Source organism: Cytobacillus oceanisediminis, assembly GCF_004366035.1.
GTDB lineage: Bacteria > Bacillota > Bacilli > Bacillales > Cytobacillaceae > Cytobacillus > Cytobacillus oceanisediminis_C.
The window spans coordinates 114,767-230,109 of the sequence record NZ_SOEE01000006.1 but is presented as its reverse complement, the minus strand read 5'-3'; the positions used below and the strand labels follow the sequence as shown (position 1 = coordinate 230,109).

At 44.2% G+C, this 115,343-nt stretch carries 107 protein-coding genes, 1 pseudogene and 1 other annotated feature (2 of these 109 running past the window's edge); of the genes and pseudogenes, 23 read left to right on the top strand and 85 right to left on the bottom strand.

The window, feature by feature from the left end; all coding sequences use genetic code 11:
• From DFO72_RS16630 to DFO72_RS16590, 10 genes are all read right to left on the bottom strand, one after another.
• Nucleotides 1-172, bottom strand: the 5' portion of a protein-coding gene (locus DFO72_RS16630) for an aspartate aminotransferase family protein (RefSeq protein WP_113883069.1). The gene continues 1,148 nt to the left of window position 1, outside the view; 172 of the gene's 1,320 nt are visible here — the first part of the coding sequence; its start codon is at nt 170-172; its stop codon lies off the left edge, out of view.
• Nucleotides 173-259: 87 nt separating this feature from the next.
• A complete protein-coding gene (locus DFO72_RS16625; RefSeq protein WP_113883068.1) occupies nt 260-1,636 on the bottom strand; it encodes a sigma-54 interaction domain-containing protein in 1,377 nt (458 codons plus the stop codon).
• A 230-nt stretch (nt 1,637-1,866) separates the two neighbouring features.
• A complete protein-coding gene (abc-f, locus tag DFO72_RS16620; RefSeq protein ID WP_113883231.1) occupies nt 1,867-3,747 on the bottom strand; it encodes a ribosomal protection-like ABC-F family protein in 1,881 nt (626 codons plus the stop codon).
• 321 nt (nt 3,748-4,068) lie between these two features.
• Entirely contained in the window at nt 4,069-4,203 is a 135-nt protein-coding gene (locus tag DFO72_RS30425; RefSeq protein ID WP_258549820.1) for an RAxF-45 family protein, read from the bottom strand.
• A gap of 174 nt (nt 4,204-4,377) precedes the next feature.
• Complete coding sequence (locus DFO72_RS16615; protein WP_113883067.1) at nt 4,378-5,328, bottom strand: cation diffusion facilitator family transporter; 951 nt, start codon at nt 5,326-5,328, stop codon at nt 4,378-4,380.
• Nucleotides 5,329-5,457: 129 nt separating this feature from the next.
• Nucleotides 5,458-6,090: a response regulator transcription factor gene (locus tag DFO72_RS16610; RefSeq protein WP_113883066.1), complete on the bottom strand. Its 633-nt coding sequence runs from the start codon at nt 6,088-6,090 to the stop codon at nt 5,458-5,460.
• A gap of 45 nt (nt 6,091-6,135) precedes the next feature.
• Nucleotides 6,136-7,152: a sensor histidine kinase gene (locus DFO72_RS16605; RefSeq protein ID WP_113883065.1), complete on the bottom strand. Its 1,017-nt coding sequence runs from the start codon at nt 7,150-7,152 to the stop codon at nt 6,136-6,138.
• On the bottom strand, nt 7,149-7,883 hold the full coding sequence (gene liaF, locus DFO72_RS16600; protein ID WP_113883064.1) for a cell wall-active antibiotics response protein LiaF: 735 nt from the start codon (nt 7,881-7,883) through the stop codon (nt 7,149-7,151). Before liaF ends, DFO72_RS16605 begins: the two co-directional genes overlap by 4 nt.
• 189 nt (nt 7,884-8,072) lie before the next feature.
• Complete coding sequence (locus DFO72_RS16595) at nt 8,073-8,705, bottom strand: PspA/IM30 family protein (protein WP_113883063.1); 633 nt, start codon at nt 8,703-8,705, stop codon at nt 8,073-8,075.
• Nucleotides 8,706-8,721: 16 nt separating this feature from the next.
• Nucleotides 8,722-9,069: a flagellar basal body rod protein gene (locus tag DFO72_RS16590; protein WP_113883062.1), complete on the bottom strand. Its 348-nt coding sequence runs from the start codon at nt 9,067-9,069 to the stop codon at nt 8,722-8,724.
• Nucleotides 9,070-9,316: 247 nt separating this feature from the next.
• Between DFO72_RS16590 and DFO72_RS16585 the strand changes: the two genes are divergently transcribed.
• Nucleotides 9,317-9,829, top strand: a complete 513-nt coding sequence (locus DFO72_RS16585; protein WP_113883061.1) for a hypothetical protein — start codon at nt 9,317-9,319, stop codon at nt 9,827-9,829.
• A gap of 476 nt (nt 9,830-10,305) precedes the next feature.
• Here DFO72_RS16585 and shc read toward each other — a convergent pair whose 3' ends face one another.
• Nucleotides 10,306-12,198, bottom strand: coding sequence for a squalene--hopene cyclase (gene shc, locus DFO72_RS16580; RefSeq protein ID WP_166672508.1), 1,893 nt, complete (start codon nt 12,196-12,198; stop codon nt 10,306-10,308).
• 213 nt (nt 12,199-12,411) lie between these two features.
• Between shc and DFO72_RS16575 the strand changes: the two genes are divergently transcribed.
• Nucleotides 12,412-13,347 carry a VanW family protein gene (locus DFO72_RS16575; protein ID WP_113883059.1) on the top strand — a complete coding sequence of 312 codons (936 nt, stop codon included), beginning with the start codon at nt 12,412-12,414 and terminating at the stop codon, nt 13,345-13,347.
• A 54-nt stretch (nt 13,348-13,401) separates the two neighbouring features.
• Here DFO72_RS16575 and DFO72_RS16570 read toward each other — a convergent pair whose 3' ends face one another.
• Nucleotides 13,402-13,659, bottom strand: a complete 258-nt coding sequence (locus tag DFO72_RS16570; RefSeq protein WP_113883058.1) for a hypothetical protein — start codon at nt 13,657-13,659, stop codon at nt 13,402-13,404.
• 90 nt (nt 13,660-13,749) lie between these two features.
• Nucleotides 13,750-14,229, bottom strand: a complete 480-nt coding sequence (rraA, locus tag DFO72_RS16565; RefSeq protein WP_113883057.1) for a ribonuclease E activity regulator RraA — start codon at nt 14,227-14,229, stop codon at nt 13,750-13,752.
• A gap of 438 nt (nt 14,230-14,667) precedes the next feature.
• Here rraA and DFO72_RS29545 point away from each other — a divergent pair, with 438 nt between their 5' ends.
• The gene (locus DFO72_RS29545; RefSeq protein WP_166672507.1) at nt 14,668-14,811 is read left to right on the top strand and encodes a hypothetical protein; all 144 of its coding nucleotides are present in this window, start codon (nt 14,668-14,670) and stop codon (nt 14,809-14,811) included.
• Between the two features lie 33 nt (nt 14,812-14,844).
• Here the strand turns inward: DFO72_RS29545 and mutM are convergent, their stop codons facing one another.
• On the bottom strand, nt 14,845-15,654 hold the full coding sequence (mutM, locus tag DFO72_RS16560) for a bifunctional DNA-formamidopyrimidine glycosylase/DNA-(apurinic or apyrimidinic site) lyase (RefSeq protein ID WP_113883056.1): 810 nt from the start codon (nt 15,652-15,654) through the stop codon (nt 14,845-14,847).
• Nucleotides 15,655-16,001: 347 nt separating this feature from the next.
• On the opposite strand from mutM, the gene DFO72_RS30015 reads away from it, so the two are divergent.
• Nucleotides 16,002-16,316: a hypothetical protein gene (locus DFO72_RS30015; RefSeq protein ID WP_243856189.1), complete on the top strand. Its 315-nt coding sequence runs from the start codon at nt 16,002-16,004 to the stop codon at nt 16,314-16,316.
• A 3-nt stretch (nt 16,317-16,319) separates the two neighbouring features.
• Here DFO72_RS30015 and DFO72_RS16550 read toward each other — a convergent pair whose 3' ends face one another.
• The 5 genes from DFO72_RS16550 to DFO72_RS16530 form a co-directional block, all read right to left on the bottom strand.
• On the bottom strand, nt 16,320-17,456 hold the full coding sequence (locus tag DFO72_RS16550) for a trans-sulfuration enzyme family protein (protein WP_113883055.1): 1,137 nt from the start codon (nt 17,454-17,456) through the stop codon (nt 16,320-16,322).
• A 124-nt stretch (nt 17,457-17,580) separates the two neighbouring features.
• Nucleotides 17,581-18,774: a Ger(x)C family spore germination protein gene (locus DFO72_RS16545; protein WP_113883054.1), complete on the bottom strand. Its 1,194-nt coding sequence runs from the start codon at nt 18,772-18,774 to the stop codon at nt 17,581-17,583.
• Nucleotides 18,771-20,357 carry a spore germination protein gene (locus tag DFO72_RS16540; protein WP_113883053.1) on the bottom strand — a complete coding sequence of 529 codons (1,587 nt, stop codon included), beginning with the start codon at nt 20,355-20,357 and terminating at the stop codon, nt 18,771-18,773. The genes DFO72_RS16545 and DFO72_RS16540 overlap by 4 nt, the downstream gene beginning before the upstream one ends.
• The gene (locus tag DFO72_RS16535) at nt 20,354-21,475 is read right to left on the bottom strand and encodes a GerAB/ArcD/ProY family transporter (RefSeq protein ID WP_113883052.1); all 1,122 of its coding nucleotides are present in this window, start codon (nt 21,473-21,475) and stop codon (nt 20,354-20,356) included. The genes DFO72_RS16540 and DFO72_RS16535 overlap by 4 nt, the downstream gene beginning before the upstream one ends.
• 54 nt (nt 21,476-21,529) lie before the next feature.
• Nucleotides 21,530-21,763, bottom strand: a complete 234-nt coding sequence (locus DFO72_RS16530; RefSeq protein ID WP_113883051.1) for a hypothetical protein — start codon at nt 21,761-21,763, stop codon at nt 21,530-21,532.
• Nucleotides 21,764-21,975: 212 nt separating this feature from the next.
• Between DFO72_RS16530 and DFO72_RS16525 the strand changes: the two genes are divergently transcribed.
• The gene (locus DFO72_RS16525) at nt 21,976-23,502 is read left to right on the top strand and encodes an FAD-dependent oxidoreductase (protein ID WP_113883050.1); all 1,527 of its coding nucleotides are present in this window, start codon (nt 21,976-21,978) and stop codon (nt 23,500-23,502) included.
• A 340-nt stretch (nt 23,503-23,842) separates the two neighbouring features.
• Here the strand turns inward: DFO72_RS16525 and DFO72_RS30420 are convergent, their stop codons facing one another.
• From DFO72_RS30420 to DFO72_RS16495, 7 genes are all read right to left on the bottom strand, one after another.
• Nucleotides 23,843-23,977, bottom strand: a complete 135-nt coding sequence (locus DFO72_RS30420; RefSeq protein WP_258549819.1) for a hypothetical protein — start codon at nt 23,975-23,977, stop codon at nt 23,843-23,845.
• 62 nt (nt 23,978-24,039) lie between these two features.
• Nucleotides 24,040-25,515, bottom strand: coding sequence for an amidase family protein (locus DFO72_RS16520; protein WP_113883049.1), 1,476 nt, complete (start codon nt 25,513-25,515; stop codon nt 24,040-24,042).
• Nucleotides 25,516-25,642: 127 nt separating this feature from the next.
• Nucleotides 25,643-26,767 (bottom strand): DEAD/DEAH box helicase, encoded by a 1,125-nt coding sequence (locus tag DFO72_RS16515; protein ID WP_113883048.1) that lies wholly within the window; start codon nt 26,765-26,767, stop codon nt 25,643-25,645.
• Nucleotides 26,768-26,931: 164 nt separating this feature from the next.
• Nucleotides 26,932-29,322, bottom strand: a complete 2,391-nt coding sequence (locus tag DFO72_RS16510; RefSeq protein WP_113883047.1) for an immune inhibitor A domain-containing protein — start codon at nt 29,320-29,322, stop codon at nt 26,932-26,934.
• A 232-nt stretch (nt 29,323-29,554) separates the two neighbouring features.
• A complete protein-coding gene (locus DFO72_RS16505; protein WP_113883046.1) occupies nt 29,555-33,073 on the bottom strand; it encodes a bifunctional 2',3'-cyclic-nucleotide 2'-phosphodiesterase/3'-nucleotidase in 3,519 nt (1,172 codons plus the stop codon).
• 253 nt (nt 33,074-33,326) lie between these two features.
• Nucleotides 33,327-34,565, bottom strand: coding sequence for an ATP-binding protein (locus tag DFO72_RS16500; protein ID WP_113883045.1), 1,239 nt, complete (start codon nt 34,563-34,565; stop codon nt 33,327-33,329).
• Nucleotides 34,566-34,703: 138 nt separating this feature from the next.
• Complete coding sequence (locus tag DFO72_RS16495; RefSeq protein WP_113883044.1) at nt 34,704-35,837, bottom strand: zinc-dependent alcohol dehydrogenase; 1,134 nt, start codon at nt 35,835-35,837, stop codon at nt 34,704-34,706.
• Nucleotides 35,838-36,060: 223 nt separating this feature from the next.
• On the opposite strand from DFO72_RS16495, the gene DFO72_RS16490 reads away from it, so the two are divergent.
• The gene (locus DFO72_RS16490; protein ID WP_113883043.1) at nt 36,061-37,317 is read left to right on the top strand and encodes a S8 family peptidase; all 1,257 of its coding nucleotides are present in this window, start codon (nt 36,061-36,063) and stop codon (nt 37,315-37,317) included.
• A 66-nt stretch (nt 37,318-37,383) separates the two neighbouring features.
• Here the strand turns inward: DFO72_RS16490 and tatC are convergent, their stop codons facing one another.
• The 4 genes from tatC to DFO72_RS16470 all read right to left on the bottom strand — a co-directional run bounded on the left by tatC (nt 37,384) and on the right by DFO72_RS16470 (nt 41,767).
• Nucleotides 37,384-38,109, bottom strand: coding sequence for a twin-arginine translocase subunit TatC (gene tatC / locus DFO72_RS16485; RefSeq protein WP_113883042.1), 726 nt, complete (start codon nt 38,107-38,109; stop codon nt 37,384-37,386).
• 55 nt (nt 38,110-38,164) lie between these two features.
• On the bottom strand, nt 38,165-38,350 hold the full coding sequence (locus DFO72_RS16480) for a twin-arginine translocase TatA/TatE family subunit (RefSeq protein ID WP_113883041.1): 186 nt from the start codon (nt 38,348-38,350) through the stop codon (nt 38,165-38,167).
• A 9-nt stretch (nt 38,351-38,359) separates the two neighbouring features.
• Nucleotides 38,360-40,000, bottom strand: coding sequence for a PhoX family protein (locus DFO72_RS16475; protein WP_113883040.1), 1,641 nt, complete (start codon nt 39,998-40,000; stop codon nt 38,360-38,362).
• Between the two features lie 309 nt (nt 40,001-40,309).
• Nucleotides 40,310-41,767, bottom strand: coding sequence for an alanine/glycine:cation symporter family protein (locus tag DFO72_RS16470; protein WP_113883039.1), 1,458 nt, complete (start codon nt 41,765-41,767; stop codon nt 40,310-40,312).
• Nucleotides 41,768-42,030: 263 nt separating this feature from the next.
• Between DFO72_RS16470 and DFO72_RS16465 the strand changes: the two genes are divergently transcribed.
• Entirely contained in the window at nt 42,031-43,242 is a 1,212-nt protein-coding gene (locus DFO72_RS16465) for an MFS transporter (protein ID WP_113883038.1), read from the top strand.
• Between the two features lie 37 nt (nt 43,243-43,279).
• On the opposite strand, the gene DFO72_RS16460 is transcribed toward DFO72_RS16465, so the two are convergent.
• The 9 genes from DFO72_RS16460 to DFO72_RS16420 all read right to left on the bottom strand — a co-directional run bounded on the left by DFO72_RS16460 (nt 43,280) and on the right by DFO72_RS16420 (nt 52,404).
• Entirely contained in the window at nt 43,280-43,627 is a 348-nt protein-coding gene (locus tag DFO72_RS16460) for a VOC family protein (RefSeq protein ID WP_243856188.1), read from the bottom strand.
• Between the two features lie 101 nt (nt 43,628-43,728).
• The gene (locus DFO72_RS16455) at nt 43,729-45,063 is read right to left on the bottom strand and encodes a CoA-disulfide reductase (RefSeq protein WP_113883036.1); all 1,335 of its coding nucleotides are present in this window, start codon (nt 45,061-45,063) and stop codon (nt 43,729-43,731) included.
• Between the two features lie 101 nt (nt 45,064-45,164).
• Complete coding sequence (locus tag DFO72_RS16450; protein ID WP_113883035.1) at nt 45,165-45,953, bottom strand: class II aldolase/adducin family protein; 789 nt, start codon at nt 45,951-45,953, stop codon at nt 45,165-45,167.
• 207 nt (nt 45,954-46,160) lie between these two features.
• A complete protein-coding gene (locus DFO72_RS16445; protein ID WP_113883034.1) occupies nt 46,161-47,432 on the bottom strand; it encodes a S8 family peptidase in 1,272 nt (423 codons plus the stop codon).
• A 395-nt stretch (nt 47,433-47,827) separates the two neighbouring features.
• Nucleotides 47,828-48,889 carry an S-methyl-5-thioribose-1-phosphate isomerase gene (gene mtnA / locus DFO72_RS16440; protein ID WP_113883033.1) on the bottom strand — a complete coding sequence of 354 codons (1,062 nt, stop codon included), beginning with the start codon at nt 48,887-48,889 and terminating at the stop codon, nt 47,828-47,830.
• 13 nt (nt 48,890-48,902) lie between these two features.
• Complete coding sequence (gene mtnK / locus DFO72_RS16435; RefSeq protein WP_113883032.1) at nt 48,903-50,126, bottom strand: S-methyl-5-thioribose kinase; 1,224 nt, start codon at nt 50,124-50,126, stop codon at nt 48,903-48,905.
• A gap of 152 nt (nt 50,127-50,278) precedes the next feature.
• Nucleotides 50,279-51,094, bottom strand: a complete 816-nt coding sequence (locus tag DFO72_RS16430; protein ID WP_113883031.1) for an STAS domain-containing protein — start codon at nt 51,092-51,094, stop codon at nt 50,279-50,281.
• A gap of 120 nt (nt 51,095-51,214) precedes the next feature.
• Entirely contained in the window at nt 51,215-51,511 is a 297-nt protein-coding gene (locus DFO72_RS16425) for a hypothetical protein (RefSeq protein WP_113883030.1), read from the bottom strand.
• Between the two features lie 128 nt (nt 51,512-51,639).
• Nucleotides 51,640-52,404 carry a hypothetical protein gene (locus tag DFO72_RS16420; protein ID WP_113883230.1) on the bottom strand — a complete coding sequence of 255 codons (765 nt, stop codon included), beginning with the start codon at nt 52,402-52,404 and terminating at the stop codon, nt 51,640-51,642.
• Nucleotides 52,405-52,530: 126 nt separating this feature from the next.
• Between DFO72_RS16420 and DFO72_RS16415 the strand changes: the two genes are divergently transcribed.
• On the top strand, nt 52,531-53,574 hold the full coding sequence (locus DFO72_RS16415; protein ID WP_113883029.1) for a lactonase family protein: 1,044 nt from the start codon (nt 52,531-52,533) through the stop codon (nt 53,572-53,574).
• A 109-nt stretch (nt 53,575-53,683) separates the two neighbouring features.
• Here the strand turns inward: DFO72_RS16415 and DFO72_RS16410 are convergent, their stop codons facing one another.
• The 7 genes and pseudogenes from DFO72_RS16410 to DFO72_RS16380 form a co-directional block, all read right to left on the bottom strand.
• A complete protein-coding gene (locus DFO72_RS16410) occupies nt 53,684-54,679 on the bottom strand; it encodes a zinc-binding dehydrogenase (RefSeq protein WP_113883229.1) in 996 nt (331 codons plus the stop codon).
• 192 nt (nt 54,680-54,871) lie between these two features.
• A pseudogene (gene tyrS / locus DFO72_RS16405) lies at nt 54,872-55,594 on the bottom strand (tyrosine--tRNA ligase); the annotation flags it as partial.
• A gap of 17 nt (nt 55,595-55,611) precedes the next feature.
• Nucleotides 55,612-55,818 (bottom strand) — a binding site (T-box leader).
• 145 nt (nt 55,819-55,963) lie between these two features.
• Nucleotides 55,964-56,704, bottom strand: coding sequence for a type I methionyl aminopeptidase (gene map / locus DFO72_RS16400; RefSeq protein ID WP_113883027.1), 741 nt, complete (start codon nt 56,702-56,704; stop codon nt 55,964-55,966).
• A gap of 58 nt (nt 56,705-56,762) precedes the next feature.
• Entirely contained in the window at nt 56,763-57,329 is a 567-nt protein-coding gene (locus DFO72_RS16395; protein WP_243856186.1) for a hypothetical protein, read from the bottom strand.
• A 17-nt stretch (nt 57,330-57,346) separates the two neighbouring features.
• On the bottom strand, nt 57,347-57,979 hold the full coding sequence (locus tag DFO72_RS16390) for an NUDIX hydrolase (RefSeq protein ID WP_113883025.1): 633 nt from the start codon (nt 57,977-57,979) through the stop codon (nt 57,347-57,349).
• Nucleotides 57,980-58,801 carry a DUF2268 domain-containing putative Zn-dependent protease gene (locus DFO72_RS16385; protein ID WP_113883024.1) on the bottom strand — a complete coding sequence of 274 codons (822 nt, stop codon included), beginning with the start codon at nt 58,799-58,801 and terminating at the stop codon, nt 57,980-57,982.
• A gap of 58 nt (nt 58,802-58,859) precedes the next feature.
• On the bottom strand, nt 58,860-59,303 hold the full coding sequence (locus tag DFO72_RS16380; protein WP_243856199.1) for a GNAT family N-acetyltransferase: 444 nt from the start codon (nt 59,301-59,303) through the stop codon (nt 58,860-58,862).
• A gap of 156 nt (nt 59,304-59,459) precedes the next feature.
• On the opposite strand from DFO72_RS16380, the gene DFO72_RS16375 reads away from it, so the two are divergent.
• The 5 genes from DFO72_RS16375 (at nt 59,460) to DFO72_RS16360 (ending at nt 64,949) form a co-directional block, all read left to right on the top strand.
• Nucleotides 59,460-61,229 carry a sensor histidine kinase gene (locus DFO72_RS16375; RefSeq protein ID WP_113883023.1) on the top strand — a complete coding sequence of 590 codons (1,770 nt, stop codon included), beginning with the start codon at nt 59,460-59,462 and terminating at the stop codon, nt 61,227-61,229.
• Nucleotides 61,198-61,929 carry a LytR/AlgR family response regulator transcription factor gene (locus tag DFO72_RS16370; protein WP_113883022.1) on the top strand — a complete coding sequence of 244 codons (732 nt, stop codon included), beginning with the start codon at nt 61,198-61,200 and terminating at the stop codon, nt 61,927-61,929. The genes DFO72_RS16375 and DFO72_RS16370 overlap by 32 nt, the downstream gene beginning before the upstream one ends.
• 445 nt (nt 61,930-62,374) lie before the next feature.
• Nucleotides 62,375-63,826: a carbon starvation CstA family protein gene (locus DFO72_RS16365; RefSeq protein ID WP_113883021.1), complete on the top strand. Its 1,452-nt coding sequence runs from the start codon at nt 62,375-62,377 to the stop codon at nt 63,824-63,826.
• Nucleotides 63,826-63,972, top strand: a complete 147-nt coding sequence (locus tag DFO72_RS29540) for a hypothetical protein (protein ID WP_166672506.1) — start codon at nt 63,826-63,828, stop codon at nt 63,970-63,972. The genes DFO72_RS16365 and DFO72_RS29540 overlap by 1 nt, the downstream gene beginning before the upstream one ends.
• A 56-nt stretch (nt 63,973-64,028) precedes the next feature.
• On the top strand, nt 64,029-64,949 hold the full coding sequence (locus DFO72_RS16360; RefSeq protein WP_113883020.1) for a ketopantoate reductase family protein: 921 nt from the start codon (nt 64,029-64,031) through the stop codon (nt 64,947-64,949).
• A 42-nt stretch (nt 64,950-64,991) separates the two neighbouring features.
• Here the strand turns inward: DFO72_RS16360 and DFO72_RS16355 are convergent, their stop codons facing one another.
• A complete protein-coding gene (locus DFO72_RS16355; RefSeq protein ID WP_243856185.1) occupies nt 64,992-66,827 on the bottom strand; it encodes a M6 family metalloprotease domain-containing protein in 1,836 nt (611 codons plus the stop codon).
• A gap of 209 nt (nt 66,828-67,036) precedes the next feature.
• Here DFO72_RS16355 and DFO72_RS16350 point away from each other — a divergent pair, with 209 nt between their 5' ends.
• The 3 genes from DFO72_RS16350 to DFO72_RS16340 are packed head-to-tail and all read left to right on the top strand — an operon-like array spanning nt 67,037 to nt 68,718.
• Nucleotides 67,037-67,225: a hypothetical protein gene (locus DFO72_RS16350; RefSeq protein WP_113883018.1), complete on the top strand. Its 189-nt coding sequence runs from the start codon at nt 67,037-67,039 to the stop codon at nt 67,223-67,225.
• A complete protein-coding gene (locus DFO72_RS16345; protein ID WP_113883017.1) occupies nt 67,225-67,419 on the top strand; it encodes a YwbE family protein in 195 nt (64 codons plus the stop codon). The genes DFO72_RS16350 and DFO72_RS16345 overlap by 1 nt, the downstream gene beginning before the upstream one ends.
• Before the next feature lie 48 nt (nt 67,420-67,467).
• A complete protein-coding gene (locus DFO72_RS16340; RefSeq protein ID WP_113883016.1) occupies nt 67,468-68,718 on the top strand; it encodes an ATP-binding protein in 1,251 nt (416 codons plus the stop codon).
• A gap of 55 nt (nt 68,719-68,773) precedes the next feature.
• Here DFO72_RS16340 and DFO72_RS16335 read toward each other — a convergent pair whose 3' ends face one another.
• Complete coding sequence (locus DFO72_RS16335; RefSeq protein WP_113883015.1) at nt 68,774-69,382, bottom strand: exonuclease domain-containing protein; 609 nt, start codon at nt 69,380-69,382, stop codon at nt 68,774-68,776.
• A gap of 70 nt (nt 69,383-69,452) precedes the next feature.
• Nucleotides 69,453-69,677, bottom strand: a complete 225-nt coding sequence (locus DFO72_RS16330; protein ID WP_113883014.1) for a hypothetical protein — start codon at nt 69,675-69,677, stop codon at nt 69,453-69,455.
• A gap of 114 nt (nt 69,678-69,791) precedes the next feature.
• Between DFO72_RS16330 and DFO72_RS16325 the strand changes: the two genes are divergently transcribed.
• The gene (locus DFO72_RS16325; RefSeq protein WP_113883013.1) at nt 69,792-70,514 is read left to right on the top strand and encodes a DUF3784 domain-containing protein; all 723 of its coding nucleotides are present in this window, start codon (nt 69,792-69,794) and stop codon (nt 70,512-70,514) included.
• 107 nt (nt 70,515-70,621) lie between these two features.
• Nucleotides 70,622-71,578: a calcium/sodium antiporter gene (locus tag DFO72_RS16320; RefSeq protein WP_113883012.1), complete on the top strand. Its 957-nt coding sequence runs from the start codon at nt 70,622-70,624 to the stop codon at nt 71,576-71,578.
• A 34-nt stretch (nt 71,579-71,612) separates the two neighbouring features.
• On the opposite strand, the gene DFO72_RS16315 is transcribed toward DFO72_RS16320, so the two are convergent.
• The 4 genes from DFO72_RS16315 to DFO72_RS16300 all read right to left on the bottom strand — a co-directional run bounded on the left by DFO72_RS16315 (nt 71,613) and on the right by DFO72_RS16300 (nt 75,561).
• Complete coding sequence (locus DFO72_RS16315; RefSeq protein WP_113883011.1) at nt 71,613-72,836, bottom strand: MFS transporter; 1,224 nt, start codon at nt 72,834-72,836, stop codon at nt 71,613-71,615.
• Nucleotides 72,837-72,923: 87 nt separating this feature from the next.
• A complete protein-coding gene (locus tag DFO72_RS16310) occupies nt 72,924-74,390 on the bottom strand; it encodes a cbb3-type cytochrome c oxidase subunit I (RefSeq protein WP_113883010.1) in 1,467 nt (488 codons plus the stop codon).
• Nucleotides 74,383-74,934 carry a cytochrome c oxidase subunit II gene (locus DFO72_RS16305; RefSeq protein ID WP_113883009.1) on the bottom strand — a complete coding sequence of 184 codons (552 nt, stop codon included), beginning with the start codon at nt 74,932-74,934 and terminating at the stop codon, nt 74,383-74,385. The genes DFO72_RS16310 and DFO72_RS16305 overlap by 8 nt, the downstream gene beginning before the upstream one ends.
• 129 nt (nt 74,935-75,063) lie before the next feature.
• Nucleotides 75,064-75,561: a DinB family protein gene (locus DFO72_RS16300; RefSeq protein ID WP_113883008.1), complete on the bottom strand. Its 498-nt coding sequence runs from the start codon at nt 75,559-75,561 to the stop codon at nt 75,064-75,066.
• A 140-nt stretch (nt 75,562-75,701) separates the two neighbouring features.
• Between DFO72_RS16300 and DFO72_RS16295 the strand changes: the two genes are divergently transcribed.
• Nucleotides 75,702-77,216, top strand: a complete 1,515-nt coding sequence (locus DFO72_RS16295; RefSeq protein ID WP_113883007.1) for a glycine betaine uptake BCCT transporter — start codon at nt 75,702-75,704, stop codon at nt 77,214-77,216.
• A gap of 81 nt (nt 77,217-77,297) precedes the next feature.
• Here DFO72_RS16295 and DFO72_RS16290 read toward each other — a convergent pair whose 3' ends face one another.
• The 4 genes from DFO72_RS16290 to DFO72_RS16275 form a co-directional block, all read right to left on the bottom strand.
• The gene (locus tag DFO72_RS16290) at nt 77,298-78,161 is read right to left on the bottom strand and encodes an AraC family transcriptional regulator (protein ID WP_113883006.1); all 864 of its coding nucleotides are present in this window, start codon (nt 78,159-78,161) and stop codon (nt 77,298-77,300) included.
• Between the two features lie 470 nt (nt 78,162-78,631).
• On the bottom strand, nt 78,632-80,719 hold the full coding sequence (locus tag DFO72_RS16285; RefSeq protein ID WP_113883005.1) for a catalase: 2,088 nt from the start codon (nt 80,717-80,719) through the stop codon (nt 78,632-78,634).
• A gap of 134 nt (nt 80,720-80,853) precedes the next feature.
• The gene (locus tag DFO72_RS16280) at nt 80,854-82,131 is read right to left on the bottom strand and encodes an MFS transporter (RefSeq protein WP_113883004.1); all 1,278 of its coding nucleotides are present in this window, start codon (nt 82,129-82,131) and stop codon (nt 80,854-80,856) included.
• A complete protein-coding gene (locus tag DFO72_RS16275) occupies nt 82,132-82,584 on the bottom strand; it encodes an ArsR/SmtB family transcription factor (RefSeq protein WP_113883227.1) in 453 nt (150 codons plus the stop codon).
• Nucleotides 82,585-82,888: 304 nt separating this feature from the next.
• Between DFO72_RS16275 and DFO72_RS16270 the strand changes: the two genes are divergently transcribed.
• The gene (locus DFO72_RS16270; protein ID WP_113883003.1) at nt 82,889-84,148 is read left to right on the top strand and encodes a sensor histidine kinase; all 1,260 of its coding nucleotides are present in this window, start codon (nt 82,889-82,891) and stop codon (nt 84,146-84,148) included.
• A 35-nt stretch (nt 84,149-84,183) separates the two neighbouring features.
• On the opposite strand, the gene DFO72_RS16265 is transcribed toward DFO72_RS16270, so the two are convergent.
• From DFO72_RS16265 to DFO72_RS30005, 7 genes are all read right to left on the bottom strand, one after another.
• Nucleotides 84,184-84,780 (bottom strand): histidine phosphatase family protein, encoded by a 597-nt coding sequence (locus tag DFO72_RS16265; RefSeq protein ID WP_113883002.1) that lies wholly within the window; start codon nt 84,778-84,780, stop codon nt 84,184-84,186.
• A gap of 151 nt (nt 84,781-84,931) precedes the next feature.
• Nucleotides 84,932-85,102 (bottom strand): hypothetical protein, encoded by a 171-nt coding sequence (locus DFO72_RS29535; protein WP_166672505.1) that lies wholly within the window; start codon nt 85,100-85,102, stop codon nt 84,932-84,934.
• Nucleotides 85,103-85,150: 48 nt separating this feature from the next.
• Entirely contained in the window at nt 85,151-85,672 is a 522-nt protein-coding gene (lepB, locus tag DFO72_RS16260; RefSeq protein WP_113883001.1) for a signal peptidase I, read from the bottom strand.
• Nucleotides 85,669-86,208 (bottom strand): DinB family protein, encoded by a 540-nt coding sequence (locus DFO72_RS16255; RefSeq protein WP_113883000.1) that lies wholly within the window; start codon nt 86,206-86,208, stop codon nt 85,669-85,671. Before DFO72_RS16255 ends, lepB begins: the two co-directional genes overlap by 4 nt.
• A 58-nt stretch (nt 86,209-86,266) precedes the next feature.
• A complete protein-coding gene (locus DFO72_RS16250; RefSeq protein ID WP_113882999.1) occupies nt 86,267-87,091 on the bottom strand; it encodes an MBL fold metallo-hydrolase in 825 nt (274 codons plus the stop codon).
• Between the two features lie 96 nt (nt 87,092-87,187).
• Entirely contained in the window at nt 87,188-87,586 is a 399-nt protein-coding gene (locus tag DFO72_RS16245; protein WP_113882998.1) for a GNAT family N-acetyltransferase, read from the bottom strand.
• 63 nt (nt 87,587-87,649) lie between these two features.
• Nucleotides 87,650-87,853, bottom strand: coding sequence for a hypothetical protein (locus DFO72_RS30005; RefSeq protein ID WP_243856183.1), 204 nt, complete (start codon nt 87,851-87,853; stop codon nt 87,650-87,652).
• Between the two features lie 298 nt (nt 87,854-88,151).
• On the opposite strand from DFO72_RS30005, the gene DFO72_RS16235 reads away from it, so the two are divergent.
• Nucleotides 88,152-89,840: a hypothetical protein gene (locus tag DFO72_RS16235; RefSeq protein ID WP_113882997.1), complete on the top strand. Its 1,689-nt coding sequence runs from the start codon at nt 88,152-88,154 to the stop codon at nt 89,838-89,840.
• Between the two features lie 40 nt (nt 89,841-89,880).
• Here DFO72_RS16235 and DFO72_RS16230 read toward each other — a convergent pair whose 3' ends face one another.
• From DFO72_RS16230 to DFO72_RS16210, 5 genes are all read right to left on the bottom strand, one after another.
• The gene (locus DFO72_RS16230) at nt 89,881-90,726 is read right to left on the bottom strand and encodes an STAS domain-containing protein (protein ID WP_113882996.1); all 846 of its coding nucleotides are present in this window, start codon (nt 90,724-90,726) and stop codon (nt 89,881-89,883) included.
• A 78-nt stretch (nt 90,727-90,804) separates the two neighbouring features.
• Nucleotides 90,805-92,118: an MFS transporter gene (locus DFO72_RS16225; protein ID WP_113882995.1), complete on the bottom strand. Its 1,314-nt coding sequence runs from the start codon at nt 92,116-92,118 to the stop codon at nt 90,805-90,807.
• A gap of 295 nt (nt 92,119-92,413) precedes the next feature.
• On the bottom strand, nt 92,414-93,703 hold the full coding sequence (gene dctP, locus DFO72_RS16220) for a C4-dicarboxylate transporter DctP (protein ID WP_113882994.1): 1,290 nt from the start codon (nt 93,701-93,703) through the stop codon (nt 92,414-92,416).
• 123 nt (nt 93,704-93,826) lie between these two features.
• The gene (locus DFO72_RS16215; protein WP_113882993.1) at nt 93,827-94,513 is read right to left on the bottom strand and encodes a response regulator; all 687 of its coding nucleotides are present in this window, start codon (nt 94,511-94,513) and stop codon (nt 93,827-93,829) included.
• Entirely contained in the window at nt 94,503-96,095 is a 1,593-nt protein-coding gene (locus tag DFO72_RS16210) for an ATP-binding protein (RefSeq protein ID WP_395858187.1), read from the bottom strand. Before DFO72_RS16210 ends, DFO72_RS16215 begins: the two co-directional genes overlap by 11 nt.
• An 89-nt stretch (nt 96,096-96,184) precedes the next feature.
• Here DFO72_RS16210 and DFO72_RS16205 point away from each other — a divergent pair, with 89 nt between their 5' ends.
• Nucleotides 96,185-97,240, top strand: coding sequence for a TRAP transporter substrate-binding protein (locus DFO72_RS16205; protein ID WP_113882991.1), 1,056 nt, complete (start codon nt 96,185-96,187; stop codon nt 97,238-97,240).
• 60 nt (nt 97,241-97,300) lie between these two features.
• Here the strand turns inward: DFO72_RS16205 and DFO72_RS16200 are convergent, their stop codons facing one another.
• From DFO72_RS16200 to DFO72_RS16190, 3 genes are all read right to left on the bottom strand, one after another.
• The gene (locus DFO72_RS16200; RefSeq protein WP_113882990.1) at nt 97,301-98,494 is read right to left on the bottom strand and encodes a class I SAM-dependent rRNA methyltransferase; all 1,194 of its coding nucleotides are present in this window, start codon (nt 98,492-98,494) and stop codon (nt 97,301-97,303) included.
• Between the two features lie 105 nt (nt 98,495-98,599).
• Nucleotides 98,600-100,135, bottom strand: a complete 1,536-nt coding sequence (locus tag DFO72_RS16195) for an acetyl-CoA hydrolase/transferase family protein (RefSeq protein WP_113882989.1) — start codon at nt 100,133-100,135, stop codon at nt 98,600-98,602.
• Between the two features lie 133 nt (nt 100,136-100,268).
• Entirely contained in the window at nt 100,269-100,913 is a 645-nt protein-coding gene (locus DFO72_RS16190; protein ID WP_113882988.1) for a LytTR family DNA-binding domain-containing protein, read from the bottom strand.
• A gap of 138 nt (nt 100,914-101,051) precedes the next feature.
• On the opposite strand from DFO72_RS16190, the gene cbpA reads away from it, so the two are divergent.
• Nucleotides 101,052-101,696, top strand: a complete 645-nt coding sequence (gene cbpA / locus DFO72_RS16185) for a cyclic di-AMP binding protein CbpA (protein ID WP_113882987.1) — start codon at nt 101,052-101,054, stop codon at nt 101,694-101,696.
• Between the two features lie 35 nt (nt 101,697-101,731).
• Here cbpA and DFO72_RS16180 read toward each other — a convergent pair whose 3' ends face one another.
• The 13 genes from DFO72_RS16180 to DFO72_RS16120 form a co-directional block, all read right to left on the bottom strand.
• Nucleotides 101,732-102,187, bottom strand: a complete 456-nt coding sequence (locus tag DFO72_RS16180) for a hypothetical protein (RefSeq protein ID WP_113882986.1) — start codon at nt 102,185-102,187, stop codon at nt 101,732-101,734.
• 60 nt (nt 102,188-102,247) lie between these two features.
• Nucleotides 102,248-103,456, bottom strand: coding sequence for an L-2-hydroxyglutarate oxidase (gene lhgO / locus DFO72_RS16175; protein ID WP_113882985.1), 1,209 nt, complete (start codon nt 103,454-103,456; stop codon nt 102,248-102,250).
• Between the two features lie 18 nt (nt 103,457-103,474).
• On the bottom strand, nt 103,475-104,740 hold the full coding sequence (locus DFO72_RS16170) for a (Fe-S)-binding protein (RefSeq protein WP_113882984.1): 1,266 nt from the start codon (nt 104,738-104,740) through the stop codon (nt 103,475-103,477).
• Nucleotides 104,733-106,148: an FAD-binding oxidoreductase gene (locus tag DFO72_RS16165; protein WP_113882983.1), complete on the bottom strand. Its 1,416-nt coding sequence runs from the start codon at nt 106,146-106,148 to the stop codon at nt 104,733-104,735. The genes DFO72_RS16170 and DFO72_RS16165 overlap by 8 nt, the downstream gene beginning before the upstream one ends.
• Nucleotides 106,145-106,864 (bottom strand): FadR/GntR family transcriptional regulator, encoded by a 720-nt coding sequence (locus DFO72_RS16160; RefSeq protein ID WP_113882982.1) that lies wholly within the window; start codon nt 106,862-106,864, stop codon nt 106,145-106,147. Before DFO72_RS16160 ends, DFO72_RS16165 begins: the two co-directional genes overlap by 4 nt.
• Before the next feature lie 13 nt (nt 106,865-106,877).
• The gene (locus DFO72_RS16155) at nt 106,878-108,842 is read right to left on the bottom strand and encodes a TRAP transporter permease (RefSeq protein WP_113882981.1); all 1,965 of its coding nucleotides are present in this window, start codon (nt 108,840-108,842) and stop codon (nt 106,878-106,880) included.
• 13 nt (nt 108,843-108,855) lie between these two features.
• Entirely contained in the window at nt 108,856-109,872 is a 1,017-nt protein-coding gene (locus tag DFO72_RS16150; protein ID WP_113882980.1) for a TAXI family TRAP transporter solute-binding subunit, read from the bottom strand.
• A gap of 235 nt (nt 109,873-110,107) precedes the next feature.
• Nucleotides 110,108-110,605 (bottom strand): GNAT family N-acetyltransferase, encoded by a 498-nt coding sequence (locus tag DFO72_RS16145; RefSeq protein WP_113882979.1) that lies wholly within the window; start codon nt 110,603-110,605, stop codon nt 110,108-110,110.
• Nucleotides 110,606-110,620: 15 nt separating this feature from the next.
• Nucleotides 110,621-111,907 (bottom strand): M20 family metallo-hydrolase, encoded by a 1,287-nt coding sequence (locus DFO72_RS16140; protein WP_113882978.1) that lies wholly within the window; start codon nt 111,905-111,907, stop codon nt 110,621-110,623.
• Nucleotides 111,908-112,160: 253 nt separating this feature from the next.
• On the bottom strand, nt 112,161-112,613 hold the full coding sequence (locus DFO72_RS16135) for a hypothetical protein (RefSeq protein WP_113882977.1): 453 nt from the start codon (nt 112,611-112,613) through the stop codon (nt 112,161-112,163).
• The gene (locus tag DFO72_RS16130; protein ID WP_113882976.1) at nt 112,606-113,427 is read right to left on the bottom strand and encodes a DUF3100 domain-containing protein; all 822 of its coding nucleotides are present in this window, start codon (nt 113,425-113,427) and stop codon (nt 112,606-112,608) included. Before DFO72_RS16130 ends, DFO72_RS16135 begins: the two co-directional genes overlap by 8 nt.
• Before the next feature lie 26 nt (nt 113,428-113,453).
• Complete coding sequence (locus DFO72_RS16125) at nt 113,454-114,314, bottom strand: NAD(P)-dependent oxidoreductase (protein WP_113882975.1); 861 nt, start codon at nt 114,312-114,314, stop codon at nt 113,454-113,456.
• An 11-nt stretch (nt 114,315-114,325) separates the two neighbouring features.
• Nucleotides 114,326-115,343 carry the 3' portion of an aldehyde dehydrogenase family protein gene (locus DFO72_RS16120; RefSeq protein WP_113882974.1) on the bottom strand. The gene runs 479 nt beyond the window's last position, so only the last 1,018 of its 1,497 coding nucleotides appear in the window; its start codon lies off the right edge, out of view — the gene reads right to left on this strand; its stop codon occupies nt 114,326-114,328.

Genomic DNA, 115,343 nt, shown 5'->3' with positions numbered 1-115,343 from the left:
CATTTTCCACTGCGATGCCTGATGTAAAATCCAAATACTCTTTTCCGTCGACTCCATAGTAATAACAGCCTTCCGCCTTGACCACCGGCAAATTCGGGTGGTCCTTTGCCATGCTTGGCGCCAATAAGTTTGAAATGTTTCCGACAAGATGACTCCAATTTTCTCCGTTCATACTTTTCCCTCCTGAATCCTGCATTAGATGGTAAATGCCATGTTTGCTCTGCTTTTCTTTAATGCAATATTCATGCCAAAGTATGTATTAACAATCATATTTTTTTAATTTTCTTACTACTGAAGGCTGACTGATCCCCAAGGCGCCCGCTATTTCAGTAGTGGTTCGGTAACGCTTCCTTGCATTGATTAATACTTTTTTCTCTACATCTTCCAATATAGCCGGAAGAGACTGTCCCTGATAATCTATAAAACTATCTTTTTTACCTTGCATAAGGTATTCATAAGGCAGGTCCTCTTTCGTGATCATCAGGCTTGTGCTTGTCACGATAAGCCGCTCCATCAGGTTTTCAAGTTCTCTTACGTTTCCCTTCCATTCCAGCTGCAGCAAGTGATCGACCAGGGATCTTTCCATCTGCCTTTCCCGATTATGCCGTTTGGAGATAGAGTGGCGAAAATAATGAATCAGCGCAAACAAATCCTCTTTCCTCTCCCTTAAAGGCGGTATCTTCAGTGGCACCACGTTCAGCCGGAAGAACAAGTCCTGCCTGAAATCCTTGGATTCAACTGCTTTTTCGAGATCCTTATTTGTAGCCGTAAGGAGCCGAAAGTCTGCGTGGACAGGCTTTGTTCCCCCCACTCTATAAAACTGCTTGTCTTGTATGAATTTCAGCAGCTTTGCCTGCAGATGGGCTGAAAGTTCGCCAATTTCATCAAGAAATAGCGTGCCTCCTTTTGCCATTTCAGCAAATCCCATTTTGCCTTTACTTTTTGCCCCGGTAAAGGCACCGCCTTCATACCCGAAAAACTCAGATTCAAAGATGGATTCCGGAATGGCACTGCAGTTTACTTCTATGAATGGTCCCTCTTTTCGCGTACTGTTTTGATGAATCCATTTGGCGAGAGCCGATTTTCCGACACCTGATTCACCAAGGAGCAGGACTGTGACATCTACATCCCGGATTCTTCTGATGGTTTCGGCTATATTTCTCATCGCCAGACTGTCAGCTATCATGCCATCCATTTTGATGCTCTTATTGCGCAGGAGATCCAGCTCGCTCTTCACCCTGGCCATTTCTTCTTCGACACTGTTCAGATATTCTTTTATAACAAGAAGCTCTGAAACATCGTAGGAATAGCTGACAATATGTTCGATTTGTCCAGTTTCATTGAATACGGGAATACCCGTAACCAGAATCTTTTTGCCTGAGCCGGCTTTTTGCACCAGAATGACTTTTTTCTTTTTCTTTAACACTTCAGGAGTAATCGCAGGCTTGAAGACCCCTTTTCTTTCCAGATCATAAACAGATTCGCCAAGGAGAGATTCCGGTTCAACGCCGTAATGGCTGCCGCTGCCTTTACTGACTTTTATAATTATGCCGTCTGAATTGGTTACCATAATGTCTTCTTCCATTGAAGATATGACTTCTTTGTCATTATTCCAGTCCATGAAAAAGCTGTTCATTTGGGTCCTCCGAAAAAATTATTCAATATTGAATAGCGTTTCTTCTTTAGAAAGATCTTAATTAATAAAAGAAATCTAATAAAATTATTCAGATTTAAATAATTATTCAAATTTGTATATTACTATACATGAAATAGATGAAAACTGGAAGGTTTATTTGAATTAAATTTATATTAATTCGATAAAATGCATAAATAAAGGCTAACTGATTTGTTAGCCTTCACTTGCCATTATAAAATAGCATCCAATTTTCCGTATAGCACTTCCCTCTTCTTTTCAAGCTCTTCTTTTTCTTTATAAATTGTTTGCAGTTTCTCCAGGTGCATTTCCGATTCCAGAACCGTTTCTAATTTCATAAGAGTTGTTTCAAGTTTTTCAATTGCGTGTTCCAATTCCGCTGTTTCCTGCATTTTATCCTTTTTCTTCGGAGAAACAGCTGCTATTTTAGCCTTTTTCACAGCAGAAGCTTCAATCACTTCTTTCCATCTATCCTCCATTTTCTTTCTGGCCTGATCATAATTCCCTTCATAGTAATGAAGTTCTTTTTGATCAATCCAGCATAATTTGCTGAATATTCGATTGATAAAGTAACGGTCATGGGAGACAGCCAAAATGGTTCCATTGAATCCTTCCAGTGCCTCTTCGAGTACCTCTCTAGATTCGATATCCAGATGATTGGTCGGTTCATCAAGAATAAGAAAGTTAATATCCCTGTGCATAAGCTGAGCCAGCCGAAGCCTCATTTTTTCACCGCCGCTCAATTGTGAAACTTTACGAAAAACAGTGTAGCCATAAAAGAGGAAACCGGCCAGAATATGGCGTGCCTCTCCCTCAGTTACAGCAAGCCCTTCTCTAAAGGCGTCCATTACCGATTGATCATCAGCATCTGCAAAAACATGCTGTGACAAATAGCCGACTTTCAAGTTGCTCCCTCTCCGAATTTCCCCTGCATCAGGTTGCAGCTCTCCCAGAATCATTTTGACCAAAGTCGATTTCCCTGTCCCATTATCACCGACAATAGCGGTCCGGTCGCGGAATTGGATGTGCATGCTGACGTTTTGGAATAAGTGCTTACTCCCAAAAGACTTGCTTACTTCTTTCATTAAGACCACATCTTTTCCGCTCCGCTCCGATGCTTCAAGATCCATATTCATTTTTTTGCGGTTTAATACAGGGCGATCCAGCTTCTCCATCCGATGGAGGGCTTTTTCCATGCTGCTTGCCCGTTTATGAAGGCCCGCGTTAGGCGGGGTGCATTGATTGGCCCACTCTCTTAACCTCTTGATGGCTTCCTTCATCTTCTTGATTTTTTTTTGCTGTTCCTCATATTGATGAAACTCTCTCATCAGCCTTTCCTCTTTCTCTTTTACAAAGCCTGAATAGTTTGTCTGGTAAAGGGTGATTTCTCCATCTTCCAAATCCAGAATCCTGCTGGCCGTTTCATCTAAAAAATACCGATCATGTGAAATGAGCACTACTGTCCCTTCATAATTCTTTATAAAATCAGCCAGCCATTCGACTGCCTTTATATCCAGGTGGTTGGTCGGCTCATCCAGCAGAAGCAGATTCGGGCTTTTCAGCAGCATGTGGGCGAGGCATACCTTTGTTTTTTCACCACCGCTTAGATTGCTGAAATCCTTGTTCAGAAGACTGCTGATATCGAGGCCATTTGAAATGCGGTCTATCCTGCTATCCATTTCATAGCCATTGTTCAGTGCAAACTGATCCTGCAGCTTTCCGTACTCTCCAATAAGTTTAGTTAATTGATCCGGAACCGTTTCATTCGCCATTTGCTTTTCCATTTTCTTCATCGTTTTTTCCATCTCCAGCAAATAAGTAAAAGCTGTTTTTAAAACATCAATTGCCTTCATACCTGCCGGATAGTCCGGAATCTGTGTCAGATAGCCAATCTCACACCCCTTTCTCCAATGAATTTTCCCGGTATCCGGGACTTCTGCTCCAGCGAGCAATTTGAACAGAGTCGTTTTTCCGCTTCCATTTCTTCCTGTCAAACCAACCCTATCCCTCTCATGGATTTCAAAGGAGATATTTTCAAACACTGTATTTCCGCCGTAACTTTTTCCGACTTGCTGTGCGCTGCATGCAATCATAGATTTTTCCTCCAAATTTATAAAAATATACATAAAAAAAGCCATAGGAAACATACTCCTATGGCCTAGGTAAAATCTGATAAAATGAAGCTCTTACTGGACGGTTTTCGGCCCCAGTTAACTGTGGGGCAATGCGCCGGCCACCCAGTTGCTGCCAAAATGCGGCAGCTTTATACTGAGTTCATTTAATCGGACTTTTATTGGAAGCTTAACGCATCAAGATTTCTATTGCGAAGCTTCCCACAATTAAACGGGATAAAAAAAAGAGCGCTTGAAGAAGCTCCCTTCACCGTTCTTTATAATGGCGTTAAAGAGATGTTCTCACTGTTTTGTTTTCATATGAAATTTGCTAAAAAAGGGCAGACTTGTCCCGTAAACAGCAAAACCATGAAAAATTGCACGGTAAATAGTCAGGAATTCAATCCATTCACCACGTGCCAAAACAGTTCCACTCATCTCTTCTCCACCTCCATTCAAATAAGTTAGTTTTATTTTAATATTTCTTCAATTTAAAAGCAATGGATACTTTTCCAGCATAATGCGCATTTTTTAGAAGCAGGGGTCCACGGATAAGGAAAAAGTTATAATCGCTAAAAAAGGAAGCCCTTGGTGCGGGATTCCTTTTCAATATTATTTCCACGTTTGGATTTGATCTGTCTCAAGGATGCCAAGTGTAACGTCACTGATATCAGGGTCATCAAGCAGCTGATTTCTTACACCAATTTTTATATCATCCGCATCGGCAAGTGTGAGGCCTTCGACCAGCTCAATGTAACCTTCCACATGATATCTTCTTCCCTCCTGAATCAGCCGCAGCTGTTTAATATCCACGACCTGAGGATCTCCGAGAATAATTTGGGCGATCCGGTCTTCAATATCTTTTGGTGCCGCTACACCAATCAGGCCTAGCGTATTTTCAAATCCGATTTTTACAGCGATACCCACCAAAAGCAGCCCAATTAATATCGTGCCGACTCCATCCAGGAAGTAAAGTCCTGTAAAATGGGCAATTAATATCGAAACAAGGGCAAGCAAGGCGCCAAATGTCGCAATAATATCTTCATAAAAGACCAGCCGCGTTGGAGGGGAGGCCAGCCTTACATTTTTAAAAGCAACAGGCACAATGCCAAATCCTTTGGCAGGATTCCTGGTTTCATGGCCGATTTCTTTCATGGCCTTCAATAAAATAAATCCATCGACAGCAACGGCAAGAAGCATAACTCCTACATTGAGCCAGAGGTCGGTTGATTCCTTTGGATGCTGAGTTAATTCCCAGCCTTTATGTAGCGTTTCATAGGCCATGATGGAAATGACGATAACGGCAATTAATACGAACAGATTGATCACCCGGCCAAATCCTGTAGGGAATCTTTTGGTTGGCGCCTTTTCGGCAAGCGCACTGCCAAAAAATACAAAACCCTGGTTCAGTGCATCAGCAAGGGAATGGAGGGTTGTGGCAAGCATGGCCCCGCTCCCGCTTGCAAAAGCTGCAAGCCCTTTAGCAATCGCCAATGCCGTATTTCCGATTGCTGCCATTCCCGATGATTTGTTTCCTTTTTTCAATAAAGCAATCACAGACATTTCATCACCGCCTAATTTTTTTGTTTGGTTTTATTGTTACCCTCATGAGCCGATTCTGAATCATTTTTTTCCGGTTCATCTTATAGGCAAAAATAAAAAGAGCTAATATCACAATTAGCTCTCCAACATTTATTTAACCAGCGAGTGCTTGAAGGCATAAATGACTGCCTGGGTTCTGTCCTGCACCTGCAGCTTGCTTAATATATTGCTCACATGTGTTTTGACTGTTTTTAAGGCAATGAAAAGTTCGTCGGCGATTTCCTGATTCGTTTTGCCTTGTGTCATTAAAAGAAGAATTTCCATCTCTCGGCTCGTCAGCTCTTCATGGGGCAGCTGGTGATTTTTCTGCCTCATTTTCACCATCATTTTGCCGGTCACTTCCGGTTCCAGCACCGATTGTCCATGATAGGTCGAACGAACTGCCTCAGCTATCTCACTGGCTTTCGAGGTTTTCAGCATATAACTTGTCGCCCCTGCCTCCAAAGCCGGATAAACTTTTTCATCATCAAGGAAGCTTGTAACAATAATAATTTTAGCTTCCGGCCATTGCTCGATGATTCTTCTTGTCGCTTCTATACCGTCCATTTCTTTCATGACGAGATCCATCAGAATGATATCCGGCTTCAATTCGAGTGCCAGATCGATTGCTGTTTTCCCGTTATCCGCTTCTCCTATAACCTCAATATCCGGCTGTGCCGTAAGATAGGAAGACACTCCAATCCGAACCATTTCATGGTCATCCACAAATAAAACTTTAATCATTGGCCTCACCCTCAGAATTTAGTCTTGCCTAACAGCAGATATTATTTACATAATCGGAACCTTCACTTCAAGACGGGTTCCCTTGTTTCTTACACTGACGATTTTCATGCTTCCGCCAACTTCAGCGGCACGTTCATACATATTCTGAAGACCGTAGGAGCCAGCCCTCGTTTCCTCTACATCAAAACCGACTCCATCATCAGCCACACGGAGAATGGCATAATCATCTCTTTGAATCAGGAGCACTTCAAGGTTTTGCGATTTGGAATGGCGGAGTGTATTGGATACAGCTTCCTGGAGGATGCGGAATAGGTGGTCTTCCACCCCTTTATCAAGCGGAAAATTCTCTACCTTCCATTCAATCTCCATCGCTACTTTTTGAAGCAATTCGACCAGAAGCTCTTCAATTCCTTCCTGCAGGCTTTTCCCCTTAAGGGCCGCTGGACGAAGGTGCAGGAGCAGGGCACGCATTTCCAGCTGTGACTGATGGATCATTTCTTCCACCATTTTCAGCTGTTTTGCCTGCCTTTCTTCCGGATCCTGCTGGGTTTCAGTAATCGCGGACATCATCATGGATGCTGCAAACAGCTGCTGGCTGACAGAGTCGTGAAGCTCGCGTGCAAGCCTGTTCCGTTCCTGGGAAACGATTTCCTGCATTCGGTTCTCGATATCTTCCGCTTTTTCATTTGCCAGCTTTTGAGAAATCTTTGCCTGATCTGTCATATGTTTTTGAATCTTTTCGGCCCTGACTGCTATAGAATGCAATTCTTTACCTGTTTCCTGCACATCCAACTGGCGTCCTTCCTCCACCTGATGGAGCATTGTATCTACTGCAAAAAGCTGCCGGCGCCAGTAAATGCCTGACAATAATCCAAAAATCAGGCCAAGAGCCAGGCTTACGCTCGGCACAAATAGGATAAACGGAATATCGAGTATTTCCGTTTCCCACAGATCCCGCCAGCCGGGAATAGGAAACATCGTAAAAAAAGAAGCTGTCAGGACAGCAAGAATAAAAAGGGACATGCCCGCTCCCCAGGCAATTTGCCGCTGAATGATACTCATACGCGCTTCACCTCGATATCCCCGACTGCAAGTGAAGTGAAAATCTTAATACGCTGTCCTGATTGATCATAGCCTGGAGTCTGAAGCTGAAGGAGCTGGTTAAACATTTTTGATTCTTCATGCTCTAATATTCTGGCCTTACCCACAATGGCTGAATGGCTGACACTAACCTCCACGTCATAGGGAACAAGCACCTGCACATTTCCGATGAAGTTCCGGATGAAAATAACGGTTTCTCCCTTGGGAATAACCGTATAGCTTAAATCTATGACCGTATCACCTATGCCGGTCTGGATATTTATATCATTCCATTCGTATACTTGCTCAGGTGTTTTTTGCTGGCCGACAAATATATTGGAAAAAAGAGGATTCTTTTTTATGACTGTTTCTTTCTGGAGATTCACTGCCGGTTCCTTGAACTCCGGCTGAATCCGTTTAGGTTCCTTTTTGGACTGCCCAAACTGAATCAGCAAGTGAATTAAAATAGCCAGCAGGAAAAATTTCAGCGTCATCATGCTGAAAATATTGATAAGCAGAAAAATTAGTCCAAGCCAGAAAAGCCATTTTCCGGAGCTCTTAGGCATCCTCTTCCTTCCGATATATACCATTCCAATTGGCACAAGAAGAGAGAATATCACACCGCTATTAAAAAAGGCTATTTCCACAAAGAGAAAGACAATGCCCAATATGATAATCCAGCTCATATAATCGCTTTTGTTGTTAAAGTTCATGTGGCATCCCCCCTTTTGTGTATATGGAATGATCAATTAAAGGCGCAGTATCCCTACGCCTTTTTAGAATACCATTTTTTGTTCATAAAATAGAAAGAGTTTTTATCTTTTTTGAGAAAAAGATAATACAGGCAGGCTTCATTTTTGTATTTTGCATGTTACAAACTTTTTCTGACTTGATATCAAATATTACAATACAGGCTTCTTCTCAAGCTCTTTTTCCAGCTGTGCGATGCGGGCATCGATTGTGCTCCGGTGATAGGAGCTTTTCACCTGATGTTCAAGCCGGTCAAGATAGGATTCGATTTCCTGGAATCTTGTAAAGTTTTTATCATTGTTTTGATCAAGCACCTTATCCATTTGGTGATTTGCGCGTGTGATGTTTTCACGGCCCATCAGCTCCATGCGGCGGATATGCATATCCTTCAGTTTATGCTTCATTTCCTCGTATTTTCTTTCAAGATCACCCATTTGCTGTACAGCCTGGTTCAGGAGATCCTTCAAACGGCTGGCACGCTCTTCATACTGCATATGCTCCTGAGCTGCAAACTGATAGAGTTCTTCCTCACCTGCCTGCGATGCAACTTCTGCCTGGCGCTTGCGTTTGTCTGCAAGGTTTTTCGCCTGCTCGTATTCTCGGGTGAACTCTTCTTTCAATGTATATTGACGTTCCAAAAGCTTGCGGACCTTTTCGGTTTCGCGCTCACATTCACGAAGGTATTGGTTTAAGAGTGCGATTGGATTCTTTTTCTCCTTTTTATCCAACACTTCATGAAGGTCTGCCATTACTGTATCTTTGATTCTCGTTAATAGGTTTGCCATATCTATCTCTCCTTTTTTAGTTTCTGTTTAAATCCGCCCATTGCTTCTCAAAGTTAGCAAAAGGGTCATTGTCTTCTTCCATTACACTTGAGCTTGAATCGTTCCACTTTTTATAGACCAGATATAGAACGTATGCAGCTGCGAGCCCTAAAATTGCCGGGAAGTTGGAAGCGGTGGCCATCAATGCGATGAACCCGATGATTCCATAGCCGATTTTTGCCATTGTGCTTTCTGCTTTTAAAAATTGTTTAAACACAAAATATAGAATCGCCGCGCTTACCGCCAGACCCACGATCGGTCCAAGATTTGAAACCAGCACCATAGCTGCAATTCCACCTGCTATCAGTAATCCAAGTTTTTTCATTTTCGTTTCCTCCTTTCTTGATTTCATCTTACCTGTATTGTGTAAATGCTATAACGAGCCTCAGCTTTATTTTCAAATAAGACCTGAGACGTAGCAGATGGTCGGCCCCTTACAATCCAGATGGGAAATATGGAAAAAGAATGTACGTTAATGGGGAAAAATGCAGGGTACACATGGGGTAGGCAAACAAATAATGAAGCTGCATAGCGCAGATTTTTCATACATCTATGGAAAAGGAGGTCCTCCAATGTTTGGGTATGATGATTTTTTGAAATTCATTCAAGCCTTTTTTGTGGTTTACCCGGTAGTCACACTGATTCATTTATTAGGTCATATATTCTTTGCAGGCATTTTTGGCGGAAGAGGGATCCGTGTTATTATTGGCACAGGCAAAATCCTATTCTCAATGAGGTTTTTAGAGGTTAGACGGTTTTACTTCTGGTATGGAGGATGTGAGTTTTCAGCATTAAAATACAGCAATAAACTGACCAAATCTCTTATCTTTTTAGGAGGGTCTATTTTTAACATAGGCAGCATTTTTATTGTGAATTACCTAATCCAGCTGGGCATTCTGGATGCTAGCATGCTGTGGTACCAATTTGTATATTTCTCCTTTTATTACGTCTTTTTCGCCCTGCTGCCAATGGATATGGCAGATGGCACACTTAGTGACGGGAAGGCTATGTACAAGCTCTGGTTTAATAAAAATAAAGATGATTCCTCAGCAGACTGCCAGCTGATTGATGAGGAGAAAAAATAGTGAGCAGGTTCATGAGCCAGAATTTCTGTTTTTTAGGCGGAATTTCAAAGTTATGAGCGAATTCTCAGTTTTATCGGCGATATTTCAAAGTTATGAGCGAAATTTCGGTTTTATCGGCAAAATTTCAAAGTTATGAGCGAAATTTCGGTTTTATCGGCAAAATTTCAAAGTTATAAGCGAAACCTCGGTTTTATCGGCGAATTTCCAAAGTTATGAGCGAAATCTCGGTTTTATCGGCGAATTTCCAAAGCTATGAGCGAAATTTCGGTTTTATCGGCGAATTTCCAAAGTTATGAGCAAATTCTCGGTTTTATCGGCGAATTTCCAATATTATGAGCGAATTCTCGGTTTTATCGGCGAATTTCCAATGTTATGAGCGAATTCTCGGTTTTATCGGCGAATTTCCAATGTTATGAGCGAATTCTCAAACACCGCAAAAACCCAAATTAATAAGCCAATAAAAAAGGAAGTCCCGATCATTCGGAGCTTCCTTTTTGCATGAATTTCTTTTCAAAATGGCCTAGTGCCAATAACGGCCAAATATACCGGTAGCTGTGATAATGCATGTATAGGAAACCGGCCATTCCCTGCCCTTTTGGGTAATCTGTCGTCCAGTCATTTCTTTGGCCTTCGCGAATCAGGAAAGCCATGCCTTTTCTGATCTCAGGGCTGTTTTCATGAGAAACGGCAATTAAAGCATCAACGGCCCAGGCAGTATGTGTTAATGTACTGCTTCCCAATGAAACATAGCGTTTTTCAATGTCGCTTCTGCAGGATTCTCCCCAGCCGCCGTCTTCATTTTGAACAGATTTCAGCCACTCAACCGCTTTTCTAATGTACTCCTCATCTCCCTTTTCCCCTGCAGCGGCGAGGCCGGTAAGGGCTGCCCAGGTTCCATACAGAAAGCAAATTCCCCAGCGTCCATACCAGGAACCGTCTATTCTCTGATTCTTTTTCAGCCAGCCTATTCCTCTTTTAATTGAAGTTTCAGCTCCTGTAGTAAAGGTACCTAAATATTCAATCGTTCTGCCTGTTAAATCTGCTGTGGATGGATCAGTGAGAATAAACTCTGCTCCTTGAATGGGAATTAGATTCAGCAGGGGATTATCGACATTTTTTTCAAATGCCGGCCATCCCCCATCACGGTTTTGCATGGATAGAGCCCATTGTATTCCTTTCTGCCTGGATTTCTTGGCAGCTTTTCCTGTTTGATTGTGAATGCTCCTCAGATTGGCGGTCGTATCATCCACATCTGGATGCATGGTATTAAAGTCTGAAAATCCCCAGCCTCCAGGAACTCCCTTGCGGTTGTGGACCGTCCAGTCTCCATGCCGGGTTTGCTGTCTTGAAAGCAAATAGTTATTCGCCTTTAGAATCGCCGCATCTGATTCATCTGCACCTGCCTCCTGGAGGGCGTGGGAAATTAAAGCGGTATTCCATACTTTAGCGTCTGTTAACTGAAAATGGATATGTCCATCTATTGTGCAGGACATTCCCTTTAATCCCTTCACCGCCTTAATGATGACTGGGTTTTTGGGAGAGCAGCCGAGAGCGAGGAGGGCAAAAATCATATAAAAAGTGCTGCTGAAATAATTTAATGATGTTCCGTCCGGTTCAATCCGCTCGAGCATATATTGCTTTGTTCCCTCATATGCCATGCTGCGGAGCCGCTCAGGTAATCCAATTAAGCTTTCGGCCATACCGGTAAGAACGTCAACAAGTTTTCTCCATTCATCAGAACGGCTTTCTTCCCATAGTTCTTCCCTGTCCCTTGTTCCATAGATTTCACCCAAATCCGGACTATTTTCCGTTCTTCGCCTGAATTTCTTACTGCCAAGCAGGACCACCGGCAGGAGATGTATTCTGGCAAAGCTCGAAAGCTGGTAGATGCTGATTGGGCTGGATGGAGGAAGCAGCACAATTTCGATAGGGACTGGAAAAACGGCCGGCCATGGATATAGGCCTGTCATGGCAAGCATGATTTTTGTAAACATCCCTGCTTTTTTTATCCCGCCCTTTGATAAAATAAATTTCTGTGCAGCTGTCAGATGCGGGTCATTCTTCTGTCTATAGCCTGAGTATAAAAGGGCGTAATAGGATTCAATGGTTAAAGATAAGTTCCCTTCTTTTTCGTCTCTAAAAAGCTTCCAGGCACCACTCTCTTCCTGGCGGCTTTCTATTCTCTCCGCCAGTTTCTGAATTAGCTCTTCATCCATCATTTTGAGCGTCCTCAACAGGATAATCATATAAGCATCAGTCATGATTCCAATTTCAAACGGATACGCCCATGAGCCATCCTGTGATTGGCTGCTTTTCAGCAAATCAGTTAGCCGGTTAATTTCTGCCTTGACTAGCTGCACATTCCTCATTCCCTCACTAAAGTTTTATTACACTATATTCCTTAATCAATTAAAGAATTCGACCTTCCAGGAGAGTGTGCTAAGGACTTTCTAACGGACAGAGAAGGATGCAGCAGTCAGGGGCATGATGACATGGCTTCATGGCAGCTGTAATCAATCATTTTTTTGGCACATGAAACAATTCTCTCCTGCCCATACTAAGGGCGGAGGTGCGCCAGCGATATGAAATTCTCATGGGTATTGGGGATCATGCTATTAACACAAACACAAACTGCCAGTCTTCCTGATGACTTATCCATTGAAAATGACGGTAAATCCATTGCAAGGGTCAACAGGACGGAATATGAACTGCCGTTTCCCGGGCTTTCGCTAGTGGACGGTGAACGGTTCAAACAGCTCCTGGAAAAATTAAATCGCCAGACGTATATTCCGCCTAGGAACGCGTACATAGGCGAAAGCGGACGTGTCGTTGCTGAGAACCCTGGAAAAATACTGCACCGCAAAGCATTCACTGATATTTTTTATAAATATTTTTATAATAACGGGCCAGCTCGAATTGAAATCCCAACGCTCCCTGTTTACCCGAGAGTGGATCGGGATCTTATATCCCATATCCGAGTTAAAATGATCGGCCAGTATGTTACGTATTTTAATCCGAATAACGCCTCACGCTCCCATAATATTAAGCTTGCAGCCGAAGCCCTTGATAATTATGTTGTTTTTCCGGATGAAGTATTTTCTTTTAATCGTGCTGTCGGCAAAAGAACGGCGGGGAAAGGCTATAAGCGTGCTCCGGTTATCGTTAGAGGAGAACTGTCAGAAGACATCGGGGGCGGGATCTGCCAGGTATCCTCCACTCTGTTCAATGCAGTTGACCGGGCAGGAGTCAATGTGATCGAGCGTTATTCCCACAGCAAAAAGGTTCCCTATGTACCGCCTGGCCGGGATGCAACCGTAAGCTGGTATGGCCCGGATTTCACATTTAAAAACCGTTATAGTTCTCCCCTGCTTATTCGGGCAAAAGCTATGCATGGCCAGGTGGTAATCAGAGTATACTCCTCTGATGAAATTGACTATGAGCCCCGCCAGGTCCCGAAAGCTTCAACAATGCTGCCGGAAGAAATCAGCATTGAAAAGGAAGCAGTTTTAGAGAACTGATAGCTTTGTTAGCTGCATTCAGGCAGGCATCCAAATCTGACTAATTTAATGGCACTATAAAAAAAGGCTGATGACCATTATTACCAGCCCGAAGATCGCAGAGCCGCGCTTCACGCTTCTATTCTGCCGGGGCTTTAGGAACAAACTGATTATAAAACCAACTGGCAAAACAATGCCATTAACGCTAAAAGTAAATGTGCCTAATAGATAATAACCAATCAGTTTCAGGATCAAATGCTCTTCTTCCTCATTCCTGCTGCGGAACAAAAGATAAATCCCGACTGCCCAAAATAGTATAAAGATCATAAACATATGATGCACCCCCTCTTAAATACGGTATTCTGTGTTAAGCAGGAAAGTGCTATAAAAAGGAAACACCCGCTTATCAGCGGGTGTTCAGCTTTAGATGAGGGCTTTTGAAGAGACTATCACGCCATCTTCATCTGCATAGACATATTCTCCCGGCTTCCAGTCAATCCCGCCGAACGTAACAGGGATGTTTCGATCCCCTTTTCCTTCTTTTCTGCTTTTTAAAGGATTGCTGCCGAGTGCCAAGATGCCTGCATCAAGTCTTCCAAGCTCCACTGTATCCCGGACGCACCCATAAATGATCACACCGGCAAGCTTTCGAGATTGAGCAATTTCACCAAGCCGGTCACCCATTAAGGCGCATCTTTTTGATCCGCCGCCATCCACCACCAGTACACTTTCCTCTGGAATGGACTCCAGTGCCTCTTTTACCAGCACGTTATCTTCAAACACTCTAACCGTCGAAATGGGACCCGAAAACTTTCTTTTTTGCCCATAAGATTTAAACTCCTGCTGACAAATGAGCAGTTCTTTGCTGTGGTCATCACATAAATCGGCCGTTTTGAAATCCAAAAGAGATCTCCTCCTTTAGCGCTATTGGCTGTAAAACACTTTATGCCATCCTCTTTATTTCGATATGCAGCAGCCTGTTCCCTTCCTTTTTTAATAATCGAAAGGAAAAGATTGAAGATTTCAGGCATATACCTTTTAGTAAGGAAACGCTCTTAGTTCAGAAAAGCGGAAGCGCCTTGCCCACGAAGGAACGCAGACTAAAAGCGCCACGTCCTTTGGCTATGTCTGCATGACCCCCATCCTGGGGGCCTCAAGCACAAGACGGTTCCTGTAAGAAGGGCGTAATTCCTTCTGAAAGTAAACGGTTAATGACCCCGAGTCCCTAGGAGCCGCAACAAGACATGCTTGTGACCTTGAGAAGGCAGGTGCAGAAGCTAGACAGTTATCGACGTTCAATATTTTATACTTTCTATCTTATGAAAATAGGGAGGTTAAAGGATGGCTCTAATGTGGGCAATTACAATCGGTTTTATGGTTTCTTTGGGACTGGCCGGATTTATGCTTGTCCATTTTTTAAAGGGGGCAATGGATTCCCGTGATTCGACGACAGTTGATAGGATTCAGAGTGATCCGGAAGAGTAGGGAAAAGAGGCTGCAGGAAAGGCAGCCTCTTTCTTAGTTTTGGCAATTTGCGCAGTAAAACGTTTTCCGGGAAGATATTTCTTCTTTCACTATAGGGCTGCTGCAGCGGAGGCATTGTTCTCCTTCTCTGTCATACACTCTGCACTGCTCATTATACCCCCCGGTTTTGGCATCTCCTTTAAACAAAGGCTCTTCCATATACCCCCCAAACTGAATGGCCCGGGTTAAGACGCCCTTCATGGACTGATACAGAATTTTTATTTCATCCTCATTCAATTCATCTGCTTTTCTCATAGGCAGCAGCCCAGCCTCAAAACAGATTTCATCACTGTAGCAGTTGCCGATTCCCGAAAGAAACTGCTGATTGATGAATGTCGTTTTCAGCATGCCTCTTCTGCTTCCAATCAGTTCGCGGAAGGCCGGAAATCCCAGCGTTTGACCCAGAGGCTCCGGTCCAAGATCTGAAAGCTCCTTTTCCACCTCTGTGTCTGTCAGCAAGTGCAGATAGCCAAGTCTTAGTCCTATAAAATAGAGCTTTTTATCTCCAAAAGAAATAATAACCTGTTTTGTGCGGTCAGGATTGTCCGATTCGCTGCCAATATACATCCAGCCGCCCAGCATCAGGTGCAGCAACATATTTTTACCGGAACTCAGCTTGAAAATAAGATGTTTAGCCCTTCGGGTGATTTCGGTTATTTGCGAATTTATCAGCTGACTTTTAAATTGGGCAGGCTGAATGTTGATGGACTTTTCCCGATTTACTTCTACATCAGTAATGACTTTACGGGCCAGCTGCTCCGTTAACAGCCTTCTGTAGGTTTCCATTTCCGGTAGTTCAGGCATAGTGTCAGCTCCTTCCTAAAATACTGTTACCTTAGTATTTAATGGAAGGAATCACTTCATTCCTAAACTACACCTTGAATTTTTTTACAGTTATTCAATATTTCGTAACATCCGTTTCCAATATTTTAATGTTAAAAATGGTACGATCATGTTAAAGGGAGGTTTTTCCAGATGCAAAACAACCGTTCCAGCAAGCAAACTTTTATGTTTTTTATCATTTATTTTGCGTTATTATGCTGTTTAATTTTTGCGGCTGTCATCCTTAATCCTTCTTTTCTACAAGAAAAACCTCAGAAATTTCTTCTGCTTTTTCAAAAGAACTCCAGATTCAGAAGCACAAACGGGAAATGAAAGAAGCTGAGAATGAAGGAAATTGGCAGCCATCCAATACCTTTGTGATCACAGCCATTTCCATTTGCTCTTGTTTAGATATTATCGTTGTGCTTCTCTGGGCCCGTCATGAAAATAAAAAGAAACAGCAAGGGCACTTCTCTAACCCGAATAGATTGACCAATAAGAGGTGGTTCTGGTACTTGGTTTCAATGGGGATTGTTCTGCCCAGGGATGGTAAATTGACTTTCAGCTTGAAAAACTTCATCTTAACTGTTACCTTTTTGGTTTTATTGAAGTTTTGGCTGTTTGACCAGCTTGAGAGCATCTAATATTCATCCCAGACTCCGAATAATAGCCTTATTCAGCTGCGCAATGATATCATCCGCATGCTCAATTCCGATGGATATCCGCACCAACTGCTTGGTTATGCCGAGTTCCCTGCATACTTCAGGAGGCAGTGCCCTGTGCGATGTTGTCAGCGGATGGGATACGGACGTTTCAACACCTGCGAGTGTCGGTACAATTTTAATCCACCCCAGCTCTTTAAAAAACTCATTCACATCAGCACTGTCAGCCAATTCAACCGTAACAATGGCGCCGAACCCCTCTTCACCGTGCTGAAAAGGATAATAGACATTTTTTATTTCTTGATTTTGTTTTAATGCCCTTGCCACTCTTGTAGCATTTGCTGACTGCTGCTTCATTCTGAGAGCCAGAGTTTTCGCTCCCCTGCATGTCAGCCAGGCTTCAAACGGACTTAAATTAGCCCCGAGGTTTACAATTTTTCCGCGTGCTTTTCCAATCAGCTCTTCATCTCCAGCCAGGACACCTGCTGTAATATCGCTATGCCCGCCTATGTATTTGGTTGCACTATGGACGACTAAATCAATACCTTTCAAATAAGGCTGGCAATGATATGGAGTGGCAAATGTATTATCGATCAGGGTTACGAGATTATGCTTCTTAGCCACGCGGACGGCTTCTTCAAGGTTTTCCACCCGCAATAAAGGATTTGTGATGGATTCAGAATAAAGAAGTTTTGTATTCTCCTGTATGGCTGCCTCTACATGCACAGCATCAGAAAAAGGAACAACGGTTACTTCTATACCTAGCTGTGTCAGCTCTTCCTTGATTAAATGGAAGCTGCCGCCGTACAGGTCATCTGCTGCCACAATATGGTCGCCGCTTTTTACCACAGCAAGAACTCCCGCCAGAATGGCGGATAAACCGGATGAGGCAGCCGTCCCGGCCGGTGCTCCTTCCAGGGTGGCAATTAATTCACCAAGCTCATCCGTATTCGGATTGCCGACCCGGGAATAAAGATAATTGCCGTTTCCCTGATAATATCCCTCCAGCTCATCCAGATCATTGAATGCGAAGGCGGAAGTTTGATAGATCGGTGTTACTTTACTTTTAATCTTGCGATTGCTCTTATTTTTCAAGTGCAGAACAGAAGTCTCGAATTTCATTTGGCCTTTCCCCTTTAAAAGAAATAAGGGCTGGACAATGCCCAGACCTTTAATGCGAAAATTAGCTGAATTATAAAAAAATTATATCAATACAGCTTTTATGCGTCAATGAAGGAAAAGATCTCTACTTTACTTCATTCAGAAAGCTTTTAGTCCTGATGCCTGTTCGCCGGATAATTAAAGTTGTGTCTACATTTATATCAGCTTCAGCAAATTTTTCATCCCAGCTTTTCTTGACTTTTTTGAAATTCTGATAATCCTGCCTCATCACAACTTCACCAAAACCAAAAATATCGGTGCCATATTCCTCCTGAACCTTCTCAATCGTTTTTGTGACCATTTCATTAATCTGTTTTTGGGCAGTTTCCCCACTTTCTTTATATGTCTTTGCTTTATCAAACTGATCGTTGCAATGAGTCCCGTCAATATAGGCCTCTGCTCTGATTTTTATATTAATCTTTGCTTTTCCATTTTCGAGTTTCCCTTTAATCTTTGTCCTTGTATCATATACTCTAAGCCCCATATACTGGCTTTCACTGCATTTTACGGTAATTGATGTTTTATTGATTTTATTCTGGATCCATAAGTAATTTCTTGAATCCTCCAATGTCAAAAATCCTTCCAGCTTATCACCTTTGAATATAGCCAGTGAGTCCAGGATGACAAGAGCATCCGGGGTGACTTTCATCATATTTTCCGCACTGGGGCCAGCTTCCGGGTCTCCCTTAATACTGACAGCCGCCATTACAGGCTGTCGTCCCGGGGCGGTCCAGGCTGTAATGACATCATTCATCCTCACTCCTGGGTCTCCACCCCAATCCTTCATCATGGTGTCCAGCTGAGTGTGCAATTTTAAAGAGGTAGATTTCTGAAATTGATACGTCACTTTTAATACATCCGATCCCTTTCCCCCTCTTGCAATCAGAATATTAAAATCATCCCGGATTTCCCGGTTTCTCTCCAGAAAATCAATAAAGTCAATTATGCCTTCTTTAGCAAGTTCCTCTCCAATAATCAAAGTGCGCATGTGGGAATAGATCAAATGCCTGGAAATCCCTTCATTCACTCTATAAGTCAGTTCTGCCAGAGAGTTTCCTTCAGCAGAATAAACAATAGATGGCGCATTTCCGCTGGCGGTGCGGTTATTCAATTCTGTTGCATTTATGCCTTCTACAGTCAGAGTATACTTATCATCCTCGCCCTTATCCACAGCCATTCCTGTCACAACGGTTATTTCACCCAGCTCTCTCTGATCCCAGCACCCAGAGAGCAGTATAGCCGTCAAAAAGGCGGCGAACATCACACCATGTTTTCTCAATTGGACTGCTCTCCTTCCATTGGAGGAGGAGAAGGCGACCCGGTCTTTGGAAATTTCTCAGGATTCTGTGACTTTAGATAAGCTGGCCTCTTCCTCATACTCCAAATCGGGAATCGGAAAAAGACATCTTTCTGCTGCTCAATGATAAAAGGCGCAACCGGTGAAAGATACGGAACACCAAAGGATCTGAGAGAGCTTAAATGGGCGACAATAAAAACAAGAACAATCAGGACTCCATACAGGCCCAGAAAGGCTGACACAATGATCAGCAGGAATCTTAATAGTCTTGCTGCTGCAGCAAAACTATAAGTGGGTGATACAAAATTGGCGATGGCTGTAATGGCGACAATGATGACCATTATGTTTGATATAATCCCTGCCTCAGCTGCAGCCTGTCCGATGACGAGAGCTCCTACAATTGAAACAGTCTGCCCTACAGCCCTAGGCATTCGAACACCGGCTTCACGCAGGATCTCAAAGGTAACTTCCATCAATAACACTTCAATGACTGCCGGAAACGGCACTCCTTCCCGCTGTGCAATGATCCCGAGAAGCAGAGGTGTCGGCAGAAGCTCATGATGAAAGGTTAAAATCCCGACATATAAGGATGGCGTAATCAAGGCAATCATAAACGATAAATACCTGATCATTCTTAAAAAGCTTCCCATCATGAAGTTTTGATAATAATCTTCTGCAATGGAAAAGAAATCTACCAGAACAGCCGGAACCACCAGCACAAAAGGAGTCCCGTCAACAAGAATGGCGATTTTCCCTTCAAGCAAATTGGATGCTACTGAGTCAGGCCTTTCTGTATTCAGTGCAAGCGGAAAAGGTGTGGCGGATTTGTCTGCAATCAGCTCTTCAATATTTCCAGATTCGAAGATGGCGTTCACTTTGATTTGGCCAAGTCTTTTGCGGACTTCCTGAACGATCTTCTCATTTGATATGCCTTTCATATACCCGATGTATACAGAGGTATTAGTCTCAGATCCAATGATGAATTTTTCAAAACGAAGATGTTTATTTTTAATTCTTTTCCTCAGCAGCCTTACATTTGTTGAGATCGATTCCACAAACCCATCCTTAGGCCCCCTAATGACCGTCTGGGTGCTTGGCTCTGTTATAGACCGGTCTTCACCTGAATCCATGGAAAGGGAAAGCGCTTTTTCCATATCTTTAAAAATAATAATGATGTTTCCATAAAGCAGAGCAGTAATGATATCATCGAACGATTCAACCAGCTGGTAGCCTGCCCCTCCAAATTTCTCCTTACATAGTGATTTCAGATCGTCCTCCGTTGTTAACTCAATGCCATCCTCCTTCACGCTGAGTGATTGAAGAATCGTTTCCTTTAATAATTTTGTATCAATCATAGTTTTAAGATAGATAAGCAAAGCATCTTTCCCTTCTGTTTTCAGCTCATCCATGCTTAAATCAACCGTGCTCCCGAACTCTGCATTTATTCTTTTTTTCAGCTGTTCCAGACTCATGCTTTTAAGATCTGGGCCAGTTTCAGCAGCTTCCTGAGGCTGAACAGGATATTCTTTTTTGCGCATTTTTAATAGTGATTTAAGAATACTCAAAACTTCATCCCCTTCACGCCGGGTTTAGCCTTTTTCTTTCGCCGCTTCCATAAAACTGTGATCAGCAGAAGTGATGGCAGTCCGAACTGCAATGGCAAGTGCAAAAAGTATGGAACTATCTCAAGCCCCTCCTGCCAATGATCACCGAAATTCACTGATATCAATATAGAAAATGATGAAACAATCATGGCTACCGGCAATGAAAAATACCTATAAGGAAGACGGAAGGTGTACTCAAGGCCTTTCAACCCTGCAAACATGAACACAGAGCCCTTAACCAAAATCCCCAGCATCATAATAAAAACAACGAGCGCATCAATTCTTTCAATGAAATTGCCGATGGAGACCTCACGAGCTGAGCTGAGCATGGGGAAATTGGAACGTTGCAAAGCATCAGCCCCCAGTGTGACAATCATCAGAAACATCGCAAATAATAAAAGCGAACCTGCAATTCCCACTCCCAGCATGGACACACGCAGGCAATATTTAAAGTTGGTTACAACTGGAAGAATGAGTGTAAATGCAATAAGCTCGCCAAAAGGGAACACGATCAATGTTGGAAATAGCGCATTCAAAACAGGCTTAAGCCCATCTCCGAGCACTGGCTTAATCTCATATAAATTGGCATTGCCGCTTGCAAATAATAGGATGGTTAGAAGAAACAAAAATCCGAATAAATAAGGAGTAAAAATTTCCGAAGTTCTGCCAAGGACTTCAAGACCGAGATATAAAATATAGGCCATCAGCAGACAGATAGTTAGCGAGATAATTTCAATCGGTGTCGACGGCAGAATGGCCGAAGCAATTAATTCACCAAAATCGCGGACCACCCTGCAGGCAAGGTATAAGAAATAAACCACGTAAGTTATAGAAAAAATGATTGCTATCGGCCTTTTAAAGCCAAACTCCATAATCTCGAAAAAATTTTGTCCTGGCACACGGCTAATTAGGAAGTAATAGAATAGCATGATTCCAAACCCTATCATTATGGCGGCTGCTATTGCAATCCAGGCATCTTTCTTGGCATCCCCGCCTACTCCGACAACGATGGCGCTTCCTAAAAGGAAATTGATCAACAATGTCAGCAGCTGGCTGAGAGAGATATTCTCTTTTAACATTCCACACCAATCCCTTTTAAATGTACGTTCAGTTAGCATGTCCAAGCGGTTCCTTTAACTGGATGAGCCTGTTTTTTTTTTCGCTTTAAAGAGACGAAAATCAATGACTGCACTTGAAAGCAGTCCAATAAGTACAGAAACAATAACGATCATTCTTCCAGTGGCAATCTCTGTATACAGTAAATTCCTCAAAGATTCCCAGATCGTATAATCAAATATTTTCATATCAAAAAGTGCAGCTAATATAGTTAATAGCAGAAAAATGCTCAGATAGCTAAATGTAATCATGACTGTACCCCATTAACATTCGATACTGTATATCTTTTCTCGGCCTGCACATTTTATCCAGAAATGATGAAAAAAACAGTGGAGAGCCTGATTTGTCATTCCTCCTGATTAATTAACAATTTAATGGGTATGGTTAGAGAAGGAGAATTTGTATAGGAATAGGGTTTGCAGGAAAAATTATGAATGAATATAATGTTACAGGAGGACAGGGTATGACGACATCCAATCACAAAACGCCCCAATATCCAGAGCCTTATTGGAGGGAGGAGGAACTTCCGGCCTTCGATAAGCTCAGAGAAGATGCTCAAACGGAAGTTGCAATTGTAGGCGGCGGCATCACAGGCATTACAGCGGGTTACCTTCTTGCCAAAGAAGGCTATAAAGTGGCCATTCTTGAAGCCGGCAATATCTTAAACGGTACTACCGGCCATACGACAGCAAAATTAACAGCACAGCATGGATTAATTTATGATGAATTGATTAGTCATTTCGGCGAGGAAAAAACCAAACTTTATTATCAGGCTTCAAGAGATGCTATAGAATTTGTCCGGAACATTGTATCAGAAAAACAAATTGATTGTGATTTCAGCAACGAAGAAGCAATCATATATGCTGTTTCAGAAGAGTATGCACGAAAAGTTGAAAAAGAGCGGCAAGCATACGAAAAACTCGGAATTCCAAGCGGAATGAAAGAGAGCATTCCTTTTAACATCAACACAACAGCGGTGCTCTCCATGCTTGATCAAGCCCAGTTTCATCCGCTGAAATACCTGAAAAAGCTTCTTAAAGACTTTGTGGATTTGGGCGGTATTGTTTATGAAAATACAACAGCCGCAGACATTGAAGAAGGCAGCCTGCCTGATGTCGTGACCAGAGAAGGCCATCGCCTGAAATGCAAATATGTTATTTCTGCTTCCCACTTCCCTTTTGCGGATATGAAAGGTTTTTATTTTGCAAGATTATCTCCGGAAAGATCTTATGTACTTGGCGTAAAAACCAAAGAGGATTTTCCTGGAGGCATGTATTATAGTGCCGATTCACCAACCCGCTCACTGAGGTACACTCCCTATAACGGAGACAAACTTATTTTAGTGAGCGGCGACAGCCACAAGACCGGCCATGGACCAGATACGATGAAGCATTACGAAGCCCTTGAAGTCTTTGCGGAAGAGGTGCTCGGCATAACCGATTATCCTTATCGCTGGTCTGCCCAGGATTTATATACGCTCGATAAAGTCCCGTATATCGGCCCAATTACGTCCAAACAGAAGAATATCTTTGTCGCAACCGGCTACCGGAAATGGGGAATGACAAACGGGACAGCAGCCGCCATGCTGATAAAAGATCAGATTATGGAAAGGGACAACCCTTATGCCGAGCTGTTTACGCCATCCAGATTTCAAGCTGACCCCAGCATCAAAAAATTAATTGCTGCCAATACCGATGTAGCTGGACAGCTGATTAAAGGGAAGCTTGAATTTGTGCCTAAAGAAACAGCAGATTTGTCTCATGATGAAGGCGGAGTCGTGATGATCAATGGCAAGAGGACAGGTGCTTACAGGGATCCTGATGGCAGCCTCCATCTTGTAGATACAACCTGCACCCACATGGGATGTGAATGCGAATGGAACCACGGTGACCGCACCTGGGACTGCCCATGCCACGGCTCCCGCTTCTCCTATGACGGAACAGTCGTTGAAGGTCCAGCTGCCAAGCCTCTGAAAAAGGTTGAAGAATAACTTGAAGAAAAAAGACAGTTCTCCTGAGAAAACTGTCTTTTTCTATGGATTAATCCGCATTTTCGCGAGGATTCACTTGCTTGGTATGGAAATAGTTCCGATTTATGTGCACATAAGAATTTTTCTGTGCAGATATCCCAGTTTTAATGTGCGGAAGCACTTTTACTTAATAAATCTGGCCGCCTGAGAGATTATGCACTGCTTTTACTTTCGGCTAGCTGGATTTTACTTGCAGAAAGCTCATTTTTTTTCGGATAGACCTTTTTATTTTCAGACAGCCTTTTTTCTTGGTGTCTGGCGGCAACAAAAAATCCCCCTTTTAAAAAGGGGAATTTTTTCATCAGTCCTGCACGTTGTTTTCTTTCTTTTCTTTGCTTCCGGTTGTGAATTCAACAAGCTCTTCACTTGTGCGCTGCGGTCTGTGTTTATTGTTATTGCGCTGTGCATTGCCGTTGCCGAGTTTAGTTCTGCCCATATTCTCATCTGCTCCTTTTTTGTTTTTCAGAAGTAGTATGAGTCAATTAACCGGCCGTTATTCTATGCCAGCACTCCAAGTTCTGGAGCCTTTCTATGCTTGGTGGCCTGCTCAAATGCATAAGCAAGCTTAATAAGGAGAGGCTCACTATAGGCAAGCCCTGTAAATGTAATGCCCGCAGGCTCTCCTTCAGGGGTATAGCCGGCCGGTACTGTGATGGATGGATATCCCGCTTTTGCAGGAATGCCTGCTCCATAATTATTCGGGAACACGATGGCATCGAGACGATGCTCTTTCATCACGTAATCAATGCCCTTCTCTCCTGAAAAATAAATATCCTTCTCAAGTGCAGCTATATAGGCCATTTCCGTCAAATTTCCGCTTGATTCCTCCGCTTCAATCAGGAGGGATTGGCCGTATTTTAAGCACTTTACGCTATTATTTTCATTAAAATTAATAACATCGGACAGGGTGCGAATATTAAGATGCGGTGCGACTGTTCTCAGGTAAGCATTCAAATCCGCTTTAAATTCATATGTCAGGACATCTCGGCTCCACTTCTCTTTTGTAGATGGAATCACGACATCGTCCACCACCTCTGCCCCCAGCTCTTTTATATGACTTACTGCCTTATTCATAACTGAGAGCTTTTCAGAACTTAGGTAGTCAAAATAAGTCTCCCTGGCAATGCCGATTCGAGCACCCTGCAAGCCGGCTTCATCAAGGAAAACGGTAAAATCCTTGCCCTGCAGATCTTTATTTGTCATGGTAATCGGATCATTTTCGTCAGGTACTGCAAGCACGTTCAATAATAAGGCGGCATCCTTAACCGTCCTCGCCATAGGACCAGCAGTATCCTGGCTATGGGCAATTGGAATAATGCCGGTTCGGCTGACAAGTCCGACTGTCGGCTTAATTCCAACGAGAGAATTCTGGCTGGCTGGACTTAAAATGGAACCTGATGTCTCCGTTCCAATGGCAGCGGCCGCAAAATTAGCGGCGATGGCTGCACCAGATCCTGCGCTGGAGCCTCCCACATCAAATTTACCCGGCCCATATGGATTCAGCGTCTGTCCGCCTCTTGAGCTGTATCCGCTTGGCATCCCTTCCGTCATAAAATTGGCCCATTCTGTCATATTGGTTTTTCCTAAAATGACGGCTCCCGCTTGCCTTAATTGAGAGGCCACATACGAATCCTTTTGTGCACAATGATTCTTCAAGGCGAGAGAACCTGCAGTTGTCTGCATTTTGTCCCCTGTATCGATATTATCCTTTAACAATATCGGAATGCCGTGAAGAGTGCTGCGCGGCCCCTGCTCTTCTCTTTCCGCATCCAGAGCCGCTGCAATATGCAGTGCATCCGGATTGAGTTCTAAAACAGAATGAATGTTTTTATCCAGCTGTCCAATCCGGTTCATGTACATTAATACAAGTTCATTGGAGGTAATTTCCCCATTCTGCATTTTTTCCTGCAATTCATCTATCGTCGCCTCAAGCAGATAGTCATCATGAAAACTCTTTAGCCTTGGATTCTCCATTATTTAGATTCCCCTTATTCTTTAGTTAAATAAAGTTCCACTTACTAATTCGCTTAGAAAAGGATAAATTCCTTTATATAAAAAAATGCCAGGCACCAACTGATATAGGTGCCTGGCTGTTTGATCTTTATACGATTTGGCCGCCGCGCATTACTTTCTTTTCTGCAGTGAGACCTAGTTCTTTTGCCATTTTCTTAAGTTCGCGCTCTTCTCTTTCAGTAACCAGAGAGATAACGGTTCCGCTTGCGCCGAATCTTCCTGTTCTTCCTGAGCGATGGACATACTGATTCATATCTTTCGGGAAGTCAAAATGCACAACATGGGTTACTCCTTTGATGTCCAGCCCTCTTGCTGCAACATCTGTAGCAATCAGCATATTGGTTTTGCCGGTGCGGAAGTTCTTGATTGCTTTCTGTCTGTCGAATTTGCTCAGATCGCTGTGCAGGGTGCTTGAAGAGATGCTTTTAAAATCAAGCTTTTCGGCCATGACAGTCAGGTTGCCAATATCCTTAACGAATACCAATGCTTTAATGTCCTCGAGTCTTGAGATTTTTTCGAGCATTTTAATTTTGTCCCGTGCTTCTGCTACAAAATAAATATGGTCCACACCTGCAGCCTGAATGGTTTCATCCTTCTCAACACGAATCACTTCAGCATCAGCTGTCAGTTCTTTCGCAAGCTGTTCAACAACCGGAGGCAGTGTGGCTGAGAATAGCAGGACCTGGCGTTCTTTAAGCGTAGATTTAACAATATTTTGGACAGTCTGAGCGTGTTCTGGAACGAGAAGCTGATCTCCTTCATCGAGAACAACCGTTTTTACTTCATGCATTTTCAGCTTTTTCTGTTTAATCAGCTCCAGCACCCGTCCTGGCGTACCCAAAGCGATATGCGGATGCTTTTTCAATTTCTCAAGCTGCCTTTTCACATTGGCTCCGCCAATAAAAGAAGCGGCTTTAATCCCGCTGCCTTCTGCCCATTTTTGGATCTCGCTTAATATCTGCATCACAAGCTCCTGTGAAGAAGCTAAAATGACGGCCTGAACCGCCTGTTTATCCGGGTCAATATTTTCAAGGACCGGCAGCAGGTAAGCAAGTGTTTTGCCTGTTCCAGTCGGGGACTCCGCAATAATATCCCTGCCTTCCAAAGCCAGCGGAACCGCCTCTGCCTGAACGGTCGTTGGCTGTGCAAATGCAGATTTTTTCCATGCCTCCTGGATAAATGGCTTCATATTTTGAATGATAGATTGTGTCATGGGTAACTCCTTTTAACTTTATCGCGTTTAATCAGATATTTATTAGTATAGCCGAAAATCGGAAAAAACTAGTATCGGTAATGATACTAGCTTATAGGCAGGAAGTTGTCCACCCTTAACAGAAAAAGGTGCGAAGCCATTTCTGGCATTCGCACCTTTAAATCTTACTTGTGAATCCATACGGCTCCAGCAGAGTTGTCCTTTGCTTCACCGACCACTTGGAATTTCAGGCCATGTTCCGGAACAATTCGTCCTGCATCAGGAATGAGGCTGTTGATGTATGCTTTAGAATCATCAAAAACAGATATTCCATTTAAACCTGGGTAGTCATAATCACCGCGGGTTGGCGAGCTTACTTCCCACGCGGGTGCTTTGTCCAGGGAAAACGCAGCATCTGCAATCTGATATCTTGTGCTTTGAGATACTGTTTCTTTTCCATCTATCAGACCAGTAATGGCTTCAGGATGTGAATCCACCACTCCAAGAAAACCTTCTCCCGGATGAACGCCAACCCAGTTGTCTGTGTGGCTGTCATCAGCATACCAAACAACTAAACCAGTGTTATATTTTACTCCTCTTGAGTGGGCAAGAGCCGTATCGGAACCTGCGTAGTTTCTCCACTCCAGGTAATAATGGTTCTTCGCATAACTGATTCCGCTGGAAACAATGAATCCGTCAAGAGTCATCTGAGACTCGCCTTCAGCATCGTCGGAAAAAATAACTTTATCATCAGCCGTTACCGAAATATTATCAATAGCAAATCCATCTAATGCCAATCCGCCATCTGTTACATATTCGAATGTCAGGCTAACTTTTTTACCGGCGAATTCACTTAAGTCATATGTCTTATCTACCCATTGTCCTTTTGAAGATTCAGCACGGGCATCGCCATCCGTATCATCATCACCAATTACGTCGAGTTCACCTTCTGTCCCATCGGCTGCTTTTGCAGTAACAGTTAAATAATCATAATCAAACTCAATATCATAATAAACTTTCGCATTGAAGGCAGCTGTCTCCGCATTTGTTAAGTCAAATTCAGGCGTCGTCAAAGTGGTATGAAGGTCATCGCCTTTTGTGCTGTAGTAATATTTTTCGCCGAACGCAGGTGCAATTCCCTTTACTTCTTTTTCAGGAAGATTTACTTTTACAATTCCCGGGTTTTTAGATTTGGTTACACTTTGGTCAATAACAGCTGCCAAGCCTTTTTTATCAATATCTTCATAATTTACTTCCATAATATTGGCCCAGTTTCCGCCCATGCCTTTTTGGAAAAATTCTTTGTTTTGCGGTGAAAAGCTTGTTGGCTCAGTACCTGCTATTTTGCCGTTCCAGCTTCCGCCGCTCATGATGGACCAGGAAGCAACCGGCTCACCTTGACCGGTATACTGCGTATCATACTCATCCGGCAATCCTAAATCGTGGCCGAACTCATGGGCAAACACCCCGACAGCTCCGTCTTCAGGCTGAATCGTATAATCATATGCGCCCATTTTTCCTCCCCAATAATCTACCCTGGCAGTTGTATTCGGAACTGCAAATACTCCGCCAAGCGTCCAGCGGTGAGACCAGATGGCATCATCACCCAGTTTACCTCCGCCAGCTTCCTGTCCTGTACCGGCATGGATAATCATGAGATGGTCAACCAATCCATCAGGCTCGTTAAAGTTTCCATCTCCATCTAAATCATATAGATCAAATTCATCGTATTCTGAAAGATCCATTCCAGCGTCTACAGCTGCTTTTAAAGCCTCTTTTACTAAGTCGCGAGGTCCAAGAGGTGATAGATTATCATGACCTCCGTTAGGGCTATCATCACCATAGTCGGCTGCTTTTCCAGGAACTGTGAGCCATTCTGAAACAGTGCCATCCACCGTGTAGCTGCCGCCGGATTGTTCTTCATAAAACTGCTTAAACGTTTTGACTTTATCTCCATTAAATAATTCAAATTCATTATCGCCAAACATCAGCTTCTCATAATGCTCTTTGCTGAAATCATCAGCGTACATGTAGCCCTCTTCCTGTGTTACATTGTTATGCTTGAAATCTTCAAATTCAGTTAAAAGCACAAGAACTTTATCTGTTCTGACACTGCCATTGTAGTTTGCTTCTTTAGCCGAATCCACTTTAACATAGCCGTCCGGCTTTCCCTTTTTATAGTTTTTATGCCCCTTATTCAGCTGTTTTGTCAGCTTTTCTTTTTGTGTCGTTAAGAAGTCCTTTGTTTTCTTGTCAAATTCATCAGTGTGATCATGACTATTTTCTGTACTTCCAGGCTGCTTTTCACCTTGTTTTTCATTTATGTAATCCTTTACTGCTTTTTCTATTTCTTTTGAGGAAGCATCCTTTTTAACTAATCCTCTTTCTTTTAAGGCCTTTCCCAGCCGATCTTCATTCACAATATTCAAATCAATCGGTGCAGAAAGTTCCTCTGCTGAAGCTTTTGAAGGAGCTGCTGTTGTGCCGGCAAAAGATCCCGCAAATAGTGCAGCTGCCATCATCGTGCTGGCTGTAATGGAAGATACAACCTTAAAAGGTTTATTCTTATGACTCATTATTAAAGCCTCCTATTTAGTCTTTCTGAATTTTCGAAGTGCGAGATTAATTCTATCAAACTAACATAAAGTTTTTAATAGTCTAACAATACTGTTATTTTCATATTTTGATAACATTTGAGTAGGTAATTGTGATCAATTCATTGGTCCCGAAGAGGAAAAATGGGTTCCTAGACCTATTTTAAGGGGATAAAGAAAAGGAGCATCAGACTGCTCTGATGCTCCCTTCCTGTTATTTATTCAATTTTGTAATCCTTCCTTCAACCGCTGGGTTTACTTCTTTCTGTTCTTTGATGTAATTGATTAAAGCATCAAGGTCGACGATATCCACAGTGCGGTTCTTGCCGTTTAAAAGGGCGCTATAGCCGTCTCCGCCATCAGCCATATAGTTGTTTACCGTCACAGAATATTCTTGCTCTGCAGCGATTGGCGTTCCATCGTTCTTTACTAAAGAAACGATCCGATCTCCAGCAGCTTTCGAAGAATCATACGTCACCTTTAAGCCAGAAACATGCATGATTCTTTCTTTTGAACCCCATTGCTGTTCAAAAAGTTCTTTTATCTGGGCACCGGTCAATGTCAATGTCACAAGGTCATTTCCGAAAGGCTGTACCGTAAAAGCTTCTTTCCACGTAATATCTCCAGCATCAATGCCTGCACGGACGCCGCCTGAGTTCATGAAGGCAAAATCGGTATTGGTCTGCGCAATCATGGAATCTGCAATCAGGTTGCCCATCGGAGATTCTCCATCAGCATTTACCTCTCTCGTAACACCTGTAGAAGTATGACCGATGACTTCATTTAAAATCGGAGCAACATCGGCAATATAAGCATCAAGCATTTGCTTAATTTCTGCATCTGGTTCAATGTCACGTGTGGCGCTTACGATTTCAGCCTTTTTAGCAACAATATCTTTTGTCACTGGATCAATTGTTAAGTCCACATCGGAAAAAGCAGTTCCATAGGAATAAGATTGAACAAGCAATTTTCCGTCCACAATAGTATTTGTGTACTGATGGTTATGGCCGCCAAACATCACATCCACTTCATCATCAACTGCATTTGCAATGTCAGCGAGCTCCTCTTGAGGATTAGACCCATCTATATCGGACTTTACAGGGTTATGAGTAACGACCACAATGGATTTAACTCCCTGCTCCTTTAGCACAGCGGTGTACTTGTTGATAGCTTCCACTTCGTCCGTGAATTCTACACCAGCCGTTCCGCTTGGCGTAACAATTCCAGGAGTATCGGAATAGGCAATGCCAATAAAGCCGACTGGCACTCCATTTACTTCTTTAATTACATAGGGATCAAGGATTGGCTTCTTTGTTGTTTCATCCACTACATTAGCTGCAACATACGGAAAGCTTGCTCCTTCAAACTCGCCATACTTCTCAACAGTTTTAGGATGGGCCCCGCCATTAATTAGGCGAAGCATTTCGTCTACACCTTCATCAAATTCATGATTTCCGGCGGTTCCCAGGTCAAAGCCGATCTCATTAAGCATTTTAATTGTTGGTTCATCCTGCAGAAGGGCCGAAACAGGGGAGCTTGCCCCTACTGCATCACCTGCATGCAGCATGATTGTATTAGGATTTTCTGCTTCACGCTGTTTTAAGTGTGCAGCTAAATACTCAATTCCACCCGCATTCAATCCTGAATTAAATGTATCAAGCTGGCCATGGAAATCATTGATCCCCAAAAGCTGGACTTCAAACGGCTTGGGCTCAGGGAATTGAAGTGAATATTTCGCAAAGCCATTGGCTGCTTCCCCCGCATAGCCGATTCCGCTTCCTGCAGCAATCGTATCCTTTGCATCCGGTGAAGATTCGAACGTTACATCTACTTCACCGGCAACCGGTGCAAATGACCAATTGGCATCTGCAGAAGGATCGATGGTTTGTTCTTCACGGATGTAATCAATGATCGCCTGTCGGTTTTCATCCGGATAAAGCTCTACTGCCGTGTTGTTTCTAACTCCAGGGAAAGTGCCGCTGGCCCGATAATTATTTGTCACAACGATGAATTCCTGATCTGGATCAATAGGTGCTCCGTTATACTGAAGATTTTTGATTCTGTTTGCATCAGCATTAACCTTCTTGCCATCTTTATCATACTTAGCAGGTTCTGTTACATCGATCTCATATGTCACACCATCGATTACATCATAGTTATAGGTAGGAAAGTCATTATTAATGAGTGACTGTTCTCCAGCTTCATTTTCTTTTATCTGATTGAACTGGCCTGCAGACATTTCAAGCCATTCTTTCACATCTGCACCTTTAATTTTTACCGTTGCAACTGTATTCGGATACAGGTATAGATCGGCTACATTTTTAATGGCGATTGTGCCTTCAGGGATATAAGTGTAGTAGCTTGCCCCGTTGCGTCCCCCAGCTTTAAAAGGGGCTCCTGCTGAAAGCACTGGTGTATTCTCATCTGGTGTTCCTTTTAATTGCTTCTCAATATACCACTTCTGTGCATTCGTCACAATTTGAATGGACGGGTCATCTTTTACAAGTGCAAAATAGCTGTGGATATCAGCTGTTGTTTCCCCGACAGGCTGGCGGACATAATTCACGGTGCCTTCATGCTCTTCCTTTACAGCTTTCAAAATAGCAGGATCAGCCTCTGCAAGGCTTTCCTTGACTGTGGCACCGGCTTCATTTTTATAGCTTCTAAAAATAGACCTTAATGACGACTGAGACTCCTTAACCTGCCACTTGCCCTTCACCTTGGCAATGGTCAGGTCCATAACGCCAAGCTGATTGCCCCAGCTGCCCGGCATGATGAACGGCACCCCATTGACCGTTCCTTTTACTGTATCCACTCCAGGAAGATCGGTGAAATCCCCCGGAAAATTCTTATGGTTGTGTCCGGAAATTACCGCATCAATGCCTTTTACTTTTGTTAAGTCGTAGGCTGCATTCTCTTCCATTTCAGCATATGCTGCGTCTCCCATGCCGGAGTGCGCAAGTGCAATGATAATGTCTGCACCTTCTTCTTTCATTTTAGGAATATTAGCTTCTACTGATTTTACAATGTCTTTCGTAATGATTTTTCCATCAAGATTGGCTTTGTCCCATTGTGTAATCTGCGGAGTCACAGCACCGATAACCCCAACCTTAATGACCTGTTTTCTTCCTTTTTCATCAACGACTTTTTTCTTGATGATTTTATATGGTTTAAAGTAATTTTTATCGTTTTCTGGATTATTATCATCGTCGTCTTTGTAGACATTGGCATTTACATAAGGAAAAGGCGAATCATCCAAAACCTCATCCAAATAATCGAGGCCATAGTTGAATTCATGGTTTCCTACGGTAGCGGCATCATAATCTAATAGCTCCATAGCCTTGAATACAGGATGCATTTCCCCATCCTCAAGCTTATCTACCTTTGCTTTATAATCGCCAAGCGGATTTCCCTGAATTAAGTCGCCGTTGTCAAATAATAATGTATTCTTTGCTTCTTTTCTTGCCTGTTTGATTAAGGTAGCTGTCTTAGCCAGACCGAATTCAATGGTTTCGGCATCTTTATAGTAATCATAGTTATAAAGGTGTGTATGTATATCTGTTGTTCCCAATATCCGCAGGCTTACTTCATGGCTGAATTTATGTTCCGGTTTCCCTGCATGATCAGGCTTTGCCGCCATGACAGAACTATATGAAATAGGAGCTGCTAAGACAGATAGGGCCATCGTTGTTGCGAGGATCGTCTTTCCAAGTTTGCGCATAGGCTTTTTCAAATGAATACATCTCCTCAATTTTAGTAGATTAGGATGATAACATTCATAATTCTATCTATTTTTAGACTTATTTGAGAATGAGCAATTAGTCGGAATTAACATGTAAAAATTATTAAATTTCTGTAAAAAAGAAGCCTATTTACCTAATAAAATACAGCACCCTCATAGGATGCTGCACGATTTCGAATATATTATTTTAATGTCAGTTACTATTTTCCAGGTCTGCCCTGTACATTACCTCCCCTGAATTCTTTTATTGGGTTGTCTGCTCTATAGGAATAGTAAGGTTCACAATTGTCCCTTTCCCCTTTTCACTTTCAAACGTGATTCCCGCCTTGTGTTCATCCACAATCTGTTTGGTTACCATCAGCCCTAAACCGGTTCCATCCGGTTTAGTTGTATAAAATGGATCCACGACCCGTTCCATATTTTCAGCATCGATCCCGCAGCCTTCATCCTTAATGCTGATTAAAACCTGTCCACCCTCCGCCACTTTGGCCGAAATCAGGATCGTTCCGCCTTCTGTCATAGATTCCATCGCATTCTTGACCAAATTAATAAAAGCCTGCTTCAGCATATTTTCGTCACACTGAATTTTAGGAACAGCTTCCAGATTTTCTGTTTCAAGACGGATGTTCTGATTGGCTGCCTGTTCATGTATGATCGAGATAACATAGTTAATCACTGCATTCAGTTCTACTTTTTTAAACATCGGCAGCCTTGGCTTGCTTAGTATCATAAGGTCATCGGCAATCAGATTAATGCGGTCGATTTCCTCAATCATGATCTTATAGCGGTCCTGGTCTTCAGGATGTTTTTCCATCTGCAGCTGAGTAAATCCTCTTAATGCTGCTAAAGGATTTCTTACTTCATGGCCGACTGCCGAAGCAATCTGTCCGACAGCAGCCAGCTTTTCAGTCTGACGGAGCTCCTGGAAAACATGTGTCAGCGAGTGAATATAGGAATAGAAGCGGTTAAGCAAAACATATGAAACACTTGAAAAAATGGCCATAAGCACGATTGGCACCATTACATTTTGGCTGCTCAACAGTAACCCAGCCAGAAGATACTTTGCAATCATTCCGCCGGTTACTATCCAAAAATAACGCTTATTCACAAATATAGGCGCAAATATAATAAATAAAAGTTCTACTGCGCTCCCGCTCTGAAATTCCTTCGACTCACCGAAATAGATAAGCATGCTGTTACTAAAATCTATTAGGAAAAAACCTGCAAAAAATAAGTATTTTATCTGAAAAGGGCGGTTTGTCCTGATTAAATACAGCGCTAAGGGCAAGAGCGCGATAATAGCCAGATAATAAACCCATCCAAGCCCGCCCTTTGGCAGCCCGATACTGACGCCAGTATTGAGGGGAAGCAGATAATAATAAAACAAATCATAAAGTGTTAATATAATATAGAATAGCCATATAAAAAGCTTAACTGCTTTTGTTTCTTCTTTTATCAAAGTCTGTTGGTTAAAGCCTTTCATTTCAATGCTCCTTGGTTAACTCTATTAATAATGTGTCTTTAGCACTATTATATACGTTTATGTCGAAACATGTATATTATGTTATATTCTTAAACTTCAAAAAACCGGCCATGGTATATCCTGGCCGGTTTTTGTTTGTTAAGGCTTTAAGATGACTTTAATGCAATCATCTTCATGGTCATTAAAAATCTTATACGCCCGATCAGCTTCTTCTAGCGGTATCTGATGAGTGATGATAGACTTCGGATCGAATTCCTTATTCGTTATTTTTTCAAATAGCTCAGGCATGTAGTGCACCACAGGGGCCTGGCCCATTTTAATGGTGATGTTTCTCGAGAAAAATTCCTCCAGCGGGAACATATTATATGTCAGCCCATACACACCCGTCAGCTGGACAGTTCCGAATTTGCGGACAGCTTTCGTCGCGATTTGAATCGGGCCCAGCGTTCCGCCCTGAAGCTTAAGCTTCTGCTCGATTTTTTCAACAGCGGATTTCTTCCCGTCCATGCCGACGCAATCAATGACGACATCAGCTCCGCCCTGGGTGATTTCTTTTAGATAATCTCCCATGTCATCATATTTCGTAAAGTCATAGACTTCCACATCATTGGTAAGCTTGGCGTGATTGAGGCGGTAATCAAGATGATCTACTGCAATTACCCGTTTAGCTCCTTTCATCCAGGCAAATTTCTGGGTCATTAAACCGATGGGACCGCAGCCGAGGACGACGACCGTATCTCCCGCTTTAACGCCTGAATGTTCCACGCTCCAATAGGCTGTCGGCAGAACATCCGATAAGAAAAGCAGTGATTCATCCTCCAGTTCGCACGTTTCCGGTATAACAAATGGCATGAAATTACCAAACGGCACCTTTAGAAACTCTGCCTGACCGCCCGGATGGTTTCCGTATTTCTCGGTATAGCCAAAGTAGCCGCCTGAATCATTATGCGGATTCGAATTATCACATTGGCTTTCCATATTATGCTGGCAATAGAAGCAATGCCCGCACGATACATTAAATGGGATGACGACCCTGTCGCCTTTTTTTACCCGTGTAACATCTGGACCTGTTTCCTCAACGATTCCCATGGGTTCATGCCCGATAACATAACCGGGACGCAATGGCATATTACCCTGATATAAATGAAGGTCCGATCCGCAAATGGCGGTTGACGTGATCCGGACAATGACATCATCCCGCTTTTCAATTCTGGGATCCTCCACATTTTTTACCTGAATATCTTTCGCTCCCTGGTAGGTTACTGCTCTCATATTTCACACTCCTTTATTCACTTACTAGGCTATACCCTCCTCGGGGCTCAAGTAACTCCATTTATATCCAATTTATGAATTGAAATATTTTCCTTAAAAGTTAAAATTCTTTTAATTTAGTAAAATAGTACAAAAGACCAGTTTAATTATTCTGAATTTTGTAAATATAATAGAGTCACAGCTTTTTAGCTGTAACCATACATATTCTGAGAGGAGATTTTGGATGAAGAAAAAAAGAGTCATTGGGTCAGCAATACTAAGTGCAGCCATGGGACTATCTGTATTTGCGTCAGGAGCGTTCGGTCAGCAGGTTGAGAGCAATGAAACCTATCGGGTCGTCATTCAGGGCCCAAGCGCAGAAAAGGCAAAGGCAAAATCGAACTATGGAGTACGATGGGATTTTGGCCAGAATGGTTTTACTACTACGGTTAATGCTAAACAGTATCAGGCACTTTTAAAAAATAAAAACTTAAAGATTGATAAAGTTGAAGAAGTGAAGAACTCACCTGTGACCGCTGCAAAACCTGGATCGGGGGCTGCATCAGCTCCGGCAGACGGTACACCTTGGGGAATTGAGGCCATTTATAATGATAGCTCCATCCAAAGCACTTCAGGCGGAAACGGGGTAAAGGTTGCCGTGCTGGACACAGGGGTAAATACAGCACATGCTGATCTTGCCGGACAAGCTGAACAGTGTAAGGACTTTACTCAAAGAAAGACCCCTTTAATTGACGGAAGCTGCGGGGATAAGAACGGACACGGCACACATGTTGCAGGTACTGTACTGGCTCATGGCGGTGCTAACGGACAAGGTGTTTATGGGGTAGCTCCAGAAGCAGATCTCTGGGCATATAAGGTGTTAAATGACAGAGGATCAGGGTATTCTGATGACATAGCCGGTGCTATAAAGCATGCGGCCGATGAAGCGGTCCGCACAGGATCTAAAGTGGTCATTTCCATGTCATTAGGCTCAAGCTCTAAGAGCACATTGATTGCAGACGCAGTTGATTACGCCTACAGCAAAGGTGTCCTGGTAGTGGCTGCTGCCGGAAATGATGGTCCTGGCGATAACACGATTGGCTATCCTGGCGCATTGGTGAATGCTGTTGCAGTGGCTGCTCTGGAAAATGTTCAGCAAAATGGTTCATACCGTGTTGCAGATTTTTCATCAAGGGGCAACCCTGCTACTGATGGCGACTACCTGATCCAGGAGCGTGATGTCGAGCTGTCTGCACCAGGCAGAGCAATTGAATCCACATGGTATGATGGCAGCTACAGCACAATCAGCGGCACATCCATGGCTACTCCTCATGTATCCGGATTAGCTGCTAAGATCTGGGCTCAGAATCCATCCATGAGCCACACCCAGCTTCGCACCGAGCTTCAGAATCGGGCCAAGCAAAATGATATTCTTGGCGGAACAGGAGCTGCAGCGGGTGACGATTATGCATCAGGCTTTGGCTTCCCGCGTGTAAAGTAAGAGAATAATAGAAAAGCTTGGACATTTACAGTCCAAGCTTTTTTCTGTTTTGATTTTAATTTAAAGTTACTGCAAAACAGCCTGCTTTTTCTGCTTTCGGGTATAAATGATTTTGGACAGGCTCACACTCGCCTCGTACAGCAGCAGGAGAGGCAATGTGACCAATATATCTGAAATAAAATCAGGCGGTGTAACTAAAATCGCAACCACAATCAGCACGAAATAGGCATACTTCCTTATCCTCTGCAGCGAATAGGGATTGAGGATGCCAAGGCTGGTCAAGAACATAATCACAACCGGAAGCTCGAACAGAAAGCCGAATGGCAGTGTTAAATGCAGCACGAATTGAAAGTATTTTTCCGTTGTAAAAAAAGCGGTGAACATATCTCCGGATAAGGCCATTAAAAAATTCAGAACCAGCGGCAAAAGAATGAAATATCCGAATGCTATACCGGTAATAAACAGGAAAAATAACGCGGGAATATAGGATAAAGCCACCTTTTTCTCCATTCCGGTAAGCGCCGGGCGGACGAACAGCCAGATTTGATGGGCAGCCACCGGGATGGCGGCTGCAATGGCGACAACAGACGCAAGCATAAAATAGACCCATAGAATCTCAGAAGGACCGAGAACAGCCAATTTAAAGTCCAGATCCCTAACCAGCCACTGGTAAATATCGCTGACAAAAATAAAGGATATTGCCAAGAACGCTATAAAGACAGCCGCTATAATCATCAGCCTCTTCCGAAGCTCTTCAAAATGCTGGAGGACATTTACTGCCTCATTATTCATATTAATCACCTCACTATAAAAGGAAGGAAGATATCTCTCCCTTCCCTATTCATTCTTATAGCAATTCTTTTTTCTTTTCTTCCGGCTGTTCGTCTGAAACAAGTTCGCGTGTGGATTTCTTGAATTCTTTCAGGGTTGTGCCGAATGCCCTGCCGATTTCAGGAAGCTTGGCTGGGCCGAAAATGATCAGCGCCAGCACTAGAACAATAATTAATCCTGGTATCCCGATATTTGATAGCATGATAACCTCCTAGTATTTGAAGCCTGTAATTGCCACAACTCCCGGGCGCGGCATCGTATCTCCCTTGCGGTGCGGCCATTTGCTTGTCAATTTGTTCAGGTCTTCCGTCTCTTCTCCCGGATGCTGAATGGACAGGAACAGGGTTGTTTCATTTGGTGTAAAGGATGGTCCAGTTAGTTCTGCTTCTACGGGAGCTGAAGCAAACTGAAAGGCTTCGCCGGTATTTTTTCCGATAGTCGGGATGACGAACATGCCATTATTGGCAAAATGCGTGTAGATTCCTGTATTCAGCTTGCTAGATGACATATCTGTTACCGTCCATAGATTGCCAAGGCTATCGAAAGTTAGATTATCAGGTGCACTGAAGCCGCTCTGTTTTCCGCCGGCTGCGAAGATTTCAAAATCAAAAGTCAGTGCACCCAAGTCATCTCCCTCTTCGATGAATCTAGTAATATGGCCGTGGAAGTTGCCATGTTTATCATTGTTGGTGTGGGCAATGAATACCGTTTTATCGAACGGGCTTATTTCCACATCTTCTGGTCGGTCAGTAGGTGTTCCGCCAACAAGAAGAGCTGCTTCATGGCAGTGAACAGTCACATCGGCCTGTGTTTGGAATTTCTTTAAAAGATCTGCATTCCCCTTGACAGCTTTCTGCACATTTTCGATAGTTAATGGCACCCATTTTCCGCTGCCCATATTGGCCACATAAAGTGTCCCTTCTTCAAGAAGGTCTGCGTTGGCTTTCCCGCGGGATTTTACATATTTATTTTTGCTGATGAACTTATACACGCATGCATCTTTCTTATCATCACCCATATAAACCACAGCCCGATTGTCATTGGTCAGGCCGACTGCTGCATTTTCATGGTTGAAGCGACCAAGGGCGGTGTGCTTGCGTGGCTTGAAATTAGGATCAAACGGATCAATTTCCACAATCCAGCCATAATGTGTTTCATTTAATCCTGCATCCTTTGAGGTTGATTCGAAATTCTCCTCAGCTGATAAAACCGTACCCCACAATGTCATGCCCCCAGAACAATTGGCAAAAGTCCCCTGTACATTCGTTGCACCGCCCACTGCTTTTGAACCTTTAGCAGGACCTGTAAGCTGGAACGGAGTCAAGCCTGTAATACGGCGCGCATATTTGGAATCCGTGTCCATTTTCCAGGTACCTTCTTTATCACGGTATACCTCGATAATCGATCCTCCCTGGTTATATAGCATTTTCTGAATTTGCGCTGCCGTATACTTGCCATTTGCCGGCCTTATACCATGAACAAAAAGATCGCTTGAATATTCATGATTCACCCATAAGAGGCCACGCTTGTCCTTATCAATTGGAAAATATAATGTAAAGTCATTGTTAAACCCGAATGTATCGCCTTTTTTGTTAATGACATCTCCATAGGCTGCCACAACATCGTATTTGTATCCACGCGGCAAAACAAGGTCGTCTTTATCTGTCGGGCCAATCGGCTTAAAATTCAAACCAGAGATTTTCTTCTGGAATCCGAATAAATGGGAGGCTGCCTCAACACCCTTAGCTTCCGCTTTTGGAACCATTGCCCCCAAACCTGTCGAAGCTACTGTCAAAGCTCCCACACCTGTACCCACATATGTTAAAAACTTGCGGCGATTCAATTCAGTCATCCTAAGCACCTCTTCATATTATTTAATAATGTTTGCATCGTATTTATGTATCAAGCCCAAGTACAATACTAAAAGATGAATATTAAGAGAATGCTAAGAAATAACCTGAAAATTGTAAAAGAAGTTTAAAGATTGTAAAATCAAGAAAATCTGAAGCACCTCGCCCACCCCTAAGAACCGCAACTAGACATGCTTGTGACCCTGAGGGGGCAGGCGCTGGGCGAAACAGTTATCCGCCTCAAAAAATAATACCTATCATATCTCTACAAAAAAAATGCCCGGCTTCAGCCGGACATCTCTTATCTTCTATTAAGATACTTTTTCTTCCTGCGGCTTGTATTCTTCTTCCCAATACTCCGCATTTTTAATGCCAAGCTTCTTGGAATTGAATACTGGATCAAGCCCTTGTTTCTTCTGGGCTTCGTAATCTTTGAGGGCAATCAGGGCCGGTTTTCTCAATATCACGATGGCAATTAAGTTCAGCCAAACCATCAGCCCCAACCCAACGTCTCCAAGTGCCCACGCAAGGCCTGCTGTTTTAACAGCACCATAGAATGTTGCAGCAAGCAAGACAACTTTCAGTATAAAAATAGCCAGCTTACTGTTCTTGCCATTAATTAAGTAAGCTACATTTGTTTCAGCTATATAATAGTAAGCCATAATTGTTGTAAAAGCGAAGAAGAACAGAGAAACAGCAACAAATCCGGCACCAAAACCAGGAAGTGCAGATTCAACTGCAGCCTGTGTGAAACCAGGGCCGGCTTCCACTCCAGGAAGATTTTCTACAATTGGAGTCTTTCCATCAGCGCCAACTGTATTGAACATGCCTGTAAATAGAATCATGAAAGCAGTTGCGGAACATACGAATAGTGTATCAATGTATACAGAGAATGCCTGCACAAGACCTTGCTTTGCCGGATGGGAAACCTCAGCAGCTGCAGCAGCATGCGGGCCTGTACCCTGACCTGCTTCGTTTGAATAGATACCACGCTTAACTCCCCACGCGATCGCGCTTCCTATAATTCCGCCAAACATGGAATCTGCACCAAAGGCACTGCTGAAAATTAACGAAATAACACCAGGCAGTTCGCCAATGTTCATGCCAATAATAATTAAAGCTACTAAAATATAACCCACAGCCATAAATGGTACAGCATATTGAGCCACATTAGCAATACGCTTAACACCGCCGAAAATAATCAGCGCAAGTAAAGCGATAATGACAAGGCCTGTTACTGTTTTATCAATGCCAAACGCATTTTCCATTCCAAGAGCGATCGAGTTTGACTGGATGCCAGGCATTAAAAGTGCCATTGCCAGCAATGCAGATATAGCGAAAAGGACGGCAAACCATTTAATTCCGATTCCCTTTTCAATATAATAGGCCGGACCGCCTCGGTATAGCCCGTCTTTTTTCACTTTGTAAATCTGTGCCAGCGTTGATTCAACAAATGCACTGCCTGCTCCGATAAAAGCGATGGTCCACATCCAGAATACAGCACCAGGTCCACCCATTGCGATGGCAGTGGCAGTACCTGCGATGTTACCAGTTCCTACACGGCCGGAAAGAGCAATAGATAAGGCCTGGAAAGATGAAACGCCCGCTGCGGAACTTTTCCCTTTAAACATGAGCAGTACCATATCCTTGACATGGCGGATCTGTAAAAATCGAGTTAAGACAGAGAAGAATAAACCTATTGCCAAACAGGTGTAAATAACAGGTGTACTCCATAAAATGCCGTTTAGCTGATTAACAAAAGCTTCCAAACAACTTCCCCCTTTTTAATATATATTCTGAATCTTTTTCCTATTAGGAATTATAGAATAAATACTGTTATAAGACAATGTTTTTTTCACGGACTCTGGTAAAAATGTCATAGAAAAAACGATTGTCCTATAAAAAAGCTGTTTTTATCATCGTTAACAGGCTATATAAAAACTAGAGTGATAGCATAACTCTTCCTCTTTTTTGAAATTTTTAGTATTATATATTTAGGGAAACGAAATGTTTGCCGGAAAGAAGTGTTTCTATGATAAAACAGACGAAAAGAAATTTAATGATCATGTGGTTTGCCAATTTCTTTGTAGCAGGCAGCATGACGATGGTGCTTCCCTTTATTTCGTTATATATAGAAAGTTTTGGCGACCACTCACCAACCTATGTACAGCATTGGTCAGGGTGGACATTTGCGATCACATTTGTGACTGCATTTCTTTTTTCACCTGTATGGGGAAGAATCGGGGACCTTTTTGGGCGCAGGAAAATATTGATACTGTCCGGAATCGGGATGGGCATATCCATATTCCTGATGGGGTATGTGACAAACGTCTGGCAGCTGTTTTTTCTCAGGCTGTTTACGGGGGTTTTTACCGGCTTCATCGGAATGTCCCAGGCGTTTATTTCCACGCAGACTCCGAAGGAAATTGCCGGCAGGGTGATGGGGACACTGCAGACCGGAAGCATTACAGGTTCATTGATGGGCCCGCTTCTCGGCGGAGTCCTAGCTGATTTATTCGGATTTTCAGATACCTTTAAATGGACCTCCATCGCCATCTTTATTTCTGCCTTTCTGGTCTTTTTTACAAAAGAACACAAAGTTCAAACAAAAAAGGGCGAGAAAACACGTTATTCAAGCAAGGCAGTCATCCAGCATATTACCGGCAATCCCGTCCTGCTGACAGTTATGCTGATTTCAACGCTTGTTCAAATCGCACACTTCAGCATCCAGCCTATATTATCTTTATATGTCAGTGAATTGCATGGACCGGAAAATCTGGCGTTCTTTGCGGGAATTGCCTTTTCGGCTGCAGGGCTTGGCAATCTGCTGATGGCCAGGCAATGGGGGAAAATCGGGGACCAGCATGGATATATAAAAACATTGGTTATTCTCCTCTTCCTCGCAGGCGTGTTTTATCTGCCGGGAGGATTTGTCTCAAACATGTGGCAGCTTGTTCTTGTTCGCTTTGCGCTTGGAATAACTATCGGCGGCATCATCCCTGTCCGGATCGCTTATATCCGCCAGGAAGCCCCGGTTGCCATGCAAGGTGAGGTGCTTGGCTACAACACTAGCCTCCGCTTTTTCGGCAACATCATCGGACCGGTCATCGGCGGTTTGATCTCCGGCTATCTGGGTTTTTCCGCAGTGTTCGTAGTCACAAGCTTACTCCTCATCCTGAGCGGGCTGATTCTGCTCGGAGCGATGAACCGCCATCCCAAGCTTGCGAAGGATTCTTATTCATAACTTTAAAAGCTGCCCTAAAGTGTGGCAGCTTTTTTCCTTATTCTTTAAAATGGCATACGCCCAGCTTATTGCCGTCAGGATCTTCAAACTCAAACCACTTTACCGTTCCATCATCCTGGATTGGACCTGCTTTCACCTTATGCCCTGCCAGATGCTGATGTGCTTCATCAATTTCGGAAACATAAAAGTTAAATGGCAAATGGGAGGAAGGAATTACTTTTTCAGAACGGACAAGTGTTAAAGGTGTTTCCCCGACTTCCAAAGCTGCATACCCTCCCCGGTCATCCCTCCATCTTACCGGGAAACCAAGCACTGTGCTGTACCAATCAATGGCTTTTCCAAAATCAGTTACCTGCAGAAAGACTGTATCGATTCTTGTAAACATTTCAGCCTCCATAAAAGGGATTTTAAATGGACAATATTCAACAACTTCTTACAAAAACCTCCTAAAAAAAATAAAAAGCCAGCGTTTCCGCTGACTTTAATCTATTTTTTCGCTGCGTTGCATGCGATATGGACAGCATCCCAGACACCCGCAAAAGGCGGGGCATAACAAAGATCCACCATGCCAAGTTCTTCTGCTGCCATATGATTATGGATGGCAACGGCAAATACATCGATTCGCAGGACCACCCCTTTATTGCCGATGGCGTGGGCTCCGAGGATTCGGTTTGTTCCTTTTTCACAGATCAGCTTGATCCAGATAGGGGTCTGATTCGGGTAATAGCCCGGATGATCTGTGGCTTTCACAAATTCAGTTGTATAGCTGACGCCAAGCTTTTTTGCATCCTCCTCGGAAAGTCCCGTTCTTCCGAGCTCCATATTAAAAATTTTAATCGCGGCGCTTCCCAGAGTTCCCACATATTTTTCATGGCTCCCGGCTATATTGGCCCCAGCCAGGCGGCCGCATTTATTCGCGTTTGTTCCTAACGGGATATAATCATTTTCTTCAAGCACTTTGTGATAAACCTGAGAGCAGTCCCCCGCTGCAAAAACACCTTCAATATTTGTCCGCATTTCACGGTCAATGATGATAGCTCCATTTTCCGCCAGCTCTATACCCGAACCTTCCAGAAACTTTGTAGCGGGTTTTACACCTACAGCAACAAGAACTAAATCTGCTTTATAAGTTCCTTTATCGGTTTTGACACTCTCCACTTTTCCATTGCCGCTGAAGCTCTCTACCTTTTCTCCCAGGTTAAGTTCTACACCATGATCACGAATTTCTTTTTCAGCGATATCTGTTATTTCCTTATCGAAAGGAGCTAGGATTCTCTCCCCCATTTCAATGACACGAACATTTTTGCCAAGGGTTTTCATTGCTTCGACCACTTCGATTCCAATATAGCCTCCGCCGACAATGACCACATCTTTCACTTCTGATTTGCGGGAAATTTCTTTTAATACCATCCCATCTTCCATTGTTTTAAGCACCTGAACATTCTCAAGATCGGCTCCAGGAAATGGAGGCATGATGGGAAACGTGCCTGTACCGATCATCAGCTTATCGTATGTATCCGTAAACATTTCTCCTGAGGCAAGGTCTTTAACAGTTACCTCCTTCTTGTGTGTATCCACTTTTAATACTTCATGCTGAAGATGTGTTTTGATGTTCCTCTCAGAAAATTGCTCCTGTGTTCTTGCGATCATTTTCCGGTAATCATCATTTTCTCCTGATATATAATAAGGAAGACCGCAGGCACCGTAAGATAAAAATTGGCCTTTTTCGTAGACGGAAATTTCAGCTTTTTCGTCCATTCTCCTTAATTTCGATGCGGCAGACATACTCGCAGCCACCCCGCCAATGACCAGCAGTTTCATCGGAATCTCTCCTCACGTTTCAATAAGTTATTCAAGATAGGTTTCGTTAAAAGGTTGAAATTATACAATATTGCTTTACCCTAGCAGCTATTCCCTTTTGGCTATTTTAAAACGTTTTTCAAGACTTCTTCTGTTACTTTTTGAACAATGCTTTCAATCATTTCTTCCTGCAGGCCGGGGGCTGTCCGGATTTTTTTATCAATGCCAGGAACCGGTATTCCGCCTGTTTTAATGCCCATTTTCTCACGGATTGAGATCAGCTCTGCAATTTGTCCTGTACTTAGTTCGTTTGACTTGTGCATGATGTGATCGGAATACATCAGCATGAGTGCATAGTGTTCCAGGGATTCCATTCGAAAATAGGCCTCTGTGATGTCCCTGCCCCAGGTTAGGGCGCCATGGTTGGCAAGAAGAACAGCATTGTAATCCCTGCAGTATGGGGCAATTGAATCAGGAACTTCCTGTGTGCCCGGTGTGGCATACTGGGCAACCGGCACTTTGCCAAGCAGGACTATCGCTTCCGGTGATACAGGTTTTTCCAGGCTGATTCCGGCTATGGCAAACGAAGTGGTGACAGGCGGATGAGCATGGACAACTGCCTTTGCTTCAGGGTTTTCCTGATACACTCTGAGGTGCATCTTTACTTCGGATGAAGGTTTCAGATTGCCCTCAAGCACATTGCCTGAAAGGTCCATTTTGACCATCATTTCAGGGTTCATAAATCCTTTGCTTACTCCGGTTGGTGTTGTCCATAGTTCATGGTCGCCCACCTTAATGGAGATATTTCCGTCATTTGCTGCAACGAAGCTTTTATTGTACACTCTTTTGCCGATTTCGCAGATCAGTTCCTTTGCTTCCCGATCGCTTATATATGTATATTGAACAGCCATGGCTGTCAGCTCCCTTCCTATTCATATCCACTCCTTATTGTATATTCAAAAGTGATTTGCATCAGCAATTTTTATAAGTTTTCATCTTTCGCTAAAATATGATCATTTCCGCGGAAATATTTTGTAATTTGCGCTAATTCATTCTACTTAAAAGAAAACCGCCCGATCAGAGGATCGGACGGTTTTTCGGGGTATGATGCTGCTTGCTTATTTCACGCGTGGATATCCAAAGCCTGATGCATAGTCATCACCAGCTGCTGCTCCGTATCCGCCTTTAATGTCATATTGCTTGGCACGGTTTTGAAGCTCGGTGCGAAGCTGAGTATGGCTCATGGATGGGCTGGATGACCAAATTTTTGCTGCAAGACCAGCTACGTGAGGTGTAGCCATAGATGTTCCGCTGATCGTGTTATAGCCTCCGTTATACCAAGTAGACTCAATGCTTGCTCCCGGTGCAGACACTTCCACGTCTTTTTCCTGAATGACATAATCACCGTCAGTGTTAGGGTTTCCTCGGGACGAGAAGTTGGCTACACGGTATGTACCGTTTTGCTGAACGTTTTCAAGGGCTGCAACCGCAATCGCATTCTTTAATGCTCCAGGATAGCCGATTGTATTAGCGCTGTAGCCGGAGTTTCCTGCTGCAGCAACAACAAGGACACCTTTGCTGTAGGCATAATCAACCGCACTGCTGATTAATGAATCTTTTCCGCTTGAACCAAGTGACATATTGATGACCACTTTTGATCCTGTTCGGGATGCTTCGTCCGCAACGTGGCGGATTGCTGCTGCTATATCATCTGAGTAGCCTGAACCATTATCGCCAAGAACTTTGTACGCCCATAATTTCGCCTGAGGCGCGACTCCATAAATTCCCTGGCCGTCGTATCCCCCATGTGCTAAAACCGTCCCAGCTACATGTGTACCATGTCCCTGACGATCAGTACATGAGCCATTTACAATCGGGCTGGATTGAGTGAAATCCTTACATTGCTCTGCAGAGCCTTCGAGGTCGATATGACTTGTATAAACGCCTGTATCAAGAACAGCAACCTTAATGCCGCTTCCGCCTGATGTACTCGTAATGCTGCTGTTATTATAGATGGAAGCAATTCCCCATGGTGTCTGATCACTAGGGTATCCTGCTGCCTGAATAGAAACAGAATCCTTCTTGGACGCTTCCGTTCTGGCAGTTTCAAGAGTAACTTCGCTTACCTTTTCAATCTTTAAGTTCTTATTTTTCAGCAGTGCCTGATATTGCTTTGCATTGACTTCTGCAGTCATGCCATCGCTGCCAAAATCCCAGCGCTTGTCTACCTGTGAATTTACAGAAGCTTTAGCGTTTGACGGTCCCTGGATCAATACCCGGTAGGTTTCGTTTTGAGTCTCTGGCTCCTTTGCAAATGCCCCCGCTGTGAAAACTGATAAACCCATAGTCATACTTAGAAGTGCTGCTCCTAATGCCCTTTTTTTCTTCATCCTTTTTCTCCTCTCGATTCTTTATTTTTCCTGTCGTTTCTTGTTGTAATTAAAGTATATTTAAAATATTCAGACTCTAACAATATGCTAAATTATTTAATTATCAGACTTTGGAATCAGGCACAGAAACATAGTTTCTCAAAAAGTATCAGGCATTTTGGAGGGTTTACAAATAGTTTCTACTATTCACACGTTGTTTTCTCCGTAAATTTTCTATAAATAAAAGAATTCCCCCAAATAAAATAGTACCTTTGGTTGATGCAAAGAGTTAAATTACACTCCAATTTCATCTAATTCAGGGATATTTTCCTAGTTAAACGCTTTAAAGATATGAAGAATAGAAGTGTATTCATGAAAATGCCTCCTGACCACTTGGCCAGGAGGCGGTATTCTTCCTATTTAAACATTTTAGACAGACTTTCAGTGAACGGTGCATAAGCTATGCCGTTCTCCGTTATTATGCCTGTGATCAGTTCATGATCTGTTACATCGAATGCGGGATTATAGGTTTTCACGCCTTCCGGCGCCATCGTCTTTTCATACCATTTAGAAGTAATCTCTTCTGAATCTCTTAATTCAATATGGATATCTTCCCCTGTTTTGCATGCGAGATCGATTGTTGACAGCGGGGCACAAACATAGAAAGGTATATTATAATGTTTTGCGAGAATCGCAACGCCCGATGTTCCAATCTTATTGGCTGCATCCCCATTGGCTGCCACACGGTCACAGCCGACAAGTACCGCTTGAACCTTGCCTTCTTTCATGACAATGCTGGCCATATTATCGCAGATCAGCGTAACATCGACACCTGCTTCCCCGAGCTCCCATGCAGTCAGGCGGGCCCCCTGCAGAAGCGGGCGGGTTTCATCGGCGTATACTTTAAAATCATATCCCTTTTCCTGCCCTAAATAAATCGGAGCAAGAGCTGTCCCATATTTAGCGGTCGCAATTGTACCGGCATTACAGTGCGTCAGAATGCCCCATCCAGGCTCAAGAACGGAAAGCGCGTGCTGTCCAATCGACTCGCAAACCTTTTCATCCTCAGCGCGTATTTTTTCTGCTTCCACTTTCAGTGCCTGCTTTATTTCAACTGCAGCTTTGCCTTCTTCCTTCTGGAAACGGGCTTCCATGCGGTCGAGCGCCCAAAACAGATTGACTGCAGTTGGCCGTGATGATGCCAGATATTCCTTCGCCTTTTGAAAATCCAGATAAAGTTCTTCATAGCTTACTGCCGCTGATTGCTTTGCGCCCAAATAGACACCGTAAGCCGCGGCTATTCCAATAGCAGGTGCACCTCGGACCTTCAAATGATAGATTGCATCCCATATATCCTTTAATTCTTTCAAATGCAAATAGTTCTTTTCATTCGGCAGAACTGTTTGATCTAATAGAATGAGCGTGTCGTTTTCATCGTCCAATCTGACCGACTGGATGACATCCACTGGTTTTCCCATCGTGCTGCCTCCTTTAGAATCTTTTTTCACAGTCTTTTAGAATATGTACAAAATCCTCACCTGTTTGAAAAGATTCCCTATCCATAATAAACATTTTTCCGGCTGCCAGACAAATCTTTTCCGCTGCAGCTCTGCTGTTGTATGCTTCAATGGAAGTAATATCCTTTACAGATGCCAGCCCAATAATCCTCCTGCACAGTTCAAGTCCCGTAACAGCTGCTGTGTCACGCAGGACTGTATCCAGATAATATTCTTTAAACCCCTCATAACGGGCTGTTTGCTCTGTTGCTTTTTCATCCCATGCCTGCATGAATTTCTTTTTGAACAAGTCGATAATATCTACCATTGTATTTTCGAGATATTCCAGCTGAACCTGTCTTTCTTCACCATCTGCCATTGTATATTTAGCGTTCACATAGGCAAAAATCAGGTTGGCAATCACGTTTCCGACATCGTATCCGGCTGGGCCGCAGAATGCGAATTCGGGATCAATGATTTTAGTAGAATCTTCTTTTACAAAAATCGAGCCAGTGTGCAGATCACCATGCAGCAGGGACTGGGCATGGGTCATAAACTCGAATTTAAGCTTTGCAGTTTCAAGCTGAAGCCTGGAATCTTCCCAAATTTCCTTTTTGACAAATTCCCTGGTACCTTCAAACACTTCATTTCTCGGACAATCGTAAAACGGTTCGGTGAAGACGAGGTCCTCTGAAATTTCACACAATTCCGGGTTGATGAATTTTTGGACCAGCTCTTTCTTTTCTTTATGCCCCATTACGACATCGGAAGTAAGCAATAGGGTATTTACCAGGAAAGTTGAGATATGGTCAGCAAACAGCGGGAATTTTTCATGCTGCATTAAGGCTGTTCTCATAATAGTGTAATCAGACAGATCCTCCATAGCGGTACAGTTCATTATGGGATCGTAGCTGAAAACTTTTGGCACAAAACCTGGGGCAAGTTTATTTTGCAGATCAAGAATCTCGTATTCAATGCGGTTACGGTCAGGAGACAGCTTAAATTCATCAGAGATTCTGGCAACAGGTCCAGCCTGCTTGATAATCAGAGACTTATTGTGTTTATGGTCAGACAGCTTGAACACATAGTTTAAATTGCCATCGCCAATTTCCCTGCAGTCCAATTCGGCATCTGGAGCAAAATAATTCAGTCTGGATTTGGCATATTCAATGGCTTCCTGTTCAGTCATTGTAAAATAGGCGGATGTAAAAACAGTCATGCAAAAGCCTCCAATACGAATCTTTTTGATAGTATCTATGATTTTGTGAATTTAATATATTTGAAAATATCTAAATACTATCATGTGAGTGGGGGTTCGACAATATTTTTTTGTATAAAAAGAAGCTGCTTCAGCAGCTTTAACCAATTCATTTATTTAATACTTCTAATTGCCTGCAGCACGTTTGAATATACTTCAAGGGATGATAAGTCGATGCCAAGGGTAACTGCTTTCTTGGCTAAATCCGGTCTGACACCTGTGGCAATGGTGTTGACACCGATCAGAAGAAGGATATTCCGGATATCAAAAATGTGCTTGGCGATTTCAATATCTATATTTACCGTGCCGGAAAAGTCGATAATTAAGGTTTCAATTCCCAGCTGGCTTACGCGCGGGACTGTTTTCTCAATAATGATTTGCGCTCTGTCGTAGTCTATGCTGCCGATCAACGGTAGAATGGCAATGCTGTCCTGAATCGGTACAATGGCAGCAGACAGTTCATTTACCTGGTATTGCGTCTCCTTTAATTGTTCCTCCGAGTGCCGTTCAAAAGCAAATACGGTTTCATTAATGCTGATGTCGAGTATGTAGTTTACTTTTTTCACAATTGAAATAACTTCATCCGCTGTTAACTCAAATTCCATTCCTATATTACGTAATCTATCAGTAAAAACAATGCGGGTGTCCGGATATCGGGTGACAATATCGGAAATTTTTCCTCCAATGGAGGCAGCCCGTTCGCCGTTTCCTTTACTCCACTCGACCAGTCCTTCAGGAACCCGATCTTCGCTGTTCGCAATCATGGCTCCCAGATAATTTATAAACTCAACATACATCGAAACGGCCGCATCAATTTCCTGTTTGGGAATTTCGAAACCAAACCGGCTTACGATTTCTGCAACAATCTCTTCGGATAATACCTCCGCATTTTGAGTAAGATACGCTGAAACTTTTTGAATAGGCTCCATCTGTATGTATATCCCCCCTCTTATGTCTTGCTTCGATTATATCCTACTATATCTTCAAAATGACAGAATGGGAAATAAATAGGAGAATCTCCTCAAGAGGAAGAGTCATTATCTATGGTTTTAAAGCCAATCCTCATAATCCTCTTCCACTATATCGCTGATCAGCAGAGATTCAAACCTTCTGTAAAGCTCCTGGATGTCGGGATTGCTGTTAATCAGCGGCAGCTTGTTTTGATAGTCTTCTACCGACTTAAAAAAACTGATTTCTGTCCACTTTGTCTCATCTATCATGTTTTTTAACATTTTTGTATGAACATCGATGTACTTCCGGTAGATTTGACCGGCTTTCTGCTGGATCAGCAGCAGTTCCTGTTCGTTTTCGGGTCGGATATGATATTGATAGAGTTTTATATGCATGGCAGCTCCTTTAGTTACTGGCGTTTTGGCGAAGTTTGGGATGTTATTTAGCGATTTTTTGTGTTTATAGGCGAAATCCAATTTTTGAGTGACATTCAGATAAAAAGATGCTAGCCCGCATCAGTTTTTCAACCTCCCAGCTTCTTGTAGAAGCCCAAAGCCTCTATTAAAAACTCCCTTTCATACCCTGTCTTATCATGAATCCTGGCTGCCCATTCTTCAATAGTATCCATAGGGGCGTCATGATACAGGCCTTCTGTTGTACTGAGGAAGCTTTTCCAATTATAAAATTCCCAATGGGCGGTTTCGTTTTTATAGAGAATCCGCTGTTCCAGCAATGCCTTTGGATAAATAGTGTTTTGAGATCGCTCAGCTGCTGCCAGGAAAATGTTCATGTCTGCCGCATCCGTATCATAACTCTGCCGAGATATTTTCCCGTTCGGCCGGTGATAGGCAATTACCAGCTGTCCGTCTTCAGATGAGACCTGAACATCTGCTGCCGGGAAAAATCCGCTTACTTTTTCAGGCGTAAAGTCTCTTGCCTCTTGATCAATTAATATGGGCTGCAGCCATTGGTCGCCCAGGTCACATAGAAAGCGGCGCCCCTCTTCATCCACTGCCACCACTGCCGCATGGGCTGAAGGTGTTTTCAATTCGTGGCCAACCGGATAGGCATGGATTCCAGCCTGCTTAAAATCATGAAGGAGCCAGATCGCCAGGTCAAAACAGTTTCCGGTAACGCCATACTGAGCATGGTGCTCCTTCATTAAGGAAACCTCCCGCTGCTTTTTAATGCCGGCTTTATTGTAAAACCATGCTTTTGTCAGGGTCTCCATTGGAAAGCAATCAAATTTTTTCCAAACTGACAAAATCGAATGGGGTGCGTTCAACAAAATCATCCTTTCATATAAATTCCTTTTTACTATTCTTTTTCTATTGTAAAATTCCTCTTCCTTTTGTTTGAACTGCGATGTATGATAGAGTATTTTCAGAAGAATGTATTTAAAGGAGGCTTCGTTATGGCCAAGTACAGAGGATACATAGGAACATACACAAAGGGTGAAAGTGAAGGGATTTATTCATTCGTTCTGGATGCAGAAGCAGGCAGAATTTCCAATGTGAAAACGGCAGCGAAACTGGATAACCCCACTTATTTAACAATCAGCCAGGATAATCAACTTTTATACTCGGTTGCTAAGGAAGGCGAATCCGGCGGAGTAGCTGCATATCGTTTGGACATCAGCAGCGGTTCACTTGAGAAAATCAATAGCCAGGTGGCAGAGGGCTCTCCCCCTTGCCATGTCAGTGTGGATTCATCCGCACGAAATGTTTTCAGTGCAAACTACCATAAAGGGACTGTGGAGTCCTACTTAACAAATGAAGACGGCTCTCTAAACCCTGCTGTTTCGGTCATTGAACATAGTGGTTCCGGTCCTGACAGCAGGCAGGAAAAACCCCATACTCACTATGCAGGACTTACTCCCGACGAAAAGTATTTAGTTGCAGTTGACCTGGGAACGGATCAGGTGATTACGTATGAAGTGAATGATGGAATTCTGAAGGAAAAATGCATCCTGTCTGTAAAGCCTGGAAGCGGTCCTAGACACCTTGTGTTCCATCCAAATGGAAGGTACGCCTATGTGATGACTGAGTTTAGTTCAGAAGTTCTTTTGCTTCAGTATCATGCGGATGGAAGCTTAGTTCAAAAGCAGGCCATTTCAACGATTCCGGAAGGTTTTACGGAAAATAACCAGGGAAGCGCCATTCATATTGCTTCAGACGGCCGCTTCATTTATGCCGGCAACCGCGGACACGACAGCATTGCGGTGTTCTCCGTCAATCCGGATAATGGAGAGCTTGCCTTTGTGGAACATACCTCCACAGAAGGAAACTGGCCGCGCGACTTTGTGCTGGATCCAACCGAAAAATTTGTGATTGGTTCCAACCAGAATTCCAGCAATATTGTTTTGTATTCCCGTGATGAGAATACCGGGAAGCTTTCATTACTTCAATCTGATGTTATGGTTCCGGATCCGGTTTGTGTGAAGTTTTTACATGTGTAAGTAAAGCGGAAGAGACTTGCCCACCCCGACACCCCGAGGGGGCAGGCTCTGTAGCTGGACAGGAAGAAACAGGGTGAGACACTGCTTTTCGCAGAATCTCACCCTGTTTTTATACACTAATTTTAAAAGCAATCTTCCCCCATTGTTCCGCGTTTTCGAGTCTGTCAAAAGCTTGCTCGAAATCTTCCAGCGGAAGCGCCTGATCCAATACCGGCCTGATTTGATGCTTTTCAATAAACTGGAGCATTTCATGGTATTCCTCCGCGCTGCCCATTGTTGAGCCAAGCAGGTTTTGCTGGGCATAAAATAGGCTGCGGAGATTTAGTTCCAGCTGATCTCCTGTGGAGGAGCCAAATGTTACTATGGTGCCGCCATTACGCAGGATTTCGAGCGATTTATTGAATGTCGCGGGGCCAACTGATTCAATGACAAGATCCACCTTCTCCCCGCCAAGCACTCCATTCCAGTCTTCTCTGCTGTTCAGGGCTTTATCCGCACCGAGTTCAAGTGCTCTCTGACATTTTTCCTCCGAACGGGAAGCTGCGTAAACGGTTGCTCCCGCTGCTTTTGCGAATTGCATTAAGAAAGTTGCAACGCCCCCTCCAATACCAGGAATGAACACCTTCATGCCTGACTGAAGCTTTCCTCTTGTGAACAATGCTCTGTAGGCGGTTAGTGCTGCCAGGGATAGAACGCCCGCTTCCTCCCAGGTTAAATACGCCGGCTTGGGTGCCGCGTTTTCAGCCGGAATGATGATATATTCGGCAAATGTGCCATGAAATGGCAAGCCGATGATTTCAAAGCCTGCCGGAGGTGCATCACTCTTTTCCTTCCAGCCCAGTCCGGGATTGATGAGAACTTCATCGCCTGGCTTTACATCTGTAACCCCTTCTCCGACTGCGTCAATGATTCCCGCCCCGTCTGAACCGATGACAAGCGCTGGATCTTCTGGCTTGTGGCGATTCAGGACAAATAAATCACGATGGTTCAAGCCTGCCGTTTTTAATTTCACCCTGACCTCGCCTTTACCCGGATCGGACTTTTCCAGTTCACCATAAGATAATCCGGCGCCGCCAGTTTTTCCTTCATGAATGATCGCTTTCATTTCCTCCACCTGCTTTTCTTTAAAAATTTCGTCTATTCTATCATAGCTTGAAAGTGCCAGGAGGAAAAAGCGATTTGCCTGCTTTGCAGAGCTAAGCCTTAGTTTCACAAATTTTCTTGTGCCTGCTTGAAGAACTAATCCGTCTGTGATTTTTAAGAGCATCTGAACATCGCCGAAAATTGTTTTTTAATTGGACATTTTCTCTTTGCCCTCCAGGCCTTCAAGGAGCTGCATCAGGATGACCACCTGCTTTTTTTTTGGAAATGCTTCCTGCAGATGGCGTCCCATCAGGACATTAAAGTGCCGATTATTGCCGCCAAGCTCGATATCGCTTTCGAGTACCCCCGAGTCATAGCCCTTTGAATCTGTGGGTAGAAAAATTCGTGGACAGGCGCTCTGAAAAGTCATTGCGTTCCAGCAGCAGGCGGGCAACTGTAATGCTGGCAGACAATCGGATAACGACTTCGAACTGGAGGTCCGATAGCCATGCTGAGTTATAGTGAAGATCGACCTTATCCATGTCCAGCTCTTTGCTGAATTGCTCAAAGTATGGCATTATGCTTCACCTCTTCATCGGTGAGCTGGTTTCGGACTCCCGATTTGCCTGTCGGGTCGCCCATTTTTCCGGTGAAATCCCCAATAATCAGCTGGATGATATGTCCGTTCTCCTCGAACTGTTTTAATTTATTCAGCACAACCTATGGACATCCGGGTGCAGAAGAGGGTCTGATCTGGACCCAGCTTAATGTTTAAAGGCTGGTTTTGAATAATGGATTTGGCTATTTTATTCTTTAGCTCCGCTTCAGGCAGAACTCCTGGACACCGGCGGTAAACCTCCAGCTGCCTCTCTGTTTCGAGTTTTTGCTGGGCTGTTAATTTTCCATGTTCCCCATCCTTCCTGTTATCGGAATACAAAAAACCACGCCCCTAAAGTAAGGGACGTGGCAAACGCGGTACCACCCTTTTTGAAGACTGCTCTTCCACTCGGGGGATTAACGGACCGTGCCGTTCCCTGCTGCTCCTGTTCACAGAGAAGTTCAAGAAGGTAATTCACTGTTATCGATGTGCTGGTTTTCACCGGGCATCAGCTCTCTAAAACAGGGAGATAAGCAGCTGCTTATTTCTTTCATTACGTTAAAATTTGAAATTTTCATTATTTTAGCGGAATGGAAGGCACTGTTCAAGTGTATTTTCGCAAGCAATATTAAATGAAGGTTTTTTGGAAGGAATTTCAACCATAATACTATATAAAAACCAGGAACATGCAATGCCCCTGGTCCATGGTTATTTCGTTAAAATAATCGGTCCTTCTTTTGTGATGACAATGGTATGTTCACATTGGGCGACATGGCTTTTGTTAGGTGTAACGAACGTCCAGCCGTCGCTCATTTCCCTTACTTCTTCATCTCCGCTTGAAATAAAAGGCTCGAAGGCGACAACCATGCCTTCTCTTAACAGCTGTTTATCCCATGGATCAAAATAGTTCAGGATATGGTCCGGCTTTTCATGAAGGGAGCGGCCGATACCGTGTCCAGTCAGATTCATGATAACGTTGAATCCATTGTTTTTAGCAACTTTGTGAACTGTCTTTCCGACAAGGCTCAGCTTGCCGCCCGGCTTTAATTTTTTTACTCCTTCATCGAATGCCTCCTGAGCCGCATTACATAATTTTTGCAGCTTCTCGTCTTCACCAACGACAAATGATAGGCCAGTGTCTGCGAAGAAGCCATCCTTTGATCCTGAAACATCAATATTTACAAGATCGCCCTCTTTAATCACTCGGCTTCCCGGAATGCCATGGGCCACCTCTTCATTCACGCTTATGCATGTGAAGCCTGGAAAATCGTATTCTCCTTTAGGGCCTGAAATCGCTCCGTGCTTTTCAAAAAGCTCTCCGGCAAAGTCATCAAGTTCCTTCGTTGTTACTCCCGGCTTTGTACTTTCAATCATCGCATCGCGAATCTCCGCGACAATTATGCCGATTTCCTTCAATTTTGCTAATTCTTCCTCATTTTTTACAATCATAAGAATCCTGCCTTTTCTTTTGTTGTTATTTCTCTATTATAATCTAAATGTGGCACGCTTAATAAGATTTCGCCTTTTCACTTGCTAAAACCCTAATAATCAACAGGGAAGTGACAAGGCCTGTTAAGGAAAACAGCAAGACTTCAAGCAGATTTCCTCCTCCTTCATTTAATTTAGAAGGGCTGGGTGTTCTTCCTTCTCCACTCAGTATCTGTCCATAAAAATCCTCATTTCCTGATAAAATCCTGTCAGCCTGCACTTGAACCATTCCATTGGGACCGGCGACGGGAACTAGAAAGCGGGCTTCCTTTGTTTTCTCCAAAAATAACAGGAACTTGCCGCCCTCCTGCTGAAATTCCTCTGCCCAACCATTATCGTGACTATCAATGCCTGCCGTAATGATTTCTCCTGCTTCTCCTTTATATACCTTTTCGACTTGAAACTGTCTTCCATAAAAAATACCCTTGCTTGATTTTTGTTTACTTTTAAAATTATATGTTCCCAGCACAATCACTTGTGAGCGGAATTTGACCTTTTCAGGATTAAGTTCAATCCATTTTGATGCAAATGATGGTGAACTCCCTGCCAGCAAAAGCGCAAAAAGTATGAAGAACACCTTTCTCATTGAACTCTTCCCTTCAATCATACCTTTGATTGAACTATCTGCTCACGCATCGAATGCAGCACACGCTTATAATAGTAATCCTGGTGCGGGACAAAATCCGTTTTCCTTACATCTAAGGAGTTGGGGATTCTTATGCCATTATCCACCTGGAATCCTTCTGCCTCAATGAGCTCTGTTCCGCCAAACCACAATCCATAAAACTCCTCCAATGCAATCCGGTAAATCCCAGTAACCTCTTCAGGCTGCGGGCTAAACTCTTCTAAGGAATAATTGCTGTGATATAGGAAAACGTGGGCCAGTTCTTTGTCGATAAAATTTTCTTTCTCTGCGATGTAATCAATGACACCCAGTGGCACCAAGTCCGCAAAATTAACATAAATCCCCAGTTCTTCCTCCACTTCCCTCATGCCGTCCATGACAGATTCATGGCTTAAAAGGTGGCCAGCGGCAGTTATGTCCAAAAGTCCAGGGTAATCCTTCTTCTCCTTGCTGCGGTATTGAAAATAAATATAATCCTGATCTTTTTCCCTGCTGACGAACCAGCAATGAAATGTTTCATGCCAGTGGCCTTGTTTATGGACCTCCTCACGAGATGCGACACCGATTTGTTTTCGGTTATGATCAAATATATTCAGAAGTTCTGTCTCCAATTAAATGGCCCCCTTGATTATATAGCTATTGAATATTTCATGCGGGTCTGCCTGATATAAATCCCGATACCTCGCAATTTTCTCCTGCTCTGCATAATGCCTTGCCATTTTATAAGCAAAAGTATAGCCGGCAAATATCGGGATGCCCATCTCTTTATTGCCAAAACAGATTTTGCTTTTCAAAAATTCGTCTGCTGTATTCAGGTTTTGCCGGGCAATTTCCATATAGTTCTGCTCGATTTCCTCAGTAAATTCCTGCTTCCACCAGCGTTTATCCTTGTAAAGTGAAAGACTGAAATGCTCAGCGCCCCCCTCCATTTTGTACCAGTCCGCAAGAGTAAAGGTTCCCAATGTAAGATTGTAGATCGGATTTTCAGGGGAAGCATGATGGAGCTCATGGGCAAGCATATATTTTAAAAAGTCGGGGTCCGGCTGAGGAGGTATTGCAAGGAAAATGGTATCAGGACCTATTGTATAGCCATTTGTCCACAAAGATTGATCTACATTCTGAAACCATGGGAAAGGAAGGGCAGGCACGATTATTATGGTTAGGCTTTCAAAGTGAAGATGTCTCTCAGCTTCTCTGCACGTTTCTTCTGCGGTTGCTTTGATTTCCTCAGGATTCCAGCAGTATTTAAGAGCCTCAGCTTCTGGCAAAGCTGCAAATTTAAATAGCTGAAATCTTTTGGCCAGCTGTTCCCAGTTCTGCATCCAGGAATTGCTGCCGATCAAGGGACTGATTTGAGATTGAAGGAAGCCCTTTAGGTTTATCCGGTTTTCAATTAGTTCTTCTGGTGTAATTTGATTGAGGGTGTACTTCATAGAAAATCCTCCTTATTAGAGATAAGCAGAAGGGATACTCAGCTTCCGGCATCCCCTATCACTGCTTTCCTGATTGATTCTGATAATTCCGCTGTACCATCCCGGAAGATTTAATCATTCCGAATCTTTCATAATACTTCTGCATGGCAGGGTCGCACATGATGTCAATCATATAAATGCCGTCCAGCTCCTCCAGCATGCGGGTAACCAGCTTTTGTCCGATTCCCTGCTGCTGGTATTCAGGCAGTACTTCAAGCAGCGGAATGTAGGCTGATAGCACTCCATCGCTGATTGCTGTGATGAACCCAGCCACTGCATGTTTATCACGGTCAACGGCAAGCACGATTTTCGTGCTGTTTTTTAGAAGCATCAGATGTTTTTCAGGGGTCGGCGGATTTGGCCACCCATCAAAAAAACCTTCCAGCATTTCTGCTGATATTCCTTCTAGATCCTCAGCATATTCGATCATTTTATCAGCTCCATTTCTATCAGAAAGAAGCATCAAAGAGATTCTCCTGCCCCTTTAATACAATAAATTTTCGACAATTATGCAGGAAAAGCCTGTACATTTTTTTGAAAAATTCAAACGGGTCATTTTTCATTTACTCTTTAATCCATTAGAATAATGTTAACAAACTTGGTTAAAGGGGTTCTGAGGATGCTGGAACTGCTGATTACGATGCTGGAGCGGCTTGGAATCATTGTCACCATTGCGCTGATTCTGACAAGGTTCCGCTTTTTCAGAGAGATGATTTATGGCGAAAGATTAAAACGGCAGCAGGAGTATAAAGCCATTCTTTTTTTCGGCTTCTTTGGCATCATTGGAACCTATTCCGGGCTGGCCTTCAATACGGATACACTTCAGTTTAACCGCTGGGCATCCGAGCTTGCTTCAGATGAAGCCATTGCCAATTCCAGGGTGATCGGGGTCGTGCTTGCCGGATTGCTTGGCGGCCCTAAAGTAGGAATCGGCGCAGGAATTATAGCAGGATTCCATCGATTTACGCTTGGCGGCTTTACCGGAATTGCCTGCGGTTTGGCGTCCATAGTGGCGGGACTCCTTGCCGGCTTTTTCCGCCGGAAAAATGAACATGTGAAGCTATCATCAGCATTCTTCATCGGTGCTACCGCTGAAGCCGTGCAGATGCTGATTATTCTAGGTATGTCACGGCCTATAGAAAAAGCGATTGCGCTAGTCGAAATGATTGGAATTCCCATGATTATAGCAAATGGTCTTGGCAGTGCCTTATTTTTGCTGATTATAAAAAATGTCATTAACGAAGAAGAAAAAGCAGGAGCTTTTCATGCACAGAAAACACTTCGGATTGCTGACCAGACGCTTGCACACCTTCGTGAAGGCATTAATCATAATTCCGCTCTGGCAGTCTGCCTGATTTTACATAAGGAACTTCAGATGAAAGCAGTTGCAATCACCAATCACACCGAAATCCTTGCCCATGTCGGCCTTGGAAATGACCACCACCGTTCCGGAAGCCCTATCCAGACCCAGATAACGCGGGATGTCATTCAGAACGGGGAAATTATGGTTGCCAATGACCAGACCATTCACTGCCGGCAGGAAAACTGTCCTCTTGGCGCAGCCATTGTCGCTCCTTTAAAACTGCGCGGCGAAACCATCGGAACGCTGAAGTTTTACTTCACTTCGGAAAAAGAAATGACTAATCTCGTGATGGAGCTGATTTCCGGACTAAGTGTACTGCTCAGCAATCAGCTTGAGATCGCTGAGGCTGATAAAGCCTACCAGCTGGCAAAGGAAGCTGAGATTAAAGCGCTGCAGGCGCAAATATCACCGCATTTTTTATTTAATTCATTAAATACGATTATCTCCCTTGTGCGGATCGAGCCTTCCCAGGCAAGGAAATTGCTCGTTTCCTTATCTCATTTTCTGCGGCAAAACCTGACGGCCACGACAGTCAGCTGTACGACCCTTGAACAGGAGCTCAGACATGTAAAGGCCTATCTTTCAATTGAAGAAACCCGGTTTGTGGATCGGCTCGAAGTCATTTACGACATTGATGAAGATGCCCTTTTGGAAAGAATCCCGCCGCTCACTCTGCAGCCGATTGTGGAAAATGCCGTAAAGCATGGGATTAAGAACAAGGAACAGGACTGTATCATTATGATAAAAATTCAGAAACAGGACGGAATGACGATAGTAAAAGTGAAGGATAATGGACAGGGAATGAGCCGGGAAAGAGCCGAACAGCTCGGCAAGGAAACCCTGCAGTCAGAATCGGGCTCCGGACTTGCATTGTACAATGTAAATCGCCGGCTGACCATGATGTTTGGTGAGGAAGCTTCGCTGCAAATTGCCAGCACTCCAGGCATCGGCACTGACATTCATTTCGCCATTCCGCAAACGGAGGAAAAAACTGATGGAAAAAACGATCCGAACCTTAATCGCTGATGACGAACGATACAGCAGAGATGAATTAAAGCATTTACTGGAGGAATTTCCTGCGATCCAAGTTGTCGGCGAGGCTGAATCGGGCGAAGCAGCCGTAATGAAAGCCCTACAGCTTCAGCCTGACGTCGTTTTCCTTGATGTGGAGATGCCCAAGATGAACGGGATGGAAGCTGCCAAATCACTGCAGGAGCTGAAAAAAGTTCCGCTCATCATCTTTGCAACTGCCTATCCGCAATTTGCTGCTGAAGCCTTCCGCTATGAGGCAACCGATTATTTACTGAAGCCCTACGACGAGGAGCAGCTCGAACAGACCATCAGGCGAGTGGAAAAATTGATTGGTGCCAAAAAAGAAAACGACATCAGCAAGCCGGCCGGCAAGCTGGCTGTTGAGGAAGATGGGGAAATTCTCTACCTGGATCCCAAAGAAATCCTCTATATTTACCGGGATGAAAAGGTATCCCGGATCATAACCAGGACTAGTGAGCATGAAACCAAAACCCCGCTGAAAGATTTGGAGAGCCGGCTGCTTCCCTTCAGCTTTTTCCGGATTCATAAAAGCTATCTGGTGAATCTGGATTATGTCACACGACTCACTCCCTGGTTCAACGGGGCATACCAGCTTGAGATGGAAGGCCGGGAAGAACTTCTGTCTGTGAGCCGGAATTATGTGAAGGCACTGCGGGTGCGATTGGAATTGTGAAAGAGCATCGGAGACGATGCTTTTTTTGTTTTTTGAGGGGATTAAGCTTTTGAGGGAGATTGCGCTGATTTAGAGATTGATTGCGCTTTTTTAGGGGGACTTGCGCTTTGAGATCGGGTTTGTGCTCTTTTTACTGGGAATTGCGCCAAACTGGATGAGGATCGCGTTTTCCTTGATTGAAATTGTCCTCAAAAGCTGTAATTGCGCCGCTTCAAAGCTTAAGTGCGCCAAACTCCATGAGGATTGCGCTCTCCTGCTAGTTTTGGCCCTATTTAACCGGACTGCCGAATATAACGAATTTTCTATACATTCACACCCTTCGATGCATGTTAATCCCCCATCACTGCATTTTAATCTTTGTTTTTTACATGTTGGACACAAATTGTTCAAATTTCCTCCTCTTCTTATATAATTAATGTAAACGCATTCATAAAGGGGGATAATGATGATTACTTTTTTAGTCTGTATTGCACTTTTAATTATTGGTTATTTTACGTACGGCAAGTTTGTTGAAAAAGTATTCGGTGTGAAGGAGGCACGGACGACTCCGGCCTACACGCATGCTGACGGTGTGGACTATATCGCAATGAGCACACCAAAGAATTCGTTGATTCAGCTATTGAATATTGCTGGTACTGGTCCGATTTTCGGCCCTATCATGGGAGCGCTATACGGACCTGTAGCCTTTATCTGGATTGTGGTCGGCTGTATTTTTGCCGGTGCCGTTCATGATTATTTAACTGGAATGATTTCGATCCGCAACCGTGGCGCGCATTTGCCTGAGCTTGCGAGCAAGTTCCTCGGGAAAGTTATGAAGCATGTTGTGAACGCTTTCGCCGTTCTTCTTCTGTTATTGGTTGGTACGGTGTTTGTTACAACTCCGGCTGATCTGCTTTATGTTGTAATGGATCAAAAAATCTCACTAACTCTAATCATTGCTGCTATTTTCATCTATTATATTTTGGCGACTTTGCTGCCTGTTGATAAAATTATTGGCCGCCTGTACCCTTATTTTGGCGCATTGCTTTTAATCAGCGCACTTGGTGTAGGTATCGGTTTGGTTGCGACCGGAGCTGATATTCCGGAAATTTCACTGCAGAATTTCCACCCGGCTAACGCACCTATTTTCCCATTGCTGTTTTTCACTATCACTTGCGGTGCTCTTTCCGGGTTCCATGCAACACAGACACCGATTATTTCCCGTACAACCCAGAATGAGAATCAGGGACGCAAGATTTTCTATGGCATGATGATTGCAGAAGGTGTTATCGCCATGATCTGGGCGGCTGCCGCGATGAGCTTATTCGACGGCTATAATGGGTTAAGTGATTTCCTTGCTAACGGAGGTCCTGGTGCCGTGGTAAGCGAAGCTTCTACCTTGATGCTCGGGGCAATAGGCGGAACACTTGCGATTCTTGGTGTCGTGCTCCTTCCGATCACTTCCGGGGATACGGCTTTCCGAAGTGCACGTATGATTATTGCTGACTATATTAATTTCTCTCAGAAGAAAATATCAAGCCGTTTATGGATTGCTATCCCATTGTTTGCTCTTTCTTTGGCACTTACGCAAATCGACTTTAACATTCTATGGAGATACTTCAGCTGGGCTAACCAATCCACTGCGGTTATCGCGCTGTTTGTCGGTGCCATGTACTTGTATATCGCGAAGAAGAATTACTGGATCTCCCTTATACCTGGAACGTTCATGCTGTTAATGGTCCTAACGTATATCTTTAATGCGCAAATCGGGTTCGGTTTATCGATGAATGCTTCCTGGATTGGCGGAGCCATCGGTACAGTCATTCTTGTGGCACTATTCTTCTCCGCTGCTAAAAAGGCTCGGGCGAATAACCTGCCGCTGGAAGAGGATATTTCCGGCTGGAAGAAATCCGCTTAATGGGCTGCTGCAGCCCCAAATACCGTGAAACGGTAATTGAGGAAGAGAAGAAAGTAAACGAAAAAGGCACAGATTCTCTTCCTCTTCCTGCCAAGTTGATTTTTGGTGTAACATCTGTAATCGGGTTATTCTTCTATTTAACTTAGCAAAAGTGCACGTACATGCGTGCACTTTTCCAATTAACCTAAGGAGGCACTATAAAATGAGGATACTAGTTGTCGGAGCCGGAGCCATTGGCGGCTATTTTGGCGGAAGGCTTTTGGAAAAAGGCGAGGATGTTACGTTTTTGGTAAGGGAGAAAAGAAAGCAGCAGCTTGAGAAATACGGGCTTCTGGTGGAAAGTGTGCATGGGGATATGACGTTTCCTGAGCTGAAAACGATCCAGTCCGGAGAAAAGGCAGATGCATTCGATGTCATCCTGCTCTCTACAAAAGCCTATCATCTTGAGGGTGCTATAAAGGATATCCGTCCATACACAGGCGGTAATACCTTGATTCTTCCTCTCTTAAATGGAATTGCCCATGTGGATGAACTGACAGCCGCTTTTGGGGAAGCGAACGTTCTTGGCGGCCTTTGCTTTATTGAAACCACTCTTGGTGAAAATGGGGAAGTGATTCAAACAAGCCCGGTCCATGACTTTGTTTTTGGGGAACGATCCGGGGAAAAAACGGAGAGGATCCTGAAGCTTCAAGAAGCTTTTTCAGGTACAAAAGCAAACTTCCGCCTCTCCGAAAATATCGAACAGGAGATGTGGCATAAGTACCTGTTTATTTCCACACTTTCTGGCGTAACCTCCCTATTCCGCTCTCCAATTGGGCCGATCAGAGATCAGACATTCGGATTGAATTCGGTTAAAGAAGTTTTAAGAGAAGCATCTGCCATTATGAGGGACTTGGATGCTCCGCTGGCTGATGGGATTGAAGATGCCCAGGTGCAAAAAATAAAAGAAATGGGCTATGAAATGAAATCCTCCCTGCAGCGCGATATGGAAAAGCTGCAGGCAATCGAAGCTGATCATTTCTTTGGATATTTGCTGAAAAAAGCTGAGCTGCTGGATTTGGATGCTCCTATTATCGGTGCGATTTATGCTAACTTAAAAGTTTATGAAAAAAATAGTCTTTAAACAAAAATCCGAGCAGGACTCCCCGCTCGGATTTTTCATCTATTATTTTTTGCTGCTGTTTGTATTATAGTAGAATTTCGCTGTGATGGATCCATCGGCATTTTCTTTAATATCTGTTACATGGATTCCGGAATCAGCTGGCGTTGAGCTATTGCCCTTCCAGAAGTAGTAAGAACCGGTGTGAACATTTCCGGATACAGGTGTGATTTTCCCTCCAGTTTTGAAGAAATCACCTGCATCTCCGCGGTTTAGATTTTTCTCCAAGTCATACTTGCCATCAGCCTGAAGAACAGATAGGCCGTAGTGAGTTACAACTGTACCATCACTTGCTGTTTCAGACTGGTTATACTGGAAGCGTTTGTTCATCCAGTTTTCCACGTTATTCGGACGGAAGCCGGCAGTCTGGTACAGGTTGATGATGTTTTCATCTACATGCCATGCCATTAATCCTTTAGAATCGGCCCCCTGGCGGACTAAGCCCTTGTTGAATCCATCCTGCTGAACGTTTTCGAATAGGAAGTACTCTGTTCCGTTAGAGCCCGGCACTTCCATTTTGACGATGCCATTGTTTGCATCGGCTTTATTGATTGCCGGCAGTGTAATTTCCTGCATGCCGTCTTCAGGCTTCACTTCAATCGGATTTACCCATCCTAAGAAAATCTTAGAGAACGGATCAAAGTGAGTCGGAGAGTTTCCGGCATATGCAGCAGCATCCGGGTAGCGCATCCAGGAGCCGCCCGCCATCATCGAGTAATTTCCTACACCTTCAGAGCTGTAAACCGTATCATAGAAATCAGGCAATCCTAACGCATGTCCGAACTCATGGGCATAAACCCCTGTTTGTGCCGGGAATGGACCCGTTTTTGCTTCTTCTTTGTAAGTATTTGTAGCTGCATCAAAACCGGCAACGTTTCCGCCGATGCCCGGCTGGATATTGTAGTTGTTTACAATCACTCCATCGTAGGTCATATCTTCTGCAACGGTTTTATTAATCCAGGCATCTTCAGCCATTCCTTCTTCTGCTGGTGCCGGCTTCCCAGTTTCATAGTATTTGCCATAGTAAAGCGCACTAAGGATATTCCACTTATGAGACCAGAACTGCGCCGGGTCACGGCTGAATTCAGCTCCTGTACCTTCATGAATTACGAAGATATTAGGCACTTCTCCATCCTCGGCATACTTTGAGAAGTCAACCTGCTCGTCTGCCGCTTTCAGCAAATCACGGATGAATTCGCCTGTATGGGCATCCCCATTCACGTTGCCATTAACGTATGTACCGTTTTCAGCATATGTGCCTTCCTGATCCAAGTAGTATGATGCACCTTTTGGCATCTCTACCCAGACAAATTCAGTGTTTTCCTTGCGGACCAGGTTGGTTTTTCCATAGCTGGATTCTTTATAAGCGTTTTGCATCGTGCGGTCCTTTGGAACACTCTCACCATCATATTTCTGGAATTGAGGAAGCTCATAAGGATTATACTCTGTTCCAAAAATTAAATCCTCATAATACTCAGCTGGAACTTGTCCAGGCATATCACCGACCGGCTCATCACCATCCGGATACTTTGCGAGAAGAACCAGAACCGGTATATCCCCTGTTGCTTCCCTATACGCAACATGATTGTCACCAGGCTGCTGGAATTTTGCACCTGCCATGGCTGCTTTCTCAGCCGGATCCACTTTTGATAGATCAATCCCCAATTCCTTCGCCTTTGCAGCAAGCTCCGGCGATGCACCTACATGATGGGCAAGACTGATTTGATGCTTACTTTCCTGCTTGGCCTGAGTATCTGCCGGTCCCACTCCTGCAAAAACGGCACTTCCTGCTAAAGCAAGTGATAAAGCTGAAGTTGATAGAACTTTTAACAATTGACTCACTCCCTATAATCTATTTCTGTAATCTAAATAGTACAAAATATTCAGTATTTTCTAAATATGACCAAGGGATGGTTTGATAAGATTTCTCGTGGTATAAAAGACTTATTTTTCTGAAAAGTTACAGGTAAAAAGATTATTTCTCTGGGAAATTTCCTTTAACTGTTTAATGATTTATAATAGAGGGATATGTAGATAAAGGAGACTCTAACATGACTCATATAGAAGACAATGATCGAAAAAAAATCAGTCTAAAAGAAGCAATGAAACAGCAGCTTATGAATAAAAAACAAGAGCAGGCAGGCGGAAAGTTCAATAATACTCCGGTTAAATCGGCGAAAGCATTGAAAAGCCAGCAGACAAAGAAGACCAATAATCAGCGGAAACGGACGGGTGTGTAATGGAAGGGCAGAATCGCGCTGCAATCGCGCCTGGATTAAAAGTAAAAATTGTTCTTAAAAAGGATCAGCGGACAGGTGTGCTGACTGAAGGAGTCGTGAAAGACATTCTAACAAAGTCACCATCTCACCCGCACGGTATTAAAGTGAGACTTGAAGATGGACAGGTTGGTCGGGTAAAACAAATTTTACGTTAATAGGGATAGATCCTTTTCACTAGATTTGATTATACTGGGAGGAGACTATTGGTTACACTGATCAAGCCTTTACTAGTAAACATTACAATACTTTTTTCATTTACGTTTAACGGGAATTTGTTTTTTCCATATCAGACAAAGACCCCTCTTACTCTTAAACAAAAATTGATTTACGGACTTCTCGGCTCATTCGGAGCACTTTTGTGCATGTTTTATCCAATTGAAACGCTGGGGGAAACCCATTTTGATTTGCGCATGGTCGCAATCATGATCGTGACGCTGTATACAGGATGGCTTCCCGGATCTATTGTGATGCTAAGTACCGTCATTACCCGCTTTTTAATTGGCGGACAGTTCATTTATATTGGAATTTTGGTTTCCATTCTGGCATTTGTGATTACCCTTTCCCTAAGACGAGTGTTTCTTAATTCCAGCCATCGGGTGGTGACTGGTTCTTTCATTCTATTCTTTTATTTTTACTTATATATATCCATCATTTCTACAGCCGTCATTTTCCTGGATACATTCTTTTACCTGACTTACTTCGCAGCGTTTTACCTGACATTTATTGCTCTTATTTTTGTCATCGAAAATCTTTTCAGAACGAATAAACAGATCAGTGAAATGATGTATATGGATAAGCTGACAATGGTCGGCCAGCTGGCAGCTTCCATCGCACATGAAATCAGAAATCCTTTATCCACTGTGAGGGGCTTCATTCAATATTTGAGCCAGGATACGGCGGATGAAAGCTTAAAAAAGTTCTCCCCGCTCATTATTGAGGAATTGGATCGTACAAACAGCATCATTACGAACTATTTAAAAGTCTCAAAGCCCGAGCAATTCCATCTGGCTAATGTCCCCCTGCATGACGTGATTCAGGATTGCGTACTGCTCATGAGGCCGCTTGCTTCTTATTCCAATGTGGTGATTGAGTACGCGGATAAAGGGCCTTTTTATGTGCAGGGAGATGAACACCACCTAAAACAGGCCATCATGAATGTGATCAAGAATGGTATAGAATCAGTTCCGGAAAAGGGAAGGATTCAAATTTTCACCTCTGCAGATTATTTTCACAACACGGTTCATATAACCATTGCAGATAATGGCCGGGGCATGACATCCGAGCAATTAGAGAATATCGGACTGCCTTTTTATACAACAAAGACTAAGGGAACAGGCCTTGGCAGCATGGTTACGAACAAAATCATCCGTGAAATGCAAGGAACGATTGAATATGATAGTGATATTGGCAAGGGAACGACAGTGAAAATCATACTGCCCCTGCTGAGTGAATAAACAAAGAGAAATTTAAAAAAGAGTGCCTGAGTGCACTCTTTTTCTGTATTGCCTTTTAACCAAACCGGCCCTGAACGGCGGGCTGGTATTTTCTCATCGGACCTTTTGCCAGAACATCACGCATATAGAAATCCCCGGCAGGATTTGTTTTTTTCAGCAGTTCTAAGAGGTATGTAATATCATCCATGGCCCTATGCGTCTGGCTTTCTGCAATCTGATGGGACTGAAGGAGCGTCAGCAGCTTGCTGTCTGTATAACCGTATTCCTTCCATGGGACACTTCTCATCGTGCAATACCATTTTAATTCGTTGATGTCTTCAGGATACATCCGGTATAAAAAACTGCGGTCAAAGGATGCATTATGAGCGAAAACAGAATCGGCATGAAAGAAATATTTTTTTATTTTGATATCATCAAAGCTTTTACCGCTGACAGCTTCATAAGGAATTCCGTGGACCCTGAAAGCGCGGCTGTAATTATTTTTGGCCGATTTGCTAATGGGCTCCCGCAGGAATGCAGCTTTATCCTTAATATCAAGGATTTCCCCAGTATCCGCATGGTACGAAAACAGCTTTAATGCCAGTTCGATAATTTCATCGGAATTTGGTCCAAGACCCGTCGTCTCCACATCCAGCAGCAGCCCCATCTTTTCCTGGTTTCTCATGGCCAGCCTCCTCTATTCATTTTAAATTAAGCATATAATAGAGGAGTGCTGAATGCCAGCGGAACCACTATTAGATCTTTTTATCGTTCTTTAAGCGGTCCACATAATCGGCATGATAATTCTGATGCATATATTCGCGGTTTTTCATGGAATAGAAATATCCTGTGGAAAGAGACAGAAATGCGAACAGAAATCCTACCCCAAAGCCGAAGTTATAGTAGCCCATGACAATGCTGACAACGGTAGTGAGCAAAAGTACCAGCAATATATAAAACAAAATATTTTTGCCTTTCAAGGATGGTCCTCCCCTTATTTCAATACATTTTTTTAAAGAAACTGTCTTATTATTATACCAAATATGAAACAAAACTGCGGTTTTCTCCGTAAGAATAGTAAGGAGGTTTTTCCCATGATCGGACTTGTCATTACAAAGATTGCAGTGATCGCACTCTTCCTGATTCTCGGGTGGGCTGTAAGGTTCAAAAAGGCTTATTGGCTCATTTCGGGATTTGCTTCGCGGCCCGAAGAAGAGAAGGAAACATTAATAGAAAAAAGGTATCCGCAAAAAATTGGCAGCCTGCTCATCGGCACCGCTATCGGAATGCTTGTGCTCCTGCCTCTCTCGTTTACCGAATTCAGATTCGCAACCGAAGCGCAATTCGGCTTCATGCTGGTCATATTGCTTTGCGGACTCATCTACTTATCCAGATATGAAGTGCCGGCCAAAAGAAAACGCAGTTATATAATTGCCAGCATCCTCTTCATTGTAACGTTTGGCCCTATCGTTTATTTAACCGTCTCCAGTCAAAAAGGCTATGAAATGGCATTAGCAGAGGATTCTTTTGAAATCTCCGGTATGTACGGAGATGAATGGGATTATCGGGATATTAAGTCCGTACAATTATTGGAGGAGATGCCTGAAATAACCTGGAAACAAAATGGCATCGGCCTCCCAACCCTTGCACAGGGACATTTCAAAGTGACTGGCTATGGCAGCAGCCTATTATTCATCCAAAAAGACCATACGCCCATACTATACATTGAGGTCAAGGATGAGCAGATATTTGTTAACAGCAAAAATTCCGCAGTAACTCAGAGCTGGTATGAGGAGCTTAAAAAAGAAGCGGAATAACAAACGAAGCCGCCGGCAAAACATTTCCGTCGGCATTTAGTTGAAGATTTACTTAATCCAATCCATAATTGGATAATCATAGTAATTATTAGGAGGTGCTTCGAAAAGTGTCATATTTACTTCTGATCATAGGATTTGCCCTTTTGATCGCAGGGGCAAACTTCTTTGTGGATGGCGCTTCAAAAATTGCCGGGTTTCTCAAGATTTCTCCGCTGCTGGTCGGGCTGACAATTGTTGCGTTTGGAACAAGCTCGCCTGAAGCCACCGTCAGCATTCTGGCAGCACTGGATGGCAATGCCGATGTGGCTATTGGGAATGTCGTCGGCAGTAATATTTTTAACATCACACTGGTTGTCGGCATTACCGCCATGATTTTTCCCCTGAAAGTGGACAGCACCACCATCCGCAAGGAGATTCCATTTACTCTGCTTGCCACAGCAGCACTTATGATTTTCATTAGTGATACATATTTGGACTCTATCGGCAGCAATGTGGTTTCACGCAGTGATGGCCTTGTTTTGCTGCTGATTTTTGCTGTATTCATGTACTATTTATTTGAAGTGGCCCGGGAAAGCAGAAGCAGTACCCAGGCTGATCCTATTAAGACAAGTGCTGGCCAATGGACGAAGCAAAGTCTTTTGACGATTGCCGGATTGGCTGCCATTATTTTTGGCGGTAATTTGGTAGTCAGAAGCAGTACAGAGATTGCTTACTCTTTGGGAATGAGTGAAACATTGGTTGGCTTAACAATTGTTGCCATCGGGACTTCTCTGCCGGAACTGGTGACCTCTGTCGCCGCAGCCATAAAAAAAGAAAGTGAGATCGCTCTTGGAAATATTGTTGGGAGCAATATCTTTAATATTCTGTTTGTCCTCGGGGCTTCAGCTGCCATATCACCGCTCCCTGTAGACCCTAAAATATTCATCGATATTACGATTTTAATTTTAATCACATTTGTGCTCCTCATATTCTCAAGAAGCCACTATGCTGTAGGAAAATATGAGGGAGGCTTTCTCGCAGCCTCTTATATTATGTATTTGATTTATATCATTATGAGGAATTGATGCCAGCGCCGGTCCGATTGGGCCGGCGTTTCTTTTAAGCGGGGGTTGTTTCTGAAAAATACTGCTGCTTCCCCGGCTTCAGCAGCTGACGGCAGACATAAAGAGAAAGGATTAAATTCAGGACTGCTAAAATGACAATCGTATAGCGAAGCGGAAACAGATCTCCGAGAACACCGATTCCAAAGAGCAGGATAATCTGAGCAAAGCTTTGAATGACACCGATCACACTTGTCATTCTGCCCATAATTTCCACAGGCACATTATTCTGATAAAAGGTTTGGTATCCCGCACTTGAAAAAGCATTAAAAATACCCAGTACAGTAAATCCCATGACCACCAGCATAAAGGAATCTGCCATTGCATAAATCAGATAGCCCACTGCTGTCAAAAGCATGCCATAGCCCATGAGCTGTTTGATGCTAAGCAATTTTGAAACGATTGTGATAAAAAGAGCTCCCAGCGCAAAGCCAATCCCGCTGATGCTGACAAGGAAACTATAATCCGCTTCTGTCAGCCCCACAACATCCTGGATAAAAACAACCTCCTGGGAATCCATTGCGAGCGAGAACAAACCGAATGCCAGGAAACACCCGTAAACAGAAATGATAAAAACTTCTCTCCCAGCAAACGTGATAACCTGCTTCCAATCATCCCGGAGCGTTTCATAGGCTGATGTTTGTACCAAAGGGGGCTTTAAATCTTTATCCATATCCGGAAGCACCCAGATGATGACAGCCGAAAAGACAAAGGAAGCCGCATTTAAAAAAATGGCAGTTTCGATGGTTCCAATCAGAAATAATCCGCCTGCGATAGCTGGCCCCACGATAAAAGCGCCTGAGGTAACAAGACTGTTGATGGAGTTGAACCTTTTTCTGCTTTCAATCGGAACCAGCTTGGCTATATACGTTGCGGAAGCCGGCATAAATAGAGCCTTCGCCATACTGATTAGTAAGAGGACTGCATAAATAAAGCCAATGCTTCCGAGAAATGGTATCAGAGCTACACCCATGGCCCTGGCCAAGTCCGTCCAAATCATAATGCTCTTTTTATTTTTCCGATCTATCAAGCCTCCGCTCCATGAATTGGTTAAAACGGAAGTGAGTGGCCCTATGATCCATAATCCTGCAACAGCAGCAGCTGATCCGGTCATGTCATAGACAATCAAATTAATAGCAATCAGGTAAATGAAATCTCCCAATCTGGATATTCCAATCCCTGTCAGCAGGCAGGACGCCATTTTCCAATTAAATTGTTTCATAGATCACCTTTATATATTTAGAATTTTCCTAATTGTTAGTATAGCATAAGAAAAGCCCTGGAGAAGAATCTCCAGAGCGCCTATTTCTCAGCTGGCCGCTGATTTTTTTGGGTAAGGAACCTTACTGCCAACACTTCTTAACCCGGAAAAAAATCTTGCGGTGAAGATGATCGCGGCCAGAACGATAAAGATTCCGCTGACTGCGCCTGCCTGGTCGGACAGCACCCATTGCGGCAGGTGTTCCGCCCATCTTCTTGGTGCACTGATTCCGCCTGCATAAAGGAAAGAGCCCACAAGTCCCATAAAAAAGGCAAAATAGAGAGCAATGGTGAACGTATCGATCCCCCTGTGCTCCTGATTGCCTTCGGTCTTATTAAAATAGTACATAAACCCAATAATCATGGCGACTACACCCATTCCCATATACGTATGGAAATGGCCCGGAACCCATTTCGTGTTATGCATCACATGATTGACAACAATGGTGGCATCAATGATAGCCGGAATCGCTCCTGCCACCCATCCGAACATGGACAGGAAAAACAGGCTTGATGCAAAGTCCCATTGCATCCGCGAGCGATAGACAATCATCAGCGCTCCGTAGGCTGTAACGACCATAACGGGCAACCCGTTTGCATAGGAAAACACCTGCCCGATGATGAGCATCCATTTTGGCACCGCAAAGTCCATCAGTAAATGGTGCGTATAGATCATTAAGGTAAAGAGTGTCGAACAGTTCCACGCAATTAAAAAAACCTTGTTAGCTTTCCACGGCCGTTTTGTATATTCCGGGAGGACCTCATAGACGGCAATAACAGCCATATAGATGGTGCAATTCGCAAAGATATGGCCGAACGCATAGGTAAGATGCTTGGCAAGCAAGGGGTCCATCGTGACGGCCGGATTGATAATATTTACGAGGGATGCCGCCAGCACCGTGGCTCCTGCCAGCAGTGCAGTCGAATTGGTGATGATGACCATGGCTGTCGCCACGACAGCAGCAGGCGGACCATACCCTTTCTTCCCCCTGAAAATGATATCCCAACCGAGTGCCTTTCCAAGGCCCCCATAAACTGCTGTCAGCCTTGCAGCCAGGTACATATAAAGAATTAAAAAACCAATGCCAAGAACCAGCATGCCCGATAAGAAGAATACCGCCCCTGCCGCCCCATACATTTTGGCTGACTGAGCAGGAAGCGGAAATAAAAATGTCCAGCCATCGGAAAAGTCAAAGACAAAAATGGCGATAAGAACCATCGAGACTCCTGTTAAAAAAAGAACAAAATTTACAATGAGGATGGCAGGGTTCAGTTTTACGTATTTAGACAGGAAGTACCATAAAATGGCCGTTCCGCCCAATGCAGCAATGCCGACCATGCCTGTTCCGTGTGCAGTCATGATTTTATAAAACCACTGCGGCGTGATTCTGATCATTTCACCCTGATTCATCAGCATAATAACACCAAAGATCATCATAAGAATTAAGACAAGTGAAGTTACAGCCAGATACCAGACCACTGTTTTCTTGGCTAATGGGTGAATCGCTTCATTCATAAGAAGCTCCCCCTTCCGGTTCGACAACAATTTCCTTAACCATCACATGATGTCCGGCTGAACAGTATTCAAGGCATAATATTTGATAAGTTCCAGGTTCTTTAAAAGTATAATAAACTGTATTTGTATATCCAGGCATAGCCTGAGTTTGTGCGACAAGCTCCATATTCTCATTGTATAAGCCAAAACCATGGGTAACGTCCGAGGCCGTCACATCAAATTGGACTTTGTCCCCTGCTTTGAATGTTTCCTCACTCATCTCCCACGCATATTGGATTCCAGTTACCTGCACTACTTTCGCATCATTTAAGCCTTCCGCTTCGGCCTGATTGCTGTTGTACGGCAGCCTGCCAAGCGTCATGACAGTAGCAAAAGCCATAATGGCAATTAGCCCCAGAAAATAGAATTTCCTGATTTTATATCCTTTTTTCTGGATGGTGCTATACTCTCCGCTTCGCTTGGATTCACCGTAGACAAACGCAAATGCCAGCGCCAGCAGGAACACAAAGAAAACAGTCGCATACATGGCGATTTGCTGATACATTCATACCCCTCCAATAAAATTTTCAAATCCCCCCAAACCTTATTTTATGGAAACTCGCTATTTAATTCGGTGATATATGTCCTATTTGACTATTTTTTTGAAATTTTCCCGTAAAAAAAATGCCCTGGATCAGGACATTTTCTCTTCATTTGCCACTCCCCTTATTTGATTTAATTCCCTTCCTATCAGATTTGCTGATATCGGCGTTAGATTCATCTCTCTTGCCCATACAGACAGCTGGCCGATATGATGGATTTCATGGGCAATAACATGATTCAGGATATCTCCCTTTTTATATTGCCTCTCCTTCCATGGAGGTGTAACAAACTCATTGTATGGAACTGGCCATTCCTCCTGAAAAAAGCTTTCTAATTCCCTGCGGTATTCTTCAGATAGAGTGATTACTTTTTCCAATTGATCATAGTCAGAAAACAGCGGGTCTTTTACTTCCTTGCCCCGGATAACACAAATCCAGCTGTATTCTACATCCACGATATGAAAAAGGGTTTCCAGGATGCCTCCTATTCCTCCGGTCCGATTGACATTAAGCGCCTCGGCCGGGAGCTGCCGGCACCATTCAAACCATTCATCACGCACCTGCCAGTTATAGCGGAATAATGTTAACAAATCCTCTTACCTCCTTGTCCTGATACAATGGAAATTCTTCAGCATAAGAGAATTTCCTTTAAATTTCTTTTTCACCCGCATAATTACTTCAAATGTATTTAATCCTAAAGGAAGCGATATGTGAAGAAAGGGGATTGTATGTGAAGAAAAACTTAACGGTTTTCTATATATCGGTTGGCATTTTATTATTGCTTGTTTTATTCGGTGTTTTTGTCCCGGATTCGCTGGAAAGTGTGACAGCAAATGTACAGGCTTTTATCACCGATAAATTCGGCTGGTATTATTTAATTCTTGTATCATTTATCGTTATTGTTAATTTGTACTTTTTAATAAGTCCATTAGGCAGAATTAAGCTCGGGAAGCCGGATGACAAACCCGAATTTTCCCGCCCTACCTGGTTTGCGATGCTGTTCAGTGCTGGTATGGGGATCGGGCTTGTTTTCTGGGGTGCTGCTGAACCGATTTATCATTATGCAGTCGGGTCTCCAACAGGCGGGGAAGTAGGGACTGACCAGGCCATCAGGAATGCCATGAGGTACACTTATTTCCATTGGGGAATCCATGCATGGGCCATTTATGGTATCGTTGCGCTTGTTTTGGCTTACTTTATCTTCCGTCAAGGGGAGCCTGGTTTAATCAGTGCCACTTTGAAGCCGATTTTAGGTGACCATACACAGAAAGCTGCAGGGAAGGTCATTGATATACTTTCAGTTGTAGCGACTGTAATTGGCGTGGCAACAACACTTGGATTTGGTGCTGTGCAGATTAACGGAGGGCTGTCTTATCTTTTTGGCATACCGGTTAGCATTACAGTCCAGTTTATTATCGTGGCGATTGTTACAGTTCTTTTCATGATATCCGCCTGGTCGGGACTTGGAAAGGGCATCAAAATCTTGAGTAATGCCAATATGATTTTAGCAGTGGTTCTATTCCTGCTCACTTTTTTTCTGGGACCTTCTTTGTTCATCTTAAACCTGTTCACCAATACTCTCGGGTCTTATCTGCAAAATTTGCCTGGCATGAGCCTAAGAATTGCACCATTAAACCCAGAGGTCAGGGAATGGATTAATGGCTGGACGATATTTTACTGGGCCTGGTGGATTGCCTGGGCACCTTTCGTAGGGATTTTTATCGCACGCGTTTCAAAAGGAAGAACAATCCGGGAATTTGTATTTGGTGTCCTACTTGTACCATCTCTAATAGGCTTCTTATGGTTTTCCGCATTTGGTGGTACTGCCATAATGCAAGAGTATAATGGTGTTGCCAAAATTTCCGAATTAGCTACAGAGGAAGCATTATTTGGTGTATTTTCGAACTTGCCGATGGGAACGATCCTTTCAGTTATCGCCATTCTGCTCATTTGTACGTTTTTTATAACCTCTGCCGACTCCGGCACATATGTATTGGGAATGATGACGACAAATGGCTCACACCATCCTGGCAACAAGATAAAAATGGTCTGGGGAATATTGCTTGCTGCTATTTCATTGGTTCTGCTCTATTCCGGCGGGCTTCAAGCACTGCAGAACACAATGATTGCAGCAGCACTTCCTTTTTCCGTTATCATGGCTTTAATGACCTTCAGTCTGATCAAGGCCTTGCAGAAAGAAGCGAAGGAGCTTGGGATTGGAAAGATTCCGAAGAGGAAGGTTTAAAGAAAAGCGGAGGGAGACCGCCTATCGGCTTATGACGAAATAAAAACCTGCAGATATAGCGTCTGCAGGTTTTATTGCTGTTTATTTTACCGGAATCCAGATCTCTGAATAATAATCAGGATTGGACGCATTACCGGCAGAATAGACTTCCAGTTCCGGTGCAGCAGCATGCTCATAGCCGCTGGATGGAAACCATTCCGAGAAGATTTTTTTCCAGGTGTTTTGCATGGCATGCGGCATGGCCCCATGCACTTCGAATACCGCCCATTTAGAGGCCGGGACTTCCAGGCACTCGAAGCTGTCAGGCTTATCTCCTTTGAAGCTTGCCCCAATCCAATAATCCATGCTGTCAGGCTTTTTGCTGCGGTTATCGACACACACACCGAGAACCCCTTTAATTTCGCCATTATTCAGCATGAATAGCTTGTCAGCGGTCCCGTTACTATTTACTTCATCCCACATTTTCGGGATGCCGGCCAGATTCTCTTCATTGCACAATGAGAACTCCCTTTTGATTCCTGCTACTTGAAAAGCTTCTTTTTTGACAATTGCATATTGCATTGCTTCTGCCCCTTTCAGACTCACCTGGATTACCAGGCGGTTATATGATTTCAGCTTTCCGGAAAAGTTTCTTGCTTCAGTCGGGGTCATGCCATGCTGCCTGCGGAAAGCCTTAGTAAAAGCTTCGGGAGTGTCATAGCCGTATTTATAGGCAAGATCAATCACTTTGCGGTCTGTTCGGACCAGTTCCTGTGCTGCGAGGGTCAGTCTTCTTCCCCGTATATATTCGCCCACCGGCATATCAGTCAAAATGGCGAATGTACGCTGAAAATGAAATACGGAGGAGTTGGCTTCCTCCGCGGCTTTCCCGATGGAAAGATCCTCATCCAGCAAATGCTCCTCTATATAATCAATCGCCTTCTGCAGCGATACGATCCATGACATTACTGATCACTCCCTTGACTATATCCTACCGTTTTCTTTTTCTGCCTTCCTGTCATTTTTTGCTTTGTTTTGGCAGGTTGTTATTAAAGAATTCTTATTTTAGGAGGGGAATACCTGCATATTGGGGAAATTTTGATGCGGCTGCTGGCGGACGGAGCAGAATCAGGAAAAAACCGGCCGAAATGGGGTATTTATCGGCCAATTTTGCCGTTTCACCGGCCAAATTAGGAAGATACCGGCCAATGTGGGGCTTTTACCGGCCAAAATTTAAGACTTATCGGCCAAACTCAACGATGGCCGAACAATTTTCCGTTTATCGGTCACTTCATCAGCTTTATCGGTCATAATTTTAATTTATCGGTTACTATTCGATTTTATCGGTCAGTTTCCAGCTATATCGGTCAGTCCTTAATCTATCAAGGATTCAGAAAAAAAGCCAGCCGTCCGATAGCGGGCAGCTGGCATCAATTTTATATGGCACGTCCCCAATGACGGTGCATGGCAATGCTATTAATTAAATTCTCGCTTGCGGATGCATCGCCGCTTTTGATTTCGACGATTCCCATTTCCGATAGGGTTTGGGATTGCCCCAGCGTGTCCATTGCTTCTGCAGGCAGCAGTTCGGCTCCTTCGCCTCCAAACGCAATGGTTTTAAAATGCTTGTAAGCTTCGCTGACGAATTCCTTGGCCTGAGGCACCTTCTTCAGGGATTCAGCACTTTCTTTTCCTCCTGCTATATAGATAGCGTCATACATAACGGAGTGGGAGGTCAGGAATGTTTTCACTACTTCCAATTCTCCGCCGTCTCCTTTGATCATGCCCAGGTTTTTGCTGACAATCTCCGGCATGATCCCAGCACTTTTCAAAGCTTCCATTACGCTTTTGACTTCAGAATAGCTGAATCCATTTTCAGCGAGAATGGCGACTTTTCGGGTCTTAGGTGATTTGGCTGTATTCATTTGGCTTAATGCTGGTGAAGAGAGCGTCACTTTGGATTCATTCACTGCTTCCGGCACTTTTGCGCCAACTCCGCGGGCAATTTGCTCAGCCAGGAAGCTATCTACGTTGCTGAACATGTCGACAACCTGCTGCTTCACATCCTTGTTCTGCACCTTTCCGACTTCAAAGCGGAACGCCTCGATCATATGCTGTTTTTCCACTTCAGACATGCTGTTCCAGAACATTTTCGCCTGGCTGTAATGGTCCTTGAAGCTATCACTGCGCTGGCGTACCTTTCGTCCTTCAACCTTTTCCTGATAATGAACATAGCCTCCCTCTTCTGCTGTGGCAGGGCTTGGATCATTATTCTGCATCGAGTTTTTATGATAAGCAACCGGCCCCTTATTAATTGTCATGCGATGGTAGCCGTCATATTGATTATTATGGAACGGGCACACCGGACGATTGATAGGGAGCTCATGGAAGTTCGGACCGCCAAGGCGGATCAGCTGAGTGTCGGTATAAGAAAATAAACGTCCCTGCAGCAGCGGGTCATTTGAAAAGTCAATGCCAGGTACTACATGTCCAGGGTGGAAGGCGACCTGCTCTGTTTCAGCAAATACATTATCCTGGTTGCGGTTCAGGGTCATTTTCCCGATAATTTTAACCGGGACCATTTCCTCCGGCCATAACTTTGTCGCATCCAGAATATCAAAATCAAAGGAGAATTCATCTTCCTCCTCAATCATTTGAACACCGAGCTCAAATTCAGGGTAGTCCCCCATTTCGATGGATTCCCAAAGATCACGGCGATGGAAATCCGGATCCTTTCCGGCAAGTTTTTGGGCTTCATCAAAAACCAGGGAATGCGTGCCAAGAACAGGCTTCCAGTGAAATTTCACAAAACGTGCCTTGCCCAGCTCATTCACAAATCGGAACGTGTGAACGCCAAATCCCTCCATCATGCGGAAACTGCGCGGAATGGCACGGTCTGACATTGTCCACATGATCATATGGGCTGTTTCAGTATTGTTGGCGGCAAAATCCCAGAACGTATCATGGGCCGTTGAAGCCTGCGGCATTTCGTTATGCGGCTCCGGCTTGAATGAATGAACGAGATCCGGGAATTTGATGGCATCCTGAATGAAAAACACCGGAATATTATTGCCGACTAAGTCGTAGTTGCCCTCTTCCGTATAAAACTTCGTTGCAAATCCGCGGGCATCACGTACAGAGTCTGCCGAGCCGCGGGAGCCGGCAACAGTCGAGAAGCGAACAAAGACCGGGGTTTTGACAGATGGATCCTGCAGAAACTTTGCCCGGGTATATTCTGTCATGGGTTCATACACCTGGAAATAGCCATGTGCGCCAAAACCGCGGGCGTGGACAACCCGTTCAGGGATGCGCTCATGGTCAAAATGCGTCATTTTTTCCCTGAAGTGAAAGTCCTCCATCAAGGTCGGGCCACGGGAACCAGCTTTTAACGAATGCTCATCCTCCGAAACCTTGACTCCCTGATTCGTCGTAAGCTTCTTGCCTGTGTTATCCATGCGAAATTCTTCAAGCTGCTTGTCCTTGCTGTGCGCATTTACACCTTTGTTTTGCGGATCTTGTTTCATATGGTTTTCCTCCTTATATAAAGAAGCAATCGCTTCTGGGCTACGATGTAAACTATGTATCTATATGTTGAAATACCCCAGAACGAATGCGATAAACGGCAAAATAAAAGAAAGCAGCGGAAAACTGCTTTCTCTCAGGCTTGTGAGCTAATCTCTGTTTTAGGCTGATCTTCATCTCTCAGCAGCTGGATAAAGGTTCTTTTTTGCAGATGATACAGGATGAGCACCAGAATACATCCTCCGCATGCAGCCATCAGGATCCAGACAGGCATTTTTTCAAGCAGGATGCCAAAAAAGATAAAGCCGAGCGGTGTCATGGCACTTGCTCCTGTTTCAAGGAGTGACATGACCCTGCCCCGATAGGCATCAGGCGTGCCTTTTTGCAGTAAAACCATCACAGGGATATTGACCACCATGATAACTGATGATAACAGCAGGACCATACCAATTAAAAAAGGAAACATGATGCTGTTTGAAATGCCCATTAAGCCAGGAAAATTCGGGAGGCCAAGCAGAGCAATGATCAGGGACATGGCCATTATGCCCCCAAAGATGGTCACTTCTTTTCTCTTTACTTCAGGACGGGCAGAAAGAGCGACCGACATAATCAGCATCCCGACGGAAAAGGCTCCTTCAATAATGCCCAGCTGAAGGGAACTCATTTCCCGTACAGTCAGAACCAGATAAGGCATGGCAACGGGAAAAACCGCGAACCAAAAATTCAGCCAGATGCTAATGATAATGAGATTTTTTATGAATGGCTGATTTTTCACATATGAAACACCCATTCTCAGATCATAGATCATACTCTTTTCTTCTGGTCTTTCTTTTTTCTCTGCAAATAGATTGTATTGAATTAGTAAACTGGTGATGCCGGAGACTGTGAAGGCGATGATGTTGATAAGCATGAAGACTGATAAATGAAAGATGCCAAAGAAGACGCCCCCAAGAACGGGTCCCAAGATGGCGGATGATGAAGCTGCGGCCTGATTGAGTGACATCGCTTTTTGCAGAGTATCAGGACCGACCATGTTGTAAATCGCTGAAGTGACTGCCGCTGAATAAAAGGTATTCAAAATGCTTAGAACGGCTGTGGCTGTGTAGAGGAGCCAGATTTCCTGTGTGGCAAAAAGATACAGCAGCAAAATGGCAAGAAGCCAGACCGCACAGGCAAAATCGGAAATTATGATGATTTTTTTGCGGTCCCACCTGTCACTGAGCGCGCCCGCAACAGGGGAAAGCAGGATTCTTGGCAGCGCACTAAGAATGAGGGTTATGGCAAAGTTCAGGCTGGACCCTGTTTCTGCAAGGATATATAAGCCTATGGCAAAGCCGTAAATGGAGGAACCGAGCACCGCTGTCATTTTCCCTGTCAAAAACAGTGTTATATTTTTTTTGATCTGGGCTTCCATCTAATCTTCCTCCTCGGAATTAAGCAATTTGAAGCTGCAGGAGATTTCATATGAATTGCGCTTTATAGCTCCCTTTACGCTCTTTTCCATGTATTTAACCATTAGTTCATACAAATCGTCCTGAAATTCCTTTACTTCATCATCTGTGAGGGAGATGCTTATTCCCATAGAGCTGCTGGATCCTTTATCCTGCCCGTTCACTTCTTTCAAGTTGAATTGCGTCGCTTTTGAACGGTAATACTTTTCGATAATTCCCCTGTTTTCTTTCGTTTCCTCAATTTCCAGTATTTCGCCTTTATAAAGCTGCTGAATATGGTAATGAATGCTTCCTGCAGACTTTCCGAGCTCTTCAGCAACCTGTTTGGCTGTCATGGCTCTTTTAGCGAGGAGGTAAATAATTTTTATCCTTAACGGGCTGGATATCAGCTTCTGCTGTTCCAGATTGATCTCCATCGTTTTCTTGATTAAATACAAAGTGGCTTCACCCTTTCTAATTCATTTATTTATTCTGATTTTATTATATGTTCTAAAAATTTAGAATGATACATTTTTTTAAAATAAATAACAAAGACATATGCCTACAGGGATAAGATTGTTTTCGGCAAACCAAATTTCACTCGCATTGAAATAGTAATCTTTACCCTCGACAATTTCGTATTTTCTGACAATATTATATAAAAAAAGCAAATGAGTATTGTCATAAATAGTAAAACAATATAGAATTTTCTTATAACCTCACAAAGAGGCAGGTGAAACGGTGGAAATCACAAAGCATTTTTTCTTTAATCTATCGCTCTTGATTGTCATCTTGTTTATTGTGCTGGTATGGGCGGAAAAAAGCTCTAAATTCCGGTTTTCCAAAGGCTGCTCTTTTATATGGCTTTTGTTCATGATCTGGATATGTTTTCAATTTTCCTATCAGCCAAGCACGCATTACTTTTTTGATTTACGATTGATACCTGTCATCATCGGCGGTTTATATGCGGGAATCGGCCCCGCATTAGCCGGGGGTGTGATTTTGATGAGAAGTTTTTATGGAATAGAACCTGGGTTTTATTCTAATATTCTTTTATATTTGCCCCTTGGGATTATTCTTTGGAGGCTCTATCCCTGGTTTTGGAAGCAGGTGCCGCGAAAAAGGATTCGCCTTTCGATTATCATTACCCTGATTTTAAGTGTGCAGACTGTTGTTGTTATGGAACTATCGGTACCTCCTCAAAACCGGTTTGATGCCTGGTTTGCCTTCCTGGTGATTCCGCCACTGGGTGTCTTCATGATTTCATATGTATTTGAGTTTGCCAAAAGAAATCTGGATATCCGTGAAAATCTCGTACGGGCAGAAAAACTTGAAGCTGTGGAGCAAATGGGAGCTGCCATCTCACATGAAATCCGCAACCCACTGACGGCTGCAATCGGATTTGTGCAGCTGCTGCAGGAACAGCGGCTGCCGCCACGAAAAAGGGTCGAGTATTTGGGCATCGTGAAAGCCGAACTGGAATCGGCAGAACAGGTCATTCAAAATTATTTAACCTTTTCCAAGCCTTCCTTAGATAAAATCGAAGAAATTAATGTAAAAAAAGAACTAATTCAAGTCATGAATATATTAAAACCGACCGCCAACCAGAATTCCGTAGAGATCAATGCCCATTTTGCCCTTCTCGGATCGATTAAAGGTGATCGGCAAAAATTCCACCAATGTTTTCTGAATGTAATTAAAAATTCAATTGAGGCCATGCCGCGCGGCGGGCAATTATACATAGAAACACACTATAGCAGCAGCCAGATCACCATCGAAATAAAAGACACCGGTGTCGGCATGACGTCCGATCAGCTTCAGCGTTTAGGTGAACCCTACTATTCCACAAAAGGCTCCAAAGGGACCGGCCTTGGAATGATGGTCGTTTTCAGTATTGTAAGGGCCATGGATGGCAGTGTTCGCGTCAAAAGCGAAATCGGTAAAGGCACCGTTTTCAGGTTTACTTTTCCGAACTTTAAGTCGAAGATACATAATGAATAAAAAACAGCAGGGGCAGCCTGCTGTTTTTTTACTGCTTAACATGATTCTATCTGCTTCACTTCAAGATGCTTCGTGCAGTTATACAGCTCACAATCCCACTGGCTTTCTTTGATCAAAAGCTTTGTGATGGATGTGTTTTTCAGCGGGGAGGATAGATCCGTGTGCGGCACCAGTTCTCTTAAAAGATGGCGTATGAAGGAGCCGTGGCTTACGATCAGCACGTTTTCGCCCGGGTGCTTATCTGTAATTTCCTGGAGGAACTCAAGTCCTCTATTAATGATGTTTTCTTTCGGCTCAAAACCGAGGTCCATTTCCCGCCAGTCTTTGCCCCATTTTTCAAGACGCTCTGCTTCGGTTGTGCCTTCAATCATTCCGCCGCCGACTTCCCTTATTCGGGGATCGAGGTGAAGGGGAATGGAACCGATTTTCTCCTGGATGGCTTCTGCAGTCTGCTTTGCCCTCAGGAGATTGCTTGAGTAAATCACATCCCAGCTTTCTCCGCCAAGCCGTTCTGCCAGGCGTCCTGCCTCAGCCAAACCTTCTTCATGGAGAGGAATATCCGAGCTTCCCTGCGCCCGCCCCTCCTTATTCCAGGCTGTAATCCCGTGCCTGATCAATCCGATATTTGTCATCTATAACACGTCCTTTCTTTCACTTGCTTCGAATTCAATTAAAATAGGGATTTTGCTCTTGGAGGATCCAAATAGATGGACAGCTTTCGAAAAATAGAATCTCGCAATCTGCAAATGGAATAGCGGCTTCAGCAAATAGGCTTCACCCTCATCACCTGCCGAACCAGAAATATCCGCTCAGGACTAGGAAGCTGATCAAAAAGATAAAGCTCTTATGCCTTAGTGCGTTTTTTCCAGCCGGTTTTCTTACTCCGCCGAAAAAAAAATAAAAAGACCCGGCAGCAAAGATAAAATAGGCAGCTACTTGAAGAAACAATTCCATAAGATCCCCCCTATTATGTAAAAAGAGCGGTGCTTGCCGCTCCTGAAGCTAATCTACTTTTCTTATGCTTGTAAAAGGATACCAGACAAATTCGCTGACGCCGATAATCCGCTCCTTCTCAATAAATCCGAGTCCATTTCGGCTGTCCAGGCTGACAAGGCGGTTGTCGCCCATCACGAAATAGTGATCTTCCGGAACAGTGAGGGGGCCGAAGTCGCCGGTCAGTTTGTTGACAATTCCTTCTGCTGCTTTGCGATTTTCTGAGAGATAGTCTTCATCCCGCTGCTTGCCGTTTATATACAGGTGGTCATCTTTCATTTCCAGTTCATCGCCAGGGAATCCTATTAATCTTTTAACATAGTTTTTTTCTTCGCCCTTGATGATGACAATATCGCCTCTGTCCGGTTCTTCAAATTTATTTACGAATATTTTTTCTTCGTCATGAAGGGTAGGATCCATGGAGGCTCCTTCCACATAGTAAGGTGAAAAAAGGAAGACCCTGATCACCATAGCGATTCCAAAGGCAATCAGAATAGATTTCAGCCAGCTCGCTATTTCATGCTTATTCAATATGTTCCACCAAAGCTTTCTGCAGCCATATAGCGGTCTTTGATTAAGGTGCGGTGATGAAGTTCATGGCCGGCAATGATATAGGCGATGGCCCGGACGGTTACTTCCGTGCCGTTGGCATTCCCTCTCCTTAGCAGTGACTCATCATCCAGGCTTTTTAGTAAAGCAATCGTGTTTTGGCGTACATAGGACAGCTGCTCTACTAGTTCCCGGATGCTGAAACGGTTGAATTGCCCATTCTTCACATACTCATTATCATCATAGCCCGGCAGCTTGGCCAAATCCCCTCTTCCAATGCAAAGCAGGCGGTAGCTCATAATGCGTTCGGTATCTGTGATATGCCCGATAACTTCTTTAACGGTCCATTTTCCCGGAGCATAACGGAATTGAGCCTGATCCTCCTTCAGATCTTTTACCAGATTCATCGTTTCCTTTATTTGCTCATCGAGGATCTGCAGCAGGTCCCCTTCCGGTACGGAGCTGACATATTTCTCATAATAGGGTGCATATTCATTGGATTTAGGTTTCTTTAACATCGTGTTCCCTCCCATTCTGTTACCTTATTTTACTAAATTTCTATTTCCAGAGCCAATATTAGGTTTGAAATAGCTCGCCCCGGACTGCTTTTATATAGCGTTTTGCTGACCGCTGCACTGCAAGGTCTGCCTCTTTTTTTATTACTCTGTGAAACGCGTTGTAAAGCCGATCAAATGTTAGCGTTTTTATTTTGCCAGCCATTCGTTCTACCGTTTCAGCCGGAAGAGGAATGAGATTCGGGTAGCTGTACATGAAACTGACCCACCCACTGTCTGCGACAACCTGAATGATGTCGCCGGTGAGCAGAACGCCTATGCCATGATTCCCATTTTCCCAATGAAGGACAGCACCGCCTTTAAAATGGCCGCCAAGGCGGTGGATGACCAGGCCATCTTGAACTTTAAGCGTTTCTCCGCTCCAGAAAATAATGTGTTTACTGTCCTTCATCACCCATTCCCTATCGTCTTCGTGTATATAGATCGGCACATTGAATGTTTCCGCCCATTCCGCCTGAGCTGAATAGTAATGAGGATGTGACAGTGCGATAGCGTCTATTCCTCCCAGATCTTTTATCGTTTCAATCGTGGGCTCATCAAGATAGGTAATACAGTCCCACATCAGATTAAAACCGTTATGCTGAATAAGATAAGCTGTCTGGCCGATGGCAAACTCCGGCACTGTTTTCATGCTGTATAGGCTGGATTCCTCCTGCTGTATTTTATTTATATAAATTTGGCTTTCCGCCATTTCATGTAATGTTGTCCATTCCTGGCCGCGAGGGCCAACGTACTGGCGCTCTTCCATGCAGATCGGGCAGCTTTCAGGCTGATGGACCGAAAAAGGAAATTGTGTTCCGCACGTTTTGCATATATATTTTTCCATAAGAATTGCCTCCGTTTCTCATATTGGTTACATTACCCATTTTAATGCTGGAAACGTTATGCTAAATCGCCGTTCTGGCTGAAAATGGCTACAACTTTAGCCTGAAAACTTATACTTTAAGCCTAAGGTAAAAACCTCAAAGTCCAGCTTTTCATAATAGCCCGCTTTCTCCTCCTCAGCCATCAATTGTACATGCAGCCGTGCCTTCGAGCACTCTTCTGCCAGCCTTCGCACCATTTCCTTTCCGATGCCCTGGCTGCGATAAGCTGGATCAACGATTAATCCGCAAAGATAGGCGTTAATGACTCCGTCTGAAATAATGCGCCCTGTCCCGATCAGGCACTCTCTATCAAAGGCACCGATCACAAGCCAGCTCTGCTTCATCGCCTGATGCAGCTTTTCTTTCGGCAGCTTCAAAAATTCATTCCAGCCGTCCTTTTCATATAACTGAAATAATTGATCCTGATCCGGTATGGCAAATTCATATTTGATCATAAAAAATCTCCTTATCAATGGAATGATACTCTTATTCTGGCTTCAGGCGGAAAATCCTTTTTCTTAACGTTTTTCAAGCATCGATACACAGGCTTCCTCACTAGGTTCCGTATTCTCTGTTACAAACTCATATGTAGAAGAGCATTTTTCACAAAACTTAACGACATCCCCAAACCACTTCTTTTTACCATAGTAATAGATTATGTTCGGCTCATCTTTGAAAATGACATAATAATGGGCCTGGTAAAAATCATGATTGATGTCCATCTTAGGTATGTTATCGCTGTGCTCCTAAAAATCATTTTCGTCATAGCCTGTTCCATCCAGATGCTTCTTCACCTCATGGGTTATCAATTGATATTATTCAATAAATAAAGAAAAAGGACAGGGGAAGCCAGAAATAACAAGCCTGCAGTAATCACAGTAATTTTTTCATGACTCCCAGGTCATTTGTTTAGTGTAATTTTACACCACCAACAACTTAGGATGGTGATTTTTCTTTATGAAACTTTTTTGGCTGCCGCCCGTATTACATCATAACGAACTAATATTAGGAGAGATTCTTATGGGAAATATTTTTATTTTTTCACTGATTGCCGGACTGGCAATTTCTATCCTGCTGATTCCGTTCAGCTATAAACCGAAGACTAAGGCGAAGGAAAAGGAACGCAGGAAACTTGGGACCGGAATTATGGCCGGCACCGCCGCTGTGTCTGTGCTGCTTGTTTTTTCCGTGTATTATTTCACCAATCTGGACCGGAACTTGACCGGCCTATGGCTGTTTGCGGTTATCTCTTCATTAATTGGAGCTGTTCTTGCGACAGGCAGGGAACGAATGATCAAAACGGGTCTGTTTGCCATCAGTCTGATCGCAGGGATATTCTTTCTGACAGCTTTTCTATTCAATGCAGATGATAAATATGAAAGTGCCAAAATGAATGAAAAAACGGAGATTGAGGCGTTTGATGAAAAGGAAACACCAGCGAGCGTGCCGCCGCAGTTTGCGCGCAATAAGATGAAGAAGGCATTCGGGCAGGTTCCGAACACGAGCTATTATGAACTTGGCAGCCTGCAGATCCAGAAAGTCGATGGGAAATATGTTTATATTGCGCCTGTAGAGTTTTCGGGTTTTTTCAAATGGTGGAATGGGGATAAAACACCTGGTTATTTTACAATCAGCGCGACTGACTCCTCAGCCAATCCAAAGTTTGTGAAAAGCGATATGGTGTATACACCATCCTCTTATTTTAATAAAAATATTGAGCGTCATATCCGGATGCAGTATCCGCAGGCCATTTTTTACGGAGATGTGCAGCTGGAAGTGGATGACGACGGAAAGCCGTTTTATATCCGTTCATATGGAGAGTTTATTTCGGCGAGAAATGGCTTTGATGTTCAAGGAGTGGTCATGGTTGACCCGCTGAACGGACAGACGAAGTCCTATAAACTTGCGGATGTGCCGGCCTTTATTGATGGAGCTGTTTCCCCTGAAACGGTCAGTCTGCAGAACAGCTATTTCGGGAATTATGTCCACGGCTTCTGGAACAGCAAATTCGGAAAATCCGATGTAAGGCTTCCATCGGATGAAGGAACGGAAGCCAATGTGAGTCCGATTTTTGATGAAAATGGCGACATGTATTACTTTACAGATTTTACAAGTCCAAAAGAAGGCGTCGATTCAATGCTGGGCTATTCTCTGACAAATTCAAGGACGGGCGAAGCGACCTTCTTTACAGGTAATCTTGAGGACTCTTATATGGATTCCCAGGGCGCCCTCCAGATTATCGAGAAGAAATTCATCGAGAAAAAATGGAGCGGCGAAATGCCTGTTCTTTATAACTTCTACGGGGAAGCCAGCTGGCTGACACCTGTGCTTGATGCCAATGGATTCCTGCAGAACTACTTTATTGTATCAGCTGCCAATCCGGAAATATCTGTATATGGGACAACGCCAAATGAAGCATTGCGTTTATATAAAACCGCTTTGCAGCGAGGCGGAGGCACGGTAGACGGAAGCTCGAAAGCAGAGGAAAAACAGATGAGCGGAACTGTACTGCGGGTGTACAAGGAGAAATCCGGCGAATTCACAATCGTATCATTCCTGATGGAAAACCGCCAGAGCTACGTGGTTTCATCTGAAACCGTGCCGATGGCCATTTATCTTCAGGAAGGCGATCAGGCAGACGTTAACTACCTGGATACAGGTGAGGCATTCCTGCCAGTGAAGGAAATGACCATTAAAGGATTGGAATAGATCAAAAACACGATGAAGACATCCTTCATCGTGTTTTCTATTACTCTGCTATTATGTTCGCTGATTTAATGGCACTGGATAGCGTGGATTTGATGCTGACGTGATCAAATGACAAACCGAGCTGTACTGCGGTCTGGGCAATTTCCGGTCTTAAGCCGGAGATTGTTGTCTTTACGCCGATCAGGCTTAGCGCTTCTATCAGCTGGAAAAGCTGATGGGCTACCATGGTATCAATCATGACTACGCCTGAAAGGTCAAGGAACAGCTGGTTGACGCCTAATTTATTGCATTGCTGAAGTGTATTTTCTAGCATGGCTTTTGCGCGGGCCGTATCAATATCCCCAACAAGCGGCAGAAGTGCGATATCTTCTGTCAGAGAAATGACCGGGGAACTGAGTTCAAGGATTAAAGCCTGCTGAGCCTGCAGCCTCTTTTGGGAATGATTATTATACTCTTCCGTGAACCAGGTAACCACCTCACCAATGGTTCTAATAATCATCCTGCGCCATAAGGTAATTTGTTTTTCATCATATTGGCCCTGGTTAAATTCAACGAACTGCTCAAGCAAGTTCAAATATTGTTCCTGGGTGTTAAAGAACTCCTGCAGGATCATCTCCAGAGGCGTGCGGAGGTGTTCATCATCCTGCGCCACTTTGACAATCCAGCTTTCCAGCTCATGAAAGAAAGCGACTTCTTCTTTATGGAAGACTTCGGAGAACTGCTTGTGGAATTCGTAATTTTGCTTCTTTACTCGTTCAATTACAGCGGGGTCTTCTGAGGTATATATTCCGCCGCTCTCTTCTTTGTTCACATTTTTATACCATTCTTCTGTTAAGTCCCAGGTTTTTTCACGGAAAAATTGATATAGATCATGATTACGATGCATGCCTGTCTCCCCTAACCGAACTGCTATTTCAATATTATTATTTTAACCTATGAGAAATAAAGTGTCGATTTTAAGCCCTTAACTATTTTCCGCTAATTCCCTGCTGTTCGCATACTGATGGTCTGCCCCTTGTCTCGGAAGCATAATGCTTAAGGCGGATGCCAGAACAAGAAGTACGATGGACGCAATGAAAGAACTGTCATAACTCCCTGTCAGATCAAATATTACACCAGGGACGAAGGAACCAAGTGCAGAACCCAGCTGATGGCTCAAATAAATCCAGCCAATCACCGCTCCGGCGGAAAGATGGCTGAAATATTCCGCAGCCAGTTTCATGGTCGGCGCGACAGTGGCAAAATTGACAATCCCAAAGCTGATGGCAAACAGAATCAACAAATGGGATTGAGTGACGAAATAGCCAAACAGGGAAGCATCATTCACGATGATGAGCAGAAGAACAATGGTCAGGGCCCGAATTCCATAGAGAAAGGCAAGGATCCTTCTGCAATTCCACCTATCTGCGAGGAACCCGGAAACGACTGTGCCGAGAATATTAAAGCCGGCAAGCAGACTGACAGCGGCACCGGTAACGCCAGGCGTAAATCCGCAATACTGGGCAAAGGGAATAAGATGGGTATCCATCAGGCCTGTAGTGGTGACGCCGCAAACGAAAAACGGGAGCATGAGAAACAGGAATTCTTTTCGCTTTAAGAGCTGGAATATAGATAGCGTTCCTTTTGTCGCTTCCTTTTTCCCCTGCCTCTCCTTCGCATTATCACTCACTTTCACTCCATAAGCCTCGATATTTAGATCTGCCGGGTTCGAACGGATAAAGAGCAGAAGAAGCGGAAAAATGAATACAATCAGGAAGCAGCCGAGCACAATAACGGTTGTCTTCCAGCCCATCTGGTCAATTAGGAATAAGGACAGCGGCACAAGAATAAGCTGCCCTGCGGCTGTTCCTGCAGACATCAGTCCCATGGCCATTCCCTTTTTATCGGCAAACCAGGTCGCCACTGCCATCGTTCCCGCTACATTGGATGCACCTCCAAAACCAACCGAGGCGATTACACCATAAATGATAATCAGCTGAACAGCATTAGTAGTGAAAAAGGTCAGAAGTGTTGAAAAACCGATCACCAAAATGCTGCAGGACAGAATATAGCGGATGCCATATTTATCAATCAGCCTGCCAACATACGGCTGTGAAATGGCAAAAACAATATAGCTGACAAAGGCAACGAAGGATATGACACTGCGATTCGCGGAAAACTCATGCTCCCATGGCGCCATAAACGCCCCGAACGACAAGCGTACACCCTGTGCAGCCAGCAACGCCAAAAACGTCAATATTAAAATAATCCACGCATAATGAACCTTCAGGCGCTTCACGATGTGAACCTTCTTTCCGGTGATAGGCACCTATACAGGTTGCTTAAGTGGTATAGATGCCTGTCACTTTTTTAAGAATAATCATACCATACAATTTTTACAACTTTCTAAATTTTGCCTGTTTTTCGTGGTTATTCAACAATTATCCTTTCAATCAAACGTTTGATTGAAGGAACAGACATTCCTTCTTATACTTGATTTTTTCCCGGGAAATAGGTGCAGGAATTGTCGGAGCTTTGGAAGGTTTTCGACAATAAATAAAGGCCATTCCCTTGTTGGAAATGGCCTTTACCTTTTATACAGCCTGTTTTTGCTGTTCCTGCTTCATTAATTTCATTTCACTAATGGCTTTCTTAGCCTTATTTTCATCAAATTCATTCTCGCTTTTTGCTACAACCATCGTTGCGATTCCGTTTCCGATCAGGTTCACTATTGCTCTTCCTTCACTCATGAAGCGGTCTACACCAAGAAGAAGAGCCAATCCTTCAAGAGGAATAACCTGTAGGGCGGCAAGCGTCGATGCCAATACGATAAATCCGCTGCCTGTGACACCCGCGGCACCTTTTGAAGTCAGCATGAGCACTAAGAGAATGGTAACCTGCTGTCCGATTGTAAGATCCACTCCGAACACTTGTGCAAGGAAGACAACTGCCATGGACAGGTAGATGGATGTACCGTCCAGGTTAAAGGAGTAACCTGTTGGAATGACCAGACCCACAACCGATTTGGAGCAGCCAATGCGCTCCATTTTATCCATCATTCTCGGTAGCACTGATTCTGATGAACTTGTGCCTAATACGATTAAAATTTCATCTTTGATGAACTTCAGATAATTCCATAAGCTGAATCCGTACATTTTGCAGATAATATTTAAAACAACAAAGATAAATAAGAACATCGTCACGTACACGGAAATCATCAGTTTGCCAAGCGGAACAAGTGAGGCCAGTCCGAAATGCCCGATGGTATAAGCCATGGCTCCAAAGGCTCCAAGCGGGGCTGCCTTCATGACATAGCCGATGATTTTAAAGAAGACTAATGATAGCTTATCCAAAAATTCAATGACGATTTTGCCCTTTTCACCAAGTGCAGCCAAACCGACTCCAAATAAGATAGAGAAGAATAATACCTGCAGGATATCCCCTTTTGCGAAGGCATCCACCATGTTGGAAGGAACAATATGTGTAACAAACTCAATCCAATTGATGCCCTCTCCGCCATTGGCTGTATACTGTGAAACATCCCCTTTTTCCAATTCATTAAAGTTCAGTCCTGCACCTGGTTTTATGACATTAACGACGATCAGACCGATCATTAAAGCAAGTGTAGTAACAACCTCAAAATAGATGAACGCTTTGCCGCCAACCTTGCCGACTTTTTTCATATCACCCATTTTGGCGATTCCAAGGACGATGGTCAGGAAAATAATCGGGGCGATGACCATTTTGACTGCGCTGATGAAGGTGTCGCCTACCGGCTTCATTTCTTTTCCGACTTCCGGCCAAATCAGTCCGACCATAACACCGATAAAAATAGCCGTTAACACCTGAAAGGTTAAATTCTTATAAATCCGCTTCTTCTTCACTTTTATCTCATCTCCTTTTTTCTAACTATTCATTCTATTAGAAATGATAGCGTTTTCAGATAAAAGCGAGAAGTTTATGGTCATAACGGATGTTTTGTTCATTTTGGTCTCGGGATGTGATAACTAAACGATGACATACCGATTGACTGGCCTGCCCACTCCCCCGTACTGCACATCCAGCCGGATTGCACCGCCTTTTTCTAGATAATCGAGATAGCGGCGGGCGGTTACTCTGGCTATGCCGATGCCGTTGGCGACTTCTTCGGCAGAGCGGGGTTTGGTCTGCTGCTGCATGAAAGCAGTAATTTCATTCAAGGTGAATTCATTCAGCCCTTTTGGCAGAACATTTTCTTCTTTTTTCGCCTGCCTGGCATAAATAAGGGCATCGAGCTGATCCTGTGATAATGTGCCTGATTCCTTCAGGCTCTCCCTGTAATGGCGGTATTTTTCAAGAGCCTGCTGAATTCTGTTCAGCTTAAAAGGTTTAATGATATAATCTCTTGCGCCATTTTGAAGCATCAGCTTAATGGTTTCCTTATCCTTTGCAGCGGAAACGACGATGACATCAGAATCGAGGTGCTGCTTTCTGAATTCCTGCAGAGTTTGTATGCCATCTTTTTTTGGCATAAAAATATCCAAAATAACCAGGTCAGGCTTCAGTTTTTTCGCAAGGCTGATGCCTTCCTCCCCATTTCCGGCTGCCGCAATAATCTTAAATCCATCCACACTTGCAATGAATTCTCTATTAACTTCCTGGACCATTGGGTCATCTTCAATCAGCAGCACACTGATTTCTTCTTTAACCGCCATATGCTTCTCCCTCCGCTTCCATTGGAAAAGTGATCGTAAAGGAAGTTCTTTCATCCCGGCCAGTTGAAACCTCGATCACTCCTCCGCCTTTTTCTGTAATTTGTTTGACAAGGTAAAGCCCATAGCCTGTTCCGCCTGATTTATTGGCGGTAAATCCTTTTTCATATAGCTTCGGCAATATCGATTCTTCTATCCCGCTGCCGTTATCTTCCACCAGCACCGCACAAATCTCATCCGTCTGTTCAATGCTGATATCTATTTTTCGATCTTCACGTTCACTATGCTCAAAAGCCCCGAAAGCATTCTCAATCAGATTGCCCAGGAGCAAAACAAAGTCATGGTGATCCAGACGGTTTGGAAACTCCTCCAGATTACTGTTTGGGTCGATAACCACCGTGATGCCCAATTCCTTTCCGCGCCGCACCTTACTTAATAATAGGCCTGCAATGGCATCGTTCCTGATTTTATCGCTGAGGAAATTTGAGAGGTTTTCCTGCTCTCCAGATGCATCGAACGTCAGCTTTAAAGCTTTGTCTGCTTTCCCGAGCTGAATCAATCCGGCAATGGTGTGAAGCTTGTTCATATGTTCATGGTTCTGCACCCTCAGCGCCTCAACAAAGCTTTTTACACCGGTCAGCTCTTCGGCTAGCTTCGTGACTTCCGTGCGGTCCTGGAAAATCGCTACCGCTCCGATCAATTCGCTGTCTTTCCGGATGGGAATTCTGGTGCTTAATATGACCTTGCCGCTTACAATAATTTGTTCGTTATAGACTGCACGGCTGCGCTCCACTATTTCAGGAAGCCTGGTGTCTTTTAAAACAGATCTGATTTTTTTACCGGCGACATCGCCAGTCACGTTAAAAATCTTCTTTGCCTTTTCATTGAAAATCGTAATGTTTTCCTGGTTATCGATCGCGATTACGCCTTCATTAATCGAATGAAACGTGGCTGTCCTTTCCTCCAGCATCCGTTTGATTTCATGGGGCTCAAGCTGGAACATCTGCTTTTTAATATGATTGGCGAGCATCAAAGAGCCGATCAGTCCAAATATGAGCGTCAGCAGGACAATAATGCTGATTTCATCTGTAAGATCAGTGATAATCTCCGTAATTGAAGGGATCTTATTGCCGACAACGACCACTCCGATTTGATTGAGGCTTTCATCTTTAATCGGGATAAATGCGCGAATAAAGGTACCGACGTCTCCCTCTGCCTTGGAAAAATAAATATGCTCGGCAAAAGCCGGTTTCTCGTCCTCACCTGCAGATGGTTGGCCGATCAGTTCCCTGACCGGATGGGAATAGCGGATACGCTCCATATTCATGATCACGATATAGTCTGTTTCATTAATAATCCGGATTTCCTCTGCGACTTTATTAACCGTCTTCCAGCCCTGCGGCTGCAGGATACCTTTTTTCACATCTGACAGCTCTGCCACCGTTCTGGCTGTATTCATCGAGCGTATCCTCAGTTCTTTTTCTTCCTGCTCCTGGATGTTTGCAATAACGACCATTCCGCCAATCAATAAAGAAAAAATAACGACTGCATAAGACAGGATGGTAATCTTCCAGCGGATGGGCATCTGATTCACAAGGGTCCCTCCCTTCTGTCTTTACGGATAGAATTCTTGTAAGTATGATAACATTAATAGTTTTAAAAAGGAGGATTCAAATGAAAAGCGCCGCAGGCTATATTCTCCTTGCCGGTATGGTTTTGCTGCTGGCTGCCTTCTTTGGGTATCAAAGCTTTTTTCCAAGGGAAGCGATTCCCTATGATGATGACCAGGAAGGGCTCAAGGATCAAATTGTCTTCAAGTTCAGCCATGTGGTGGCTGAAAATACGCCAAAGGGCCTTGCCGCCCAAAGGTTTGCAGAGCTTGTCGCTGAAAAGTCGAATGGCCATATTAAAATAGAAGTGTTTCCAAACGGCAGTCTCTATTCCGATATTCAAGAAATTAATGCTCTTAGAGAAGGCCAGGTTCACTTTATTGCCCCTTCCACCTCCAAGCTAGGTATGCTTTCACCGCAATGGGGAGTGCTGGATCTGCCTTTTGCGTTCCCTTCGCGTGAAGCTGCTCTTGAAGGCCTGAACGGAAAAATCGGCCAACAGCTGCTGAGATCCCTGCAGGGGGATGGCATTAAAGGGCTCGCCCATTGGCCAAATGGATTTAAGCAGATCACTTCAAATCAGGGTCCTATCCAAAAACCTGGGGATCTGAAAGGGCAATCTTTCCGGATCATGCAAAGTGATGTGATATCAGCCCAATTCAGCCGCCTGAAGGCAAAGGCTGTTCAGGATTCATTCAATTCCACTTATAAACTCCTGGAAGAAGGCGTTGTGGATGGTGAAGAGAACACAATTTCCAATATCTATTCAAAGAAATTTTATAACCTGCAAAAGCATATGACAATCAGCAATCATGGCTATCTTGGATATGCGGTGATGATGAGCGAGAAGGTCTGGAATGAACAGACAGAGGAAACAAAGAAGATTCTGCTCGAGGCAATGGAAGAAACTACCGCCTGGAACAGCCGGATGGCATTTGAAATGAATGAAGAACTGCTTGAAAAAATTAGGCAGAATTCCTCCATTCAAATTTATGAACTCTCACCTGAAGAAAAACAGGAATGGCAGGCTAAGCTGGATCCAGTCTATGAAGACTTTTTACAGGAAATCGGGAAGAACCTTGTGGAAGAGATGAAGGAGCTGCGGGTTAAATATGAATAAAAAGGTGACAGGAACCTATACCAGCTGGCCAAAGTGGTATAGGTTCCTGTCACTCTTTTTTTACAGTTTCTGTATGAATACTACTTTAAGGTAGTCTCCTTCTTTGAATTCCTTAATGGTGCGGAAGTCTTCAGGAAGGGTGAATTCCTCAATGATTTTGTATCGGTCCCCTGTTTGTGCGAACGCTTTTTTGATAAAGTCTTTGAATTTTTTCATGTTGAATGTGCTGCAGTTTGATGATGCCACAATGATTCCGTTCTTTTCTGTTATCTGAATGGCCTGCGCAAGCAGTTCCGGGTAATCTTTTCTGGCGCTGAATGTATGCTTTTTGGAACGGGCAAAGCTTGGAGGATCAAGGATGACCATATCAAATTTCAGCTGCTTCCGAACGGCGTATTTGAAGTAGTTGAACACATCTTCCACAATGATATCCTGTCCCTCAAAATCAATGCCGTTGACGCTGAACATTTCGATGGTTTTGCTTTTGCTGCGGTTGGCAAGGTCAACACTTGTTGTTTTCACTGCTCCTCCTAATGCGGCAGCCGCTGAAAAAGCGCCCGTATAAGAGAACGTGTTCAGTACCGTTTTCCCTTCGGCATACTTGTCCCTGATCGTCTTTCGGACATGCCTCTGATCAAGGAATACACCTACCATGGCGCCATCGTTCAGATAAATGGGAAATCTGATTCCATTCTCCTTCACCATCAGCGGAAAAGATGCCCGTTCTCCTGCTGCGAAATCATCATCCTCTATATAGGTGCCTTTTACAGCAAACCGTTTCTTTTCATACAGGCCTTTTACATCAGCACTGTTCATCATTGCCTGAATTACCGTATCTCTGAAGGTGTAAACCCCTTCACTGTACCAGCTGATCACGTAAAAGCCATCGTAATAATCAATCGTGATGCCTCCGATTCCATCTCCTTCTCCATTGAAAACCCGAAAAGCGGTTGTTTCGGGATCACGAAATAGGGCTTCTCGCCTTTTTAAAGCTTCTTTAAATTTTTTCGCAAAAAACGCTTCGTCGAAGGTTTCCTGAGGGTTTCGCGAGAGAATCCAGCCCCTGCCTTTATTCTGCTTTCCATAATACCCTTTGCCGATAAACCGCCCGCTCTCATCAGTCAGTTCAATGACCGCACCCTCTTCAATCCCCTTCGGAATCCGCTGCACCGATTCCTCCGTCACCAGCGGATAGCCATCCTTAAACCCATTCTTATATTTAGAAGCAGCAATTAATTTGATCGCTTTACTCATAGTTCCACCCAATCATTTTGTTAGTATACTATCATTGTAACATTAAAAGTGCCAGGCACCTATACCAGCTGGGTGAGATGGTATAGGTGCCTGGCACTAGTTGTTTTAGCAGAAGCTCCACTGAGGAGGAGCAGCTGCCGCTGTTTCTTTCAGCATCGTTCCATTCCTGGCGAAGTCTGTATGCCAGGAAAGGGCTTTTTCCAGTACATGCGGAGTCTGTCCACCTCTTGTGAGGGCTTCCCGGTAATATTCGCGAAGCTGCTCGCGGTACAGCGGATGTGCGCAATTCTCGATGATCAGTTCGACACGCTGCCTTGGAGCCAGCCCGCGAAGGTCTGCAAAGCCTTGTTCTGTCACAACGACATCGACATCATGCTCGGTGTGGTCGACATGGGAAACGAATGGGACGATGCTTGAAATCCTGCCGTCTTTGGCAATTGATTTAGTCACGAAGATCGCCAGTCGCGCATTTCTGGCAAAATCACCGGATCCGCCGATGCCGTTCATCATTTTCGTTCCAAGGACATGGGTCGAGTTCACGTTTCCATAGATATCAAGCTCCAAGGCTGTATTAATCGAAATCAAGCCGAGGCGGCGGATGATTTCAGGATGATTGGATATCTCCTGCGGACGCATGATTAAACGGTCTCTGTACCGGTCAAAGTTCGTGAAAACCTCTTTCATTTTTTTATCTGATAGTGTGATGGAACAGCAGGAAGCAAAGTCCACTTTTCCGGCATCCATCAAATCAAATACCGCATCCTGCAGCACTTCTGAATAGACTTCCAGATTCTCAAACTCTGAGTCGAGCATTCCATGAAGCACGGCATTCGCTACGGACCCTATACCCGACTGCAGCGGTGCCAGACTATTTGTCAGCCTGCCTGCTTCAATCTCCCCGCGGAGAAATTGAAGCAGATGCTGTGCCATGATAGCGGTTTCTTCATCCGGTGGTACGATCGTTGAAGGAGAGTCCTGCTGATTCGTGAATACGATACCCCTCACTCTATCCAAATCCACTTTAATTCCCGGAGCGCCGATACGGTCGTCGGCTTTGGTCAGCGGAATCGGCTTCCGTTCCCCCTGCCTGCCAGGTTCATATAAATCATGCAGGCCTTCCAGCTGCGTGGATTGTGCCAGATTGATTTCGATAATGATGTGTCTGGCATTTTCAGCGAAAGATAGCGAGTTTCCTATTGAAGTAGACGGAATGATCAGCCCATCCTCCGTAATAGAAACCGCTTCCAAAATGGCGAAATCAATAGGATCCATGACATTGGCGCGAACAAGCTCTGCCGTGTGGGATAAATGCTGATCGATAAATAAGAAATCCCCCTGGTTAATCCCTTTTCTCATGGTCGGATCGGCCTGAAACGGCAGCCTTTTTCCCAAAATCCCTGCTTCCGCAAAAAGCTTATCCACATCAGATCCCAAAGAAGCCCCCGTATACACATTCACTTTAAAACTCTCATGCCTGGCACGGTCAGCCAGCGCGAATGGCACCGCTTTCACATCGCCTGCACGTGTAAAGCCGCTTAGCCCCAGAGTCATGCCATCCTGAATCCAGGATGCTGCTTCTTCAGGTGTAACTACCCGGTCATGCAGGCGGCTGTCGCGAATTCGATCTAAAATTTTCTCCATGTTGCTCATCCCCTTTGCCATGATATATATAATCATTTTACCCGGATAAAGGGGGGAGTCAGGACTTTTCCGATTAACTTACGGAAAATTCGGATAAAACAGCAGATTAGAAAGCTGAAACAGAAAGAATTTTCTAAAAACCGAGCAATTTACGGAAATAGCTGGAGTAAGACTGGCTGACAGGCACCCGGTCCCCATTTTTCATGACGAGGAGAAAGGTGGAATGCGTGTCAGGAAAGATTTCCTTTATATGATTAACATTTACAATGAATGAGCGGTGGCAGCGGATAAAACTGTCCTTCGGCAGCGAATACTCAAAATCCTGAAGCGAGTATTTATGGGTGCCTGAATGGCCGCCAGTATGTACATAGGTCTTCTTATCCTTTGCCTCAAGGCAGACAACCTCGGAAAAAGGAATCGGAATCCAGCCATCATTCGTTTTCATTGTCACAACCGATTTGCCGTCCGTCAAAGCCGGAAAAATGGCGGTTACGCAGCCTTCAAGTTTTCCTTCATGCAAAAATGGCACGGCCATGCCGTGATACGGAACACCAAATACATCGCGATCAATAAACTCCGACACCCTTTGCTGTGTCCCTAAAGCCTTAAAGGCGATGGTTCCTTCCTTTACCCTGTCCCCCGTCCTGATTTTCAAATCGATGCGTTTGCTCGGCCTGTAATAAATATATTCACTTGTATTGGAAACCGCTATGGAAATCTCATCGGAAAACAGCTCTCCAATTACATCCAGCAGCGACACAACTGTAATGCTTTCCACGTTCTCTCAGCACCTTTCCTGATAATGGCTTTTTCTTATTTTACAAGTTTTCAAAGGGGGATTCACTTAATTTCTTATCATGGCCAAAAAGGCACCGGCATAGAATAGAGAAGGTTAGGGGTAAAGGAGGATGCTGGTATGCTGATTCGCCATCAGATGGTGGAGAAAAAAGATGTTCGGTTTTGTGATGAAACCTTTAATTTGGAACAGGCGCTGCAGTTTTTAAACGAAACTGGTTACCGCTGTGTCCCTATTCTGGATGCCACACATACAAAGTTTGTCGGCAATATCTATAAGGTTGATATTTTAGAATATAAGGAGAACCATTCTTTGGAAGAACCCATTACGGCTCTGGCTAAAGACCAGCAGACCGTAATTGATGAGGATGACTCTTTCATGAAAGCCTTTTTCACGCTGAAGAGATATCCTTATCTGCCGGTTAAGAATGAAAATGGGCAGTTTGTCGGATTGCTGACGCATGCTGCCGTACTGGAACTGCTTGAGGAAGCGTGGGGACTGAACCGCGGAAGCTATACCCTGACTGTGGGAAGCTATGGCACACAGGGAACACTGAAAAAGATAAGCAGTATTATCAGTAAATATAGCGATATCCAGGGAGTCATCTCACTGGACTCATCCAACTTTCATGTCAGCCTGATCCGCCGTATCCTTTTTACATTGCCGAAGGATACGACAGAAGAAACCTTGGATAAAATCAAGAATGAACTGGACGCAAATGGCTTCCGTGTAATCGGGGTCGAGTGTCATAATGGAGAATGCTAACGAGAATAGCCGTTCCGTGAAGGAGCGGCTTTTTCTTATCTTTGGTTCCGATGAAAGAATTCCTGGTATCCATAAATAATCCATGCGTACGTGGTGAAGAACAGGAAAATATAGATGGGCTTAAATTTGACTAGCTTATATAAGTTAAATTTTTCATACAAATAATTAAGCGGATAAGCGAATAGAAAGTCCATGATAGCGTTGACAGCCAGGTAACGCTTAAAGTTTCCGAAGGTAAAATGAAAAATCCATAAGGTCCCGATAAAAAACGGACCCAATATGAAGGTTAAATCATTGAGCAATTTCTTGAAGTGACCGCCCTCTACTGTCCACCATTTAAAAGGAATGGCCAGGATGCTCATAATGAACACTAAAATTCCCGCAAAAACCGAGACGGTGGAAAATTTATTAAATGACTTTTTCGGCAGAAAAAATATGGTCAGCCAAGGAATGACCAAGTGAAGCAGCCTGATTGCTGTAGTTGCTTTCATATAAAAATCCCCTTTCTTCCATATTATGGTTCAGGGGATTTTGAATTATTCTCCAATTACTTAAACAGCTGATTCCATCTTAAACATCCCGTCCATCTTCCTGACGATTTCTTTTCCAATTTCAATGGACGCCGTCGCGGCCGGAGATGGTGCGTTTAAAACATGAATGGAGCGTTTGCTCGGCACAATGAAAAAGTCATCGACTAATGAGCCATCGTCCTTCAAGGCTTGCGCTCTGACACCAGCCGGACCGGGAACAATATCATCCTTCTGGATGTCCGGCATGAGCTTCTGGACATTTTTCATGAAGAGCTCCTTGGATGCTGAGCGGATCATTTCTTCCACGCCCTCTTTCATATATTTCCTTGCGAGCTTCCAGAAGCCTCTATAAGCCACAACCTCCATAAGGTCTGCCACATTGAGATCCGTCTTTTTATAGCCTTCCCGCTTAAAGCTTAGAACGGCATTTGGACCCACATCAATGGCTCCACTAATCATGCGGGTAAAATGGACCCCAAGGAACGGGAAGTTAGGATTTGGCACAGGGTAGATCAGATTTTTGACGAGGCTGCTTTTCTCCGGTTTGAGCATGAAATACTCTCCCCTGAATGGCACTATTTTAACATCCGTTTTCAATCCGGCAAGCTTGGCGATCCGGTCTGACTGCAGGCCGCCGCAGTTAACATAGTAAGCTCCCCTTACCTCTCCCCTGCTGGTCTGGACGATTACTTCATGGGCTGTTTCGTCAATGGCTAATACTTTATGATTCAGCAGGATGTCCCCGCCTTTTGCTGTAATGATCTCAGCCATCTTTTCCGAAACCTGCTTATAGTTGACAATGCCAGCCATTGGCACGTGAATGGCCTTTTTTCCATTCACATGCGGCTCGATTTCATGGAGCTCGCCATGGTCAATCATGCGGATGCCAAGGCCGTTGTCCAACCCGCGCTGATATAAATTGTCTATGAGCGGCAGCTCGAAATCTTCGCTCGCGACAATGACTTTTCCGCAGATATCCACTTCAAGCCCATGCTTCCGGCAAAATTCCGTCATGGATTCGCTGCCTTTTTTGGCAAGCCTGGCTTTATAGCTTCCAGGCTTATAATAGATTCCGGAATGGATGACTCCGCTGTTATGGCCTGTCTGGTGGGCCGCCACATGGCTTTCTTTTTCCAGGATGGCCACTTTTGCAGATGGAAACCGGTTCAGCAGCTCCATTCCTGTTGACAGGCCGACAATGCCCCCGCCAATAATGATGTAATCATACATGATCCTCCACCCTTTCTCTTATTTATGATCAATCCCGCAGGCTTCTGCCAATATTTCAATAATATGGACAACACGCACCTTGTCTTCAAGCCCCTCGCGTTTGACCCCGAGGCACATCTGCAGATGGCAGCCTGGGTTGGACGTGACAATGGTATCCGGCGAGATACTTTGGACATGTTCCATTTTTGCATCAAGAATTTCCATGGATTCTTCGTAGTGGACAATATTATAAATACCCGCCGATCCACAGCACATATCCCCTTTCGGAAGCGGAACATATGTAATGCCTGGTATGCTTTCAAGGAGCTGAACGGGATCATCCGCCACCTTCTGCACATTTAACAAATGGCAGGATGGCTGATAGGTCACAGCACCTGAGAGTTCCCGGCTGAAACTGATTCCGAGTTTGTTCAGTATTACACTTACATCCTTATTCTTTTGTGCGAACACCCTGGCACGCTCTGCCCATTCCGGGTCATTTGCGAGAAGGTGATCATATTCAACGAGCATCGCACCGCAGCCGCCAATCGCATTTACCACAAAATCAAAGTTCCCTTTTTCAAAAGCCGCAATATTTTCCTTCGCCAGTTTCCTGGATGTTCCCGTATCCCCGCTATGGTTCTGCAGCGCGCCGCAGCAGGTCTGTTCCTTGATTACGGTGACTTCGCAGCCAGCATGCTGAAGCAGCTTGATGCTGAGGTCATTGATCTTGGCAAAAAACACATCCATAATGCACCCTGTAAAAAAAGCGACGCGTGCTTTCGGCTCGCGCTCTGGCAGAAGGATGCCTGTTCTTAGCTGTTTATTTGGCATCTCAATATAAGGTGCTATCTCTTCAAATGCCCGAAGCTGTTCGGGAAAAATGCTTAGCGCCTTGCTTTTGCGGGCAAGCGAGTCCATACCCGTTTTTTGATAGGCCCGAAGTGAAGCTCTCATGGCTGCCAGCAGTTTCTTATTCGGCAAGACCTTCTGCAGAGCCATGTTCTCCATGAATGGAGCTGGTGCTTCGGCAGCCTTTACTCCCTTAAATGATTCGAGAATTTTTCCATATTGTACATTCGTTGGGCACGCCGTCTCACAGGCGCGGCAGCCGAGGCAGAGCTCCATTGATTCTGTAATTTCTTCGATGGTTATTTTCCCTTCAGCCGCCATTTGCACAAGATTGATCCGGCCCCGTGGAGAATGTCTTTCTTTCCCCATGCTGGCATATGTGGGGCAGGCAGGAAGACAATAGCCGCATTGGACACAGTCAAACGTTTCTTTATAGGCGAGCTGGCTAGTCATGGACTAACACCAGCCTCTGCCCTTTTGTCTCGGGAAAAATCTTGCCCGGATTCATTATGTTGTTCGGATCCCACGCTTTTTTCATTCGTATCATCATTTCCAGTCCCGCTTCCCCAAGCTCCATCTCCATAAACGGCGCCTTCATGGTCCCGATTCCATGCTCGCCTGATAGAGTTCCTCCCAATTCAATCGCTGCTGTAAAAATCTCCTCTACGGCTTTTTCCACACGTTTCATCTCTTCTTTATCCTGCTTATCGGTAATGATATTCGGATGCAGATTTCCATCACCCGCATGACCGAATACGACTAAGTCAATTTCATATTTTGCTTTGATTTCCTGAAGCCTTCTGAACATTTCAGGAATCTTGCTTCTTGGAATTGTGGCATCCTCGGAAATTTTCGTTGGCTTTTTTCTGACGATGGCCGGCGAAACGAGTTTTCTCGCTTTCCATAGGTTCTCGGCAGATTCCTCATCCCTTGCAATGATAGCTTCCCTTGCTCCAACTTCCAGGCACACCTGCTTCACCTGCTCGCTTTCATCCCTGATGGCGATTGGATGGCCATCAAGCTCAATCAGGATAATGGCATCTACATCTATCGGGAGTCCTATCGGCTGAAATTCTTCCACCGCCTGGATTGAAGCCTGGTCCATGATTTCCATTTTCGAAGGCAGGATACCTGATGTGAGCACAGCCGATATTGCTTTTCCGGCATCAATAATGTCATCAAATATGACCATCATCGTCTGGGTGGCCTGAGGTCTTGGAATCAGCTGAAGGGTGGCCTCTGTGATGATGCCCAGCGTCCCCTCCGAGCCAACAATCAGCTTCGTCAGGTCATAGCCTGTGACGTTTTTGACCGTCCGTCCGCCTGTCCGGATGATGTCCCCTTCTGGCGTGACGATCTCCAGACCCAGCACATAATCTTTTGTTACCCCGTACTTTAAGCCGCGCGGGCCGCCGGCATTTTCAGCGAGGTTCCCTCCAATTGTGGAAACATGGGAACTGCTTGGGTCTGGCGGATACAACAGCCCATGCCGCTGTGCTTCACGGTCAATATCAGCTGTAATGACACCTGGAGATACAATCGCAACGGTATCTTCCGGGTCGATGATCAGCTTCTGGGTCCACCTGGAAAAATCAAGGACCATCCCGCCGTGGACAGGGAGCGGGCCTCCGCTCAGACTCGTTCCCCTGCCTCTTGGATAGACTGGAATTTTCATGTCATTGGCTAGCTTTACAATGCCTGCCACTTCCTCAGTTGAAACTGGCTGCAGGATGATCTCGGGATTATAGGCTCCAAACGAGCCATCGTATGAATAAGAAACCAGGTCTGCTTTTTCAAGCAGAATGCGCTTTTCTGATCCCATGATGCTTTTAAGCCGCTCAACAATCTGTTCGGTGATCACAACGGCACCTTCTTTCCTTCCCCTTCGTTCACCTTCAATTTCTTTGTCACATTCTCAAGATGCACCCGCATTGCCTTTGCCGCTCTTTCTTCGTCCTGTTCTTTAATAGCTGAAAAAATACTCATATGCTCCTGATATACCTGTTCGCGCTTTTCTGGAAGACCCACATTCTTCTTAAGGGAAAAGGCTATTGCTTTTCGGTACAGATCATCGATATTTTCCATTACCTGTATCATGAATCGATTTTTCGTTGCTTCGATAAGATGTTTATGAAAATTAACATCTGCCAGATCGCCTACTGCTTCGGGATTCGTCAGTGTGATTTCAAATTGATCGAGGGCCATCTTCATTTTTTCAAGGTCGGCCTCTTCACGACGCAAGGCAGCAATCGCTGCTGCCTGTGTCTCCATAACCATCCGCATTTCCAATAGCTCAAAAACCTGTTCCACAGGAATGTATTCAATCGCTAAAGCACCAAGCATGTCTGCCATATTAACTTCTTTGACGAAGCTTCTGCCGCCTTGCCTGGATTCAATGATCCCGCTGGCAGATAATACGCTCAATGCTTCTCGAACAGGCGCACGGCTGACGCCGAACAGTTTGGCCAGTTCATTTTCGGATGGCATCGGCTCATTTAGCGGGAACTTGCCTTCCTTTATCATTTCCTTGAGCTGATCCAGCACCTGGGCCGAGATTTTTTTCCGTTCGATTTTCATGGATGTTAACTCCTTATATGGTGATTTCGACTGAACTGCTTTTCTTAACTCTGATGATATGGAAGAAAATCGCAAACACACAAAGTCCGAATCCGGCAATATCCGTTATCATGCCTGGCTTAATCAGCATTAAAGCTCCGGCAAACATTAAGACTCTTTCAACAATCGTCAGCTTGGCATTCAGGTAGTTTCCAAGTGAACTTGCCAGGGCGTAAATGCCCAGCGTGCTTGTGATGACCACAAGTGCTACTGATAAAATGGATATCGTTTCTCCCTCTGCTGCCTGAAGCAGAATAATAGGGTTATAAGCAATCATGAACGGGATTATAAAGCCCGGAAGTGAAATTCTAAGCGCCTCCCATGATGTCTGCATCGCATTGGCGCCAGCCAGTCCCGCTGCGGTATATGATGCCAGAGCCACTGGCGGCGTAATGTTGGACAATGCACCAAACCAGAACACAAAGAAATGTGCAGCGATTGGATTAACGCCAGCTTCCACAAGTGCAGGAGCTGCGGTAACCGCAACAACGATGTAAAGAGCTGTGGATGGAAGCCCCATACTTAAAACGATGCAAGTGAGCATGACGACGATTAAAATCAGCCAAAGCTGGCCGCCCGTTAATTCGACAATATTATAAGCTAATGTAGATCCAATTCCCGTCATGGTGACAACGCAGATGATGATTCCGATGGCTGCGCAGGCAATCCCGACTTGAATTGTCCCTCTTCCGCCTTCAATGAAAGCCTCAATTGTTTTAGAGATTGTGATTCTTGAAGATTTATCCTTTGCCAGCCAGCTCGCCACAATGACTGCACCAATTCCGGCAAATCCGGCAAATAAAGCTGTCTTTCCCATTAATAGCGTGGTAATGACAACAATGATCGGAATAAGCAGGACGCCGCGTTCCTTCAGAATTTGGACGACATCCGGAATATTTTCTTTACTGATGCCTTTCAGGCCTTGTTTTTTCGCTTCAATATCAATGGCAAAAATCAATGCGATATAATAGAGAAAACTTGGAATGATCGCTGCCAGGATGACCGTCGTATAAGAGATTCCAAGGAAACCGGCCATAATGAAGGCCGCAGCACCCATAATCGGCGGCATAATCATTCCGCCTGTTGAAGCAGCCGCTTCTACTGCACCGGCAAACTTTGGCTTAAGGCCAATGGATTTCATCAATGGAATCGTAAAAGCTCCTGTTGTCGCAACATTGGCCACTGCACTTCCGCTCAAAGATCCTGTCAGCGCGCTGGAGATGACCGCTACTTGTGCAGGGCCCCCTCGCTTTCTGCCTGCAATGGCCAAAGCCAGATCATTGAAAAGCTGGGTGGCACCGCTCACAGACAGGAAGGCACCAAAGAGGACGAACATGACGATGAACGTGGATGCCGTCGAAAGCGTTAATCCCAGCACACCCTCAGTCGTCATATAAAGACGGTATAGAAGGCGTTCCAGTGAAAAGCCGGCATGTCCGAAAATCCAAGGGAAGTATGTGCCAAACAGAGCATATACAATAGCTCCTCCACAAAGGATTGGGATAAAGATCCCAACAGCCCGTCTCGAAGCTTCGAGGAGGACGATGATCGTAATGGCTCCAAAGACATAGTCAATCATAATCGGCTGGGAGCCCCGATCCACATGAATCGTTGTGTAATTCAGGAGCAGGTAGCCAAGACCTGCAATGGCAAGTGCCGCAAATATATAATCAGGGGCTGTAAACCTTTTTTGATTAGAAGATTTTCCGGCCGGATAATAGAAAAAAGTCATAACCAAAAGGATGCCCAGGAAAATCAGGTTTCTATAAATCTCTTGAATATTGGATAATCCATTGGAATAAATGGCAAAAACAGAAAACAATACTGCGATAATGGCAGCCGCTTTTTTGTATGGACCCTCCAGCAGACGTATGCCGCCCCCTGCTTCTTTATCCAGATCGGCTGACTGTACAATTGGTTCGCTTGTTGATTTTGTCATCGTTTTCCCTCCTTTACTTCGCTTCCGGCGGAATTAGATTTTCAGGTATATCAAGACCTGCTTCTTTAAAATATCTATAGGCTCCGGCATGCAATGGAACAGATACGCCATCGAGTGCCGTTTCCAGTGTCATTTCCTTTGCAGAGCTATGAACCTCATACATTTCATCCAGATTTTCATAGAGTGTTTTGGTTAAAATATAGATGGTTTCTTCATCCATTTCTTTTGTTGTGGATAAAAGGTTCGGCTGGGCAATGGTGTTGATATCTTTGTCAATGCGGGGATAGGTCCCTCCAGGAATCACATAGCGGTACCAGCTGTCAGATACTCCATTAATGGCATCCAGCTGCTCATCAGTTACTTCCAAAATCGACGCTTTGACATTACTTGCATACATATCTGTTACAGCGGAAATCGGGATTCCTGCCGGAAGCGAGCCTCCATCCAATCTACCGTCACGCATCGCCGAAACCGTGTCACTGTAGCCAAGATACTCAGGAGAAATATCCTTTTTCGTTAGACCAAGGCCATCCATCATCACGACCGTGGATTGCTCCGTACCGCTTGCCTGCGGCCCAACAGAAAATTGCGTTCCTTTAATATCATCGATGGTTCCGCTTTCAATCTTGCTGTTCATCAGCACGAAATGCTCTACATTCGGCCAGAGCATGGAGATTGTGCGGAGATCCTCATAGCGTTTCCCTTTAAAGGAACCATCTCCGGCATAGGCCTGGGACGAAATTAACCCCTGAAGAATGGCAAGCTGCGCTTCCCCTTCACGCAGAAGTTCAATATTTTCAATGGATCCGGCAGAGGACTGGCCGCTTGCCTGGATTTTCTCACCCTTTAAATGGCTGCTCCATACATTGGCCATTCCAACCCCAATCGGGTAATATGTACCTCCTGTTGAAGCGGTGGCGACAGATACGAATTTTTTATCCTTGTTCTCGGCCGCTGTCCGCACGCCAACAATGGCAATAAAGACTAGTGTCAGGACCGATATGATAATCTTCCACTTTTTTCGAATCATAATATCCTCCCTTTCCAATAAGAATGTAAGCGCTTTTCAAAACTTGTATTACAAGTATACAAGATTATAGGTTTTGAATTCAATTAAAATTCTGATTTTTTGTTTTATTTCGTGAAATAGTATAGCCTCACCCCATGATATAGCGGGATTTTCATTTGATAAAATAGGAGATTTTACCTGGCAGTGTTACAAATAAAGAAAGGCCATTTTCTGCACAGAGAAAATGGCCTTTCTTTTATAACAGCTTACCCATATAGTATTCATCGACAAATTCACCGTTTATCAAAAGCGAATGTTTTTTAGTGCCTTCAATCTGGAATCCCGCCTTTTGATAAAGGGAGACACCTGCCTGATTACGGATAACAACTGTAAGTTCCAGCCTGTGGATATCGTGTTTACGCGCCCAGCGGTCAAGCTCTTCAAAGAGCTTCGTGCCAATCCCCTGGCCTCTGTGTTCGCTGAGGATTCCTGCAACGAGATAGGCTGAGTGCTTATTCCTCCTTGCCGCACCGCCAATGGCCATTACAAAGCCGATCAATCGGTTATCTTTTTCCGCTGTGATGATGGTCGAATGATCTTCTTTTTCAATGGCTTCAATTCTTTTTCTTTGTGCCTCGGCTGACGTCTTTCTTTCACCTGGCTCGAAAAGCATGTAGTCTGATTCGTTTTCTGTTTGTGTGATCAGGTTGGCCAGGGCCTCGGCGTCTGCTGGTTTTAAGTGGCGGATGATCATGAGGATTTCTCCTTTTTATTGTTTTTTCATAAGCCCTTCAACAAAATCCTTTAAAACATGTACACCATATACACAGTCATTTAATGACGTCCATTCCTGCGGATTGTGGCTGATGCCATCCCTGCTGCGGACAAACAGCATGGCTGCTGGCATTTCCGTTCCGACGATCATCGTGTCATGGCCGGCTCCGCTCGGGATGTAAACAGGATTAATATTGAACTTCCCAAGGGATTCTGCAATACCAGCCTGCAGGCTTTCATTAATTGGCAGAGGTTTAATTTTGGCATTCAGCTTCATTTGCACACCGATACTTCGCTCCTCTGCTATTTTCACCGCATTGGTTTTAATTTGATCAAGCAGCTGATCCCGGGATTCTTCAAAAATATCCCTGATATCAACGGTTAGTATTACTTTCTGGGCAATGACGTTGAAGCCATTTGGATGCACGTTCAGTTTGCCGACAGTGGCAACAGCTGTATCACTGACCTGCTTTGGGAAATTCTCAATGGCAGCTACAAACAATGAGGCAGCCACAAGCGGATCTTTTCGACCAGCCATCGGTGTATTTCCTGCATGTCCAGCTTCTCCTGTAAAGGTAACCTCCAGCGAGGCTGGCCCTGCAATGCCTTTTACCACTCCAACTGGCTGATTCTCTCTTTCCAGCACCTTCCCCTGCTCAATATGGACTTCCACAAAGGTTTCGATTTCAGGTCTATTTTCTCCTGCCTTTAAGCACTCTTCCGCACTGCTGCCATATTCATTCAATACATCGCGAAACGACTTGCCATTTTCATCCCGCAGGCTATCTAATTCTTCCGGCCTCAGCTGACCCATAAATGCCCGGCTGCCTGTTAAGCTGCTCTTGAATCTCGAACCCTCTTCATCTGAAAATATCACAACCTCATACGGCTTCTCCGGTATGTAACCTGTTTCTTTCCATGACTCTGCAACTTCCAATGCTGAGAGAACCCCTAACGGCCCATCGAAGTGCCCCCCATTTGGAACACTGTCAACATGTGAACCGGAAGCGATTGAAGGTCCTTCTGTTTTTCCTGCGAGTCGTCCAAAAACATTTCCTGCTCCATCTGATGTCACGGTAAGACCAGCGTTTTTCATCCACTTGATTACTAGCTCTTTCGCTTCTTTCTCTTCGGCAGAATAACCCGGGCGAGTCACCCCGCCGCTAACCATGAGGCCTATCACTGAAAGCTCTTCAAGTCTTGAGGCCAATCTTTCGCCGTTTACACCTGAGTGGGTCAGTTCCTGATTATAATCTTTTATTAACTGTTGATAAAGGTTCATGGTTTTCACTCTTTCTAATTTGTTTTTTTCTCTGTGAGATTAATAGATTGCTGATGGAACGCGAAGTGACCGATATATCGGAAATCTGACCGATAAAGTGGCATTTTTGACCGATATATCAAAAAAGTAACCGATAAATGTCAAATCTGACCGATAAACCTGTAAAAGTGGCGATATATTTTGAGGCAGTACTAAAAAATAACTGATGCAGAGCAAAAAGCCCGGCAGATATCCACCTGCCAGGCCAAAAACATCAAATAATCCCCTGCATACGTAAAATAATCTCAGCAATTACTGCAGATCCGATGAAAGTACCGAAGAACACAAAGACTGCAACAATAATGCTTCTCCATCCCAGCTTGGAAAAGTCAGCCCAGTTCTTTCCGATTGAGATGCCCGCATAAGCCAGAATTGGGGTAGCAAGAGCCAAAATATTGACCTGAGTGGTCCATTCGACAACATATTCAGATCCCGGTACTCCTGGAATGGAAACGATGATTCCGATAATACCGATATATCCGACGCTCGGGATATTGCCAGGCAGCACTTTTTCAAGAACCAGACCCAGCACACTGATGACAATTAAAACAAGCATGCCCGGAATGGCTGCAGACGGCAGGATATCGTAGCCTACCCAGTTGCCGATCAGCGCTGAAAGTCCGAATATACCTAAAATCAGGAACCACTCTGTTATATTTTTAAGCATGGATATCTCCCCCTTTGTCCGCAGCCTTTTTCTCTTTGCGTTTCATCATGATGCTGTACAGCTTTTCAGTGAGAGGCAATCCAATGAAAATACTGGCATACAGACCTGTTGAAAGAGAAAGCAGGTTACTGGCGCCTGCGAAGGCAACAATCTGCGCTTCCATTTCAGGGAAGGCAGCGACAAGCGATCCGCTGGCAGCCGCCATCATGCTGCCGCTTCCTACCCCTGATGCCATCGCAAAAGATAGCGGATGGAGCGGAGTAATGGTGGCCAGGAATCCGGAAATCAATCCCAGGAAGGCAGCACCAAACACAGTACCGAAAATATAAATAGCCATTACTCCTCTTCCTTCTGGCGAATCAAATCCGTATTTATTCATAATCAGCCCGACGTTCGGCTCCCGGCCAATCGAGTGGGTCATGCCAATGGCTTCTCTTTTAAAGCCAAGAAAAATGGCCACTGGCAGTGCTAATAAGATCGTACCCAAGTTACCAAGTTCCTGCAGCAATAATGATGGCCCCGCCGCAATGATTGCCTCGATTTGCGGCCCAATCGTTACGCCAATTTTCGCAATTAATAGAGTAACCCCGAGCACGATGAGGGGCTCTGCATTTTTAGCCTGTTTCTCCTTAATAAGCGGAGTGAAGTAAAGACCGAGCCCCAGGAAAAAAGCATAAAGCATAGGCAGCAGCAGAATCACCCCTGCGCCTACTTTAAAGCTGATCTGTCCAATCGCTTCTGTGGCCGCAACCAGAACTAGCACAACGGCATGCAAGCGCCAATCTTTTAAAATTTCTGTCTTTTCGTTTTTCATGTTTCCCCCCCTAGATTAAAAGATTACTAGATAGATCCGCACACGGCGGAAGAATCAAGCTTGCCCTTCCCTTGCTCCATTGCCTTTTCATAGATATCGCACACCAGCTGACCCAAAGGAGAATCTTCGCTATAAAATTCAGCTGTTTCTTTGTATAAGTGAATATCCTTATTCATGTGCTCCAGGCTGAACAGCACATTCTCGTATGTATGCTGAAGGATATTTTCACCGAATACGGTCAGGACGCGATTATGCGCAGACCCGCTTTGAATGACTTCTGACAGCTGAGATCGGCTGACACCTGCTTTCTCCCCCACTGCAAGGACCTCTCCCAGGCCTGCAGTCGTTAAAGCAACCAGCATATTATGGCACAGCTTTGCCACCTGGCCTGATCCTGAAGGACCGAGCAGAAAGATATCCTTTCCTATGCTCTCCAGGACCGGGCGAATGTCCGGCAAATATCTATCGTCTCCCCCAACCATTATGGTCAGCGTACCGGCATCAGCACCCTTTGGTCCCCCGCTTAACGGGCAGTCATAAAAATGGATGCCTTGCTCCTTTGCAGCCTGATTCAATTCCTGGGCTGTTTTTGGGTCAATAGTGCTCATATCCAGCACAAAACTATGAGGCTTTAAAGCAGAAAAGACTCCGCTTCCACCCATCATAACATCTCTCACAATACTTGGTCCAGGCAATGAAGAAATGACTAGATCCGCCTGTCTTGCTGCCTCAAATGGAGAAGGCTGGGGAATGGCCCCCAGCGCCTCGCATATCGCCAGTGCATCCTGACTTGGATCATAAGCATACACCTTATACCCGTTATTGATTAAATTTTTCACAAGGCCCTTTCCCATGGCCCCGCAGCCAATTACGCCTATGTTTTTCATCCTCTCCCTCCTTAAGGTTTAATATAAACGGTCTTAGTATCCAGCCAGAAATCCAATGCCGTGCTGCCCTGTTCACGCGGCCCGATGCTGGATGTTTTTTTGCCGCCAAACGGGAGCTGGTTTTCATAATGGTTGGATGGGATATTCACGTGCGTGACGCCTGTTTCAATTTTCCGGACAAAATCGAATGCCTTCTGAAGGTCATTCGTAAAAATGGCGGATGACAAGCCAAATTCCGTATCATTTGCAAGCTCAATCGCCTCTTCGTAAGAATCCACTTCCATCACTGCCACAACCGGCCCGAAAATCTCTTCTTGGGCGATTGTAAATTCCTTCGTAACTTTACTGAAAACAGTCGGAGCGACGAAATAGCCATTCGCCATATCGCCATCTGTCAGCTGCTTTCCTCCATATTCAAGCACCGCTCCTTCCTCGATGGCGCTATTTACATAATGGAGATACGTATTCAATTGATGCTTATTTGCAACCGCACCGTTGTCATATCCTTCCTTAACCCCATTGCCGACCTTTACTTGCTTCGCTTTTTCAACTAGCAGCTCAATGACCTTTCGGGAAATAGACCGGGGCACAATCACACGGCTGGTTCCCGTACAGCTTTGGCCGTTATTATAAAATCCGCTGATGACCACACTCTGGACAGCCTCTTCCAGATTGGCGTCCTCCAGAATGATCGTCGCATTCTTTCCGCCCATTTCAGCCTGCATTTTTCCGCCATGGGCTGTCACAAGCTTGCCAAAATGGATGCCCACATCAGAGGAGCCTGTAAACGAGACGGCCTTAATTTCCGGATTGGTTCCAAGCTCTTCTCCCACAACAGAGCCCGGGCCCGTGATCATATTCAGCACGCCAGCTGGCATTCCAGCCTTTTCAAACAGCTCTACTACCTTCACTGCGATTAGAGACGTGTCACTTGCAGCCTTATAGATGATCGTATTTCCCGCCAGCATGGAAGGCGCAATTTTATAAATGGCAATTCCGAGCGGAAAATTGAATGGCGTAACGACAGCC

What these genes read in the sequence shown, in the direction of transcription:
- DFO72_RS16625 (WP_113883068.1), bottom strand. Translation starts at nt 1,636, where the DNA reads ATGAACAGCTTTTTCATGGACTGGAATAATGACAAAGAAGTCATATCT.
- abc-f (WP_113883231.1), bottom strand. Translation starts at nt 3,747, where the DNA reads ATGATTGCATGCAGCGCACAGCAAGTCGGAAAAAGTTACGGCGGAAAT.
- DFO72_RS30425 (WP_258549820.1), bottom strand. Translation starts at nt 4,203, where the DNA reads ATGAGTGGAACTGTTTTGGCACGTGGTGAATGGATTGAATTCCTGACT.
- DFO72_RS16615 (WP_113883067.1), bottom strand. Translation starts at nt 5,328, where the DNA reads ATGTCTGTGATTGCTTTATTGAAAAAAGGAAACAAATCATCGGGAATG.
- DFO72_RS16610 (WP_113883066.1), bottom strand. Translation starts at nt 6,090, where the DNA reads ATGATTAAAGTTTTATTTGTGGATGACCATGAAATGGTTCGGATTGGA.
- DFO72_RS16605 (WP_113883065.1), bottom strand. Translation starts at nt 7,152, where the DNA reads ATGAGTATCATTCAGCGGCAAATTGCCTGGGGAGCGGGCATGTCCCTT.
- liaF (WP_113883064.1), bottom strand. Translation starts at nt 7,883, where the DNA reads ATGAACTTTAACAACAAAAGCGATTATATGAGCTGGATTATCATATTG.
- DFO72_RS16595 (WP_113883063.1), bottom strand. Translation starts at nt 8,705, where the DNA reads ATGGCAAACCTATTAACGAGAATCAAAGATACAGTAATGGCAGACCTT.
- DFO72_RS16590 (WP_113883062.1), bottom strand. Translation starts at nt 9,069, where the DNA reads ATGAAAAAACTTGGATTACTGATAGCAGGTGGAATTGCAGCTATGGTG.
- DFO72_RS16585 (WP_113883061.1), top strand. Translation starts at nt 9,317, where the DNA reads ATGTTTGGGTATGATGATTTTTTGAAATTCATTCAAGCCTTTTTTGTG.
- shc (WP_166672508.1), bottom strand. Translation starts at nt 12,198, where the DNA reads ATGAGGAATGTGCAGCTAGTCAAGGCAGAAATTAACCGGCTAACTGAT.
- DFO72_RS16575 (WP_113883059.1), top strand. Translation starts at nt 12,412, where the DNA reads ATGAAATTCTCATGGGTATTGGGGATCATGCTATTAACACAAACACAA.
- DFO72_RS16570 (WP_113883058.1), bottom strand. Translation starts at nt 13,659, where the DNA reads ATGTTTATGATCTTTATACTATTTTGGGCAGTCGGGATTTATCTTTTG.
- DFO72_RS29545 (WP_166672507.1), top strand. Translation starts at nt 14,668, where the DNA reads ATGGCTCTAATGTGGGCAATTACAATCGGTTTTATGGTTTCTTTGGGA.
- mutM (WP_113883056.1), bottom strand. Translation starts at nt 15,654, where the DNA reads ATGCCTGAACTACCGGAAATGGAAACCTACAGAAGGCTGTTAACGGAG.
- DFO72_RS30015 (WP_243856189.1), top strand. Translation starts at nt 16,002, where the DNA reads ATGAAAGAAGCTGAGAATGAAGGAAATTGGCAGCCATCCAATACCTTT.
- DFO72_RS16550 (WP_113883055.1), bottom strand. Translation starts at nt 17,456, where the DNA reads ATGAAATTCGAGACTTCTGTTCTGCACTTGAAAAATAAGAGCAATCGC.
- DFO72_RS16535 (WP_113883052.1), bottom strand. Translation starts at nt 21,475, where the DNA reads ATGTTAAAAGAGAATATCTCTCTCAGCCAGCTGCTGACATTGTTGATC.
- DFO72_RS16530 (WP_113883051.1), bottom strand. Translation starts at nt 21,763, where the DNA reads ATGATTACATTTAGCTATCTGAGCATTTTTCTGCTATTAACTATATTA.
- DFO72_RS16525 (WP_113883050.1), top strand. Translation starts at nt 21,976, where the DNA reads ATGACGACATCCAATCACAAAACGCCCCAATATCCAGAGCCTTATTGG.
- DFO72_RS30420 (WP_258549819.1), bottom strand. Translation starts at nt 23,977, where the DNA reads ATGGGCAGAACTAAACTCGGCAACGGCAATGCACAGCGCAATAACAAT.
- DFO72_RS16520 (WP_113883049.1), bottom strand. Translation starts at nt 25,515, where the DNA reads ATGGAGAATCCAAGGCTAAAGAGTTTTCATGATGACTATCTGCTTGAG.
- DFO72_RS16515 (WP_113883048.1), bottom strand. Translation starts at nt 26,767, where the DNA reads ATGACACAATCTATCATTCAAAATATGAAGCCATTTATCCAGGAGGCA.
- DFO72_RS16510 (WP_113883047.1), bottom strand. Translation starts at nt 29,322, where the DNA reads ATGAGTCATAAGAATAAACCTTTTAAGGTTGTATCTTCCATTACAGCC.
- DFO72_RS16500 (WP_113883045.1), bottom strand. Translation starts at nt 34,565, where the DNA reads ATGAAAGGCTTTAACCAACAGACTTTGATAAAAGAAGAAACAAAAGCA.
- DFO72_RS16495 (WP_113883044.1), bottom strand. Translation starts at nt 35,837, where the DNA reads ATGAGAGCAGTAACCTACCAGGGAGCGAAAGATATTCAGGTAAAAAAT.
- DFO72_RS16490 (WP_113883043.1), top strand. Translation starts at nt 36,061, where the DNA reads ATGAAGAAAAAAAGAGTCATTGGGTCAGCAATACTAAGTGCAGCCATG.
- tatC (WP_113883042.1), bottom strand. Translation starts at nt 38,109, where the DNA reads ATGAATAATGAGGCAGTAAATGTCCTCCAGCATTTTGAAGAGCTTCGG.
- DFO72_RS16480 (WP_113883041.1), bottom strand. Translation starts at nt 38,350, where the DNA reads ATGCTATCAAATATCGGGATACCAGGATTAATTATTGTTCTAGTGCTG.
- DFO72_RS16475 (WP_113883040.1), bottom strand. Translation starts at nt 40,000, where the DNA reads ATGACTGAATTGAATCGCCGCAAGTTTTTAACATATGTGGGTACAGGT.
- DFO72_RS16465 (WP_113883038.1), top strand. Translation starts at nt 42,031, where the DNA reads ATGATAAAACAGACGAAAAGAAATTTAATGATCATGTGGTTTGCCAAT.
- DFO72_RS16460 (WP_243856188.1), bottom strand. Translation starts at nt 43,627, where the DNA reads ATGTTTACAAGAATCGATACAGTCTTTCTGCAGGTAACTGATTTTGGA.
- DFO72_RS16455 (WP_113883036.1), bottom strand. Translation starts at nt 45,063, where the DNA reads ATGAAACTGCTGGTCATTGGCGGGGTGGCTGCGAGTATGTCTGCCGCA.
- DFO72_RS16450 (WP_113883035.1), bottom strand. Translation starts at nt 45,953, where the DNA reads ATGGCTGTTCAATATACATATATAAGCGATCGGGAAGCAAAGGAACTG.
- DFO72_RS16445 (WP_113883034.1), bottom strand. Translation starts at nt 47,432, where the DNA reads ATGAAGAAAAAAAGGGCATTAGGAGCAGCACTTCTAAGTATGACTATG.
- mtnA (WP_113883033.1), bottom strand. Translation starts at nt 48,889, where the DNA reads ATGGGAAAACCAGTGGATGTCATCCAGTCGGTCAGATTGGACGATGAA.
- mtnK (WP_113883032.1), bottom strand. Translation starts at nt 50,126, where the DNA reads ATGACTGTTTTTACATCCGCCTATTTTACAATGACTGAACAGGAAGCC.
- DFO72_RS16430 (WP_113883031.1), bottom strand. Translation starts at nt 51,094, where the DNA reads ATGGAGCCTATTCAAAAAGTTTCAGCGTATCTTACTCAAAATGCGGAG.
- DFO72_RS16425 (WP_113883030.1), bottom strand. Translation starts at nt 51,511, where the DNA reads ATGCATATAAAACTCTATCAATATCATATCCGACCCGAAAACGAACAG.
- DFO72_RS16415 (WP_113883029.1), top strand. Translation starts at nt 52,531, where the DNA reads ATGGCCAAGTACAGAGGATACATAGGAACATACACAAAGGGTGAAAGT.
- DFO72_RS16410 (WP_113883229.1), bottom strand. Translation starts at nt 54,679, where the DNA reads ATGAAAGCGATCATTCATGAAGGAAAAACTGGCGGCGCCGGATTATCT.
- map (WP_113883027.1), bottom strand. Translation starts at nt 56,704, where the DNA reads ATGATTGTAAAAAATGAGGAAGAATTAGCAAAATTGAAGGAAATCGGC.
- DFO72_RS16395 (WP_243856186.1), bottom strand. Translation starts at nt 57,329, where the DNA reads ATGAGAAAGGTGTTCTTCATACTTTTTGCGCTTTTGCTGGCAGGGAGT.
- DFO72_RS16385 (WP_113883024.1), bottom strand. Translation starts at nt 58,801, where the DNA reads ATGAAGTACACCCTCAATCAAATTACACCAGAAGAACTAATTGAAAAC.
- DFO72_RS16380 (WP_243856199.1), bottom strand. Translation starts at nt 59,303, where the DNA reads ATGCTTCTTTCTGATAGAAATGGAGCTGATAAAATGATCGAATATGCT.
- DFO72_RS16375 (WP_113883023.1), top strand. Translation starts at nt 59,460, where the DNA reads ATGCTGGAACTGCTGATTACGATGCTGGAGCGGCTTGGAATCATTGTC.
- DFO72_RS16370 (WP_113883022.1), top strand. Translation starts at nt 61,198, where the DNA reads ATGGAAAAAACGATCCGAACCTTAATCGCTGATGACGAACGATACAGC.
- DFO72_RS16365 (WP_113883021.1), top strand. Translation starts at nt 62,375, where the DNA reads ATGATTACTTTTTTAGTCTGTATTGCACTTTTAATTATTGGTTATTTT.
- DFO72_RS29540 (WP_166672506.1), top strand. Translation starts at nt 63,826, where the DNA reads ATGGGCTGCTGCAGCCCCAAATACCGTGAAACGGTAATTGAGGAAGAG.
- DFO72_RS16360 (WP_113883020.1), top strand. Translation starts at nt 64,029, where the DNA reads ATGAGGATACTAGTTGTCGGAGCCGGAGCCATTGGCGGCTATTTTGGC.
- DFO72_RS16350 (WP_113883018.1), top strand. Translation starts at nt 67,037, where the DNA reads ATGACTCATATAGAAGACAATGATCGAAAAAAAATCAGTCTAAAAGAA.
- DFO72_RS16345 (WP_113883017.1), top strand. Translation starts at nt 67,225, where the DNA reads ATGGAAGGGCAGAATCGCGCTGCAATCGCGCCTGGATTAAAAGTAAAA.
- DFO72_RS16335 (WP_113883015.1), bottom strand. Translation starts at nt 69,382, where the DNA reads ATGAGAAACCAGGAAAAGATGGGGCTGCTGCTGGATGTGGAGACGACG.
- DFO72_RS16325 (WP_113883013.1), top strand. Translation starts at nt 69,792, where the DNA reads ATGATCGGACTTGTCATTACAAAGATTGCAGTGATCGCACTCTTCCTG.
- DFO72_RS16315 (WP_113883011.1), bottom strand. Translation starts at nt 72,836, where the DNA reads ATGAAACAATTTAATTGGAAAATGGCGTCCTGCCTGCTGACAGGGATT.
- DFO72_RS16310 (WP_113883010.1), bottom strand. Translation starts at nt 74,390, where the DNA reads ATGAATGAAGCGATTCACCCATTAGCCAAGAAAACAGTGGTCTGGTAT.
- DFO72_RS16305 (WP_113883009.1), bottom strand. Translation starts at nt 74,934, where the DNA reads ATGTATCAGCAAATCGCCATGTATGCGACTGTTTTCTTTGTGTTCCTG.
- DFO72_RS16290 (WP_113883006.1), bottom strand. Translation starts at nt 78,161, where the DNA reads ATGTCATGGATCGTATCGCTGCAGAAGGCGATTGATTATATAGAGGAG.
- DFO72_RS16285 (WP_113883005.1), bottom strand. Translation starts at nt 80,719, where the DNA reads ATGAAACAAGATCCGCAAAACAAAGGTGTAAATGCGCACAGCAAGGAC.
- DFO72_RS16280 (WP_113883004.1), bottom strand. Translation starts at nt 82,131, where the DNA reads ATGGAAGCCCAGATCAAAAAAAATATAACACTGTTTTTGACAGGGAAA.
- DFO72_RS16275 (WP_113883227.1), bottom strand. Translation starts at nt 82,584, where the DNA reads ATGGAGATCAATCTGGAACAGCAGAAGCTGATATCCAGCCCGTTAAGG.
- DFO72_RS16265 (WP_113883002.1), bottom strand. Translation starts at nt 84,780, where the DNA reads ATGACAAATATCGGATTGATCAGGCACGGGATTACAGCCTGGAATAAG.
- DFO72_RS29535 (WP_166672505.1), bottom strand. Translation starts at nt 85,102, where the DNA reads ATGGAATTGTTTCTTCAAGTAGCTGCCTATTTTATCTTTGCTGCCGGG.
- DFO72_RS16255 (WP_113883000.1), bottom strand. Translation starts at nt 86,208, where the DNA reads ATGTTAAAGAAACCTAAATCCAATGAATATGCACCCTATTATGAGAAA.
- DFO72_RS16250 (WP_113882999.1), bottom strand. Translation starts at nt 87,091, where the DNA reads ATGGAAAAATATATATGCAAAACGTGCGGAACACAATTTCCTTTTTCG.
- DFO72_RS16245 (WP_113882998.1), bottom strand. Translation starts at nt 87,586, where the DNA reads ATGATCAAATATGAATTTGCCATACCGGATCAGGATCAATTATTTCAG.
- DFO72_RS30005 (WP_243856183.1), bottom strand. Translation starts at nt 87,853, where the DNA reads ATGGACATCAATCATGATTTTTACCAGGCCCATTATTATGTCATTTTC.
- DFO72_RS16235 (WP_113882997.1), top strand. Translation starts at nt 88,152, where the DNA reads ATGGGAAATATTTTTATTTTTTCACTGATTGCCGGACTGGCAATTTCT.
- DFO72_RS16230 (WP_113882996.1), bottom strand. Translation starts at nt 90,726, where the DNA reads ATGCATCGTAATCATGATCTATATCAATTTTTCCGTGAAAAAACCTGG.
- DFO72_RS16215 (WP_113882993.1), bottom strand. Translation starts at nt 94,513, where the DNA reads ATGGCGGTTAAAGAAGAAATCAGTGTGCTGCTGATTGAAGATGACCCA.
- DFO72_RS16210 (WP_395858187.1), bottom strand. Translation starts at nt 96,095, where the DNA reads ATGCCCATCCGCTGGAAGATTACCATCCTGTCTTATGCAGTCGTTATT.
- DFO72_RS16205 (WP_113882991.1), top strand. Translation starts at nt 96,185, where the DNA reads ATGAAAAGCGCCGCAGGCTATATTCTCCTTGCCGGTATGGTTTTGCTG.
- DFO72_RS16200 (WP_113882990.1), bottom strand. Translation starts at nt 98,494, where the DNA reads ATGAGTAAAGCGATCAAATTAATTGCTGCTTCTAAATATAAGAATGGG.
- DFO72_RS16195 (WP_113882989.1), bottom strand. Translation starts at nt 100,135, where the DNA reads ATGGAGAAAATTTTAGATCGAATTCGCGACAGCCGCCTGCATGACCGG.
- cbpA (WP_113882987.1), top strand. Translation starts at nt 101,052, where the DNA reads ATGCTGATTCGCCATCAGATGGTGGAGAAAAAAGATGTTCGGTTTTGT.
- DFO72_RS16180 (WP_113882986.1), bottom strand. Translation starts at nt 102,187, where the DNA reads ATGAAAGCAACTACAGCAATCAGGCTGCTTCACTTGGTCATTCCTTGG.
- lhgO (WP_113882985.1), bottom strand. Translation starts at nt 103,456, where the DNA reads ATGTATGATTACATCATTATTGGCGGGGGCATTGTCGGCCTGTCAACA.
- DFO72_RS16170 (WP_113882984.1), bottom strand. Translation starts at nt 104,740, where the DNA reads ATGACTAGCCAGCTCGCCTATAAAGAAACGTTTGACTGTGTCCAATGC.
- DFO72_RS16160 (WP_113882982.1), bottom strand. Translation starts at nt 106,864, where the DNA reads ATGAAAATCGAACGGAAAAAAATCTCGGCCCAGGTGCTGGATCAGCTC.
- DFO72_RS16155 (WP_113882981.1), bottom strand. Translation starts at nt 108,842, where the DNA reads ATGACAAAATCAACAAGCGAACCAATTGTACAGTCAGCCGATCTGGAT.
- DFO72_RS16150 (WP_113882980.1), bottom strand. Translation starts at nt 109,872, where the DNA reads ATGATTCGAAAAAAGTGGAAGATTATCATATCGGTCCTGACACTAGTC.
- DFO72_RS16145 (WP_113882979.1), bottom strand. Translation starts at nt 110,605, where the DNA reads ATGATCATCCGCCACTTAAAACCAGCAGACGCCGAGGCCCTGGCCAAC.
- DFO72_RS16140 (WP_113882978.1), bottom strand. Translation starts at nt 111,907, where the DNA reads ATGAACCTTTATCAACAGTTAATAAAAGATTATAATCAGGAACTGACC.
- DFO72_RS16135 (WP_113882977.1), bottom strand. Translation starts at nt 112,613, where the DNA reads ATGCTTAAAAATATAACAGAGTGGTTCCTGATTTTAGGTATATTCGGA.
- DFO72_RS16130 (WP_113882976.1), bottom strand. Translation starts at nt 113,427, where the DNA reads ATGAAAAACGAAAAGACAGAAATTTTAAAAGATTGGCGCTTGCATGCC.
- DFO72_RS16125 (WP_113882975.1), bottom strand. Translation starts at nt 114,314, where the DNA reads ATGAAAAACATAGGCGTAATTGGCTGCGGGGCCATGGGAAAGGGCCTT.